The organism is Alcaligenes aquatilis (assembly GCF_003076515.1).
GTDB classification, from domain to species: Bacteria; Pseudomonadota; Gammaproteobacteria; order Burkholderiales; family Burkholderiaceae_B; genus Alcaligenes; species Alcaligenes aquatilis.
The window spans coordinates 863,030-978,372 of record NZ_CP022390.1 but is presented as its reverse complement, the minus strand read 5'-3'; the positions used below and the strand labels follow the sequence as shown (position 1 = coordinate 978,372).

The 115,343-nt window shown below is 54.5% G+C and carries 111 protein-coding genes, 3 tRNA genes and 1 pseudogene (1 of these 115 cut by a window edge); 32 read left to right on the top strand and 83 right to left on the bottom strand.

Annotated elements, in window-relative coordinates; genetic code table 11:
- Positions 1-693 carry the 5' portion of an AraC family transcriptional regulator gene (locus tag CA948_RS04615; protein WP_159086119.1) on the bottom strand. The gene continues 225 nt to the left of window position 1, outside the view, so only the first 693 of its 918 coding nucleotides appear in the window; its start codon is at positions 691-693; its stop codon lies off the left edge, out of view.
- Positions 694-792: 99 nt separating this feature from the next.
- On the opposite strand from CA948_RS04615, the gene CA948_RS04610 reads away from it, so the two are divergent.
- The 4 genes from CA948_RS04610 (at position 793) to CA948_RS04595 (ending at position 5,136) form a co-directional block, all read left to right on the top strand.
- Positions 793-1,812: a zinc-dependent alcohol dehydrogenase family protein gene (locus CA948_RS04610; protein ID WP_108727446.1), complete on the top strand. Its 1,020-nt coding sequence runs from the start codon at positions 793-795 to the stop codon at positions 1,810-1,812.
- Between the two features lie 151 nt (positions 1,813-1,963).
- Positions 1,964-2,281 (top strand): DUF2946 family protein, encoded by a 318-nt coding sequence (locus tag CA948_RS04605; protein ID WP_094196622.1) that lies wholly within the window; start codon positions 1,964-1,966, stop codon positions 2,279-2,281.
- 62 nt (positions 2,282-2,343) lie between these two features.
- Positions 2,344-4,491: a TonB-dependent receptor family protein gene (locus CA948_RS04600; RefSeq protein WP_159086118.1), complete on the top strand. Its 2,148-nt coding sequence runs from the start codon at positions 2,344-2,346 to the stop codon at positions 4,489-4,491.
- A gap of 168 nt (positions 4,492-4,659) precedes the next feature.
- Positions 4,660-5,136, top strand: coding sequence for a copper uptake system-associated protein (locus CA948_RS04595; RefSeq protein WP_108727444.1), 477 nt, complete (start codon positions 4,660-4,662; stop codon positions 5,134-5,136).
- A gap of 78 nt (positions 5,137-5,214) precedes the next feature.
- Here CA948_RS04595 and CA948_RS04590 read toward each other — a convergent pair whose 3' ends face one another.
- The gene (locus CA948_RS04590) at positions 5,215-5,499 is read right to left on the bottom strand and encodes a hypothetical protein (RefSeq protein ID WP_159086117.1); all 285 of its coding nucleotides are present in this window, start codon (positions 5,497-5,499) and stop codon (positions 5,215-5,217) included.
- Positions 5,500-5,742: 243 nt separating this feature from the next.
- Here CA948_RS04590 and CA948_RS04585 point away from each other — a divergent pair, with 243 nt between their 5' ends.
- Positions 5,743-7,053 carry a ParB/Srx family N-terminal domain-containing protein gene (locus CA948_RS04585; protein ID WP_108727442.1) on the top strand — a complete coding sequence of 437 codons (1,311 nt, stop codon included), beginning with the start codon at positions 5,743-5,745 and terminating at the stop codon, positions 7,051-7,053.
- 76 nt (positions 7,054-7,129) lie between these two features.
- Here CA948_RS04585 and CA948_RS04580 read toward each other — a convergent pair whose 3' ends face one another.
- The 15 genes from CA948_RS04580 to CA948_RS04510 form a co-directional block, all read right to left on the bottom strand.
- Complete coding sequence (locus CA948_RS04580; protein WP_094196617.1) at positions 7,130-7,813, bottom strand: DUF7424 family protein; 684 nt, start codon at positions 7,811-7,813, stop codon at positions 7,130-7,132.
- A 74-nt stretch (positions 7,814-7,887) separates the two neighbouring features.
- Entirely contained in the window at positions 7,888-8,253 is a 366-nt protein-coding gene (locus tag CA948_RS04575) for a hypothetical protein (protein WP_108727441.1), read from the bottom strand.
- Between the two features lie 375 nt (positions 8,254-8,628).
- Positions 8,629-8,705, bottom strand: a tRNA-Pro gene (locus CA948_RS04570).
- A gap of 213 nt (positions 8,706-8,918) precedes the next feature.
- Positions 8,919-10,451: a M81 family metallopeptidase gene (locus CA948_RS04565; protein WP_108727440.1), complete on the bottom strand. Its 1,533-nt coding sequence runs from the start codon at positions 10,449-10,451 to the stop codon at positions 8,919-8,921.
- Between the two features lie 19 nt (positions 10,452-10,470).
- Positions 10,471-11,652: a YgeY family selenium metabolism-linked hydrolase gene (locus tag CA948_RS04560; protein ID WP_094196615.1), complete on the bottom strand. Its 1,182-nt coding sequence runs from the start codon at positions 11,650-11,652 to the stop codon at positions 10,471-10,473.
- Complete coding sequence (locus CA948_RS04555) at positions 11,643-12,578, bottom strand: N-carbamoyl-D-amino-acid hydrolase (RefSeq protein ID WP_108727439.1); 936 nt, start codon at positions 12,576-12,578, stop codon at positions 11,643-11,645. Before CA948_RS04555 ends, CA948_RS04560 begins: the two co-directional genes overlap by 10 nt.
- A 119-nt stretch (positions 12,579-12,697) precedes the next feature.
- Positions 12,698-14,341, bottom strand: coding sequence for a dipeptide ABC transporter ATP-binding protein (locus tag CA948_RS04550; RefSeq protein ID WP_108727438.1), 1,644 nt, complete (start codon positions 14,339-14,341; stop codon positions 12,698-12,700).
- A 24-nt stretch (positions 14,342-14,365) separates the two neighbouring features.
- Positions 14,366-15,205: an ABC transporter permease gene (locus tag CA948_RS04545; protein WP_094196612.1), complete on the bottom strand. Its 840-nt coding sequence runs from the start codon at positions 15,203-15,205 to the stop codon at positions 14,366-14,368.
- Between the two features lie 27 nt (positions 15,206-15,232).
- Positions 15,233-16,174: an ABC transporter permease gene (locus CA948_RS04540; protein WP_009454334.1), complete on the bottom strand. Its 942-nt coding sequence runs from the start codon at positions 16,172-16,174 to the stop codon at positions 15,233-15,235.
- A complete protein-coding gene (locus CA948_RS04535) occupies positions 16,171-17,769 on the bottom strand; it encodes an ABC transporter substrate-binding protein (RefSeq protein ID WP_108727437.1) in 1,599 nt (532 codons plus the stop codon). Before CA948_RS04535 ends, CA948_RS04540 begins: the two co-directional genes overlap by 4 nt.
- Positions 17,770-17,850: 81 nt before the next feature.
- Complete coding sequence (locus CA948_RS04530; RefSeq protein WP_086069504.1) at positions 17,851-19,095, bottom strand: Zn-dependent hydrolase; 1,245 nt, start codon at positions 19,093-19,095, stop codon at positions 17,851-17,853.
- Positions 19,092-20,339, bottom strand: coding sequence for a diaminopropionate ammonia-lyase (locus CA948_RS04525; RefSeq protein WP_108727436.1), 1,248 nt, complete (start codon positions 20,337-20,339; stop codon positions 19,092-19,094). Before CA948_RS04525 ends, CA948_RS04530 begins: the two co-directional genes overlap by 4 nt.
- Before the next feature lie 21 nt (positions 20,340-20,360).
- Positions 20,361-21,206: a MurR/RpiR family transcriptional regulator gene (locus CA948_RS04520; RefSeq protein WP_051316192.1), complete on the bottom strand. Its 846-nt coding sequence runs from the start codon at positions 21,204-21,206 to the stop codon at positions 20,361-20,363.
- Between the two features lie 326 nt (positions 21,207-21,532).
- A complete protein-coding gene (locus CA948_RS04515) occupies positions 21,533-21,826 on the bottom strand; it encodes a hypothetical protein (RefSeq protein ID WP_108727435.1) in 294 nt (97 codons plus the stop codon).
- Positions 21,827-21,862: 36 nt separating this feature from the next.
- On the bottom strand, positions 21,863-22,246 hold the full coding sequence (locus CA948_RS04510; protein WP_108727434.1) for a DUF7079 family protein: 384 nt from the start codon (positions 22,244-22,246) through the stop codon (positions 21,863-21,865).
- A 120-nt stretch (positions 22,247-22,366) separates the two neighbouring features.
- Here CA948_RS04510 and CA948_RS04505 point away from each other — a divergent pair, with 120 nt between their 5' ends.
- The 3 genes from CA948_RS04505 (at position 22,367) to CA948_RS04490 (ending at position 27,790) form a co-directional block, all read left to right on the top strand.
- Positions 22,367-24,661, top strand: coding sequence for a hypothetical protein (locus CA948_RS04505; protein WP_108727433.1), 2,295 nt, complete (start codon positions 22,367-22,369; stop codon positions 24,659-24,661).
- Positions 24,658-25,608, top strand: a complete 951-nt coding sequence (locus CA948_RS04500) for a toxin-antitoxin system YwqK family antitoxin (RefSeq protein ID WP_108727432.1) — start codon at positions 24,658-24,660, stop codon at positions 25,606-25,608. The genes CA948_RS04505 and CA948_RS04500 overlap by 4 nt, the downstream gene beginning before the upstream one ends.
- 1,660 nt (positions 25,609-27,268) lie before the next feature.
- Positions 27,269-27,790 (top strand): BON domain-containing protein, encoded by a 522-nt coding sequence (locus tag CA948_RS04490; protein WP_094196605.1) that lies wholly within the window; start codon positions 27,269-27,271, stop codon positions 27,788-27,790.
- A gap of 58 nt (positions 27,791-27,848) precedes the next feature.
- Here the strand turns inward: CA948_RS04490 and CA948_RS17680 are convergent, their stop codons facing one another.
- The 3 genes from CA948_RS17680 to CA948_RS04480 form a co-directional block, all read right to left on the bottom strand.
- Positions 27,849-28,016: a hypothetical protein gene (locus CA948_RS17680; protein WP_164461337.1), complete on the bottom strand. Its 168-nt coding sequence runs from the start codon at positions 28,014-28,016 to the stop codon at positions 27,849-27,851.
- A 1,456-nt stretch (positions 28,017-29,472) separates the two neighbouring features.
- A complete protein-coding gene (locus CA948_RS04485; RefSeq protein WP_094196604.1) occupies positions 29,473-29,682 on the bottom strand; it encodes a cold-shock protein in 210 nt (69 codons plus the stop codon).
- 714 nt (positions 29,683-30,396) lie between these two features.
- A tRNA-Pro gene (locus CA948_RS04480) sits at positions 30,397-30,473 on the bottom strand.
- 220 nt (positions 30,474-30,693) lie between these two features.
- Here CA948_RS04480 and pgaA point away from each other — a divergent pair.
- The 9 genes from pgaA to CA948_RS04435 all read left to right on the top strand — a co-directional run bounded on the left by pgaA (position 30,694) and on the right by CA948_RS04435 (position 41,454).
- A complete protein-coding gene (gene pgaA / locus CA948_RS04475) occupies positions 30,694-33,177 on the top strand; it encodes a poly-beta-1,6 N-acetyl-D-glucosamine export porin PgaA (RefSeq protein WP_159086116.1) in 2,484 nt (827 codons plus the stop codon).
- Positions 33,178-33,189: 12 nt separating this feature from the next.
- A complete protein-coding gene (pgaB, locus tag CA948_RS04470; RefSeq protein ID WP_108727429.1) occupies positions 33,190-35,211 on the top strand; it encodes a poly-beta-1,6-N-acetyl-D-glucosamine N-deacetylase PgaB in 2,022 nt (673 codons plus the stop codon).
- Positions 35,204-36,532 (top strand): poly-beta-1,6-N-acetyl-D-glucosamine synthase, encoded by a 1,329-nt coding sequence (gene pgaC / locus CA948_RS04465; RefSeq protein ID WP_094196601.1) that lies wholly within the window; start codon positions 35,204-35,206, stop codon positions 36,530-36,532. The genes pgaB and pgaC overlap by 8 nt, the downstream gene beginning before the upstream one ends.
- Entirely contained in the window at positions 36,529-37,062 is a 534-nt protein-coding gene (gene pgaD / locus CA948_RS04460) for a poly-beta-1,6-N-acetyl-D-glucosamine biosynthesis protein PgaD (RefSeq protein WP_108727428.1), read from the top strand. Before pgaC ends, pgaD begins: the two co-directional genes overlap by 4 nt.
- Before the next feature lie 137 nt (positions 37,063-37,199).
- Positions 37,200-37,685 (top strand): curli production assembly/transport protein CsgE, encoded by a 486-nt coding sequence (locus CA948_RS04455; protein ID WP_009454353.1) that lies wholly within the window; start codon positions 37,200-37,202, stop codon positions 37,683-37,685.
- 15 nt (positions 37,686-37,700) lie between these two features.
- Positions 37,701-38,135 carry a curli assembly protein CsgF gene (locus CA948_RS04450; protein WP_094196599.1) on the top strand — a complete coding sequence of 145 codons (435 nt, stop codon included), beginning with the start codon at positions 37,701-37,703 and terminating at the stop codon, positions 38,133-38,135.
- A complete protein-coding gene (locus CA948_RS04445; RefSeq protein ID WP_376912926.1) occupies positions 38,132-39,100 on the top strand; it encodes a CsgG/HfaB family protein in 969 nt (322 codons plus the stop codon). Before CA948_RS04450 ends, CA948_RS04445 begins: the two co-directional genes overlap by 4 nt.
- An 89-nt stretch (positions 39,101-39,189) precedes the next feature.
- The gene (locus CA948_RS04440) at positions 39,190-40,299 is read left to right on the top strand and encodes a curlin-associated protein (RefSeq protein ID WP_094196597.1); all 1,110 of its coding nucleotides are present in this window, start codon (positions 39,190-39,192) and stop codon (positions 40,297-40,299) included.
- Positions 40,300-40,689: 390 nt separating this feature from the next.
- Complete coding sequence (locus CA948_RS04435) at positions 40,690-41,454, top strand: response regulator transcription factor (protein WP_094196596.1); 765 nt, start codon at positions 40,690-40,692, stop codon at positions 41,452-41,454.
- A gap of 15 nt (positions 41,455-41,469) precedes the next feature.
- Here the strand turns inward: CA948_RS04435 and sufT are convergent, their stop codons facing one another.
- From sufT to CA948_RS04395, 8 genes are read right to left on the bottom strand one after another with little or no spacing between them, the layout of a single operon-like run.
- Positions 41,470-42,030, bottom strand: a complete 561-nt coding sequence (gene sufT / locus CA948_RS04430; RefSeq protein ID WP_094196595.1) for a putative Fe-S cluster assembly protein SufT — start codon at positions 42,028-42,030, stop codon at positions 41,470-41,472.
- A 15-nt stretch (positions 42,031-42,045) separates the two neighbouring features.
- Positions 42,046-42,498: a Fe-S cluster assembly sulfur transfer protein SufU gene (gene sufU, locus CA948_RS04425; protein ID WP_009454366.1), complete on the bottom strand. Its 453-nt coding sequence runs from the start codon at positions 42,496-42,498 to the stop codon at positions 42,046-42,048.
- Positions 42,499-43,746, bottom strand: a complete 1,248-nt coding sequence (locus tag CA948_RS04420; protein WP_094196594.1) for a cysteine desulfurase — start codon at positions 43,744-43,746, stop codon at positions 42,499-42,501. It abuts the gene before it with no gap.
- Positions 43,743-45,050 carry a Fe-S cluster assembly protein SufD gene (gene sufD / locus CA948_RS04415; RefSeq protein ID WP_108727427.1) on the bottom strand — a complete coding sequence of 436 codons (1,308 nt, stop codon included), beginning with the start codon at positions 45,048-45,050 and terminating at the stop codon, positions 43,743-43,745. The genes CA948_RS04420 and sufD overlap by 4 nt, the downstream gene beginning before the upstream one ends.
- Entirely contained in the window at positions 45,047-45,826 is a 780-nt protein-coding gene (gene sufC / locus CA948_RS04410; protein WP_094196592.1) for a Fe-S cluster assembly ATPase SufC, read from the bottom strand. Before sufC ends, sufD begins: the two co-directional genes overlap by 4 nt.
- Before the next feature lie 13 nt (positions 45,827-45,839).
- A complete protein-coding gene (gene sufB, locus CA948_RS04405; RefSeq protein ID WP_094196591.1) occupies positions 45,840-47,288 on the bottom strand; it encodes a Fe-S cluster assembly protein SufB in 1,449 nt (482 codons plus the stop codon).
- Positions 47,285-47,779 carry an SUF system Fe-S cluster assembly regulator gene (locus CA948_RS04400; RefSeq protein ID WP_094196590.1) on the bottom strand — a complete coding sequence of 165 codons (495 nt, stop codon included), beginning with the start codon at positions 47,777-47,779 and terminating at the stop codon, positions 47,285-47,287. The genes sufB and CA948_RS04400 overlap by 4 nt, the downstream gene beginning before the upstream one ends.
- Before the next feature lie 60 nt (positions 47,780-47,839).
- Positions 47,840-49,621, bottom strand: coding sequence for an ABCB family ABC transporter ATP-binding protein/permease (locus CA948_RS04395; protein ID WP_094198338.1), 1,782 nt, complete (start codon positions 49,619-49,621; stop codon positions 47,840-47,842).
- A gap of 486 nt (positions 49,622-50,107) precedes the next feature.
- Between CA948_RS04395 and CA948_RS04390 the strand changes: the two genes are divergently transcribed.
- Complete coding sequence (locus tag CA948_RS04390) at positions 50,108-51,811, top strand: anti-sigma factor domain-containing protein (protein ID WP_238988655.1); 1,704 nt, start codon at positions 50,108-50,110, stop codon at positions 51,809-51,811.
- On the opposite strand, the gene CA948_RS04385 is transcribed toward CA948_RS04390, so the two are convergent.
- The 20 genes from CA948_RS04385 to CA948_RS04290 all read right to left on the bottom strand — a co-directional run bounded on the left by CA948_RS04385 (position 51,786) and on the right by CA948_RS04290 (position 72,006).
- The gene (locus tag CA948_RS04385; RefSeq protein ID WP_094196588.1) at positions 51,786-52,598 is read right to left on the bottom strand and encodes a ferritin-like domain-containing protein; all 813 of its coding nucleotides are present in this window, start codon (positions 52,596-52,598) and stop codon (positions 51,786-51,788) included. The two genes, CA948_RS04390 and CA948_RS04385, sit on opposite strands and share 26 nt — an antisense overlap.
- Positions 52,599-52,665: 67 nt before the next feature.
- Entirely contained in the window at positions 52,666-53,070 is a 405-nt protein-coding gene (locus tag CA948_RS04380) for a MerR family transcriptional regulator (protein WP_108727425.1), read from the bottom strand.
- A gap of 77 nt (positions 53,071-53,147) precedes the next feature.
- Positions 53,148-53,471: an integration host factor subunit alpha gene (locus CA948_RS04375; protein WP_009454385.1), complete on the bottom strand. Its 324-nt coding sequence runs from the start codon at positions 53,469-53,471 to the stop codon at positions 53,148-53,150.
- Between the two features lie 9 nt (positions 53,472-53,480).
- A complete protein-coding gene (gene pheT / locus CA948_RS04370) occupies positions 53,481-55,886 on the bottom strand; it encodes a phenylalanine--tRNA ligase subunit beta (protein WP_108727424.1) in 2,406 nt (801 codons plus the stop codon).
- 77 nt (positions 55,887-55,963) lie between these two features.
- Positions 55,964-56,986 (bottom strand): phenylalanine--tRNA ligase subunit alpha, encoded by a 1,023-nt coding sequence (pheS, locus tag CA948_RS04365; RefSeq protein WP_094196585.1) that lies wholly within the window; start codon positions 56,984-56,986, stop codon positions 55,964-55,966.
- Positions 56,987-57,056: 70 nt separating this feature from the next.
- Entirely contained in the window at positions 57,057-57,416 is a 360-nt protein-coding gene (gene rplT / locus CA948_RS04360; protein ID WP_009454390.1) for a 50S ribosomal protein L20, read from the bottom strand.
- A 16-nt stretch (positions 57,417-57,432) separates the two neighbouring features.
- Positions 57,433-57,630, bottom strand: coding sequence for a 50S ribosomal protein L35 (gene rpmI / locus CA948_RS04355; RefSeq protein ID WP_003800367.1), 198 nt, complete (start codon positions 57,628-57,630; stop codon positions 57,433-57,435).
- 1,254 nt (positions 57,631-58,884) lie between these two features.
- Entirely contained in the window at positions 58,885-60,405 is a 1,521-nt protein-coding gene (locus CA948_RS04350; protein WP_094196584.1) for a YifB family Mg chelatase-like AAA ATPase, read from the bottom strand.
- Positions 60,406-60,512: 107 nt separating this feature from the next.
- The gene (locus CA948_RS04345; protein ID WP_238988654.1) at positions 60,513-61,154 is read right to left on the bottom strand and encodes a pentapeptide repeat-containing protein; all 642 of its coding nucleotides are present in this window, start codon (positions 61,152-61,154) and stop codon (positions 60,513-60,515) included.
- 131 nt (positions 61,155-61,285) lie between these two features.
- Positions 61,286-62,392: an MFS transporter gene (locus CA948_RS04340; RefSeq protein WP_238988653.1), complete on the bottom strand. Its 1,107-nt coding sequence runs from the start codon at positions 62,390-62,392 to the stop codon at positions 61,286-61,288.
- Between the two features lie 141 nt (positions 62,393-62,533).
- A complete protein-coding gene (locus tag CA948_RS04335; protein WP_094196581.1) occupies positions 62,534-62,821 on the bottom strand; it encodes an accessory factor UbiK family protein in 288 nt (95 codons plus the stop codon).
- Between the two features lie 106 nt (positions 62,822-62,927).
- Entirely contained in the window at positions 62,928-63,413 is a 486-nt protein-coding gene (locus tag CA948_RS04330; RefSeq protein ID WP_108727421.1) for a hypothetical protein, read from the bottom strand.
- A gap of 319 nt (positions 63,414-63,732) precedes the next feature.
- A complete protein-coding gene (gene ptsP / locus CA948_RS04325; protein WP_199827919.1) occupies positions 63,733-65,445 on the bottom strand; it encodes a phosphoenolpyruvate--protein phosphotransferase in 1,713 nt (570 codons plus the stop codon).
- A gap of 60 nt (positions 65,446-65,505) precedes the next feature.
- On the bottom strand, positions 65,506-65,775 hold the full coding sequence (locus tag CA948_RS04320) for an HPr family phosphocarrier protein (RefSeq protein ID WP_094196578.1): 270 nt from the start codon (positions 65,773-65,775) through the stop codon (positions 65,506-65,508).
- A gap of 34 nt (positions 65,776-65,809) precedes the next feature.
- Complete coding sequence (locus tag CA948_RS04315) at positions 65,810-66,217, bottom strand: PTS sugar transporter subunit IIA (RefSeq protein WP_094196577.1); 408 nt, start codon at positions 66,215-66,217, stop codon at positions 65,810-65,812.
- The gene (gene gshB / locus CA948_RS04310; RefSeq protein WP_094196576.1) at positions 66,214-67,176 is read right to left on the bottom strand and encodes a glutathione synthase; all 963 of its coding nucleotides are present in this window, start codon (positions 67,174-67,176) and stop codon (positions 66,214-66,216) included. Before gshB ends, CA948_RS04315 begins: the two co-directional genes overlap by 4 nt.
- Positions 67,177-67,304: 128 nt before the next feature.
- Positions 67,305-67,829, bottom strand: coding sequence for a translation initiation factor IF-3 (gene infC / locus CA948_RS04305; RefSeq protein ID WP_094196575.1), 525 nt, complete (start codon positions 67,827-67,829; stop codon positions 67,305-67,307).
- Positions 67,830-67,875: 46 nt separating this feature from the next.
- On the bottom strand, positions 67,876-69,798 hold the full coding sequence (thrS, locus tag CA948_RS04300) for a threonine--tRNA ligase (RefSeq protein WP_108727420.1): 1,923 nt from the start codon (positions 69,796-69,798) through the stop codon (positions 67,876-67,878).
- Between the two features lie 233 nt (positions 69,799-70,031).
- On the bottom strand, positions 70,032-70,277 hold the full coding sequence (locus CA948_RS04295) for a putative hemolysin (protein ID WP_094196573.1): 246 nt from the start codon (positions 70,275-70,277) through the stop codon (positions 70,032-70,034).
- A gap of 802 nt (positions 70,278-71,079) precedes the next feature.
- Complete coding sequence (locus CA948_RS04290; RefSeq protein ID WP_108727419.1) at positions 71,080-72,006, bottom strand: carbohydrate kinase family protein; 927 nt, start codon at positions 72,004-72,006, stop codon at positions 71,080-71,082.
- A 270-nt stretch (positions 72,007-72,276) separates the two neighbouring features.
- Between CA948_RS04290 and CA948_RS04285 the strand changes: the two genes are divergently transcribed.
- A complete protein-coding gene (locus tag CA948_RS04285) occupies positions 72,277-72,570 on the top strand; it encodes a hypothetical protein (RefSeq protein ID WP_003800394.1) in 294 nt (97 codons plus the stop codon).
- Positions 72,571-72,609: 39 nt separating this feature from the next.
- Here the strand turns inward: CA948_RS04285 and CA948_RS04280 are convergent, their stop codons facing one another.
- The 6 genes from CA948_RS04280 to CA948_RS04255 form a co-directional block, all read right to left on the bottom strand.
- Positions 72,610-72,849 (bottom strand): putative hemolysin, encoded by a 240-nt coding sequence (locus CA948_RS04280; protein WP_094196571.1) that lies wholly within the window; start codon positions 72,847-72,849, stop codon positions 72,610-72,612.
- A 45-nt stretch (positions 72,850-72,894) separates the two neighbouring features.
- On the bottom strand, positions 72,895-73,350 hold the full coding sequence (locus CA948_RS04275) for a WG repeat-containing protein (protein WP_238988652.1): 456 nt from the start codon (positions 73,348-73,350) through the stop codon (positions 72,895-72,897).
- A gap of 91 nt (positions 73,351-73,441) precedes the next feature.
- Positions 73,442-74,200 (bottom strand): class I SAM-dependent methyltransferase, encoded by a 759-nt coding sequence (locus CA948_RS04270; protein ID WP_108727418.1) that lies wholly within the window; start codon positions 74,198-74,200, stop codon positions 73,442-73,444.
- Between the two features lie 15 nt (positions 74,201-74,215).
- On the bottom strand, positions 74,216-74,668 hold the full coding sequence (locus CA948_RS04265) for an NfeD family protein (RefSeq protein ID WP_108727417.1): 453 nt from the start codon (positions 74,666-74,668) through the stop codon (positions 74,216-74,218).
- A gap of 23 nt (positions 74,669-74,691) precedes the next feature.
- Positions 74,692-75,618, bottom strand: coding sequence for an SPFH domain-containing protein (locus tag CA948_RS04260; RefSeq protein ID WP_094196568.1), 927 nt, complete (start codon positions 75,616-75,618; stop codon positions 74,692-74,694).
- A 170-nt stretch (positions 75,619-75,788) separates the two neighbouring features.
- Positions 75,789-76,583: a hypothetical protein gene (locus CA948_RS04255; RefSeq protein WP_108727416.1), complete on the bottom strand. Its 795-nt coding sequence runs from the start codon at positions 76,581-76,583 to the stop codon at positions 75,789-75,791.
- 195 nt (positions 76,584-76,778) lie between these two features.
- Between CA948_RS04255 and CA948_RS04250 the strand changes: the two genes are divergently transcribed.
- From CA948_RS04250 to CA948_RS04235, 4 genes are all read left to right on the top strand, one after another.
- Positions 76,779-77,108 carry a DHCW motif cupin fold protein gene (locus CA948_RS04250; RefSeq protein WP_094196567.1) on the top strand — a complete coding sequence of 110 codons (330 nt, stop codon included), beginning with the start codon at positions 76,779-76,781 and terminating at the stop codon, positions 77,106-77,108.
- A gap of 571 nt (positions 77,109-77,679) precedes the next feature.
- Complete coding sequence (locus CA948_RS04245) at positions 77,680-79,017, top strand: uracil-xanthine permease family protein (RefSeq protein WP_094196566.1); 1,338 nt, start codon at positions 77,680-77,682, stop codon at positions 79,015-79,017.
- An 11-nt stretch (positions 79,018-79,028) separates the two neighbouring features.
- Positions 79,029-80,447: an amidohydrolase family protein gene (locus tag CA948_RS04240; RefSeq protein ID WP_094196565.1), complete on the top strand. Its 1,419-nt coding sequence runs from the start codon at positions 79,029-79,031 to the stop codon at positions 80,445-80,447.
- Positions 80,444-81,148: a sulfite exporter TauE/SafE family protein gene (locus tag CA948_RS04235; protein WP_094196564.1), complete on the top strand. Its 705-nt coding sequence runs from the start codon at positions 80,444-80,446 to the stop codon at positions 81,146-81,148. Before CA948_RS04240 ends, CA948_RS04235 begins: the two co-directional genes overlap by 4 nt.
- Here the strand turns inward: CA948_RS04235 and CA948_RS04230 are convergent.
- From CA948_RS04230 to CA948_RS04190, 9 genes and pseudogenes are all read right to left on the bottom strand, one after another.
- Positions 81,145-82,182 carry a LacI family DNA-binding transcriptional regulator gene (locus CA948_RS04230; RefSeq protein ID WP_094198335.1) on the bottom strand — a complete coding sequence of 346 codons (1,038 nt, stop codon included), beginning with the start codon at positions 82,180-82,182 and terminating at the stop codon, positions 81,145-81,147. The genes CA948_RS04235 and CA948_RS04230 overlap by 4 nt on opposite strands.
- A gap of 252 nt (positions 82,183-82,434) precedes the next feature.
- A complete protein-coding gene (locus CA948_RS04225) occupies positions 82,435-82,893 on the bottom strand; it encodes a PEGA domain-containing protein (protein ID WP_094196563.1) in 459 nt (152 codons plus the stop codon).
- Between the two features lie 583 nt (positions 82,894-83,476).
- Complete coding sequence (locus tag CA948_RS04220) at positions 83,477-84,097, bottom strand: LysE family translocator (protein ID WP_094196562.1); 621 nt, start codon at positions 84,095-84,097, stop codon at positions 83,477-83,479.
- A gap of 196 nt (positions 84,098-84,293) precedes the next feature.
- Positions 84,294-84,671 carry a cell envelope protein SmpA gene (locus CA948_RS04215; RefSeq protein ID WP_108728705.1) on the bottom strand — a complete coding sequence of 126 codons (378 nt, stop codon included), beginning with the start codon at positions 84,669-84,671 and terminating at the stop codon, positions 84,294-84,296.
- Between the two features lie 144 nt (positions 84,672-84,815).
- A pseudogene (locus tag CA948_RS04210) lies at positions 84,816-86,136 on the bottom strand (MFS transporter).
- 70 nt (positions 86,137-86,206) lie between these two features.
- On the bottom strand, positions 86,207-86,977 hold the full coding sequence (locus CA948_RS04205) for a 1,6-dihydroxycyclohexa-2,4-diene-1-carboxylate dehydrogenase (RefSeq protein WP_108727415.1): 771 nt from the start codon (positions 86,975-86,977) through the stop codon (positions 86,207-86,209).
- A 64-nt stretch (positions 86,978-87,041) separates the two neighbouring features.
- Entirely contained in the window at positions 87,042-88,049 is a 1,008-nt protein-coding gene (gene benC / locus CA948_RS04200) for a benzoate 1,2-dioxygenase electron transfer component BenC (RefSeq protein WP_108727414.1), read from the bottom strand.
- Between the two features lie 15 nt (positions 88,050-88,064).
- On the bottom strand, positions 88,065-88,553 hold the full coding sequence (gene benB, locus CA948_RS04195; RefSeq protein ID WP_108727413.1) for a benzoate 1,2-dioxygenase small subunit: 489 nt from the start codon (positions 88,551-88,553) through the stop codon (positions 88,065-88,067).
- 3 nt (positions 88,554-88,556) lie between these two features.
- Positions 88,557-89,909: a Rieske 2Fe-2S domain-containing protein gene (locus CA948_RS04190; RefSeq protein WP_108727412.1), complete on the bottom strand. Its 1,353-nt coding sequence runs from the start codon at positions 89,907-89,909 to the stop codon at positions 88,557-88,559.
- A gap of 445 nt (positions 89,910-90,354) precedes the next feature.
- Here CA948_RS04190 and CA948_RS04185 point away from each other — a divergent pair, with 445 nt between their 5' ends.
- The 3 genes from CA948_RS04185 to CA948_RS04175 all read left to right on the top strand — a co-directional run bounded on the left by CA948_RS04185 (position 90,355) and on the right by CA948_RS04175 (position 93,223).
- Positions 90,355-91,287: a LysR family transcriptional regulator gene (locus tag CA948_RS04185; RefSeq protein ID WP_094198333.1), complete on the top strand. Its 933-nt coding sequence runs from the start codon at positions 90,355-90,357 to the stop codon at positions 91,285-91,287.
- A gap of 259 nt (positions 91,288-91,546) precedes the next feature.
- On the top strand, positions 91,547-91,954 hold the full coding sequence (locus CA948_RS04180; protein WP_094196556.1) for a PaaI family thioesterase: 408 nt from the start codon (positions 91,547-91,549) through the stop codon (positions 91,952-91,954).
- 156 nt (positions 91,955-92,110) lie between these two features.
- The gene (locus CA948_RS04175) at positions 92,111-93,223 is read left to right on the top strand and encodes an aromatic ring-hydroxylating oxygenase subunit alpha (protein WP_238988651.1); all 1,113 of its coding nucleotides are present in this window, start codon (positions 92,111-92,113) and stop codon (positions 93,221-93,223) included.
- Between the two features lie 16 nt (positions 93,224-93,239).
- On the opposite strand, the gene CA948_RS04170 is transcribed toward CA948_RS04175, so the two are convergent.
- From CA948_RS04170 to CA948_RS04145, 6 genes are all read right to left on the bottom strand, one after another.
- Entirely contained in the window at positions 93,240-94,301 is a 1,062-nt protein-coding gene (locus CA948_RS04170; RefSeq protein ID WP_094196554.1) for an NADH:ubiquinone reductase (Na(+)-transporting) subunit F, read from the bottom strand.
- Positions 94,302-94,316: 15 nt separating this feature from the next.
- A complete protein-coding gene (locus CA948_RS04165) occupies positions 94,317-94,679 on the bottom strand; it encodes a phenol hydroxylase subunit P4 (RefSeq protein ID WP_094196553.1) in 363 nt (120 codons plus the stop codon).
- Positions 94,680-94,745: 66 nt separating this feature from the next.
- On the bottom strand, positions 94,746-96,251 hold the full coding sequence (locus tag CA948_RS04160) for an aromatic/alkene/methane monooxygenase hydroxylase/oxygenase subunit alpha (RefSeq protein ID WP_108727410.1): 1,506 nt from the start codon (positions 96,249-96,251) through the stop codon (positions 94,746-94,748).
- Between the two features lie 18 nt (positions 96,252-96,269).
- Positions 96,270-96,542, bottom strand: a complete 273-nt coding sequence (locus CA948_RS04155; protein ID WP_094196551.1) for an MmoB/DmpM family protein — start codon at positions 96,540-96,542, stop codon at positions 96,270-96,272.
- On the bottom strand, positions 96,542-97,549 hold the full coding sequence (locus CA948_RS04150; protein WP_094196550.1) for an aromatic/alkene monooxygenase hydroxylase subunit beta: 1,008 nt from the start codon (positions 97,547-97,549) through the stop codon (positions 96,542-96,544). The genes CA948_RS04155 and CA948_RS04150 overlap by 1 nt, the downstream gene beginning before the upstream one ends.
- 23 nt (positions 97,550-97,572) lie before the next feature.
- Entirely contained in the window at positions 97,573-97,845 is a 273-nt protein-coding gene (locus CA948_RS04145) for a phenol hydroxylase subunit (RefSeq protein WP_094196549.1), read from the bottom strand.
- A 351-nt stretch (positions 97,846-98,196) separates the two neighbouring features.
- Here CA948_RS04145 and CA948_RS04140 point away from each other — a divergent pair, with 351 nt between their 5' ends.
- Positions 98,197-99,900 carry a sigma-54-dependent Fis family transcriptional regulator gene (locus tag CA948_RS04140; protein WP_108727409.1) on the top strand — a complete coding sequence of 568 codons (1,704 nt, stop codon included), beginning with the start codon at positions 98,197-98,199 and terminating at the stop codon, positions 99,898-99,900.
- Between the two features lie 35 nt (positions 99,901-99,935).
- Here CA948_RS04140 and CA948_RS04135 read toward each other — a convergent pair whose 3' ends face one another.
- Positions 99,936-100,298, bottom strand: coding sequence for a hypothetical protein (locus CA948_RS04135; protein WP_125277818.1), 363 nt, complete (start codon positions 100,296-100,298; stop codon positions 99,936-99,938).
- 45 nt (positions 100,299-100,343) lie between these two features.
- Positions 100,344-100,820, bottom strand: a complete 477-nt coding sequence (locus tag CA948_RS04130; RefSeq protein WP_108727408.1) for a hypothetical protein — start codon at positions 100,818-100,820, stop codon at positions 100,344-100,346.
- 169 nt (positions 100,821-100,989) lie between these two features.
- Between CA948_RS04130 and CA948_RS04125 the strand changes: the two genes are divergently transcribed.
- A complete protein-coding gene (locus tag CA948_RS04125; RefSeq protein WP_094196545.1) occupies positions 100,990-101,268 on the top strand; it encodes a hypothetical protein in 279 nt (92 codons plus the stop codon).
- Between the two features lie 246 nt (positions 101,269-101,514).
- Here CA948_RS04125 and CA948_RS04115 read toward each other — a convergent pair whose 3' ends face one another.
- The 6 genes from CA948_RS04115 to CA948_RS04090 form a co-directional block, all read right to left on the bottom strand.
- Positions 101,515-102,249 carry an amino acid ABC transporter ATP-binding protein gene (locus CA948_RS04115; protein ID WP_094196543.1) on the bottom strand — a complete coding sequence of 245 codons (735 nt, stop codon included), beginning with the start codon at positions 102,247-102,249 and terminating at the stop codon, positions 101,515-101,517.
- Complete coding sequence (locus CA948_RS04110) at positions 102,246-102,944, bottom strand: amino acid ABC transporter permease (protein WP_108727406.1); 699 nt, start codon at positions 102,942-102,944, stop codon at positions 102,246-102,248. Before CA948_RS04110 ends, CA948_RS04115 begins: the two co-directional genes overlap by 4 nt.
- Complete coding sequence (locus CA948_RS04105; protein WP_108727405.1) at positions 102,941-103,678, bottom strand: amino acid ABC transporter permease; 738 nt, start codon at positions 103,676-103,678, stop codon at positions 102,941-102,943. The genes CA948_RS04110 and CA948_RS04105 overlap by 4 nt, the downstream gene beginning before the upstream one ends.
- 102 nt (positions 103,679-103,780) lie before the next feature.
- The gene (locus tag CA948_RS04100) at positions 103,781-104,590 is read right to left on the bottom strand and encodes an ABC transporter substrate-binding protein (protein WP_094196540.1); all 810 of its coding nucleotides are present in this window, start codon (positions 104,588-104,590) and stop codon (positions 103,781-103,783) included.
- Between the two features lie 170 nt (positions 104,591-104,760).
- Positions 104,761-105,303 carry a lipocalin family protein gene (locus tag CA948_RS04095; RefSeq protein ID WP_234354411.1) on the bottom strand — a complete coding sequence of 181 codons (543 nt, stop codon included), beginning with the start codon at positions 105,301-105,303 and terminating at the stop codon, positions 104,761-104,763.
- A 114-nt stretch (positions 105,304-105,417) separates the two neighbouring features.
- Positions 105,418-105,864 carry a GFA family protein gene (locus tag CA948_RS04090; RefSeq protein ID WP_230018315.1) on the bottom strand — a complete coding sequence of 149 codons (447 nt, stop codon included), beginning with the start codon at positions 105,862-105,864 and terminating at the stop codon, positions 105,418-105,420.
- Between the two features lie 171 nt (positions 105,865-106,035).
- On the opposite strand from CA948_RS04090, the gene CA948_RS04085 reads away from it, so the two are divergent.
- Positions 106,036-106,440 carry a RidA family protein gene (locus CA948_RS04085; protein WP_094196538.1) on the top strand — a complete coding sequence of 135 codons (405 nt, stop codon included), beginning with the start codon at positions 106,036-106,038 and terminating at the stop codon, positions 106,438-106,440.
- A 261-nt stretch (positions 106,441-106,701) separates the two neighbouring features.
- On the top strand, positions 106,702-107,328 hold the full coding sequence (locus tag CA948_RS04080) for a hypothetical protein (protein WP_108727404.1): 627 nt from the start codon (positions 106,702-106,704) through the stop codon (positions 107,326-107,328).
- Positions 107,329-107,422: 94 nt separating this feature from the next.
- On the opposite strand, the gene CA948_RS04075 is transcribed toward CA948_RS04080, so the two are convergent.
- A complete protein-coding gene (locus CA948_RS04075; protein WP_094196536.1) occupies positions 107,423-108,850 on the bottom strand; it encodes an amidase in 1,428 nt (475 codons plus the stop codon).
- Positions 108,851-108,926: 76 nt separating this feature from the next.
- Positions 108,927-110,231 (bottom strand): MFS transporter, encoded by a 1,305-nt coding sequence (locus CA948_RS04070; RefSeq protein WP_108727403.1) that lies wholly within the window; start codon positions 110,229-110,231, stop codon positions 108,927-108,929.
- A 78-nt stretch (positions 110,232-110,309) separates the two neighbouring features.
- Between CA948_RS04070 and CA948_RS04065 the strand changes: the two genes are divergently transcribed.
- Positions 110,310-111,308 (top strand): Lrp/AsnC family transcriptional regulator, encoded by a 999-nt coding sequence (locus CA948_RS04065; RefSeq protein WP_094196534.1) that lies wholly within the window; start codon positions 110,310-110,312, stop codon positions 111,306-111,308.
- A 163-nt stretch (positions 111,309-111,471) separates the two neighbouring features.
- On the opposite strand, the gene CA948_RS04060 is transcribed toward CA948_RS04065, so the two are convergent.
- A complete protein-coding gene (locus CA948_RS04060; RefSeq protein ID WP_003800466.1) occupies positions 111,472-111,645 on the bottom strand; it encodes a YegP family protein in 174 nt (57 codons plus the stop codon).
- Between the two features lie 227 nt (positions 111,646-111,872).
- On the opposite strand from CA948_RS04060, the gene trhA reads away from it, so the two are divergent.
- Positions 111,873-112,493: a PAQR family membrane homeostasis protein TrhA gene (gene trhA / locus CA948_RS04055; RefSeq protein WP_108727402.1), complete on the top strand. Its 621-nt coding sequence runs from the start codon at positions 111,873-111,875 to the stop codon at positions 112,491-112,493.
- 270 nt (positions 112,494-112,763) lie between these two features.
- Here the strand turns inward: trhA and CA948_RS04050 are convergent, their stop codons facing one another.
- The 3 genes from CA948_RS04050 to CA948_RS04035 all read right to left on the bottom strand — a co-directional run bounded on the left by CA948_RS04050 (position 112,764) and on the right by CA948_RS04035 (position 115,030).
- Positions 112,764-113,756: an exodeoxyribonuclease VII large subunit gene (locus CA948_RS04050; protein WP_159086115.1), complete on the bottom strand. Its 993-nt coding sequence runs from the start codon at positions 113,754-113,756 to the stop codon at positions 112,764-112,766.
- Positions 113,757-113,986: 230 nt separating this feature from the next.
- On the bottom strand, positions 113,987-114,421 hold the full coding sequence (locus CA948_RS04045) for a GNAT family acetyltransferase (RefSeq protein WP_108727400.1): 435 nt from the start codon (positions 114,419-114,421) through the stop codon (positions 113,987-113,989).
- 532 nt (positions 114,422-114,953) lie between these two features.
- Positions 114,954-115,030, bottom strand: a tRNA-Val gene (locus CA948_RS04035).
- Positions 115,031-115,343: the final 313 nt, after the last annotated feature.

The window sequence follows — 115,343 nt, the reverse complement described above, 5'->3', positions numbered from 1 at the left end:
GGTAGACCGGGACAGCCCGATCAGTGCCCCCATTTCCTCCACCGACCACGGATGCGCAATCTGCTGATGCACAGTTTGCAAGACCGGGGCCATCCTGGGGTCTCGAATACCCGCTAACAACCCTGCCCCAAATGAGGCACAGCGAGATAAAGCCCGCAGTACCTTAATGAACATCACATCAACCAAGCGTGCGTTAATCAGCTGAGTTCCGTAATCTCGGCTTTGCACTTCGGTTTGCAGCACATCCAGGATATTTTTTATGGCGTGGGCATCTTCCGTCTTCAAACGAGTATGCACCATGGGGCCAAGCGCATTGAACAGGGGTTCGGCCGCCAACTTGTTGAAAGCAAAGCGAGCCGTCACAATTTCAGTCGAAACCCCGTCACCACCATGGATGATCGGCTCGGCATACGGATACCGAGCCAAAGTATCACAGGAAACCAGCGAATTTTCCTTGCCGTCACACAGCGAGAATTGCACCCCTGGTTGAATAAGCATGCAGGTATCCGCTTCCAGCAGCACGGGATCTGCCCGCTGCTCTCCCTTCAAATAACAAGCCCCTTTGCTGACAATCAACAGCCGCGCATACTCACCGGTGTCAAAGCTAACGCCCCAAGGCGCACGCAGTTGAAAGCACGCATACAAAGCATGCTGCAAACGCATGCCATCCAGAATTTCATCAAGGGGGTTCATGGCCATCAGACGATAAGACAGGAAAATCAGATTTTTAACTATAGATCGTCTGACACCTCGGGCCTAGCATGCTTCTTACAAGAAGCAACAGGAGCAAGCATGGACACCTATCGTTTTACGCAATATGGCAGTGTGGACTATCTGGAGCGACGTCAGGAACCGTTTCCCGAACCTGGTCCCGGACAAGTGCGGGTTCAAGTCATGGCCTCAGCCTTGAACTTCAGAGACTTGTTGGTCATGAAAGGCACATTACGCTATCCCAATACGCCAGGGGCTGTACCCCTGTCAGATGCAGCAGGAATCATTGATGCGCTTGGCCCCGGCGTGCAGCGCTTCAAGTTGGGCGACCGTGTTATCAACAGCTTTTTCCCGAACTGGTTCGGTGGCCCCGCCTACGCAGGTCGGGAACAATATGGTGTTGAGCATGACGGCTGGCTCACTCAATACAAAGTCGTTTCGGCAGAGGCCTTGTCACTTATGCCCACCCACCTGAGTTTTGAAGAGGCGGCAACCCTGCCTTGCGCAGCCTTGACCGCCTGGTCAGCACTAGAAGGGATTAATGCGGGTGATACGGTGCTGACACAAGGAGGGGGTGGTGTCTCGACTTTTGCCATTCAACTGGCCAAGGCAATGGGAGCCCACGTGATTTCCAGCACCTCTTCCGACGACAAGTTCGACAAGCTGCTGCAACTAGGGGCTGACAAGGTCTTCAACTACAAAGACACGCCAGAATGGTCCGAACTTGTACGACACTACACGCATGGCGAAGGTGCCAATCGTATTATTGATGTCGGTGGCCCAGTGACGATTGCACAATCCATCAAGGCGGTTGCTGTGGGTGGGCAGGTGTCCCTGGTCGGCTCCTTAGGAAAATCTGTGGAATCGCTGGACGTGATGGATCTGGTCTTTAGCCAGGCCAATTACAAAGCCATCGGTGTGGGTAGCCGCAGCGATCTGGAAGCCATGAATCGAGTCATTAGCCAGCACCGAATCCATCCCGTTATCGATCAGGTCTTCAATTTTAAAAACGCCCATGAGGCCTATCGCTATCTGCAACAGCGCCATCGCTTTGGCAAAATCGTAATCCGCCACTTACTAAAGAGTCCGCAGATTACGTAAATCAAATCTAATTGAGAAGCAGTTGGAATACAATTGCGCCATGTCTGTCCAACGGCACCGCTCTCCCGCAAAGAATGGCATAGCCTGGCAAATTCTTTTTTGCCTGGCGATCCTGTCATTTTTGTGCCGTTCGCTGGTGCCGGCAGGATACATGCCGGACAAGGCTGACGAGCAAAACGGCTTCTTTTCCGTCACGCTGTGTGCCCCCGGTGGCACGCCCAGCACGATCTGGATGAGCCTTACAGGACAGGCCGATCCGCCACTATCCAATGAACACGCGGATATCCAGAAGTGCCCTTACGCCCTGGTTCTATCCCAAGTGGCCTTGCCCAGTGCCGACATGGCAAGCCTGGATGTACCGATGGATCACCCGCCTTTGCTGCTGGTGCACCGCAATCAGACCTTGCCCCCCTTACCCGCGCTGGGGCCACCACTCGGGTCACGCGCTCCGCCTGCCAACCTTGTTTGATCTCTCGTGGCCGACTGCCATATGTGCAGTCGCTTTTCAGCGAAGTCATTCAAGGTTTTTTTATGTCTATTTTTTGTATTTCTGCACAGGCATGCGCTGTGCAGGCCGCCCCCTTTCTGCCCTCTGTCCAATTAGCGCCAGGATCACCGCGCACACGAATCAGCGTCCTGGCTCTGACCTTGCTGTTCTCCAGTTCCTGGGCAAGCCTTGCTCATGCACAAACGCCAACACTGGCCCCCGTCGTCGTCACTCCAGACCGTGGCAAAAGTTTGACTGTGCCGGGCCTGCAAACTGCTCAAAAAAATATTGAACAAACCGCGGGCGGCGTCGCTCTGGTGCCCGAAAGCGCCTGGCGTGATACCAAAGCCGCTACCGTCAAAGACATGCTGGACTACACACCGGGGGTGTTTGCGCAGCCCAAATGGGGTGATGATGCGCGCCTATCCATACGGGGTTCAGGGCTGTCGCGTTATTACCATCTACGGGGCATCAGCCTGTATCAGGACGGCATCCCCTTGAACGACCCGGACGGCAGCAGCAACTTCCATCGTATCGACCCTACGGCCTATCGCTATACCGAGGTCTATAAAGGTGCCAATGCCTTGCAATACGGAGCCGCCACATTGGGCGGGGCCATCAACTTCGTCACCCCTACCGGCCATGATGCCGACGCCTTTCAAGGACGTCTGGATGCCGGTAGTTTTGGCTGGCGACGCGTGCAACTGAGCAGCGGCTTTGCGGGCGATACACTGGACGGTGTGATCTCCGGCTCCTGGCAAACTCAAGATGGTTATAGAGAGCAAAGCGCCGGCCATTCCCTACGTGCGAATGCAAACCTGGGCTGGCGCTTATCAGACCGGGCAGAGACCCGTTTTTACCTGAGCGGCTACCAGATTCACCAGGATATTCCCGGCTCGGTCAGCCGCGATCAGGCTCTGAATAATCCACGACAAGCCGCCAAAGAAAATAAGCAAAACGACTGGCAGCTCAACCTGGACGGCGGTCGCATTGCCAACCGCACAGTGCTGGTCATGGGCGAGACGCAGTACGAACTAGGTGGCTGGTTTGAACAAAGTTCGTTGCGACACCCTATTTATCAATTTGTTGATAGGGACACGAGCACCTACGGCGCCTACGGCCGGTTGGTCAACACCAGCCCGCTTGCGGGCAGAGACAATCGCTTCACGCTGGGCCTGACCTGGTCGGCCGGCAAGATTGATGCCCAAAACTCGGTAAACGTGGGAGGTAAACGACTGGAAAAACTGTCTGCTAGCAAAGACAGGTCCAACAACCTGAGCATCTATGCTGAAAACGCCTGGAGTCTGGGCTCGGACTTGTCCCTGATCACCGGCCTGCAATACCTGCACGCTCAGCGCAAGCGCCAGGATCGGTACAACGGCGGCCTGCCTACCACGCGATCCGGGGACAAGAGCTACCACTTCTTCAATCCCAAGTTGGGCCTGTTGTGGCAGGCGGGTCCGCAGTGGCAAATCTACGGCAATATTTCCCGCAGCGCCGAGCCGCCTACGTTTGACGATATGACCTTCTCGACCAGCAATGATCTGGATCGCCTGCAAGCCCAACGCGCCACCACCTTCGAAATTGGCACCCGAGGAGAAAGCGGGGACGTGGCCTGGGACGTCTCCCTGTACCATGCGCGCGTCAAAAATGAGCTGCAATGCATCAGCGCGCCCTGGAACATTTGCGACAAGACCGTCAACGCGGATCGCACAAGCCATCAAGGCATAGAGCTGGGCATGCAATGGACGGCCGCCCGAGGCTTATTTGCACAAGGTCTGCAAAGTGACAGCCTGGAGGTCAAAGGCGCCTACACCTACAGCAACTTCAAGTTCGACAACGATCAGGACTGGAACAACAATCAAATGCCCGGTGTGCCCAAGCACTATCTGCGCGCAGAGATTATCTACAAACACCCTTCAGGCTTTCACATTGGTCCCAATGTGGAATGGGTGCCGCAGGCTTACTACGTCGATAACGCAAACACCACCAAAACCAGTTCCTATGCCCTGCTGGGCTTGCGAGCTGGCTGGGAGCGCGGCCCCTACTCCTTCTATATCGATGGCCGCAACCTGACGGATCGCCGATACATCGCCAGCGCCAGCATTACGGACTACGCCACCGCCTCCTCGCCCTTGTTCGAGCCGGGTACAGGGCGATCGGTCTTTGCCGGTGTGCAGATCCAGTATTGATCCCGTTTTTTTATCTTCTCAAGGGGTTTGTCATGCACGTCAGACCGCAGCCGTTGAGCTTTACATACCGGATCACTGCCCCTTGGCTGCCAACAAGTCAGATGAGCACACTGCTCGGGGTGAAAGCCCCACCCTGTCCTTTATTAGCTTGAGAAACAAGGAGTTTTTATGAAAACCGCTTCACAATATCGCCAGACCTTTAAGGTGACACTCCACGGCCTTTTTTTCTCCATGGCTTTATTCATCTTGTTCGCGATGCTCACGGGCGTGGCTCGCGCTGCGCCGTCAGAGACCGATCGCATCTCCCAGGCCATGAAGGCGATTTGGGACAGTCCCGAAGCGCCTCTTGTGGTGGAGCCTATCGTGATCGAGGGTGACTATGCCCTGGCCGGTTGGACGCAACTGGCGCGCGGTGGCCGTGCGCTCTTAAAGAGTCGCCATGGGCAATGGAATGTCCATATGTGCGGTGGCGATGGCTTGAACGATGTCGAGACTCTAACGATGGCAGGTATGAGCGCTGAAGCGGCAGAACGTCTGGTCAAGAACACCAGCGAAGCAGAAGCCAAACTACCCGCCGAGGTGACCGCCAAATTCTCCACCTTTGGAGACAATATGGTGGTCGATCACAACCACCACCCGGACTAATTCAGGAAGGAGAACCCGCTGCGCAAGGGCTGAGTCAACAAGGGATGACTGCACCGGATCGCCGGATCGCAGCTTGCCCTACTCAGTCTGAGTGTGGTCATGCCCACACTGACCACACTTCTTGCGCGGAAACGGCGAATAGCTGGTGAACAGGCTCTGGCTACCCATGAACGGCGACAGGCCACACTTTGGGCAAGTAAAAACCGTCATGGCCACCAGGCCCTGGCCCAGAATGTAAAAGCCAAACACCCAAAACCCCAATGTCCCCAACACACGGTCGAACACAGGTAGCCCAAAATACAAGGCGACCAGGAGCAAGATATTGAACAACGTAAACAGCCAGGCTTTTCTGTAGAGCGCCATCAAGAACCTTTTAAAATCAACTTCCACAAGTCTGGAAGTGCTTTGTCGATTTCATTTAAGCGCGGACAGTGTACGGGATTCAGTTCGCCTTAGAGGAAACTAGGCGAGCTGGTCACAATTTCGCCCCCGATCGTGACAAGCAGCCTCCTCTCCAGCACAAGCGATAAATGTTTCTGAATGCAATGTTCCGGCAATACCCATCCCCCATGATCTAGGATCTTCCAACAAAATCCCCAACGGACCATGAACCTCGCTTATTTGCATTCTCTTGTCCCCGCCCGGCAACAGCTCTTGCGCGCCCTGGGCATCGCTCTGCTGCCCTTGGTCTTGGCAGCCTGCGACAGTGGCTCCAGCACAGGTGGCAATCCGTCCCCCGAAGCCCCCGTCGTCGCGCCACCTGTCACTGAAGAGCCGGAACCACCCCGCAACACGGCCTATCTGGACAGCAAAGCAGGCGATGTCATCAAGGTCCGCATAGAAGAACTGCATCCCACCCAGGCGGCCATTGGCTACGATCAGGTCTACTACAAGCTGGGACGCTGGCAAGGCGATCTGGACCGCCCTACCTGGGCCAACAATCCCGCACAGCACCTGGACTACCTGAATCGCACCATCGGCAAGAAGTTTGACGACTACTGCGAGGATATGGGCGGTACCGAGCGCGCCCAGAAATTCCTGACGATCGCTGAGGCGCAAGCGGCCCGCCTGGATCAACCCACCACGTATCTGTGCAAAGACCCGTTGGGCTCACAAACAGAAAACCTTAAAACCGTGGTCGTAGGCTGGGACGGCAATCTGTACCTGACCGATGGCCACCATACTTTCTCCTCCTTGCGCGAGATTCCTGACGGCGGCCCCAAACTGCCCGTCTGGGTCAAAGTCAGCGCCAACTACAGCGATATCCGCGAGGCATCTGCCTTCTGGGAGCGCATGAGCAAAGAAAAACTGGTCTGGCTGCGTGATGGTAAAAACCAAACCATTACCGTCGAACAACTGCCCACTCGCCTTGGCCTGGCCAACGAAAAAGAAGCCGGTGGCATGCAGGAAGATCGCTATCGCTCCCTGGTGTACTTCACCCGCGACATTGCCTATAGCAACGGCAACCTGCCTGAATACGCCGAATTTCTGTGGGGCGACTGGCTGCGTCGCCAAGCCTCGGAAGGCCAACTGGCCAAGCTGGACGAATACCTGATGGCTCCACCCGCCACACCGGTGCAGATTCTGGCCGCCAGCACGCTGAACAAGGCCTTGAAGCCCGGTGGTTCGGACGACAGCTACACGGCTGCCGTGCGTGATGCCTCCCTGAAAATGACAGCGCTGAAAGACACGGATCTGGTCTTCGAAAACCGTGATGCAGCAGCGCTAGGCCGCATCGTCCTGGAAGCCAACGCTGCCAGTGACTCCGACACTAAAACAGCGCGCGAAACCCTGGAAGAACTGCCACGCAACGACGTCAAATCTGACGGTAGCCCACGTGGTGCAGGAAAACTGTGGTTTGCGGTGAACTACCGCAATTGCGGCAAGCCTGCGGCGGGAACTTGCTGGGGGTGGTAATCACGCTACTCAGGACTTGATTAAACAAAAAGCCCGCAATGCGGGCTTTTCTTACAGCGACACCTTGTCTACGTTTCTATTGCGCAACCCTACCGAGCACAATTGCATAACTACCTTGCACCGCAGCTTGAACTGACACGTCAGACAACTGGAGTGTCATGTGTTTGCCTTTATGAAGCGACAGCCTATCAGCAACAAACGCTTTCCCATCAGCAAACACGGAGTAAGCTACCAAAGGCTGATCCTGATTAAGGTCATTTGTGACCTTAATCGAAAAACTCATCACCAAAGCACTTGCGGCGACCTTCCCTTTCGTGGCGGACTTAATACGCTCTTTAATTTGAGTAGGGATAACCAAGCCGAGCAACATATTCTCATGGGAACGGAAATTGATATGTTCCTCAGAAAACAGCTTATCGCTACCAGCGGTATCCAAGGCAACAGGCAACTCAAATCGGGCATAAGAATTCATTCGCTGCTGATAGCATTCCATATACTTTGCATCTTTGAATATGCCAGGAATAGCTTGCTGAGCTTCCAGCAGGGAATTAGAGGGCTTGCGAGAATCTTCATAATGATTGCAAGCACTAACCTCGACCGTCAGTTCACCGGGCAGCATCTTGCCTGCACCACCCTCAAGCTCACTAAGTTTGATTTCGGTGCTGATATTCGTTTTACACGCAGCCAATAATGCAAGCAACGCAATTGCCCCAACCTTTACAACACGCATCTCACGGCTCCTCAGTTTCTTGTAATTCATTGAATACCCGCCTCACGACTTGGACGGTGTTCCCACTTAATCCTTCACCAGATGCCGCACGTGCAGCATGCGCCCTATCTTGCCAAGAAAAACACAAGAACTAATATCGCGATCAGGACAATAATGCCAGACATCACTTGCTGCGATTTAGCACCTTCGGCTTCAATAACCTCTGCCTGGGCAAGTTTTTCAGTTGCACTTTGGTTAGCCATGGCTGTCTGCGCATTTAACTCTTCAATGTAAAGCGCCTCAAAGGTTTCTCTATCTTCTTCTGGAAGCGACAAAAGATAGGCTTGGACCTCATCCTGTAAATCCAGGCTCAATTGATGGATATTACGATCCTGCGCCAATCCCTCGGATAGCGCATCAGAAAACTCTTCTGCTTTTTTTCGAGCTAACGGTCTCAATCGCTTGATTAACTCTACATCCACGCTGTCCACTACTGCTCTCCAGAACAATAATCAAAATCGCATGCTAGCAGATTAAAGAGAGACAAAGCTCAAAAATAACTTCTGCAAAATCTGTTGAGGAAAATTTTGGGAATAAACGAAGAGCACTATTCCGTTCATTCTTGTATCAGAGCAGAAAAGAATCGCAAAATAAGCGAGGCCGATGTGCCAAGAAAATAACTTTTAAATGTGCACTCACTTTTTATTTTAGTGAGTACTCTGCTCATACCAGAAACAGAACTAGAACTGCCGGCAGAGCACGCTCGCAAGCACACAGACGAGAAGAAGGAAAAGCTCGTGGAAACAGAATTCCCCGCAGCAATGAAAAAAGGCCTACAGCAAAAATGCTGTAGGCCTTTTAAAATCTGGTCGGAACGGAAGGATTTGAACCTTCGACCCCTTGCACCCCATGCAAGTGCGCTACCAGGCTGCGCTACGCCCCGAAAGAATTAAACTATAACCCTGTTCTTCCTTTCTTGCAAGTGTTTTTTAGATTTTTTCTTTCGATTTGAGATTATTGATAGTCAATCCCGGCACCGATCGAAATCCACACTTATCTGAACAGGCGGTCTGATTTTCAAAGCTTGTTTTACCGAGCTAATCTGCATCAAAACCGTGAAGGCAGGAGTATACCTACTTGGGTAAAAAATGCAAAGCTATTGTGAATAGGCCCGCCCTTCTGATTGCATGATTCGCCATTGGGACAGGCTGGGGCCACCGGGATACAGCAGGCGCTCTGCCGGTAAACGCTCCCATGGCAAGTCTGTCGTGCGCATGGAAACTCCTCCCGGTGCTGCTCCGACAATGATGCGGTCGCTAATGCTGCCAAAGTCCGCTCTGAAGTGCACGGCGCTTTTCAGAACCAGTACCTTCATCTGCTCCGGCTCGATACCCACAAAACGGAACATGCTTTGATCCGCCATTTGCGACTTGTAGGAGGCCAGAACGATGCGCACGCCCTCTATACGCAAACAGGCGCTGGGCCCCAGGTTCATGGCACAGCCTGCGTAGTACGGGCCGGTGGCGCGGAACTGGCCATCGGATACGGACTCGATATAAAAGCGTGCATGCAAGGGCATATCACCGGGGACACCGGATTTACCGCCCAGAGACAGCTCAATGGTTTTACCGGCCCCTGCCTGGTGCACCAGAGCAGCGCTTTCCGGGTCCACGATCAAGCCTAAAGCAGCATCCGATACCTTGGCTTTCAGCAAGGCGCGCAAGAGACCACAGGTATCGGAGCTGGCGCCGCCACCGGGATTGTCGTGAGCATCGGCAATGATCACCGGGCCTTTACCGGGGTGACTCAGCGCCCATTGCACGGCTTCGTCCGGTTCATAAAGCTTGCCTTGAAAGCCTTGGGCTTTATCAAGCACCTCATCCAGAAAGTCTGCCAAACGGCTATCGGCTTCTTCCTGTGTCTGGGCGTAGGCCCACAAGACCGCTCCGCATTCCGGCACGTCCGCAGCAGGAAAGCCCATGGCGAACGACACGCTCCCCTCGCCTTCTATTTCTTCCAGCGATGACAAGTGACGGTACAGGCTGGCCGCCGGTTCCATCTCGGTGCTTTGCCAGACCGCCGGGATCAGAAAAGGCAATCGATGCCAGGCCAGCTTCGGGCGATGAGCGCTTTGCAGACATCGCATCAGCGCCTGGAAAGTACGCTCGCCCGTTTGTCCCATATCCACATGCGGGTAAGTTTTGTAAGCCACCAGCATGTCGGCCTGCGCCAGCATGGTGTCGCTGACATTGGCGTGCAAATCCAGACTGGCGACCACCGGCACATCCGGTCCCACCATCTCGCGCACCAGAACCAGCAAATGCCCTTCCCCATCATCGCGATGCTCGGCCACCATGGCGCCATGTAAATCCAGATACACCGCATCCACGGGCAAAACTTGCTCCAGGCGGTACAGAATCTCCGCCACGATTGCCTCGTAAGTCATTGCCTCGACGGGCGCGGAGGGACTGGCGGCGGCCCACAGTAGCGGGACGCACTCGACCCCGGCTCGTGCGGCGGCGGCCATAAACCCGGCTGCCGGAATATTGGCCCCACGCAAGGCAGGCTCGATGGCCTCGGCTCGGCACATCCCTGGCCAGCCGCCCCCATGCTCAAAGTCCGCCATCGTGGCCATGGCCGGGCCAAAGGTATTGGTCTCGTGCTGAAAACCCGCTACTGCAATACGCATCACTTGTCTCCGATTGCTCTTACGCTTGTCCTGCCAGTTGGATACACAGCTGTTCGTAAATGTCCTTGGCCCCCAGAACATCGTCGATCGCTACCGACTCATCAGCCGTATGTGCCTGTGCTTCCTCGCCCGGTCCCAAGCCGATAGTAGGAATGCCACGTCGTCCGGCGGACTCGGAACCATTGGTACAAAACCACCAGGTATCCATTTCCACCACACGCCCGGCTTGCTGAACCGCTTGCACCATGGCTTGGGCCAACGGTGCGGACTCATCCAGCCGCCAGGCGGGCAAGTCCCGCTCCGGGCTGGCCTGCTGACCTGTATAGGTTTGTACCTGACTGTCCACCAGTTCCAGCGAAAAACCCTCCACACCGGCACCCTGCAAGCATTGCTCCATTTGTTTCAACACCGATTCGCTGCTTTCACCCACCAGCGTGCGGCGATCAAAACGTACCGTAACGGACGAAGGGATCAGGGAAATGGAAGGATGCGGGTCGGAAATAATGTCAGTAGGCACCAGCAAGGCTTGGCCCACTTGCGCATCCTTGGGCAAATCCAGCGTCTGCAAAGCAGAAATAGCCTTGGCTGCCGCCTGAATGGGATTCACCCCCAGATGAGGCAAGGCCGCATGGGCTGGACGGCCTTGCAAGCGCAACAGAATCTCCTGTCGCCCTTTCTGGCCCACCATGATGCGCAAACGCGATGGCTCACAAATCACCACAGCAGCCGGCGTGCATTGCTCCAGAGCGTGGGACAAGGCATAGCCTTCAATCACCTCCTCCATCACGCTGGCAGACACGGCAATACGCTGTTTCAAGGCACCACGACGAGCCGCTGCTGCCGCGCCACACAGGGCGGCGGCCAAACCTGCTTTCATATCACTGGTGCCGCGCCCATACATGCGGCCATCTTTGATCTGCGCCCCAAAAGGCTCAACCGTCCAGGTTCCGGCGATAGGCACCACATCCATATGGGCATCAAACAGCAGGGCCAGCGGAGCCTGGGCCGGGCCGACAAAGCCCAGCACCGACCCCTTGTCGTCCACACTAATCTGGTCAAAACCCAACTCCCGCATGACTTGCTGCACAAAGTCCGCCATGGCCTGCTCTTGCCCGGACAAGCTGGGGATACGCACAAAGGCTTGCGTCAGGCTGACCGCATCCCAGACCAGGTCCATTTTTGTATGTTCGTTCACGCCCATGGCACCACCGCTCCACGTTGCGAGCTGATCAGGCCATACGCTTCTGGCCGACGATGACGCTCAAAGTTGAAGGTCGTACTCTTGTAGGAATGGCACAGATCCAGATCGCAACGGGCAATCGCCAGCTCGTCACCCTTGGTCGAGCAAGCCGCGACAATCTCCCCAGACGGCGCAATGATGGCACTGCCGCCAATCATCTCGATGCCCTCTTCACTCCCCGCCTTGGCCACCCCCACCACCCAGGTGCCGTTCTGATAGGCCCCGGCCTGCATCACCAAATGGTTATGGAACATGGACAAATCGTCGTGCTCCGGTGCGGGCGGGTTGTGTACCGGGGTGTTGTAGCCCAGCATGACCATTTCCACGCCCTTCAAACCCATGACGCGGTAGGTTTCTGACCAGCGCCGGTCGTTGCACAAGGCCATGCCCATCACGCCCCCGAAGGCCGACCACACACCGAACTCGTGACCAGGCTCGAAGTAGTATTTCTCCAGATGTTGGAATGCACGCCAAGGCTCGTCCTGGCCGTGACCGGGCAAATGCACCTTGCGATATTTGCCTACGATCGTGCCGGTTTTATCGACCAGAATGGATACGTTGAAGCGACGCTTTACGCCGTTTTCAATGACCAGTTCGGCATAGCCCAGGTAGAAACCAATCTGCAATTTGGCAGCGGCATCAAACAAGGGCTGGGTGTCCGGCCCCGGCATCTGGGTTTCATAAAAACAATCAAAATCGGCAATATCCTCGCTGAACCAGCGCGGGAAAAACGTGGTCAGTGCCAGCTCGGGAAACACCACCACATCAACATCCATTTTCTTGGCCTGATGCAAATGGGCCAGCAAGCGGTCAACAACCTGTTTTTTAGTTTCGCTGCGTGCGATAGGACCCAACTGAGCCGCTGCTACATTGACAAACCTGGACATGAGATTTGAACTCCATCAACAATTAAGATCCGCCCTAAGCGGGATTCGATACGCCCTGCCGCACTCCAGCAGCAGGATTTAGCTCTGCACAATCAACACAACCCCAACAGCCGTGTTAATCAGGCATAAGCACAAAAATTCTGAAAATCCCAATGCACGCCGGGTGCGGATTCCACCAGTTCACGGGTGTAAGCCTGGCTAGGCTGGCTAATGACACGCCCTGGGTCCCCGGCCTCCACAATCCGGCCCTTTTGCATCACCACAATGCGGTCAGAAATCTGCGCGGCAACACGCAAGTCATGGGTAATGAACAGGATGGCAACGCCGGTTTTGCGCTTGATGTCCACCAGCAACTTGAGCACCTGTTCTTGAACCAGCACATCCAGCGCCGACACGGACTCATCCGCAATCAGTACATCCGGCTCCATCACAATGGCGCGGGCCAGACACAGTCGCTGCCGTTGGCCGCCCGAAAACTGATGCGGATAGCGCTCCAGCACATCCGCGTCCAGGCCCACAATGGACAAGACCTCGGTCACGCGCTCGATGGCGATTTGGGGATCAACACCGATGTTGTGCATGCCTTCAGTCAAAGACTGGCCAATCGTCACGCGAGGATTGAGCGAGCGATACGGGTCCTGAAACACGATCTGCACTTTGCGCCGCTGCGCCAGGCTGCGGTCCTTGCAGGCGGCGGGCAAGGTTTCACCGTTCAGAGTGATCTGCCCCGAGCTGGCCTCAACCAGGCCAATAATGCAGCGGGCCAAAGTAGACTTGCCCGAGCCGGACTCGCCCACGACACCCAGCACTTCATCACGACGTATATCCAGATTGATGTCGCTGAGCGCGTGCATCTTGCGCCCCTTGGAGAACCAGCAATCCGAGCCGTAAACCTTGCCCAGACCACGGGCGCTGAGCACGATCTCGTTTTGCACTTCCTCTTTTGCTGGCGGATGCACATTGGGAACGGAAGCAATCAGAGAGCGGGTATAGGCTTCTTTAGGGTCGGACAGAATCTGCTGACACGTGCCCATCTCCACGCTATCGCCACGCTTCATGACCAGAATCCGGTCGGCAATATCCGCCACCACACCAAAGTCATGCGTCACAAAAATCACCGAGGTACCGCATTCGCTTTGCAGTTCCTTGATCAGACTCAGAATCTGCTTTTGCGTGGTCACGTCCAGTGCCGTGGTGGGTTCATCCGCAATCAACAAGCGCGGCTGCAAGATCAAGGCCATGGCAATCATGATGCGCTGGCGCTGACCACCGGACAGCTCATGCGGATAGGCCATGAAGAGCTTTTCCGGCTCGGGCAAACGCACGCGCTCCAGCATATTGATCACACGTTGGCGACGCTCCTGCCGGGAGCTGTTCTTTTCGTGAATACGGATCACTTCGTCAATCTGCTCGCCCACCCGTTGCACCGGGTTCAAGGCTGTCATGGGCTCCTGAAACACCATGGACATGGCCGAAGCGCGTAAGGACAGCAAATGCTCCTTGTTCATGGTCAACAGGTTCTCGCCCATCAGCTCGATGCTGCCCTGGCTGACACGCAAGGTATCGGGCGGCAGCAAGCCCATGATGGCAAAGGAAGTCAAGGATTTGCCCGAGCCGGATTCGCCCACAATGCACAAGGTCTCGCCTGCATACACATCGAAGCTAAGCTTGTTCACTAACTGGCGGGGTTGAGCCGCTTTGGTTTCAATGCACAAGTCCTTCACTGACAAAACACATTGGGGTTTGGTCGTAGAGGTATTCATTGTTATGTCTCCTGCCCTCGTCACTTACAGCCGTGTGACCAGCTTGGGATCCAGAGCATCGCGCAAGGCGTCGCCCAGGACGTTGATACTGAGAATGGTGATGGACAGCACAATGCCGGGGTACAGCACGATGCCGGGAATCAGCTGAAAATACAGGCGACCTTCAGCGATGATGTTGCCCCAGGAGGCCATCTCGGGAGGGATGCCCGCCCCCAGGAAACTCAAGATCGCTTCCAGCAGCACCGCCGAGGCAAACACATAAGTGCCCTGCACAATCAAGGGTGCGAAGGTGTTGGGGAACATATGGCGCGACAAGATCACGTAAGCCGAAGTCCCTACCGTCATGGCCGCTTCCACATACGGCTCGGAACGCACGCTAAGAATCACGCCCCGTACCAGCCGCGTCATGCGAGGAATCTCCGGGATAGCAATGGCGATCAGCACTGTGGTCAGGCTGGCACCGGACACCGACACCAGCGCAATGGCCAGCAAGATGCCAGGGATGGCCATCACACCATCCATCACTCGCATGATGACGGCATCCAGACGGCGGAAGTAACCCGCCAGCGAACCCAGAATCACGCCAAAGAACACGCTGATGGCCAGGACACCGAACCCCACCATGAAAGACACTTGCGCCCCGTACACCACACGGGAATACAGATCCCGACCCAGCGCATCCGTCCCCAGCCAGAATTGCTCGGAAGGCGGTTGCAGACGAACGCTGGGGTCCAGTTGAGTGGGATCTTGCGTGCCCAGAAAGGGAGCAAAAATCGCCATGGCGGCCATCAGGATCAGGAACAGCAAGGCGGCACGGGCCGAATGGCTGGCGACCACTTTCTTCAATTTGTTGAGCTTTTGCATATTGTTCTACCTGTAAAAAGCGAGGGCTCAATAATCGATACGGGGATCGACCAGCATGTAGGAGATATCAATCAGCAGATTCACCCCTACATACACCAGCGAAAACAGCACGATCAGGCTCTGAATCACCGTAAAGTCGCGGGACAGCACCGCATCCAGCACCAAACGTCCCAGCCCCGGAATGTTGAAGACCGATTCCGTGACCACCACCCCGCCGATCAACATGGTGATGCTGATGCCGATAATCGTCAGGATGGGAACCGCTGCATTGCCCAGGGCGTGACGTGTCAGGACACGACGCTCGTTCAGGCCCTTGGCACGGGCGGTGCGGATGTAGTCCTCGTTCAAGGTATCGATCACACTGGTGCGCACAATGCGGGTAATCAGGGCGATATACACCGTGCCCAGGGACACCGCAGGCAGAATCAAATGTCGCAGGTGTTCCCACAGGCCTTCACTCAAGGGCTTGTAGCCCTGTACCGGCAACCAGCGCAGCTCCAGCGAGAACAGCAGGATCAACAAGTAAGCCACGATGAATACCGGCACGGAAAAGCCCGCCACCGACCCTGCCATCACAAAGCGATCCAGAGACTTGCCTCTATACCAGGCCGAGCACACCCCCAGCGGAATGGAAATGGCCAGGGTGTAGGCCAGAGTCAACAAGGTCAGTGAAACCGTAGGCCCCAGACGATCCAGCACCAGATCCTTGACCGGGCGGCTGGAGATCAGGGACGTGCCAAAGTCCCCTTGCACCATGCTGCCCAGCCACTGCACGAACTGCACCGGCACTGGCTGGTCCAGCCCCATCTGATGACGGATTTCTGCAATCTGTGCATCCGTCGCGTTATCCCCCGCCACCAGCACCGCGGCATCGCCATGTGTCATGCGCAAGACCACAAAGATCACCAGCGCCACAATCAGCAATACCGGGATGGTGGCCAGTACGCGCTTGAAAATAAGCCCAATCATCGCTTCTCCACATTCCAGAAGACCGGAACCGGGGTTTGCAGAAAGCCATTCAGGTTCTTGCGCATGGCGCTAACCATCTTGAACTCGCCAAGGGGGACGATCACACCTTCATCCATGATGTGTTTTTGCAGATCCGTGGCCAAACGACCCAGCTCGGACTCGCCACTGGAGCGGGCAAATTCCATGCGTGTCTTTTCAATGGCAGGAACATCCGGCCAGCCAAACCAGGCCTTGTCGCCATTGGAGGCCACCGCCATGAAGCTCAGCGGATTGCTCACGTCCACCAGCCCCGAATAAGTGGTGATGATGCTCCAGCCGCCCTCTTGCACGGGACGCTTGGAGGTGCGGCGGGTCTGCACGGTTTGCCAGTCCATGGCTTCCACGTTGACGGTGAACCCGGCATTGCGCAGTTGCTGGGCAATCACCGGCACCACGGGCGAAGTCAGGAAGTCGGTGGGATGCAGCAAGACCACGGGCTCGCCCTTGTAACCGGCCTGCTCCAGCAGTTTTTTCGCACCGGCGGCATCCCCCTTGAAGTAGGCCTCAGAACCGGCTTGTGACGGGAATACGCTGTGGCAGCCAAACACCGCCCCACACGTTTCAAAGTATTCCGGGTTGCCGACCTGCGCCTGCATCAAAGGCTTCTGGTTCAGCGCCATCATGGCGGCCTGACGTACTTGCTTGTTATTGAATGGCGGCTGCAGGAAGTTAAAACGCATCTCGGTCTGCGCGCCCCGAGCCGTAGAAGCATTCAGCACAATGTCCGACTCGTTTTGCAGCAGGGGCAAAAGGTCCAGCTGAACCTGGTCGATCACATCAATCTCGCCACTGCGCAGCGCGTTCACCCCGGTCATGGCATCCGGCATGGCGACCCAACGCACACGGTCTACCTTGACCTGCTTGCCACCGGCCAGGCCGCTGGCAGGCTCATTACGGGGTACGTAGTCCGGGTTTTTCTCGAACACGGCCTGCACACCTGGGCGGTATTCCTTCTCCACAAATCGGAATGGGCCCGAACCCACGGTAGAAGTAATCGCCTGGCTAACTGGCGTGCGTGCCACCTCCTTGGGCATGACGAACAACGGCAAGGAGCTGGGCTTGCCCATGGCGCGCAGGGCAATATCGGTCGGGAAGGAGAACTGCATCACAAAAGAGCGATCATCCACGACTTCCATCTTGGTCAGAAACTCCGTCATGATCTGGCCCATCTTGTCCAACTGAATCCAGCGCTTGATGGACTCGACCGCATCTTCAGCCGTGACGGGCGAGCCATCATGCCAGCGCAGGTTTTCACGCAAGGTCATGGTGTAGGTCTGGCCGTCCTCGGACACTTTCCAGCCTTCCAGCATCTGAGGCTTGACCTGCCCCTGCGCATCTTCTGCCAGCAAGGTGTCGTACACCATATAGCCGTAGTTGCGCACAATGTAGGAGGTGGTAATGACCGGGTCCAGGGAGCGCAAGGGCGCCTCCATGACGGCGGTCAGCGTGGTTTGCGCACTGACCGCCACGGGGGCAATAGCGGTGATGGCAAGGGCAGCCCAGACGGCAGTTAAGGTTTTGGCAGGACGCAAGCGGTCCTTAAGCAGGTTGCTCATGTTTTGTCTCTCCAGGTAGTTAAAAGCGGTCCGCCTTTGCTCTTGTGGCGGCGGTCCCGTCATCGGGGGGGGGGTTACTGCTTATTCACGGGCCAACTCCACCAAGGTCGATAGCAAAATCGAACATCCCGCTATCAGGTCTTTGTCGTGGGTAAACTCTGCCGGGTTGTGGCTCAGGCCACGCACACTCGGTACAAAAATCATGCCTGTGGGGCAGGAACGCGCCAGCATCTGCGCATCGTGTCCGGCACCGCTGGGCATGCGCTTGACCGAGCAGCCCAGATCCTTAGCGTGTTGCTCGACCTTGCTGATCAAGCGTTCATCAAACTGCACAGGATCAAAGCGGGCCAGATGGCGATGCTTGATCTGCACACCCTCACGCTCGGCCGCCTGCCGGGCGAAATCCAGCACCTCCTGCTCGGCCTGATCCAGGCTGGCCTTGTCCACATTACGCAAATCCACAGTAAACACGGCTTTACTGGGGATCACATTGACCAGATTCGGAAACAGCTCGCAGCGCCCTACCGTGCCCAATTGCGGCGGGCCGTAGCGCTCAGTCAGCTGACGCACAAAACTGCCAATCTGCTGAGCCACCACACCGGCATCGTGACGCAGGTGCATGGGCGTGGTGCCCGCATGGTTGGAGACACCTTGCACCTCGAACTCCAGCCAGCAAATCCCTTGCACACCAGTCACCGCACCGATATCAATGCTTTCATGCTCCAGAACCGGACCTTGCTCAATATGCAGTTCCATATAGGCATGCACATCAGGTTGGCCGCAAGGCACGGAACCGGCGTAGCCAATACGTTCCAGGTTCTCGCGCACGGTGCTGCCATCAATGCCCACGGTGTCCAGCGCCTCTTGCAAGGACAAGCCACCTTGAAACACCAGGCTGCCCATCATGTCCGGAGCAAAGCGCGCGCCCTCTTCATTGGTAAAGGCCACCACTTGCAAGGGACGATCCAGCTGCACGTCGGCATCATTCAAGCTGGCCACCACTTCCAATCCAGCCAGCACACCCAGATTGCCGTCGTAGCGTCCACCGGTACGCACGGTATCAATGTGCGAGCCCGTCATAACCGGCGCCACATCCAGACGGCCAGCGCGTGTCCCGATAATGTTGCCGATCTGATCGATCTCCACACTCATGCCCAGATCACGCATCCAGCTGACCACCTGATCGCGGCCTGCCTTGTCCTCGTCCGTCAGGGCCAGTCGGCAGACGCCGCCCCCATCGATCGCACCAATCTGCGCCAACTGCGCAATACGCTGCAGCAGGCGTTCGCCATTAATGGCTAAACATGTGCTGGCTGGACTGTTCATACCGGCTCCTGAGCCAGCACTTCTTTGGCGCTCATACCGACAATGCGCTGATACAGTTCTGCATCGGTATCGCCTTCGCTGGCAAAAAATAGAATTTGACTGTTTTCATCAATACCCAATGCCTGACGCCAGTCCGCTTGCTCGCACACAGCCATGCAAGCAGCCACACCGGCTACAGCAGACTCACCCGCCACAATCGGCGCATCCCCTTTATCGGCACGGGCCAGACGGCGCATGGTTTGCAAGGCGGCATCGTCTTCCAGCGTCATATAGGCATAGGTGCCAGGGTCCAGAATTTCCCAGGCCAGCAAGGAGATTTCGCCGCAAGCCAGACCGGCCATCACCGTATTCAAATCGCCAGTGACCGTGACGGGTTTACCTTGCACAGCACTTTGGAACAGGCAATCGGCCTTGTTGGGCTCAACCACAATCAGACGAGGACGCTGGGCACCCAGGCGCTCCCACATATGCGCGCACACCGCTGCCGCCAAACCACCCACACCACCTTGAATAAAGACGTGGCTGACAGGTTTGCCCGAACCGATCTGGTCCAGGGCTTCCTGCACCATAACGGTGTAGCCCTGCATCACATCCTTGGGCACATCCATATAGCCAGGGTAGGACGTATCGGACACCACAAAATAACCATGCTCTTTGGCATCTTCAGCGGCCTGACGCACCGAGTCATCGTAATTACCGGGCACGCGCACCACCTTGGCCCCGTAAGAGGCAATGGCCTGCTCACGACCCGCACTGACGTGTTCATGGATATAGATCACGCACTGGCAACCGGCATTCTTCGCCCCCCAGGCCACCGAACGGCCATGATTGCCATCGGTCGCGCAAGTTACGGTCAAGCCAGCAATAAAGTCCTTGTAGGCAGGATTTTTCAGATCATCCAGCGTCAGGCTGGTATTGCCGGTATGGGCTTGCAACTGGCGCAACAGCAAACGGTTGACCGCATAAGCGCCACCCAAAGCCTTGAAGCTGCCCAAACCAAAACGACCGGCCTCATCCTTGTAGTACACCCCGCCCACCTTCATCTGCGCGGCCAGACCAGGCAAATGACGCAAAGGGGTAGGTGCGTAACCGGGCCACTGCACAATGCTGGCCTGAGCCTGCTCGAAGGCGGCTACCGACAAAATCGATTGCAAGGAAGCGTCGTACTCCTGGCTGTCCTGAACGCAACGAGGGTTCAGATACAGTTGCACCGCGCCTTGCTCCCGAACGGCATGTTTGTTCATGTCTGCTCCACTTTTATGGGTTTAATTATTGGACTTCAAGTCCTGAAAACTGCGATGGATGGATTCAATCTTCTGCAACTTGCGCGCAACCTGCGTCTCGGCCTGCAGGGCCACCCGGCTGACCAGATAATTGATCAGGCTGAGCGTGCCGGTATGCGAGTCAAACAAGTACTCCCCGCGTGTTGCCACCGTGAATGCGATGTCTTGCGAACGCAGCAAGGAGCTTTCCAGGCCATCCGTCAAAAAAGCCATCTGTACCGACTCGCCCCGCAGATGCTCCACCAAGGAAGGCAAAAGCACCGAGCGGCGACGAAAGTCCATCACGAGGGCCAGATCCCCTGCTTCCACATCAGCCAGTTGCTCGGTCAGATGAGCCACCGTGCCCACCGCCAGATGCACATCCGGGCGCAACTGCTGCAGTAAAGAGTGGGCGTAGCACGCCAGGATCTGGCCATTGCGGAAACCAAACACCCAGATGCGTCGTGCTTTCAGAGCGGCTTGGGTGAACTTATCCAGATGCTGTTCAGTGATGTTCTGGAAGGTGGTGGAAATATTCTGTACGTCTGCATTGATAAACGGCGTCATATCGGCCTGAATACCGCTGCTGGACATGGAGTGCAAACGCTTGAAGGGAGCGCCGTCACCCATTTGCTCGCGGGCCGTGACCCGAAACTCGTTAAAACCGTTAAAACCCAAACGCCGGAAAAAGCGTACCGCGGTGGCCGCCGATACACCTGCTTTCTCGGCCAGTTCCTGAGCGGAGTAAGTCGCCAGCTGCCCCATATGAGACAGGACCACATCGGCCAAACGCCGCTCCGCACTGGGCAGGACATCGAGAATATCCAGGATCGAATCTTTGATGACCATGACACAACCTAAAATTGAAATTTGTTTTTCATATAATACTTAATAAAATTTAAATTTCAATTATGGATGCGATGATTTGGCTCCGTATTTACCCTTGGGGATAGAAAAAAAGGAAGAACCGGGCGGGCTATCCTTGGTCAAGAACGGCTTTAAATAAGGATCTCAAAGAGAAACAAGGGATAAACCCTTGCTTGAATAAATTTCTGCATCCTGACGATGAAAGCATAGAACCCATTATGAAATTTAAATTTCATAATGGGTTCTGGTAAGAGAAATTTCAGCACAAGCGCCGCCTACAAAAGCCACAAAACACCTGTTCAGTGGGCCTATGCTACTGGCAGTAAAGACAAGCAACGCATAATCAGAATATCGGCCATGGACAGATTCCTGACCACACTTCGAGACCAGAGCGCATAAATCTGACAAGCCAGCATGGCATCCTCAATGTCAAGCGCCAGCAACTCACGCCGATACGCGGACGCCTCTTGCCAGGCTTGTCGCATCACGGCAGGTGATGTTGCCGACGAAAACACCGTGTACACACCCAATTCCAGCAACTCATCGGCCTCTGCATCAACGCAAACAGCAGTAACTGGCAGTGAGGCAATGCTTGGCCACAAGAGACTAAGGCTTAAGAGAAGCAGTAACCCCCATTTTTAACGATCGTTAAAAATGGGGGGGGTACCCGATGACAAGTACTGAGACAGCTCACGCCACTCCTTGGCAAAGTAATAGCGCAGGAAACGCTGTTGAGCATGCCAGCGCACCCGTCTGAACAGACCGGCACCGGCACGAGCCTGACGATGCGCCACAATATCGCGCCAGAGTTGGTCTGGTTCAAACCCGGTCCAGATTGAAGGGATGGGGGCAAGCGCATTGGAATAACAAACCGGCGCCACCCACTCGAACAAGGCCCTTTCTACATAGTGGGGCGAAAAGTGCTTAGCCACGTTCGCAATCGCCTGGTAATTAACCGGCCTGTCTACAAACAATTCCGACAAGGCCTCACACAACTGTTTATCGCTTGGCCGATCACCCAAGATGTAACTCCTTCTGTCCAGTCATTTCAATTTGAATTAAACCGGCCTCTTTCTTGAAATGGCCCCTACAAAACACTATGGTAGTGCGCGTTAACAAACTGACTGAGCAAGGAAATTGTTTTGCGTTTTGCCATTACCGCGACGTTAACCGTCTTGATGTTTGCCGGATGCTCTCCTGACGGGCCTGGTTCCAAGCTTACTTTTCACCCGGTTGACGGTGACGAACGGCGCTATCAGGTGTATACCGACATGACAGTGGATGTTCAGCGTGGCACACGCCAGCTTTCCGAGAGCATGTCCATCAAGATGCTGATGCATTACGGTGTGGAGGATCAATCCTCCACCTACAAGCTGAATGTTAGCCCGGAGTACATGCGCCTTAACTTCAAACATGGCGGTATGAGCAGTTTTGAACAGGGCGACTACGGCGAAAAAGAGCTGCGTATTGCCTTGAAAGAAGGCTACACCGTAACCGTCGATAAAGAAAACAACCAGTTGGTCGATGTCACGCTCAATACCTCCAGCCAGAAATTGAAAGCTGAGCTTAAGGCCACGTTGGATCACTTGCTCAATGATCAGTTATCTCGGCCAGGGCTCATGCATCAATTAGCGGTGAAAAAAGGGGCCTCGCAAATCATTAAAGGTCAAAACGGCCTTCCTGACATACGCATGACCGTCAAGGATTTTGACTCAGAGCTCGTTACGCTCGCGATTGCCGATACAAATCAGGACGAGACTGCGGACCCGCACACCCGTATTTTTGGCTATGCCGTCATTGAGCGCCAGACAGGTTGGCTGGTGCGCCAGGCGGTCGTCATGCAGGTCCCCTTGCCCCCCGAACTGCGCGACAAGGGAACATTTAGGATTGTGTCCGCGATTTACCCCGAGAGCTGGCGCTTTAATCATGATCTGCAGTTTCTAGAAAATGCAGAGGGGTACGAGCTGATCACGCAGGAAAAAACAGGCCCACCCGTCCCCTCCCTGTCGTCCTCCACACAAGCCATGCTCAATACACAAGGCGTGCTGGACACGTACGACCAGCGCTTCTTGCTGCACTACGCGCATCTAGGCCTATCCCCTTACATGGTCGGTGAAATAAGCGCCAGCAACCTTGCCGCCTACGATGAAAACAATCAGGCCTTGGCTATCCCTTTCAAGGCTGCCGGCGCCTTCCAGCACCCTGGCCTGGACCATGATGATGCCGAAACCAGTCTTGAGATCCTGCCCCTAGGTTGGGATAAGACTGCCCAGGCTCTGGAAAAACTGCAATACATCGAAGCTACGCTTAACTACCACGCCACGGAGCATATTCAGGTCACCGTGCCGATCAAACCGGAAGGTTCACAGGTGGAGGTTGAAGGGGCCAAAGTCATCGTGCAACCCACAGATAATCCGTATGAGTTCCTGATCCAACTGATACCAGGCGAGACCGGCTATTTTTTCCCTGATGTCACACAGATCGACAAAGGGGAATTACGCTACCCACATGACCAGACTGCGGCTGACTGGCTAAGCCTAGGCGAAAAACGCTTACTGGCCATTGTGTTGCAAGGACACCTGCCCCAAGAGCTCAAAGTCAAGTTTCTCGATACCTTGCCCGATGCCGTTGCGTTGACCTACAGAAACTACGCACCCGAGCCTATTGAAAGCAAGACGGTACGTTTTTACGATTTGAATCAGGCGCGTCCCGAGAACGCCGCTGCGCCCATCACCACACAGCTGCTGTTCGACTCTTTTCAACAAAACGATGAGTTCAAAACTGCCACGCTAGAGAACTTGGCCCCCTTCAGCACCGATGCCCCAGACCTCTACGTCACGCTGACTCCCGAGCAAGCGGAGCTTTGTACGCTGCAAGAAACCAGTGGCCTGACAGAAAAAGGCACGCCCTTACATTTTGCGCCCCCTCCCACCGCTGACAACACAAACTATGGCGCTACGCAGCGAATGCCGCAGCAGTATGTCTATCAACTGCAAACCTCCGATCAGGCACGCCTCTACTTTTACGGCCTTAAGGCACACATCGCGCTCACCTGCCAAGGGACGCCCGTCTGGCAGCCACTACCGATCAACCTACCTGAACTCAGTGTGCAAGTGTCCGCAGCCGCACTATTGGGAGAGGGCTGGGAGGAACACGCCCGCACACTTCCTATAAAGCGCTTTTTACGCCAATACCGCTTTCTCGATCAACAGGACAGGGTGTTGGCTATTACCGCCCCCCGATCCCAGCCTGCGGTCGGCAGTCCTCTGGGGGACAAACTGTTTGATTACGTGGATGAGTCCGGCCATATCCAGATTATGGGCCTCGTAAACCGTGTCGAAAAACTAGAGGCAACGGGCACACCCATTACAAAAACCTGGCAACATCAATTCGAACCACTTCCCGATTTCAAGGCGCTTGAAGAGGCCATCCAATGAGCTTGACCACCAGACTGGCCCCCACTCTAGGCTCCCTCACACTGACGGCACTAATGCTTATAGCCTTGCCCAGCCACGCCGCCAAAAACGAAAGCAAACAAATCAAGACCGAATACGGTTTGGCAGAACAAGAAAAGTGGTTCCACGAAACCGGCGAACTGCATATTGTGCAGCTCACCTCAGTGGACAAGCGTTGGCAGCTGCACGAAGCCTACAACCCTCAGGGAACCTTGATCGAACGCTCTGAACACCTGGATAAGCAACGACACGGCTTATTTGTACAGCAAGCGTATGACTCTCTTGAGCACACCTCCTATCGGCACGGCAAACGTCATGGCCCCTACCACAGCTACGATCAAGCTGGCGAACCCATGTCCAGCGGTCACTACACCAATGACCAGAGGACAGGAAAATGGGTCAGCAAAAACTCATGGGGTCAGATCATTAGCCACTACAACCAGCAAGGTGAACTGCACGGCCAACAAACTGAGTTCGACGCCAATGGACAATTGTTAAAGCAATCAAACTATAAAAATGGGATGCTCCATGGCGAGTTCATCCGCTATGAGAACGGCCAACTTACAGAAAAAGGACACTATCAAAACGACCGACGGGAAGGCGAATGGATAGAAACCTACCCCTTGTCGACCCGTTACCAAGGTCAGTACCGTAACAGCTATCAGGTAGGGGTATGGCACGGCTACTCGCAGCAGGGCTATCTGGTTGCCATCATCCCGTTTGACAATGAAGGGAACTACCACGGTGTACAGGTCAGGTTTCACGATAGCGGCGCCTTATCGGAAATAAGCCAATACCGTCACGGCAAGCGTCATGGCACGCAATGGGACTACCTGTTCGGCGCCCCCTATCGCCTGGAGAAATATCAAGACGGCAAACGCGTGGAGACCCGCGATCAAGGCGAGTTTAAGCGCAGCGACTTTCCCTAGGCGCCTACTGACCTTGGCTTGTTTTCCCCGAATCCCCCACTGCGAAAAAGCAGCCCACCATCGCGTGGGCTTTTTTCAATCCATGCATAAGCAAGGTGACATTTGTGTGCTAACCACCCCCTCTAAGCGGCCGTCGAATGAACATTCGGTATAGACCTTCCCAACGCTTCAAGCTGGATTAAACCAAAGCGTAAAGACTATACTTATCCTTAAAATACAATGACTTACAAATTAACATGATGAGCATTTCAACGATCAGCCTAGTATGAACGTAGACCTTCTCGATAACTGCTTGAAGGCGCTACTGGCGCTGTTGCTCAGACTCTCTGAGAGACATCCCGCCAGTCATGGCAGGAGTGCCTATGACACACAATCTCCGGTCCATAGGAAGAAAAGTTAACTTGCTTCGCTTCCCCCTTCTCTCGGCCACTGACCAAGCCGATCCCCCTATCCCAGACCCACGCGACAAACGTCCCGTCGAAATCGAACGGATCCACGAAGACGATCAAACACTACCTGCAAACGATGAGCCTATCGGCGACAAAAAACCTCGCACCCCACCACCAGCGCAAAACGACCCATCCATTTTTAACTCGCTCTGAGTGCTTTACCGCGCGGAACCCGCCGCAAGGCAAATACGTCGCTTTTGCAGACTTGCCCCAACGAGTCTGCAAATAGGACTGTCAAACCTCTCAGCGACGGCCCGCTTTCCTCAATAGATTTGCCCCTGGCGACGCTAACAACAACAAAACGTCCCACTACTAGGGTCAACGCCTGGAGTCACTCCCTTCAGGAGAAAAAAGTGCCCTATCAAGGCTCGCGTAATCTGTGCACTTTGTGCCAGCTTTTACCCTTATCCTCGTCACTCGGCCTCAAGCACGAATTCATGACGGTCGCTTGCCCCTCATCACCAGGCCATGGGGAAGCGAAAAAATCCTTATACCAATGCAGCAACTGCAAAACATTGTGGTTGTATGAACGCGATCGTTGGGGCGCTTGCCTGGGCTTTAAGTTATGGCCGGGCCTGTTACAAGATTTTTAAAGCTAGCGTGCAAGATATACGTGCACACACTAAACAACAAAGCCTGCAATGATGACATTGCAGGCCCTTTCTGTGACAGGTTAAAAGAGAGTCATACGAGTCTCCAGGGCTTATCTACCCCGCGCCGCGCCTCTTCCTGTGGGTTTATGATCATGAGCAGCACTGGCGCGCTTGATCCCCTCGTTGGAAGTCTGAGTTGGCCAACCCACTTGCGGTGGAGCAAGCTCAGACTTGCGTGTACTTGCCTTTTTAGGCGCTTTCCCTTTCTTGTCCATTGTGACCTCCATTGGTCAATGGCTACCCCAACAAATGTCAGGCCAGTAGTACAGGATAGGTCATAAACCAATAAATAGCTTGTTTATCTCCGTCTGGTGATCAATAAACAAAAACGCTCCTAAAGTAGCCCTGATTCCCGACGCGGTAAGAGATGGCGCCCCCACACTCAGTTACTCACGTAATTTTTTGTCCGTTTTGCGCATATAGTTAGCGTTAAAGTCAGTAAAAGCCAAACGCAATGAGGCTCAATTTGTCGTTGGCCAGCTCGCAAGAGCTGAGCTGCTACCTGTATCAACCTTCATAAAAGGAGCACTAGATGGGAAAGTGAGATCACGGCGCGATGTGCACGATGCGTCGGACGTTCCCGCCCTCAAAGACGATGAGAGTGATGGCTATGTAGCAACGAACTCTTTGAAAATCATTCCACTTACGCTAGGTGAAAAAATGACTGATTCAACGACCATCCGTAAACTACTGATTACCTCAGCACTGAGCTTTGGATTAAGCGCAGGCGCCATAGCAGATGACAAGACATCCCATCCAAATCTATCTGCAACACCAGAAAATGTAACGCTAGAGAAGAAAACGCCAGGGGAAGCAAACGCTCAGGAAGTGGCCGATTACAAGACGAATGCTGGGGAACAAGCCAACGATGAAGAAATTTCTAAACGAGTTAAAGCTGTTCTAGCACAAGACAAAGGACTGCAGGGTCAGAACATTACTGTCGAGACAAAAGGAGGCGTCACAATGATTGCCGGAACGGTCTCCAGTGAAGACGCCTATAAGAAAACCGTCGCGGCAGCTAAAAAAGTTGACGGTGTGACTAAGGTTGAAGCCACCGGACTGAGAGTAAAAAGCAACTAACTAAAAGGCGCACAGTAAAAACTGAGCGCCTCCTGACTCTTCCTTTCTTGTCCTCTAATTAACCCGAATGCGCGCGCTTGCCCGGATTTTTCTTGCTGCGGGTGTGCGCGCCACGCTCCTGGCTAACACGTTGGCCCCGGCTTTTTGTGCTTAGGGTGACACCCTTGGGCGCAGCGGGAGGAGGAGTACGCTTACGGTCGGCTTCAGTAACAATTTTGGTGCCCATGGAAATCTCTCCAGTTTGGTTAAATTTGATCTTGTTTCACGTTCGCTCGGTTTATTCTTGGCAGAAGGAACTAGGCAGGGGTATGCCCGGTAATGCCTTAACGTACATAGGCACTCCTGAAAGGTCGAATTACCACGGATAACCTGTCAGCTGGTCTAGCATAGCAGGCATTAGCCAAATCGGCTCAAACGGCTTCGTTAGACTCTTCGCAGTCACTCACGCATCCTAGGAGGCAGAGCCGCTGATTGCGCTTGCATCCTAGGCGCGCAAGCCCTAATCACCATAAGTTCGATCGCTGGTGATCCAACGCCTTAGGCTTGAAAGACCTACACCATGCACGTTCGCCAAAACTTTATGCCAACAGGTCCGGCCAGAGAGTGATCATCGATGCTGCGCGGGGCCATCACATCATACTTCGGCATAGAAAAACCCCCAAAGATTGGATGGGTGTCCAACTTTTGGAGTGCCGTTCACACCGAGGCTTTTGTGCTGGGCGATTATGCTAGGCCCGAACATAGCCCCCTTCAATTCGAGGAAGCGTTACAAAGCAATCCTATGATTCAATTGTCAAAACGCCCATACTGGTACAATAAGATTGATCTCATTCAACGATAGCAATCTCGCTATCTCACTACCCCTTCAAATTCAACGCTATACCATTGCCTTGGAAGGCTTCTATGTCCAGGCTGGAGCGAAATTTGGAGTCATACAGAAGGTATCACTATCTACGAAAAACTTAACCAGGCTAGTCGCAGCCCGCTTCATACATCCCCTTTACGCGAACCTAATCGTTCGGCGATAAAAGAATCTCAAGCACTTGCCTCTCGCTTGGTCACAACGCGTCAAACCCTTATCCGACAATTAAAAGACCGGTTCCCCGGCCTTCCGTTCTGATACGTCAGCTCACGTAACGAGCCCATCACCAGAAAGCCCCGAGAGGGGTTTTTTTATTGGGCGCTACTACCCCATCTCTTATTCTTTGGTATCAGGCTGACGATGCCGGACTCCTGTTTACAGGGCGATTCTTAACCGGTTCAACGTCTACAGCGATCCCTGTGGCCATGTCTATGTCGCTTTCAGTGCTGGTGTCAACAATCAGCTTGTCGTCCTTATCAAAGCGGAACATTACGCTCGTTGAGTCCGCGCATCATCAACGTTACTCATGGAGGTCGTGGACTTCCCAAAGCGCAGCGATTGCCGCTGCAGCCAGCATCTTTTTCACTCCCCTCTCCCAAGCAACGAACAAAGACAAGATCGGGCTGGCCTAGGACCTACATAGCCCTGCTATCCGCCCAGAACAAGCGTCTGGCAACCATAGCTCAGCCTGAGAGCATACAAGCCCTGTGCCCGCATGATGATATCGAGCAACATAACGCGAAAAAGCCGAACCCAATGTTTCAAAGGGTTCGGCCTTAACCGATCAACTCAATACTTGCCTAATCAGGCAAGCAGGGGATCAAATGATCTGGATCTGGGTAGCGCAAGGGCCTTTTTGGCCAGCGCCTGCAACGAAAGAAACTCGTTGGTTCTCTTCAAGAGATTTAAACCCAGTACCCTGAATTTCACTGTGGTGTGCGAAGAGGTCTTTGCCGCCACTTTCCGGGGCGATGAAGCCGAAGCCTTTTTCGTTATTGAACCACTTCACGATACCAATTTCTGTTTTCAATGTATGTCCTAATTATTCAAGGGAAAAATCTCCCTGACGACACTATGATCGCTCTTCATGGATATAGATAGCACTGTTACAAAATAAGCAAGCGAACTACACCCAATGCCGGACTCTCCAGCCGCAGCATTTCAATACCCCCACCCACACGCTCGGGGTGGCAGGACTACTGCAACTAGAGGGCATGGAACTCCCAATCCTGCTAACACCTGCCTTTGCACAGCTACCGTGACGGAGGGGAAAGCAAACTACAAGGACGCAGAACGCTCTGCTGTGGTTGCAGCAGTAAGCCTTGCCCTTTCGTATTGAAGCATCGGGCATGAAGAACCGAGGGGCAAGCTGGTCGTTTTGAATCCTGTCGCCCGTTCGGTTTTTTCGGGCCAGCGTGGACAAGATCCCGCATGGATCTTTCCGCACAAGAGCGACCCGATGGCGCGCATGAACGCCTCAGGATAACGCGCAGCCAGGCCCTGGGGCAGCAGAGCAATGGGTGGATTTATATCAACGTCCCGCGAATGCCGGTTTCAGCATTGTGCCGCTGACCTGCCCAAGCTTCAGGCCAAAATCAAGAAGCTTGTTCACAGCACCGAAAAGGCGCCAGTGGTCACGCCACGGAGAAAAAGGCCGGGTCATCGGTGAAAAATGAATCTCCACAAAATCCCCGAAGCAATGAAAAAAGGCCTACAGCATTTTTGCTGTAGGCCTTTCAAAATCTGGTCGGAACGGAAGGATGTGAACCTTCGACGCCTTGCACCCCATGCAAGTGCGCTACCAGGCTGCGCTACGCCCCGAAAGAATAAAGCCATCACCCTGTTTGTTCTGTTGTGCACGCTTTTTCTTAAGAAGCATTTAGCTTAGGCCGAGTGGCTTACTACAAAAATCCAGACGGTTTACATCAAAAGGCCAATTACCGCCAGAGGCCCAGACTCCTAGGATATCCCTTAAGACCCTTCTGTTCGCTCAGTAACGAACAGTGGCAAGAAGCATATACAAATAACAAGGGGAAGAGAAGTGTCCAGGCGATCAATAAAAAGACAAGCTCTGCAAAACGTCGGCCTCTTTCCAGCCAGAACCTCGTTTCTGCGCCGGTTCTGGCTGGATTCCTTTACCCTGCTGGTACTGACCGCATGTAGCACCAGCCTGCATGCCGCCTCCTACGAGGATTGGATCAAACAGGCACGCCAAGGCCAATACCAGTCCGCCATTGCCGGCTTGCAACAGTACCGGCAACAGCATCCGCAAGAGACACGTGTCCAGCTTGATCTGATGCGCATTCATGCCTGGGCAGGCCAGCCGCAAGAGGTCATCCACCTGTACGAAAGCTGGCCGACCAACCTGCCCTTGCCGGCCGATGTATTGCTGCTGACAGCACGCGCCCACAAAGATGCGCGCCAATGGACACCGGCCCAAAACCTGTATCGGGAAGGAATGCGGCGCTTCCCACAGCAAGCCGCCTTCACCATGGGCCTGTGCATGAGCCTGGCCGATGCCGGACTGACTGCCCAGGCCTTGAGCTGCGCCCAGCAACTGCAGCCGGCCACACGCCAAAACACCAATTACCTGCTGACGCGCAGCTACATCTACCGCGCTGCCGGCCAGAACTACGAAGCCCTGCGCGTCAGCCAGGATGCTCTGGCTGCCCAGCCAGACAAAACCGATGTTATCCGGGATTATGACCAGTCCCTGCATGCCGCCGGCCTGCACCGCCAGGCGATGGAATGGCAAACACAACATCCCGATATCTTCTCGAGCGCAGACCTGGCTGACCGTCAAGCCGACTATGCCGCTGAATTGACCCGGCTGTCGCCCCAGCCCACACGCACACTGCCCGAACGTTTTCTGGTCGCCAACCGAGCCATCGCGTTGCAAGACAAACTGGCTGACAGCGCCAGCTTTCTGGGTAACCCCGCTTTCGCCCGCCGCATCCGTGGTGACCGTCTGATTGCGGTGGACACACGCGAAGACGCGCCCTCTACAGTAGACATTGCTCCCGAACGGGCGGCCCAGTATCCAGGCTATGCCTACGCCTCGCTAGGAGCCCTGCAACTGCGCGCCCGTCACCCCGAACAAGCCGTATCCAGCTACGAGCGGGCGTTGGCCGAACCCTCGCTGGACGCAAAAACACGCACACGCTATCAAACCGGATTGGCCTTTTCCTTGCTGGAGTCTGGCCGCGAAGATCAGGCACTGGCATTGGCCGAGCGCATGGAAAAAGACATGCCTGCCACTCGCTGGCTACGCGGCAATCCAATCCCCCAGCCCAATCCAGGCTATACCGACACCTTGATTTTGAAAAACTCGCTCTATACCTATACGGGTTTGCTCAAGGACGCGCGCGAAAATCTGGCCAAGGCCAGCGCACAGGCACCAAGCAACGTCAATCTGCGCGTGCCGCTGGCCGATGTCCAGCGCATATCGGGTATGCCAAGGGCGGCGGAACGCAATCTGAAGATCGCTGAAACCTATGCGCCGCGTCAAGAAGACGTCATCATCAGCCAGGCCCAGACCGCCCTGGACCTGCACGAATACCGCCAGGCCGAAGAACTATTAGCGTATGCCAAAGCGCACTACCCCACTAATATGCGGGTCACGGAACTGGAAAAAGACTGGCAAACCTACCGCAAGAACGAACTGATTTTGCGCAGCGGTTTTGAAACCAGCAACGGTGGCGATGTCTCGGGCAATGACGGCATACGCACTGAGGCGCAATGGTACAGCGCCCCCATCGACTACAACTGGCGCGTCACCGCCCTGGCCGGGCATCTGGATACCAGCGACGAGCTTGGCCACAACGTAATCTGGCAGGGAGCTGGTCTGGAATACCGCGGCCGCGACTGGCAATCGCAGCTGATGATCAACAACCAGAACTGGGGCCAGGGCAACAAAATGGGGGCCAGCCTACAAGTCGATCACGAGCTGAACGATCACTGGAGCATCGGCGGCACCCTGGACTATCGCACCCTGGATATTCCGAATCGCGCCCTGGCCGCAGGCATCACGGCCAACCAGGGACAAGTGCGGTTGCGCTGGCAAAATGGCCCCGAGCAATGGGTGCAAGCCGCCTACACCGGGACAAAATTCTCTGACAACAACGTACGTCAGAGCCTGCAGATCACAGGTAACCAACGCATCTACACCAGCCCGCGCATCAAGGCCGACGCCCAGCTGGAGCTATGGGCTTCCGGCAACAAAGACCAAGACAGACCCTACTACAGCCCACGGCGCGAATACATGGCTGTGCCTGCCCTACGTCTGGAGCACCTGATTTACCAACACTACGACGAGCGCCTGACCCAGGCCCTGACACTGGGTGTGGGCCTACATCACCAAAGCGGCTATGGCAGTGGTGCCGTAGGTTCGGTCGCCTACGAACTGAACTACCAGCACGACCGCAATCTGGAAGTCGGCCTGCGCCTGCAGGCCCTGTCCCGCCCCTATGACGGCCAGCGCGAACAGCAGTACAGCGGCATGGTTGAACTCAAGATCAAATTCTAAGCGGCCACGACAATGAGCACACGAATCCTGACCCTTCTGATAGTGGCCTTCAGCGCCCTTTTATCGGCCTGCAGCGCCAGCCCACCGGCCCTGTATGTGCCGCCCGAGCAGCGTCGCCTCGAACAACAAGAGCAGCCCTGGCGCAATGACGAGTTGCTCATCATCGCCTACCACGACGTGGAGGACCACGATCCTAACCAGGCGTACCTGAGCGTCAGTACCGAGCACCTGCGCCAGCAGTTTTCCTGGCTACAGGAAAACAACTATGTGCCGGTCAGCGTAGAGCAAATTATGCGCGCCCGCCAAGATGTGGAGCCTCTGCCTGAAAAGGCAGTGCTGCTGTCATTTGACGACGGGTATCAAAGTTTCTATACCCGCGTGTTCCCGCTGCTCAAAGCCTATCACTGGCCTGCGCTGCTGGCCCCGGTCGGCAAATGGTTAGACACCCCCGACAACGAAAAAGTGGACTTCGGCGGTCTTCCCACCGAACGTTCGCGCTTTTTGCACTGGGCGCAAATCGACGAAATGGCCAACTCCGGTTTGGTGGAAATCGGCGCGCACACCCAAAACATGCATTACGGCGCCATCGCCAACCCACAAGGCAATATCCAGCCGGTGGCTGCCGCGCATCGCTACCTGACCGATCAGAAACGCTACGAGACCGATGCCGAGTACACCGCCCGCTTTCGCGAGGATGTGCGCGCCATCAGTGCCCGCGTCAACCAGCACGCCGGTAAGCCGCCGCGCGTCTGGGTCTGGCCCTATGGCCGGATCAGCGGCCTGGGCCTGCAAATTCTGGAGCAAGAAGGCTATCAGATGGCCCTGACGCTGACCGACGGCGTGGCCAACGTCCACGACCTGATGAATATGCCACGCTATCTGGTGGATAACGACCCGGACATCAGCACCTTTGCAGGCTTTATCACTGCCCGCGAAGACCGTCAGGCCGAACGCGTGGTGCATGTGGATCTGGATTATGTGTACGACCCCGATCCGGCGCAGATGGAACGCAACTTGAGCGCCCTGGTGCAACGCATCGCAGACCTGAAACCACGTAGTGTCTATCTGCAAGCCTTCGCCGACCCCACAGGCGATGGCCTGGTGCGCTCGGTCTACTTTCCCAACCGCCACCTGCCCATGCGCGCCGACCTGTTCAACCGCACGGCCTGGCAATTAAGTTCGCGTGCCCACGTCAATGTCTTTGCATGGATGCCCGTGCTGGCCATCGATACGTCCGAGCCGGCGCAACACGTACTGCAATGGCATGCCGACGGCAGCCCGCCTTCCCTGCCCACACAAGGCTACCGCCGCCTGTCCCCCTTTGACCCGCGCACCCGCCAGATCATGGGCGATCTGTACGAAGATCTGGGACGCAGCGCCATCTTCTTTGGTGTCGTATTCCATGACGATGCCACGCTGACCGACTTTGAGGATGCCTCGCCCGCCGCCCTGGACGCCTACGAAAAAGCCGGCTTTGGCAGGGACATCGGGACGATACGAGCCAATCCCGAGCAGTTTGAGCGCTGGACGCGCTTTAAATCACAAGCCCTGATCGACTTGACCCAGGAACTGGCTGATCGGGTACGCAAGCAGCGCGGCCCGCAGATCAGTACGGCCCGCAATATGTACGCCCTACCGGTTCTGCAGGCCCAGAGCGAACAGTGGTTTGCCCAGAACCTGAACGATTTTCTGCAAGCCTACGACTGGACTGCCGTGATGGCCATGCCCCGCATGGAAGACATCCACGATCAGCATGCCGTGACCTGGCTGAACGAGCTGGTCGATAAGGTAGCCAGCCACCCAGAAGGCCTGCGCCGCACCGTGTTCGAAGTGCAATCCGTCGATTGGCCCGGCCAAGGTCAGCCATCCCGTCCGCTGGACTCCCATCTGGTGGCCGGCTGGCTCAATGCACTGACGGCAAGAGGGGCGCGACATGTCGGCTATTACCCAGACGACTTTGTCAACAATCAGCCCAAGATGAACGTGATTCGTCCGGAAATCACGATTGAATGGTATCCAACAAAAAATGATTGAACGACTGATCGCCCTATTGGCCCTGTGCCTGATCGTCGGAATTCCTCTGGGAATCACCGTCGCCCTGACCAGCCACCTACTGCTCTACTTCATCTTCATGTACCCGCTGTTCATGTCGGGCATATGGATAGGCGGTGGCTTGATCTTCTGGTTCCAGCATGAACGCCGCTGGACCTATAAACCACACGCCCCACCCGAACTGGAAGGCATGCCGCTGGTCAGCATCCTGATCCCCTGCTTTAACGAACAGGCCAACGCCCGCTCTACCATCCTGTCCGCGCTGAACCAGGTCTATCCCAACATCGAAGTCATCGCCATCAACGACGGCTCCAGCGATCGCACCGCCCAAGTGCTCAATGAACTGAGCGAGGAGCACGACAAGCTGCGCGTCATCCACCTGGCCCAGAACCAGGGCAAGGCACTGGCCCTGCGCATGGGAGCCATGAGCGCCAGCGGCGATTACTTCGTGTGTATAGACGGCGATGCCTACCTGGACCCGGAAGGCGTCAATTACCTGGTCGCCCCCATGCTGCACAACCCGGAAGTCGGTGCCACTACCGGCAATCCGCGCATCCGCACGCGCTCCACACTGATCGGCCGCATCCAGGTTGGCGAGTTCTCCTCGATCATCGGGCTGATCAAGCGCACGCAGCGCGTCTACGGAAAAATCTTCACGATTTCCGGCGTGATCGCAGGCTTTCGTCGACAGGCCTTGGACGAAGTGGACTACTGGAGTCTGGACATGATCACCGAGGACATCGATGTGACCTGGAAGTTGCAGTTGGCCGGCTGGCAGGTGTTCTATGAGCCGCGCGCCCTGTGCTGGGTGCTGATGCCCGAAACACTGAAAGGCCTGTTCAAGCAACGTTTGCGCTGGGCTCAGGGCGGGGCGGAAACCTTCCTGAAATACACCCCGCAAGTACTGCGCTGGGAAAACCGCGACATGTGGCCCCTGACTCTGGAATACCTGTGCTCGACCTTATGGAGTTTCGCCCTGGGCGTGGCGATGCTGGTTTGGTTGCTTGGACAAGTGCTCCACTTGCCTGCGGCCACCCAGATCGACGGCCTGTTCCCACCCTCGTTCACCGGTATGGTGCTGGCCGGCATGTGCCTGCTGCAGTTCGCCGTCAGCATCTGGATCGACCGTCGCTACGAGCCCGATCTGCCCCTGTCGATGTTCTGGATCATCTGGTACCCATTTGTCTACTGGTTGATCAATTTCTTAACCACGCTGTGGAGTTTCCCCATGGTCATGCTGCGCCTGCGTCGCAAACGCGCCCGCTGGAGCAGCCCCGACCGGGGTATCAAGGAGCTGTCATGATCATCACGACCCAACGCCATCCCATCACTCGCTGGATAGACCGTCTACTGACCATCGCCGGCTGGTTCGTCTTCAGTTACCTGATCGCCAAAGGCTTGCTCCTATTGATCGGTCACACCATGGACAAAGCTGGCTACGAACAGATAGACCCGATCTTCCCGACCCTGACCACCTTTCTGTTCTACGGGGCGGTTCTGCTGACCAACGGCCTGCTGCTGTTGGCCTGGTCACGCTGGCGACGCCAGCAGCGCCAGCAGCGCCACCTGCGCCAGGCTCTGTACCGCCAACGCAGCCGCTTGCATCGCGCCAAGCAGCCCCCCCTGCCGCATTTTGATCACGAACAGATCGATACCGTGCGCCACAGCCGCATCGTCGTGCTCTACAACGCCCAGGACGGCGCGGTACAGCATGTGGAAGCAGCCAATCCGTTGCCCATGCAGCAGGCAACCGGCACCCACGACGGAAAACCACTGACACCGCTGATCTTTCGTCCGCGCGCCTACCCCAAACAGCCTACGCCGAATCAATAGTACCGACGCAAAAACAACCCTGCACAAGGGCAAACAGCCTAGGAAATGCGGCTCATGTAATTGCAGATGGCCGTCTCTACCATAGTCAGTAACGCCGATGTATCAAGCCGTAAGGCGAAGGAACAACAGGTGCTGCAATGACAAAACCATACCAACAAGGGGCCGTGCTGCTGGCAATGCTGTGTGTCATGAGCAGCGCCGCCGCACAACCAGGCAGAGATACCAGCAAGCCCAAACCGGCCAACTTCATGGAAGCCATCCGGCAGGCTGAAGTGGTTCGCAAGAACCTGTTTGACGATCCGCTCGCGGGCATCGTCATCAACCGCACCGTAACGGTGCAAGGACAAGACTTTTACCGCTACTTCAGCAATCGCTGGCGCGAGCTGACCGGGGCCAGCCCCTTCACCCTGACGGTGGTGGAGCGCCCGTCGGCCCGCTGGGGCAGCGAAATCTGGGTCGAATACCGTCGCCAGCGCATGTATCACGCTTTTCTCACGCCCGCGCGTTCCGGCACAAAGAAGGCCAGTGAGCGGGCCGTGGATCTTGTTCTGGAAAACGTCAATAAAAGCGAAATCGAACGCGTACTCACCAACAACCCGGACCTTGCTCCGGACGAACTTTAATAAGAGAGACATAACGTGAAGACTTTCCTGCCCCTTGCCTCTGTTCTGCTGACCGGTGCGCTCTTTGCTCCCGTCCATGCAACCGAACTGATATATACCCCCGTCAATCCGAATTTCGGCGGCAGCCCGCTCAATGGGCAATGGCTACTGAACTCGGCCCAGGTCACCAACAAGCACACAGACCCCGAAGCCGAAGACCTGGGCTCGTCCTTTGAGCAGCGCACGCCCTTCCAGGACTTCAACGATCAGTTGGAGCGCTCGGTACTCAGCCGCCTGGCCTCGGCCGCGTCCTCGCAGTTTGTGGACAGCAACGGCAAATTCGTACCCGGCACCTTCGAGACCGGCAGCTTTACTGTCAGCGTCGTCGATATCGGCGGCGGAGCACTGACGATCACCACCACGGACCGGATCACCGGCGCTTCCACTACTTTCCGAGTGATGCAACCATGATGAGCACAGTGACCGTCCTGAACGCGCGCCCAACGCGCCTGTTAAGCGTGCTGGCCCTGACCTCGGCCCTGGCTGCCTGCGCCGTCCCCTCCACCCCGGCCGAAGTCAAAGGCTCTGCCTACCTGACGCCCGCCTCGCCAGCCACGCACGATCTGCTGGAGCTGCCCGCGCCCGCCCAGCGCCTGACCGTGGCCGTCTATGGGTTTCGTGACCAGACCGGCCAATACAAGCCCAATCCGGACAGCTCCTTTTCCACCTCAGTCACCCAGGGAGCCGCCGCCCTGCTGGTCAAAGCCTTGCGTGACTCGCGCTGGTTCACTCCGGTCGAGCGCGAAAGCCTGCAGGAACTGCTGACCGAGCGGCGCATCGTGCGCGCCCTAGACGGATCGCAGGAAAACGGCCAGCGCACCGCCATCAACATCCCGCCGCTAGCCCCGGCCGAAATCATGATGGACGGAGGCATCATCTCCTATGAAAGCAATGTGCGCACAGGCGGCGCGGGCGCGCGCTTTCTGGGCGTAGGTCTGTCTACCCAGTATCGGGTTGACCAAGTCACGGTCAACCTGCGAGCCATCGACGTGCGCACCGGCAACATTTTGCAAAGCGTATCCACCACCAAGACCATCTTTTCCTACGAAGTCCGGCCCAGCGTCTACAAGTTCGTGAACTTCAAAGACCTGCTGGAAATCGAGGCCGGCGTAACCAACAACGAACCGGCCCAGCTCTCGGTCAAAGAGGCCATTGAATCGGCAGTGGTGCATCTGATCGTGCAAGGCATGAGGGAAGGCCAATGGCGACTGCGAAACGAGGCCGACCGTAACAACCCCATCGTGCAGAACTACATGAAGCAAAACGAAACCTATCGCAGCCTGCGCACCCAGACCGCTGTGACCAATCCTGAGGCCGCGCAAGCCAATGAGGCCACAAGCGATGAGGTGCAGACCGCTCCAGTTACCGGCAGTTGAACACGAGCAGACAGCGCGGTGGTTCCGAGAAGACCGGCCACCGCTCTCTTTCCTAACAACGGTCTTCAACATGCACTGAGGAGAAGTATATGAACGGCAAACTGTCCACATTAGCTATTGCCCTGGGCACCGCGCTGGCCCTGCCCACACTGGCGCTGGCTGACAACGCCACCGTGACGCAGACCGGCAATTTCAACAAAGGCGTCGTTCTTCAAAACCACAACGCCAACGCCAACGCGACCATCGACGTGAATGGAGACCGCAACGACGATTACATCAACCAATGGGATAACGGTACGGTTCGCACCACCGTGAAGGTCATCAACGGCAACGACAACAAGGCCGTGGTGGAACAAAGCCGCAGCGGCGGCAACTCCACGATCACCATCACCCAGTCACGCAACCGCAACGACGCCTTTGCCAGCCAATGGCAGGCCAACGGTTCGCAAATCGGCATCAAGCAATTACGCTCGGACAACAAGGCGGTTGTGGAACAAGTCCGCAGCACCGGTGACCAGGCCTGGGTAAACCAAACGGGACAAATGGGCGATGCCTATGTCAATCAATACCGAACCCGTGACGCACTGGCTGTCATCAACGACAGCGGCGCGCGCAACGACTCGGTCATCGAGCAAGACAACAGCAGCCATGTCAACGCCTTCATTACCCAGTCGGGGTACAAGGGAGATGCGTACATCAATCAATACAAAAGCATGAGCTCGACCGCCAGCATCACCGACAGCGGCAAGTACGACAAAGGCGTGATCGATCAGTGGAATGTCTCCAACTCGAACGCCTCCATCGTCCAGGGCGGTGGCCACAAAAATGATGCCACTATCAGCCAAACCGGCACGTGGTGGGGCAATTCGGATCGCCTGCACGCCAGTATTGTTCAGATCGGCTCGCATAACAAAGCCGTTACTGAACAGACCGGCTACAGCAACGATAGCAACATCATCCAAAGTGGTTTGGGTAATGACGCCTACAACTCCCAAGCAGGCATCGGCAACGATTCCTACATCAGCCAGGGCGGCGGCTATAACAAGGCCGTGGTTACCCAGGTCGGTTTCAACCTGGACTCGTCGGTAATGCAGAACGGTTGGGGCAACCGCGCTCAAGTGGTGCAAAGCGGCCTGAGCCACAACAGCACCGTCACCCAGACGGGCAACTTCAACAATGCGTATGTCAACCAGCACTAACCGGCTAATGTAAGCCAAATGTCAGCGGCAATATGTTATATAGTAGGCGCCGCTGACAACACCCAAGCTATTGATATGTAAGCGGTTTAGGGATTATGGAGCATAGGAGTAACCCGAGTTTATAAGGCTTTCTAGATACCTAATCCGAGCTTTTCGGCACAGCATGACGTTTAAAACATCAAAATTTAACGGAAACCAACAATGATTAACAATTTCACATAATTCGTCAGTTCTGAATGCGGCTAGCCACCTGATAATTAGGCTGCCAACAGGAAACAAGAAAAGAAAATACCCATAACTACCAAAGACAATGACACATGCAATCCAACCAACAAAAGGCTTATTCAACGTAATGACATAGAGCCTATGACGCAGCGAGGGAGACATAAAATGACAACAATTATCATCGTGGAGCCACACACCTTATTCAGGTTGGGTATCGTACGGCTGCTGGCAGACACCCTGCCCAGCGCGGAACTGCTCAGCATGGACTACGAATCAATGGAAACCGGTCTGCAGACACGATGTTGTGAGCTGCTGCTATTGTCGGTGCCATCGGCCAAGGCCTGTTTGAAGCTGCTGGCTGATGCGCACCGCAGCCTGCAACCCAGCGCCGTACTCCTGATAGCCGAGTCCCACTACGCCTTGCCTGCGCTTCAAGACATGCCTGCCGGCGTTATGGGACATTTGCTCAAGACCGCCACACCGGAATTAATGGCGGCTTCGATCAATCTGGTGTTGGCCGGCGGCTCCTGTTTTCCATCGCCTGCGCCCCAGCATCAAACGACGGCAATGGCCACGCCTGTAACCCCGCCATCGAGTCCATCGCCGTTCCAAGCCCATCCCGACAAGCTGATTACATCCTACGAGCCCATACGCTGGCCACCCGCCGATCCTGAAACAAACCATCTTGACGAAGCACGGCTGCTAGGCCTGACGCCGCGCCAGTATGAAGTGCTGGTGCTATTGGCACGCGGCATGACCATCAAGGGCGTGGCCCGGCAGTTGAATATTTCATCGGCTACAGCCAAAGCGCATGCTGAAACCCTGTATATGCGGATGAACGTACACAACCGCAACGAGGCCGTCTATCACGCGGTCTCCAAAGGAGCCAGGCTAGGGATGCCCAACACCCACATCGAAAAAGCCTGCTAACCGCAGGCTTTTCTACTACAGCATCCCTAATTGCAAGCGGGCTGATTCACTCATACGTTCCCGGCTCCAAGGCGGATCCCAAACCAGCTCCACCACCGCTTTCTCTACGCCCTGGATGGTCTCCAGCTTATAGCGGGCTTCGTCCGCAATCATGGTGCCCATACCGCAACCCGGAGCCGTCAGCGTCATGTCCATAGTGATGGAGAACGTTTCCGGCCCAGTCTGGTTTACATGACAGGCATACACCAGACCCAGATTAACGATATCGACCGGGATTTCCGGATCGTACACGCTGGCAAGCACAATCCAGGCAGCGTCTTCAATGGTTTTTTCGCTCAGAGGCAGCTCGGGTACAAAAACCTCGGGTTTATCCTGAGACTCGAAACCCAGCGCATCGGCATCGACACCTTCAATTCGGTAAAGGTTGCCCTCTACCATCACGGTATAGCTGCCACCCAGCTTCTGGGTAATCGTTGCTGTACAACCCGCCTCGATCGTAACGGGAGCACCGTAAGGGATACTGACAGCCGGACAGTCCCGGCTGACCAGCACATCATGTCGTTCAAAGTAGCTCATGACTTGCTTGCGCCTTTATTCGGTTTGCGCGGTTTCTTTGGCCTGATTGATGGCGTTATGCAGGGTATGCCAGGCCAAAGTGGCACATTTAACCCGTGCGGGGAATTCACGCACACCCGACAACACTTCCAACTTGCCCAGATCTCGATCGGGATGGGCCTCTGTCAGCATGGCGTGCATATCTTGAAAGAGAGACTCAAACTCGGCCAGACTCAGGCCCTTCACCGCTTCGGTCATCAAGGATGCCGAGGCTTTGGAAATAGCGCAGCCATGCCCCACAAAGCTGACTTTCTGCACAATGCCGTCTTCCACGACCGCGTAAACAGCCAGTTGATCCCCGCACAAAGGATTGTGGCCATTGGCAAAATGGCTGGCGTTTTCTATTACTTCAAAGTTACGCGGGCTGCGATTATGGTCAAAAATGACCTCTTGGTAGAGCTCGCGCAGCCCGTTGAAATCCTGGCTCATTTAGCCAACTCCAAATAGTTTCTGAGCTTTGCGCAGGCTAGCCAGCAAAGCATCAATGTCTGCGTAATCGTTATACAAGGCAAAGGAGGCACGAGCTGTGCCCGGAATACCAAAACGTGTCATCAAGGGCATGGCACAGTGATGACCAGCACGCACGGCAACGCCGTCCATGTCCAGGATGGTGCCCAGATCGTGTGGGTGAATGCCATCGACCAAGAAGGACACAATGCCTGCCTTGTGTGCGGCCGTACCGACAATACGGATACCCGGCATGGCCAACAAGGCATCGGTCGCATACTCCAGCAATAGCGCCTCGTGGTCGGCAATACGCTGCATACCTATACCCATCAAATAATCCATGGCAGCTGCCATAGTGATGGCGCCCGCGATATTGGGTGTACCTGCCTCAAAGCGCTGTGGAACCGGCGCGTAATTGCTTTGCTCGAAACTGACGGTGGTGATCATGTCTCCGCCACCCATCCAAGGTGACATGCTGTCCAGAATCTCGTAGCGTACGTACAAAGCGCCCATACCCGTGGGGCCGTACAGTTTGTGTGCCGAGAACGTGTAGAAGTCAGCATCCAGAGCCTGCACGTCCACCACACCGTGGGGAACGGATTGAGCGCCATCCACCAGTACCTTGGCACCGACGGCATGCGCCTGACGGGTCATGTCAGCGATGGGATTGATCGTACCCAAGGCATTGGACACATGCCCCACGGCCAACAAGCGGGTTTTTTCATTGAGCAATTGCTTGAACGCTTCCTGATCCAGCTCGCCATTGTCCAGCACGGGCACCACGCGAATGATGGCACCGGTACGTTGTGCAACCAATTGCCAAGGCACGATATTGGAGTGATGCTCCAAGCCTGTCAGCAAGATTTCATCGCCTGCTTTCAGATTGTCCATGCCCCAGCTATACGCCACCAGATTGATGGATTCTGTGGTGCCACGCGTAAACACAATTTCTTCGTCGCGCGCGGCATTCAGAAATGCCCGCACTGTGCTTCTGGCCTGATCGTACAGCTCAGTAGCATGCTGAGATAGCCAATGCACACCACGGTGGATGTTGGCATTGGACTGCTCATAGAATCGCGCCTCGGCTTCAATGACCGAGCGCGGCTTTTGCGTCGTCGCCCCGTTATCCAGATAGGACAGGCGTTGGCCCCGGATGGGGCGGGCCAGGATAGGGAAATCCTCGCGGTGATTCAGCAAACCAGCAGCAGTTACGGGCATAGGCGCATTCATGCAAGCTCTCCAAGGGCAAGACCGCCGGGCAACAAAGCATTGATACCAACCGTGGCACGGCTACGCAGACTCTCGGAAGCGATACGCTCCAAAGACTGAGCCGCAAACGCGTAGATCAGCATATTGCGAGCATCTTCCATCGTCATACCGCGCGAACGCAGGTAAAACAGGCTGTCCGCATCCAGTTGACCCACCGTGGCACCATGTGCGCACTTGACGTCATCCGCATAGATTTCCAGCTCGGGGCGGGAGTCCGCACGTGCCATCTTGGACAAGAGCAAACTGTCCGAGCGTTGCACCGAATCCGTACCGTCAGCGCCCTTGCCAACCAGAATGCGACCACTAAATACGCCGCGAGCGGTGTCGGCCAGAATACCGCGGTAGAACTCACGGCTTTGGCAGTTAGGCTGGGCATGGTCAATGATGGTGTTGTGATCTACATGACGGCGACCGTCTACATAGTACAAACCATTGAACAAGGTTTCGCAGCGCTCACCATTGAACACGGTAGCAATATCGTTACGGGCAATACGAGCACCAAACGACAGGGAATGCGAGTTAAATACCGAACCACGGCCTTGCTGAACATCAATAGCGGCCAGATGGAAGTCCTGCGGGGCTTCCTGCTGCAACTTCATGTGCGTCAGGTTGGCATCGGGGGACACGTTCAGACGAGTCACCACGCTGCTCAGGGAAGCGTCAGTCCCGTCCTCACCCAGATAGTGCTCCACGACGGTTGCACTGGCACCGGATTCCAAGGAAATCAGGTTACGCGTGAAACTGGCGCTGCCCCCTTGCGTGCGTACAAACACCAAATGGACAGGCTGCTCCAGATGTTGACCAGCAGCGACATGCAGTGCAGCACCGTCCTGGGCCAAGGCCAGGTTCAAGGCAGCAGTGGAAGCCCCCCGAGATTCATCCCCGTAAGCTTGCTCCAGCCAGTCCGCCTCTTGTTGCAGACAGGCGCTGAGCGACGACAAGCGCACGCCTGCAGGCAATTGACTCAAGTGCGACAAGGACGCGTCGTAATGACCATCCACAAAGACCAGGAAATACCCGTCTTCGTTCTGGCGCACTGCGGCCACCCTCTCAGCAGCCGAAGCCGATTTCTGAGGCGCAAAGCGTTGTTGTTCCAGCAAAGCCAAAGAGGTGTGATGCCAGGCTTCAATACGCGTGGTTGGCCAGCCTTCTTGTGCAAAACGATCCAGAGCGCGCTGACGCATAGCGCTTAGCCATGGCAGACCGGCCCCAGGTGCTTGTGCAGCCTGAGCGGCAAAGCTGTTGACCCAATCTGGCAGACTCATACCGCAGCTCCCTTGGCTTTTTGTTCGGCGGCGGCTTGTTCCAGCACCCAACCGTAGCCACGTTCTTCCAGCTCCAAAGCCAGTTCACGGCCACCGGAACGGATAATCTGACCGCCCGCCAACACGTGCACAAAGTCAGGCACGATGTAGTCCAGCAGACGTTGGTAGTGAGTGATTACCAGCAAGGAGCGCTCGGGGGAACGCAGACGGTTCACGCCATCAGCGACCACGCGCAAAGCGTCAATATCCAGACCGGAGTCGGTTTCGTCCAGAATGGCCAGCTTGGGTTCGAGCAGGCTCATTTGCAAAACTTCGTTGCGTTTCTTTTCACCGCCGGAGAAACCCTCGTTCACGGAGCGGTACAGAAACTCTTCACGCATCCCAACAATCTTCATTTCCTCTTTAACGCGCTTGAGGAAGTCCATGGCGTCCAGCTCAGGCAAGCCCTGATGACGGCGCACGGCGTTCACGGAAGCACGCAGGAAATAGGCGTTGGAGACACCGGGAATTTCAATGGGGTACTGGAATGCCAGGAACAGGCCGGAACGGGCACGGTCTTCGATCTTCATTTCCAGCAGGTCTTGACCCAGCCAATCTACCGAACCGCCTTCAACGGTGTAGTCTTCACGGCCAGCCAGCACCTGGGACAAGGTGCTCTTGCCCGAGCCGTTCGGGCCCATGATGGCGTGGACTTCGCCGGGATTGATCTGAAGATTCAGACCTTTAAGGATAGGTTTATCTTCAACCGAAGCGCGCAAATCTTTAATCGTCAGCATTTCACTATTCTCCTTAACCTACACTGCCTTCCAAGCTGACGCCGAGCAAATTCTGTGCTTCGACCGCAAACTCCATGGGCAATTCTTTAATCACTTCTTTACAAAAGCCGTTCACGATCATGGAGACGGCGTCTTCGGCAGTCAGGCCGCGCTGCATGGCATAAAAGAGCTGGTCCTCGCCAATGCGCGAAGCCGTTGCTTCGTGTTCCACACTGGCGCTGGGGTTCTGCACTTCCATGGTTGGGAAGGTATGTGCAGCACAGCGCTTGCCAATCAGCAGCGAATCACACTGGGTGTAATTGCGGGCGTTTTCTGCCTTGGGAGTAATACGAACCAGGCCGCGATAGGTATTGATACCTTGGCCCGCCGAAATCCCCTTGGAGATAATCGTGCTACGGGTATTGCGACCCATATGAATCATCTTGGTGCCAGTATCGGCTTGTTGGCGATGATTGCTCAGGGCGACCGAATAAAACTCGCCTTGAGAGTCATCACCACGCAAGACCACGCTGGGGTATTTCCAGGTAATGGCCGAGCCGGTTTCAACCTGCGTCCAGGAGATGTGCGAGCGTGCGCCACGGCATTCGCCACGCTTGGTGACGAAGTTATAAATACCGCCTACGCCGTCCTTATCACCGGGGTACCAGTTTTGTACGGTGGAGTACTTGATCTTGGCGTCGTCCAAGGCGACCAGCTCCACGACCGCTGCGTGCAATTGGTTTTCATCACGCATCGGCGCCGTACAGCCTTCCAGATAGCTGACCGAAGCCCCCTCTTCCGCGATGATCAGGGTGCGCTCGAACTGACCGGTATCGCGCGCATTAATACGGAAGTAGGTGGACAGCTCCATGGGGCAACGTACGCCTTTGGGGATGTACACAAAGGAACCATCGGAAAACACCGCCGAGTTCAGAGCGGCGTAGAAGTTATCGCTAGGAGGGACTACCGTACCCAGGTATTTCTGTACCAACTCCGGGTACTCACGCACGGCTTCGGAAAAGGAACAGAAGATCACACCGACTTCTTCCAGCTCTTTACGGAAAGTGGTGGCAACCGAGACGGAATCAAACACGGCGTCCACGGCCACACCGGCCAGACGAGCGCGTTCGTGCAAAGGCACACCCAGTTTTTCATAGGTGCGCAACAACTCAGGATCCACCTCGTCCAGGCTCTTGGGGCCGTCGGCCTTGCTCTTGGGCGCGGAGTAATAGCTGATGTCCTGAAAATCGATCGGTGGATATTCCACAATCGACCACTTGGGGTATTTCATGGTCAGCCACTGGCGGTAGGCAGCCAGGCGCCATTCCAGCATGAACTCCGGCTCGCGTTTTTTCGCGGACAGGAAACGGATGACGTCTTCGTTCAGACCTTTCGGTATGGTTTCAGACTCGATGTCGGTGACAAAGCCTGCCTCGTAATCACGATCGAGGAAGGTGTCCAGATGTTCGTTGACGGTACTCATTCGGTTAACTCCACGTTGGAGGTGCTCGCCTTGTTTCTGTTTTTCAATTCGGGACCCGGCTTGTGTGTCAGGGGAAATTCATTAACGGGCACACGTATCATGTCTGCAACACTGACCTCTTCCAAGGTGCGACGGACAATATCGTTGATACGCTGCCAATTACTGCGTATATGGCAATCTGACTCCACGGAACAGGCTCCAGGAGTGGCAACACATTCAGTCAAGCCAAAGGGTTGATCTTCCAGTGCATCAATAATCTGCGCTACACTTATCTGTTTGGCGGGGCGGCCCAATACATACCCTCCGCGTGCGCCTCGGCTACTGATCACCAACTCGTGCTGGCCCAGCAGTTTAAGCACCTTGCTGACAGTTGGTTGGCCCAAACCCAGGATGGCGGCCAAGTCAGACGCACTGAACACACGGTCTGGATCGCCAGCCATGTGTGTCAGCACTAAAGTGCCGTAATCAATGATTTTACTGATTCGCAGCATTCCTTCTCTCTGAACAGGTCGTAGAACTATATAGTACTGCTTTGGTACTATATGGTCAAATTATCCCTGCAGACTTTGCTGGATATTCCACATACGGGCATAGGTGCCATCCAGGGCTAAAAGTTCGCTGTGTGTGCCCTGCTCCACGATCTGCCCACGCTCCAGAACCAGAATCAAATCCGCGTCTGTAATCGTGGACAGACGGTGGGCAATGATCAAGGTCGTGCGCTCGCGTGCAATCTCGTTCAATTCCGCCTGGATCGCCCGTTCCGTGCGGGTATCCAGCGCACTGGTGGCCTCATCCAGAATCAGCACCGGCGGATTCTTCAGCAAGGTGCGAGCAATGGCCACCCGCTGTTTTTCGCCCCCGGACAACTTCAAGCCACGTTCGCCCACAACCGTGTCATAACCATCGGGCAGGCTTTCGATGAAGTCGTGGATACTGGCGGCACGGGCCGCGGCCACGATTTGCTCTGTGCTGGCGTCAGGACGGCCATAAGCAATATTGTGCAAAATCGTATCGTTGAACAGGACCGTGTCCTGGGGAACGATACCGATATGACGGCGCAAGCTGTCCTGCGTCCACTCATGCAGCTCACGACCATTAAACAGGATTCGGCCTTCCGTCACATCGTAGAAACGGAACAGCAAGCGCGACAAAGTGGACTTACCGGCGCCCGAAGACCCAACTACCGCAACGGTCTTGCCTGCGGGGATCTCGAAACTCAGGTTCTGGATGACCTTGCGGCGGCTGTCATAGGCGAAGCTGACGTTCTCAAAACGCACGCCCGCCTGCTCACAGGACAAGACCTGAGCATTCGGCGCATCTTTCACTTCCTGCTTGCGACGCAGCAAGGAGAACAGGCGCTCCATATCGGCCAGGGAATTCTTGATCTCGCGGTAAACAAAGCCCAGAAAGTTCAAAGGCGCATAAAGCTGAGTCAGGAAGGCGGACACCAGCACAACGTCACCGACCGTCATGGTTCCGGCCAGCACCCCTTGCGCCGACATGAACAGCAAGGCTGTCACCCCAACACTGATAATCGAGGCCTGACCGATATTGAGCAGATTCAGCGATACCTGATTGCGCACGGCAGCATGAACCCACTGGCCCATATTCTGGTCGTAGCGATTGATCTCGTAGTCCTCGTTACCGAAGTATTTGACTGTCTCATAATTGAGCAAGGCGTCAATTGCGCGCGAATTGGCACGACTATCCAAGTCATTCATGGCGCGCCGATAACGCATGCGCCGCTCTGTCACCAGCAAGGTAAACACAATATAGGCAGCAATCGTCCCCAAGGTCACCGCCGCAAAGACCCAGTCGTAACGCCAAAGCAAGATCCCACAGACCAGAGCAATTTCCAGTAAGGTCGGCAAAATATTGAAGACCAGGAAATTCAGCAAAAAGCTGACGCCTTTGGTGCCCCGTTCAATGTCCCGGCTCAAACCACCCGTTTGACGTTCGGTATGAAAGCGCAAGGACAGATCGAGCAAATGGCGAAAAACGTGGTTCGCAATCAGGCGCACCGAACCTTGCGTGACTCGCGCAAACAAGGCATCCCGTATTTCACCCAAAGCGCTGGAGGCCAGACGCACAGCACCATATCCCAACAACGCGGCTACCGGCAGCATCAGCGCGGTCGCAGGTAGACTCAAGGCATCGATCACCCGCTTTAGGTAAATCGGCATCATCACTGTAGCGACTTTCGCCAGCAGCAAACAGGACAAGGCCAAGACCACACGAGTCTTGAATCGCCAAACGTAAGGAAATAAGGATTTCAGGGTGCTCAGACCACCGGAGACACCATCAAGCACTTCAGGACGAGGAGGCACACGCAACAGGCCCGAGTCCACCAGCACAAGGCCGAAGAACCGCAGACAGCTTAAAAATAAGTTACAGCACAACGCTGAAATCAAGGCGGGACAAGCAAACGATACTTTCCACTGGCAGGCAGGCTCCTGCTATGCCCTTGATACGAATACAGAAAGGAGGCCCGCTACCTGACTAATCACCAACAACAACCAGGCAGCACCTAGCCAAGCAGTATAGCCTTTTACACTCGCCACCCCTGCCAAGACCCTGCCGTCGGCGTGCTTGTTGGACTGATTATTGGTCTGCACACCACAGTAGCGGCAGCAAAGACGTCAACCATCAAGCCTCCAGTGCTGCAGATGGGGAAATTCACGTCCTGCCACTGCAAAGAAAATGCTGGCAATCCAGCACTTTGTTACCTTCAAGCCCTCAGCGAAAGGCATACAATACCTGCTTGTCTGAAACAGGCGCAAACAAAACAAAAACAGCGTCTGATAGCGGACATATGGCTCTTGAATCCCTTTACCGTGCAAAACCCATCCATGCCGTCTTCTTCTTTTTCGTATTCTTCTTCCCTGGATCAGCTAGCCGCACAAGACAGCCAGGCGCTGGATGTGCTGTACAGCCAGGAAGCGCCCTTGATGCTGGCCTTAGGCCAGGCCGTATTGGGTCGCCGTATTGATGCCGAAGAAGTTCTGCGCGATAGCTTTGTCTTGTTGTGGAAGAATGCCGCCGGCTATGACCCAGACCTGGGCGAAGGACGCGCCTGGATTTACAGCATTCTGCGCTTCAGGCTGCTGGCTCGACTGCGTCAACGCACGCAAAGCGGCGACAACCATTACGCCCTGCCCGCCATCAAGCCACAAGCTGGACAACGTTTTATCCCTGCCATGGGCAAGCTCGATGGCACCAGTCAACGTGCCATGATCCATGCTTACCTGCACGGCAACAGTTACGAACAACTGGGCCCTCAACTGAACCGCTCTCCCGCCCAATTACGCGCGGTGGTCCAACATGGCTTGCAGCAGCTCACTCCCCTGATCAATGAAGGCAATATCAACGACCCACGTCACGCCGTGATGATTGGCGAGTACACCCTGGGTCTGCTCAGCCAACATGAGCTGGTTCAAGCCCATAGCCTGATGCAGCAAAATGATCAGGCCGCGCGTCTGGCATTGGCTTGGGAACATGCCTGGCTGGAACTGGTGGACTGCCTGCCCCCAACATTGCCCGCGCCCACTAGCCTGGCCCATATCCACCACACCTTGGGCTTGCCACCACCTACTGCACGTCACCAGGCTGGCAACACGGCCACTGGCGCTGACGAATCATCCAAGCCGGACAGCGCCAACAACGCCAGTGCAAGCACTCCAGCCATCAAGTCGGAACGTCAGGAACCCGGCATAAAGACCGGCGCGGCTCAAACGCAAACTGCCACTCGCACTGAACCTCGCTGGTCAGACAACAACACTAACCCGAGCAGCAAGGCAGACGATCACACGCCGCCCTTCCCCACCTTGCTACGCGCCGACTCTGACCCAGCCACAAAAGCCGCTACTGCCGCACCCAATCCAGCGCCGACAGTTGCGCCCCCAGTGGCAGAGAAGAAAAAGTCCGCGAAAAGCGAACCTGAATCTGTGGCGATCGAGCAGAAACGCAGACCCGAACCCGTTGAAGGCGAACGCAAGTCCCTTGGCTTTGCCATGCCCATGCCAATTTTGCTAGGTGGCTTGGCGGCTATCGTGATTCTGGGCCTGGTCATTGCCTTGCTCATGAACCTGAACTCCGAGCCCCCCATCAACGTTATTGAGATGAAGCCGCGTCAAGCTGCCATTTTGCAGGCCCCCGGCCAATCCTCGACCCCGGCCTGGATTGCTACGGTGGATCCACAAGGCAATGTCTTGCTAGTGCCCAAGGTCAACACCGAAGTCAACGCCACGCAGTCGGTACAACTGTGGACACACACGCCGCGTGGCACGCAAATCCGTTCTTTGGGCTTGATTGATCCCAATCGCCCCATCACGGTACCCGCTGCTTTGATTGGCACCGTAGAAGACGAGCAGATTTTTGAAATGACCCTGGAGGCAAAAGGCGGCTCCAATAGCGGTGCACCAGAAGGCCCCGTTCTGTATATTGGCCGCATCGTCAGCTTTGGACAGCTGGATAATCTGCCCCAGGCCAATACGGAAGCTAACTCGTCGGCAACCCGCTCTTAAAAGCAGCATCCAGCCGTTCCAGCTCGTCGATTTCCTCGACCGTGAAGCCCGCCTCCAGGCGGGCTTGGCGATTAAAGGGACCGCGCAAACGTGGCGCGCGATAGCGCTGTGCCAACTGACCATAGGTATCAAAGTCAGGTAAACCTTGCTCTTGGCAGACTTTGCGATACCAGTAATTGCCCAACGCGACATGCCCAACCTCATCACGCAAAATGAGGGCGATAATCGCAGCCGCTTTTTCATCTCCGGCATCCAGTAACTTACGATGCACCAGGGGGCAAGCATCCAGCCCCCGCGCTTCCAGGGTGCGCGGCACTAAGGCCAGACGCGCCAACAGATCAAAGCGCGTTCGCTCAGCCATCTCCCACAGCCCGTCATGGACGGGCAAGTCCCCATAGCAGACACCGAGTGTTTGAAGATGATTGCTTAGCAGCTCAAAATGCAGTGCTTCCTCCACCGCCACCTGCAACCAGCCCGCATAAAACGAGTCCGGCAAACCTGGATAACGCCACAACACGTCCAGAGCCAGATTGATGGCATTGAACTCAATATGAGCCAGAGAATGTAATAAGGCAGCGCGACCCTGAACAGTCCGCACGGAACGCTTGGGAACCTGTTGAGGGCTGACAAAACACAAACCCTGGGGCCGTCCTGGCACACCTGCCGGCTCGTCCAGATGTTCGTCTGCCCCTACGGGCAAACCATGAGCAATTGCCCTTACCGCTGCCAACTTGCCAACGGGATCTTGCACTAACAAAGCCTTTAAAGCCTGACTACGTAAGTTCACTGCGTGTTCCTTCCATGAAAAAGGCCGGCTCCAAGGCCGACCTTCTTTCCTGCTGAGCAATTCCGAATTACTGGGCCGAGCCCGGATCGGTCATTGCCAAGGCTTGATCCAACATTGTCTGGATCTGGCCAAGATTAGTGCGCAAAGCCTGCATCTCCTGGCCAGTCAGTCGCACAGCCGCTTCCTGATCAAAAGGCATATCTGGGCCATCGCCCAAGCGATTGCGCGCCCCGCTGATCGTAAAGCCTTCGTCGTACAGCAAGCCGCGAATCCGGCGTATCAGCAGCACCTCGTGGTGCTGGTAATAGCGTCGGTTACCGCGTCGCTTGACGGGCTTTAACTGCGTGAATTCCTGCTCCCAATAACGCAGGACATGGGGCTTGACCAAGCAAAGCTCACTGACTTCACCGATTGTGAAATAACGCTTGGCAGGGATAGGTGGCAAGGTCGCCGTCTTTTCGTTTGTGCTCATGGCCACTGATGCTGATCGACAATAGGAATGATTTTACACGTTCAGTCAGGCAAAACTGTACGCAAACGTACCAGGGCTCAGTCCTGGTCATCCTCGGGTGCCACGGGCGCCCCTTCGACTACACTTTTGAGCTTCTGACTGGCATGGAAAGTCACCACTCGGCGGGCCGAGATAGGGATCACTTCGCCGGTCTTGGGGTTACGGCCAGGACGCGGGGGTTTGTCCCGCACCTGGAAATTACCAAAACCGGACAGCTTGACCTCCACACCGTCGGCCAAAGAGTCGCGAATCTCGGCAAAGAAAGTATCCACAATATCTTTGGCTTCACGTTTATTCAAGCCAACGCGCTCAAACAAGAGTTCGGCCAAATCCGCCTTGGTCAAAGTACGCTCTACGTTCATTGTGTCTCCTTATGCCCTTGCCCGAGCGCCATGCACGGATACCAGTGCCGTCAACAATACCTCCAGGCATTGCTCGACACGCTCATCATCCAGCGTGCTTGCGCTGTCTTGCAACCAGAAGCGAATCGCCAGACTCTTTTCCGATGCATCGTTCTTGTCGCGCCAAACGTCAAACAATTGAATGTCCTTGACGATGGCGGCGGCCGCTGCCGTGCTGCGCACCTGGTTCAAGGTATCCAGCACAGCTTGATAGGATACGTCTTTATCCAGCCAAACCGCCAGATCTCGTTGCACCACGGGCTGCTTGGATACTTCCTTGGCATGCACCACTTCGTCGTGAGAGATGGCATCGACATCCACCTCAAAGACCACGGGAGCCTGGCTCAGGCCAAATTCATTTAACCATTGGGGATGGATTTCACCAATCCAGCCTATGGTTTTACCATCCAGCTTCACACTGGCGCTACGGCCTGGATGCAAGGCGGGGTGAGCTTCAGGCTCGAAACGGACTTGAGCGGCACGTTGGCCCAATAAGGTTTCCAGATCGCGCTTAACGTCAAAGAAGTCAACCGGACGATCAGGCTGGCCCCACTGCTCGGTCACGACAGGGCCCCAGGCAGCGGCCGCAATGCGATTGGGCTGATGGATACCGGCCACGGTCAAAGGACCATTTTCCTGGGAAGCATCGCGCATGAAAACGCGGCCGAACTCGAACACACGCACACGCGACTGACGACGGTTGGCATTGCGTTCGATATTGGCCAGCAGCCCAGGAATCAGGCTGGTACGCATCACCGCCAATTGGCTGGCAATGGGGTTCAGCAAACGGATAGGATCAGCCTGCCCGTTAATGTCTTTTTCCCAGGACTCTTGCACAAAAGAGAAGTTGATGACTTCCTGGTAGTCCTGAGCAGCCAGCACAGCGCGCAAGGCGTGCGGGCCACGCAAGGACTCAGCCGGCACACGCATTTGCGCGGCAGCAACTGGAGGCAGATCAGGAATATTTTCAAAACCGTAAATACGGGCGACTTCCTCGATCAGGTCCTCTTCGATCGTCAAGTCGAAACGGAAGCTGGGAGGGTTGACCGTAAAGACACCGTCAGCCACCGAGAACTCCAGGCCCAGCAAGGTGAAGATGCTCTCAACCTGCTTTTGTTCCAGAGGAATACCCAGAACACGGCGGCAGCGATCCAGACGCATGGCAACGGGCTTGCGCTCGGGCAAGGCTACAACCTGATCATCCATAGGACCGGCCTGGCCACCACAGATTTCCAGGATCAGCGCTGTGGTGCGCTCCAGATGCTGAGTAATGGAGTCGAAGTCCACACCACGCTCGAAGCGGTGGCTGGCATCGGAAGAAAACTTGTAGCGACGAGCACGGCCCATGATGGCTTCTGGCCACCAGAAAGCGCCTTCCAGATACACGTCAGTGGTATCCAGCGTGACAGCACTTTGCTCGCCCCCCATGATACCGGCCATACTTTGCGGGACATCGTTAACCGCGATCACGCCAACATCGGTATCCAGCTCGACGTTCAAACCGCTCAACAGCTCCAACTGTTCGCCTTTACGTGCCCAACGCACTTCCAGACCGGCTTGTACATGCTGCAAATCGAACACGTGCGTAGGACGGCCCAGTTCCAGCATGACGTAATTGGAGATGTCCACCAACGCGGAGATCGAACGCTGGCCACTACGCTCCAGACGGGTTTTCATCCAGTCCGGGGTTTGGGCGCGCGCATTGACGCCACGAATCACACGGCCGGCAAAACGGCCACACAGATCGGCGTCTTTCACGGTAACGGAAACGCGATCTTCAATCGTGACAGGAACAGGTGTGAAGTCGGGCAGTGCCAGTGGTTCGCCCGTCAGAGCGGCCACTTCACGCGCCACGCCCAGCACGGACAGACAGTCTGCACGGTTAGGCGTCAATTTCAATTCGATAATCTGGTCGTCCAGATCCAGCAGTTCGCGCAGGCTCTGGCCCACGGGTGCGTCTGCATCCAGTACCAACAAACCATCGTGATCTTGCGACAGACCCAGCTCGCGACCCGAGCACAACATGCCGGCGGATTCCACGCCACGCATTTTGACCGGGCCAATTTTCATGCCACCGGGCAGTTCCGCACCCACACGGGCCACTGGAATCTTGATGCCTTGAGCCGCATTGGGCGCACCGCACACAATCTGCAGCAGCTTGCCCGAGCCGTCATCGACCTGGCAGACGCGCAGGCGGTCAGCGTCAGGATGAGGGGCAATCTCGGCAATAAAGCCAACGACAACATTCTCGAACGCTGGCGCGGCGGCTTGAATTTCTTCAACCTCCAGACCAGCCATCGTCAGTTGATGACCCAGTTCTTCAGTTCCCAGTTTGGGATTCACAAAGCGGCGCAGCCACGATTCGGAAAATAACATGATGCAAAGATGGAGACGTAAAACGGCGTATACCGGAACCGACCGGGCCTAAGAGGCCCAGCGGCGCGAAGTAGGAATCAACGATTGAACTGCTTCAGAAAGCGCAGATCGCCTTCAAAGAACTGGCGCAAATCGTTAACACCATAGCGCAACATAGTCAGGCGCTCCAGTCCGGAACCAAAGGCGAAACCGATGTAACGCTCTGGGTCCAAACCGAAATTGCGCACCACTTGCGGGTGAACCTGCCCGGAACCGGAGATTTCCAGCCAACGGCCCTTGTTGGGGCCGGAGGAGAACATCATGTCAATCTCGGCAGATGGCTCGGTAAAGGGGAAGAAAGAAGGTCGAAAACGCACGACCAGATCATCGCTTTCAAAGAAAGCACGCAGAAAATTCGTGTAAACGCCTTTCAGGTCGGCAAAGGAAATATCCTCGGCAATCCACAGCCCTTCCACCTGATGGAACATGGGCGAGTGGGTGGCATCACTATCGACTCGATAGGTGCGGCCGGGGGCAATCACTTTGATGGGCGCCTGATTCATGCGGGCATAGCGCACCTGCATGGGGCTGGTGTGTGTACGCAGCAAATAAGGCAAACCTTGCTCGTCGTTCATATCGATATAGAACGTGTCCTGCATCGAGCGGGCCGGGTGATTCTCTGGATTGTTCAGAGCGGTAAAGTTTGTCCAGTCATTCTCGATCTCGGGGCCGTCAGCCACATCAAAACCGATAGAGCGGAAAATGGCTTCGACACGCTGCCAGGTCTGGATCACCGGATGGATACCACCGGTACCACGGCCCCGGCCAGGCAAAGTCACATCAATTTGTTCTTGAGCCAGTCGCTGGTTCAATTGTTCTGCCGCCAAGGCAGCACGACGATCGTTCAGCAAACCTTCAATTTCGCGCTTGAGCACGTTGATGCTGGCACCTGCTGCTTTTTTCTGCTCCGGCTCCATCTGGGCAAGGCCTTTCATCAAGGCAGTGATGGCACCTTGTTTGCCCAAAAACCGAGCTTTGGCGTTTTCCAGCGAGGCGGCGTCCTGAGACTGCTCAAATAAGGCCCGAGCCTGGGCAATCAGATCGTCGTGAGAGGAAGTCATGGCGTGTTACTTTCCAAAAACAAACGGAGCCCCAAAGGCCCCGTTTGTGAACTATACAGTCAGATACCGCTTAAGCAGCCAGAGCGTTCTTAGCCTGTGCAACAACAGCAGCAAAACCTGCCTTGTCTTTAACAGCCAAGTCAGCCAGAACCTTACGGTCCAAAGCGATAGAGGCTTTGTTCAGGCCGGCGATAAACTGGCTGTAGCTCATGTCCAGTTCGCGGCAGGCTGCATTGATACGAGTAATCCACAGCGAGCGGAATACGCGTTTTTTGTTACGGCGGTCACGATAGGCGTACTGACCTGCCTTCATGACAGCCTGTTTGGCTATACGGAATACATTACCGCGACGGCCGCGAAAACCTTTGGCCTGGGCAATTACTTTTTTGTGGCGTGCGCGTGCGTTAACACCGCGTTTTACTCGTGACATGTGTGATTCCCCCTAATTAAGCGAAAGGCATCATTGCTTTTACGGAAGCGACGTCGGCTTTATGAACCTCGACGGCACCGCGCAACTGACGTTTGTTCTTGGTCGTCTTCTTGGTCAGAATGTGACGCTTGAACGCTTGGCCCCGCTTGATGGAACCGCTACCACGAACCACAAAGCGCTTGGAAGCGCTTTTTTTGGTTTTCATTTTAGGCATGAAATTACTCGACTAATTTGTGTCTGCGGGTGGTCGCCTAGGAAGCTGGCGGACACTTGTATGACCCACAACAGGCACTTATTTTTTTCTTTGCCCGCTGCCAGAAACAGATCCAAACAGGGGAAAAGCCCTTGATTATAGAGTGATTCTTGGGAAATTGTCCAGATATCAGGGGGATTTTTTATAGTAGAGCCCTTGCTATCTGACCATCAAGGAAAGCAAGGAACAGTGTCTCTTCTTAGGGCGCGGTACCACACAGCATCCGGGCGATCGTGTGGGACGGCCTCGTTCATAGACTGTGCCTGTCACTTATTTTCGGAACACCCATCACCCCAAACCATCTTTAAACACGAAAAAATAGCGCACAGGCTACAAATCAATTAAATACAAAACATCATCAGATAGAGATTAAAAGCAGGGTATTCAGCGCATGAAAAAGGCAGAAAAAAACTCAAATAAGACCATCGAGCAGATTCCAAAACATAATCACACCGCCTCCTGATCACTCATATATTCGATCATTTTTTTTGAAAAAAACCCATAAAATAAATTCAATTAATAAAAAAAAAGAAATATAAAATAAAAAACAAAACAAATAGGAATAGGAATACACGCAAGAAGTGAAGTTTTTCTATAAAAACGATTTTTCAGATAAAAACTAAAAAAAGACTTTTGCCGCAGCAGCAGGCCCTGCTGTCTTGCATACGGAGTGGCACCATGAACCCACTTATTGATCACAAAGAAGTAGTGACATGGATTGACGCGCTGAACACTCCCAAGCCGCCGTACCCGCGCAGCCCTGCCTACAATAACAAGCGACGACAATGCAGATGGTGCCGTCGTCGCTCTAGGCTGCGATGCTTACTTTGTCAGCGGTCTGATTTACCTCCAAACCAAGCTGGAAATCAGCAACGCTCTATTTGAAAAGATACTCACCCTCAAAGAGGGTATCGATGGTGCCCACGTATTTTATTTAAAATTCCACACCCTTGAATCGAATTAAGAAAAAGCCCGAAAAAACGCCAGCGATAAACCAGGAGAGGAAAACACTCATACTAATATCTTACTGGTAGCGAAAAATTCCGCGACAGCCTCTTCCTTGTCCTCTGGCGCAGCGCACGGCTTTATCCATAACTTGCAAATCTAAAACCCTAGGCGCTTTGGACCTGAGCCTGAGCGAAGTGCAAAGACCATATGCCTTAAACGTTACCTCCTCTTTCAAGCGGCTGATCCGCCCTTGTGGGCCTGTGTGAGTTACGGCAAATCAGGACGAAATTGCAAAGCCTCTGCAATATGGTGACGGACAATTTGATCCATCCCTGCCAAATCTGCAATCGTTCGCGCCACACGCAGCACTCTCCCCTGCACTCTTTCCGACCAATGCCAACGTTTACGTGCGCTAAGCAATAAGTGCACCGCATCCTCAGACAAAACCGCATACTCTCTGAGATTGGCAACCGATAAATGGGCGTTACTGCTTCCCTGGCGAGCAAGTTGCCTATCCAGGGCTTCTTGCACCCGCTTTCGTACGTGACTGGATGACTGTGCGGCCTGATCACGTTCCGGATCAGACTCACTCATCGTCACCAACAGGTCAATTCTGTCCAGCATGGGTCCAGACAAACGTTGCCTGTAAAGTTCTCGCTGAGCCAAAGAGCAGCGACAAGCCCGATGTTGACTCGCCGCCCATCCACAAGGACACGGGTTCATAGCAGCCACAAATTGAAATTGAGCCGGAAAGACAGCCTGCTTCTGCGCACGAGAGATACGCACACAACCTTGCTCCAAGGGCTCGCGCAAGGCCTCCAGAGAACGTCGACTGAACTCAGGCAGCTCATCAAGAAACAGCACGCCGTGATGAGCCAAGGACACCTCTCCTGGCCTGGGCCGGCTACCACCGCCAATCAAGGCGGGAGTGGAAACGCTGTGATGGGGGGCGCGAAATGGGGGGCGCCTGCTAAAAAAATCCTGTTCTTGCACAAAGGAATACAAGGCGGCCACTTCCAGTTGTGCGTATCGATCCAAATCCGGCAATAGGCCGGGCAATCGTTGGGCCAACATCGTCTTACCCACTCCCGGTGAGCCGTTTAGCAGAAGGCTATGCCCACCCGCCGCGGCCACCTCCAACGCACGGCAAGCCAAAGACTGTCCCAGCACGTCCGATAAACAAAACTGTTGATCCGTATTCTGCTCCGGCCAAGGCTGAGCTACCGTCTGTTCCAGCTCGGTATCGCCACGTAGATAGGCTGCGGCCTCAGCCAAACTGGCCACACCACGCACCTGTAAATCCGGCACATATGCAGCAATTTCAGCACTTTGCGCGGGCAGCAACAGACAAAGTCCCGAATGCCGACGCGCCATGCCCAAAGCTATCGTCAAGGCGCTTTGAACAGGGACCACAGCGCCGGTTAACGACAGCTCCCCAGCCATCACATAACGATCCAAACCGGTAATTGCCTGCTCGCGCTCTTTATCATCCGGACGACTAAGCTGGCCGCTGGCTAATAAAATCGCCAAAGCCACTGGCAAATCGAAGCGTCCCGAATCTTTGGGCAGATCCGCAGGAGCCAGATTGATCGTCAACCGGGCGGCGGGGAAGTCAAAACCACTGGCGTGCAAGGCCGCTCGTATGCGCTCGCGACTTTCACGAATACCGGCATCGGGCAAACCCACAATATGGAAAGCGGGCAAACCCGGCGCGACATGCGCCTCAACGCGTACATCGATGAAATCCAGGCCCGACAAGGCACAACTGTTCAGCACGGCCAAGGACATATGCCCTTCTCCCTTTCCAAGGCAAATAGTCAGTCTGCCTGTCAGGGAAAAGAAGCTCCAGATACCTGCCTTAAAACATCACTGCGTACTTGTACGGCCTGCAGGTCTTACTGAACCTGCACACCCATGGAGCTGACCAACTGGACGGCCTGTTCGACGGACAAGCACGCGCCTTGGAAAGAGTTATTCAAGTCGTACAAGCTAATGCTACCCAACTCTACACTGCGCAGGTCCGTCCCTTTGAAGTTCACCCCTCGCAGACTGGCGCCCCGCAAGCTGCCACCTTCAAATACCGCATCCTGAAAATCACAGCCGCCCAAGTCGGCATCAGAGAAATCCAGTTGCACCAGGGTTTGTTTGCGGAAATTAATGGCCCGCAAAGTCGCCCCTACCAGCTTGCATTCACGCAGACTCAAATCCAGACCACGGGTTTCGTTGAAGATGGCCCCACTTAGTTTGGAGTCCTCGATCTGCAACGAAGCAATCTGGGCACGCACCCACTTGCTCAAGTGCAGATCACACACCCGAAAGCGTGCCGAGCTTAAATCAGCCAGACTGAAATCCACTTGCCCCAGCTTGCAGCGTTGCCAGACTGTGTCTTGCAGATGCGCCCGTATAAAGCGGGTATCCAGAAAACTGCAAGCGGAAAACTGCAAGCCCTCCAGTTCCAGACCCGATAGATCCTGGCCATCAAAGGTACAGTTTTCAAAGCTTAAAGACTCATGGGAGGCGGCCAAAAGATCAATCAATTCATCTCTTGTAATCTGGACATTACTGACTAGCATGCAGCTGCTTTCCCTTCAAAAAAACAGAGCCAGCATTGCTGAGCTGGCTCCTTCATTATCTGCTTCTGATGATCCGACTGTGATCAGAGCAAAACTTAACGGCCATCGGGCAGAACCAATCGTGACAAGCGCCAGGCAATGATCAAGCCCAAAACGGCAAAACTAACCGTCGCCACCCAAGCCCACTGCCATCCGCCCAAGGCATGCACAACCGACGCCACCACAGGCGGCCCTACAAACTGCCCCAGTGAAGAACATTGCTGCACCCAGCCCACGGAGGTTGAGGTGGTCTCTGGCGACGGCGCTGCCGTAACCGACAGAAAAAACAAGGTAGCAGGAATTAAACCGCCCACAATCGAAAACAGCAAGATGGCGACAAATTGAACCACCAGGCTTTGTGTGAGCCCAAAAGCAAGAACTGCACAAGCAATCATGCCCAGATAGCCGGCTTGCAGCAGTCGATGAGGCGGGATACCTGCATGCAGACAACGCCCTGCTCCCAGATTACCCACGACATTCCCGGCCGCAATCAAGGCCGTCAGCAAACCAGCCGTGCCAACCGCTATCTCTGCCTGATTATAAATAGTGGGCATAAAACCCACGACCGCAGCCCATTGTGCCGCGTAAACGCCAAAGGCCAAGGCCAGCAACCAAACCCGGCCCGAGCTTAAGGTCGTGCGCAACAGGCTCGACCAGTGATAAGCGGATACATCCTGCGTCGCACGCTTGGTTTGAGTTTGAGAATCCGGCGGCACCAGAAGAAAGGTCAAAACCATGAAGATGGCCGTCAATACGCCCAGAACTACCCAAAGCGTACGCCAGGAGCCTACTGCCAACCAGGCAGCGCCAGCCCACAGCATCAAGACTGCTCCGGCAGGCATATAACAGCCCCACAACCCCATGACCCGGCTCAAACGTGCGGCATCGGTAATACGTTTGATCAAGGCAGGAATGGGCAGCACTACCATCAAGAAGCCACAACCCTCTATCATGCGGCCCAATAAAACCAGCGAACTATGCTCAAACAGAGAACCAATCAGCGAAGCCAGGCTCAAAATGCCCAGCCCCGTCAGAATGCAGCGGCGCAAGCCGATTTTCTCGGAAATCAGTCCTATACCTAGTCCCAGCAACATGCCGGCCATTTGCACGCTCGCCAGCAAAAAACCCGACTGCACCAGGTCCATGCCCAATTCCCGCTGCATAAAAGGCAAAGCCGGGGGTACTTTCCACACATGCAGTGCGGCGCACACCCCGGTCAACACAAGAAAAACAGCAATAAGCAAGGGGCTGGCCGAATGTTTGCCCCTACCCCCAGGCCTGGTAACAGTATTCAAATGAAGTTATCAGCCTTGGCTGCCCTCTTGAGCAGGAGCATCACCTTCCTGAGGAACAGGAGTTTGGCGCCCTTCCAAGGCTTGCAAACGTGTTTCCAAAGCAGCCACACGAGCCAGCGCACGCTCCAGCATCAACTGGTAAGTATCGAACTCTTCACGGGTGACCAAGTCCATACGGTTGAAGGCCTGTCCCATAAAGGCTTTTACATTGCGCTCAATATCGGCAGCCGGACTTTTGGCGATCAGCTCCGAAACATTTTTTTGTAGATCTTCCAGCCACTCGCTACGATTAATCATGGTCCTCTCCTGAAAATATTGACACTATCAGCAGTATAGAAAAAGCGGGTGCCAAAGGCACCCGCTTTTTTCATCTGGCCAGACAAGCTGCCCAATTATTCAAGCCTTAAGGTTTGGCTTGTTCTGAAGGAACGGAAGATGGTGAAGAGTCAACACCATTACCCAGTTTGTCCTGAATGGCTTTATCAGCTTTGGCTGCGCCTTCTTTAATCGCATCACCAGTACGGCTGGCAGCTTCAGCCATAGCGTCCTTGGCTTCGTCTGCTTTTTCAGCGATTTTATCGCCAGCAGCCTTGGCATCTTCCTTCAAGGAGTTAGCATTTTCCTTGGCGTTTTCTTTCTGTTCCTCTGCTTCTTTTTTGACGTCTTCAGCAACTTTAGCGGCGTCCTGCTTCAACTCTTCCGTTTTTTGCTCCATGGATTTGTCAGCTTCGGGAGCAGGTGCAGTGGCAGGCGCCGTCGATTGTGGCGCAGCGACAGGAGCCGGTGGCGCGCTCGAAGCGGCTTTATCGTCCTCTTTGGAACACGCAGCCAAAAGAGTCATCGAAGCAGCAGCGGCCATGACAGCAAAATGAGCACGAGTCAGTTTCATAAGATTTCCTTTCTACTATTCCAAGGTCGCTAGATAGAATGGGCCGATGCCTGGTGCGACTTCCGGCTCGGCCTTGGGTTTGTTACAACTCCCCTAAGAGCCATTCTATCGGTGCCAGGCATACAGACCAATCTATTAGTGTAAATCCTGATTTCAAATATTCTGACGATATCGCTCAAGGTTTGTGACAAACCCTTTAACAACAAGTACCTAGCCTGAAACCCGGATACGAGACCCCGTTACAAACAGAATCCCTCATCGGGTTACAGCCGGGGTTTGTTACATATTTGCCAAATTAAATTGATCTATTTTCAACCACTTAGGCGGCTAATGTCGCTAAATCGATGCGCTCGGCCCGGTTCAAGGCACTGGCAACCTTGACGCGCAAGGCATTGGAATGCGAAAGACGCACTTCCTTTTTCACATCCAGCAATTGCTGCGGATGCATGGAGAATTCTTTTAGGCCCAGCCCCAGCAACATGCGAGTGACCGAGGCATCCCCTGCCATTTCCCCGCAAATCGCCACAGGTTTACCTGCTCGGTCAGCCGCATTGATGGTATGCGCAATCAATCGCAAGACAGCGGGATGCATGGGGTCGTACAGGCTGGCCACTTCTGCATCTCCCCGGTCTACCGCCAGAACGTATTGAATCAGGTCATTCGTTCCGATGGACAGAAAATCCAGTTCCTGCACAAAGGGCTCAATAGCAATAGCGATGGCTGGCACCTCTACCATGGCGCCCAATAAATAATTTCGAGCAAAAGGCGTGCCGGATTTCTCCAGCTCCCGCGCCGCCGACTCGATAGCCTGGCGGCTTGCATGGACCTCGTTCATGGAGGAAATCATGGGGATAAGAATACGGATTTGCCCGTACTGACTGGCTCGCAGCAAGGCACGCAGCTGCGTGGCAAACATTTCAGGCTTGTCCAGACAATAGCGAATTGCGCGTAAGCCCAGCGCGGGGTTGGTTGCTACCGTTGCGTCACCATCCAAAGTCTTGTCAGCACCAATATCCAGTGTGCGAATAGTGACGACCTTGCCTTTCATTGCCTTGACAACACGAGAATACGCCTCGTATTGCTCTTGCTCAGAAGGCAGATCCGCGCGCCCCATAAACAAAAACTCGCTGCGAAACAGGCCAATACCATCGGCGCCCGCCTTCAAGGCAAGCTCGGCTTCTTCAGGAAGCTCAATATTGGCCTCCAGACGAACATGGATGCCATCCAAGGTCATCGCAGGCGCATCCAGCAATGCCTCCAGCTCGGCCCGTTCACGACGATAGGCCTGCTGACGTTCCCGGTATTCAGCCAGCACCGGTTCAGACGGATTCACTATCACCGCGCCGGAGAAACCATCCACAATCAAATAATCGCCATCGCGAATCAGACTGCGGAAACTTCCCAGGCCCACTACGGCAGGAACACTCAAACTGCGGGCCACAATCGCTGTATGCGAGGTTGGCCCACCCAAGTCGGTCAAAAAGCCAGCAAAATGACCACCACGCAAGCGGAGCATATCCGCTGGGGAAATATCTCGAGCGACCACAATCAGCGGTTCTTCCTGAGCCGCAGAAAAACCCGGCAACAAGGCTGGCTTGCCTGCCAGAACTCGTAATACCCGCTCGATAACCTGGCGCACATCAGCACCACGTTCGCGCAGGTATTCGTCTTCCATTTGGGAGAACTGCTCAACCAACATCTGACCTTGCGAAGTCAAGGCCCACTCTGCGTTGTAGTGCCGCTCGGCGATGATGGCGCAGGTTTGCTGCGTCAACATGGGATCGTCCAGCAGCAGGCTGTGCACAGTCAATATGGGAGCCAGCTCGCGCGGGGCATCCACAGGCAACTGATCAACCATGGTGCGAAGCTCATCGCGAGTACTGGCCATGGCGCTTAACAGGCGCTGGCTTTCAGAATCAACGTCTTCGGCTGCAATCCGATAATGAGGAACTTCCAGTGCTGCTGCGCTCATCACCACGGCTTTGGCAATGGCGTACCCCTTACCGACTGCTTGACCTTGAGCGGTAAACATCGAAGGCAAATCAGGTGCCGGGGTACGAGCTGCTGCACTATTCATGAATGGATTGCTTCCCTATTCGTTTTCACCAAACTTGGCATCAAACAACGCTTGAATATCATTGAGGGCCTGGTCGGCATCCTCGCCCTGAGCGTCGATAACCACGGTGACCCCCATTCCGGCGGCCAGCATCATGACACCCATAATACTTTTTGCATTCACGCGTTGAGATCCGCGCGCGATAAAAATCTCACTACGATACCGGCCAGCCAACTGAGTAAGCTTGGCTGCTGCCCGAGCATGAAGACCTAATTTATTACTAATCGTGATGGATACGCTAGGCATAAGGGCAACTGAAAAATGAAAATGAACATTCAAATTAGCAATGGCAGTCTGCGTGAACAATGCCACGCAATGCGCCTGCCATGACATCCTGGGCGAACTGCTCAGGATTGTCACGTCGCTCGGTCAAGGCTTTCAACACCATACACATATTGGTGCCAGTCAATAAATAAGCGCCCTGCCCTTGATCTTGCAAAGCTTGCTGAACCCGTCGGGCCACATTAAAGGGTGTGGCACCGTACAGATCACACAGGATCAGCGTGGCCAATGCGTCCGGCGCTTGTGTGTGCAACCGCTCCAGCAAGCGATCTACCGCTGTATCGGTGCATTCGTCGGCCTGTATGTCAAAGACAAACAGATCGGGCTTTTCACCCAAGACGTGCTCGGCACAACTGGCAAACGCACTGGCCAGAGGCTCATGCATGATCAAGGCAAGGCGAATCACGCGCGTCCCGTCGCTTGTTCGACGGCCTGGGCAAAACGCTGCGCAACGTCAAAGCCTGTCTGGTCCGTGATTTCAACAAAACAGGTTGGGCTGGTCACGTTGATCTCCGTGACGTAGTCACCAATCACATCCAGACCGATCAGCAGCAAACCACGAGCGGCCAGTACAGGGCCCAGGGTACGAGCAATATGCCAGTCGTGTTCGGACAAAGCTTGGGCAACCCCTCGACCACCTGCAGCCAGGTTGCCGCGCGTCTCACCAGCCAAGGGGATACGTGCCAAGGCATAAGGCACCGGTTCACCATCGATAATCAGGATGCGTTTGTCACCCTTGACGATTTCCGGGATGTAGCGCTGCGCCATAATGGTTTGCGTACCATTCGCCGTCAGCGTTTCCAGGATGGCGCCCAAATTGGGCTCTGGATCTTGCAGACGGAAAATACCCATGCCGCCCATACCATCCAGTGGTTTGACGATCACATCCTTATGCTCCTGGTGAAAGGCACGCAGGCGGGCCATGTCACGGGTGACCAAAGTGGGTGGGGTAAATTCTGGAAATTCGGTAATCGCGAGTTTTTCAGGGTGATTACGAATGGCTGCGCCCGAATTGAAGACCTTGGCCCCCTGCTCCTGCGCAAAGCTGAGCAAATGCGTGGAATAGGAATATTCCATATCGAAAGGCGGGTCTTTACGCATGATGACCGCATCAAAGGCATTCAACTCCTGCTCGGTCGCAGGTTCGGGGTGTGTCCACCACGAAGTCGCACGCAAATCGGCATCGGCAGCAATGCTTACAGCCTGACTACGTGTACGAACCCGGCTTTGGGAAATATACAAATCAGACTGCAATGTGACGCTGACGCGATGACCACGCGCCAAAAATGCACGCATCATGGCAACGGAGGAATCCTTGTAAGCCGACAGGCTGGGCAAAGGATCAATGATGAATAAAACGTGCATATCACACCTAGAGAAAAACGCCTTTGCAGCCGAGCTGCAAAGGCGATTGCGCTCGACTCACCACTTGGGAGTGAGTCGAGCGACGCATAATGCTCCTGGGCGGATCCAGGCAGCATCGTGCAAAAGTATCAGGACGCTTTCTTGCGAGGCGCCAAGACCATGACCATTTGACGGCCTTCCAACTTGGGCATTGCTTCAACCTGACAGATTTCGCTGACTTCGTCGCGAACCCGCTCCAGCACACGCATCCCCAATTCCTGGTGCGCCATCTCACGACCACGGAAACGCAAAGTCACCTTGACTTTATCGCCATCATCGATGAAACGCTTCACATTGCGCAGCTTGACCTGGTAGTCTCCTTCGTCCGTGCCGGGACGGAACTTGACTTCCTTGATCTGAATGACTTTCTGCTTGGCCTTGGCTTCTTGTTGGCGCTTCTGTTCCTGATAACGGAATTTGCCGTAATCCATCAGACGACAAACCGGTGGTGCAGCCGTAGGGGCGATTTCCACCAAGTCCACATCATGTTGTTCTGCCATTGCCAAGGCGTCAGGCACCTTGACGATACCTAGCTGCTCACCCTCGACTCCAATGAGTCGCACCTCTGGAATACGAATTTCACCATTGATGCGATGTTTTTTCTCGGTTGCGATGTCGAAAACTCCTAAAAATGTCGATAAAAACGATAGCGTTTCTGTTTTACTGACGGCTATCGATCTCTTGCTTCAATCGTGCTGAAAAATCGGCTATTGGCATGACGCCCAAGTCCACGCCACCACGCGCGCGTACGGCCACTGCGCCATTTTCACGCTCTTTTTCACCCACGACAAGAATATAGGGCACTTTTTGCATACTGTGCTCACGAATTTTACGAGTGATTTTTTCACCACGCAAATCAGAGGAGGCACGGAACCCCATTTTCTTCAGGTTTTGCGCTACGGACTGGGCGTAATCAGCTGAACCTTCAGAAATGCAGCATACCACCACATGCTCTGGAGCCAACCAGGCCGGCAAGGCACCAGCGTGGTTTTCAATCAGCATGCCGATAAAACGTTCGAAAGAACCCAAAATAGCACGGTGCAACATCACTGGCACGCGACGCTGATCCTGGGCATCCACATACTCGGCGCCCAAACGCGCTGGCATGGAGAAGTCCACCTGGATAGTGCCGCACTGCCAGTGACGGCCAATGGCATCTTTCAGTGTGTATTCAATCTTCGGACCATAGAAAGCGCCCTCGCCTTCAGAGATCTCGAACTCGCAACCAGTACGGCGCAAGCTTTCGATCAGGGCTTGTTCAGCCTTGTCCCAGACCGCATCGTCACCGATGCGCTTTTCAGGACGAGTGGCCACTTTATACAAAATCTCGGTAAAGCCGAAGTCCGCATACACGGCTTGCAACTGAGCCGTAAAGGCCGCGCACTCGTCTTGCAGCTGATCTTCGGTACAGAAAATGTGACCGTCATCTTGTGTAAAACCGCGCACACGCATCATGCCGTGCAAGGCACCCGAAGGTTCGTTGCGATGGCATTGACCGAACTCGCCGTAACGGATCGGCAGTTCACGGTAGGAATGCAAACCGGAGTTGAAGATTTGCACATGGCCGGGGCAGTTCATGGGTTTTAAGCCATACACACGATTTTCCGACTCGGTCGTGAACATGTTTTCAGCATAGTTGTCCCAGTGGCCCGTTTTCTTCCACAGCGACAAATCCAGAATTTGCGGCGCCTTCACTTCCTGATAGCCATTGTCCTGATAGACGCGGCGAATATATTGCTCGACCTGTTGCCAGATCACCCACCCCTTGGGGTGCCAGAAAATCAGACCGGGAGCTTCTTCCTGGAAGTGGAACAGATCCAGCTCACGGCCCAGTTTACGATGGTCGCGGCGCTCGGCCTCTTCAAGCATGGTCAGGTAAGCTTGCTGATCTTCCTTGGTCGCCCAGGCAGTGCCGTAAATGCGTTGCAGCATTTCGTTATTGCTGTCGCCACGCCAGTAAGCGCCGGCCACTTTCATAAGCTTGAACACTTTCAGCTTGCCAGTAGATGGCACATGAGGGCCACGGCACAAGTCGATAAAGTCGCCCTCGCGGTACAGGCTGATGGGCTCGTTGGACGGGATAGAGGCAATAATCTCTGCCTTGTAGTCCTCGCCAATACTCTTGAAAAACTCAACAGCATCATCACGCAGCCATTCTTCGCGAGTGACCACTTCGTCTTTCTTGGCCAATTCTGCCATTTTCTTCTCAATGGCTTCCAGATCCTCGGGCGTAAAAGCGCGCTTGTAGGAAAAGTCGTAGTAAAAGCCGTTGTCAATCACCGGGCCAATCGTGACCTGGGCATCCGGAAACAGACTCTTGACGGCATAAGCCAGCAAGTGGGCGGTGGAATGACGAATCAAATCCAGACTATCCGCATCTTTGGCAGTGATGATGGCCAAATGGCTGTCCTGATCGATCACATACGAGGTGTCCACCAGACGCGACTCGGTACCTGGCGTGCCGACACGGCCTGCCAGGGCGGCACGGCCTAGGCCAGTACCAATCGAGTTCGCCACTTCGCTGACGGAAACCGGGCCCTGAAACTCTCGCTGGGAGCCATCGGGCAGTGTGATTCGGACCATAACACTTCCTGAAATAAAAAACGCGGCCTTGAAAAAGCCGCGCTTTTGAATTGAACGTTCTTGGAAAGCAAACGAAACGCTACGCGGCCACGGCTAGACTTGCCGACGGGTAGTTCGCGTTGAGTTCATAAGATTCTACTTCCCAAATAACACATTTGATTGGCTAAGTTTATCACCTTCGCCCACGATCGCGGTGCGGTATCACCACAAAAAAACCACATTTGGCAAAGAATTCAGTCCATGCGGGGATACCAGCTACGGTAAAAGGCCCATTCCTCAGACTCCGAGCCATCTTTCATCAAACAGGTTCCATAAGCGCCACGCTCACTTTCGTGAACAATGGTTTGTCCGCCCATGCTCTGACAAAAAAGCGAGGCCAAGTTAGCCTGGGTCGCTGGCGCAGTGCTCGTTTGGCTGGAGCTGGCACATGCCGATAACATCAAAGAGCCTGCACAAGCAGAAACTAAGCGGAAAAACATGATTTCCTTCTCCTTGACCTGATGTTTGCTGAGGCCTGGTTTGTCATTTGACACGATGATTGACCAAGCAGCGTCTGCTGTTAACGCAAGCTAGAAAAAGCTTTCAGGCGCTGGTCGCGAAACAGATCGTGGAAATAGCTTACTACACTTGTTAGATAGGAAAAGTGAGCAATGGCAGGCGTGCAGCAAAAGCAACACGTTAAGTAAAAGAAGAAGTTGAAATCACGCGTAAGTAACCGGGTTTTATGACAAAGTAAGACAATGCCCGGCGCAATTTATGAGCGATGCAGACAGAAAGACAGCAAAATAAAGCCCAGGATCCCGCAACCAGCCAGCATTAATACCACTGGTACATAATCGATCAGATTCAAGGTAGTAATCATGGCGCACATCCTGAAATTTCAACTAAAACAAGCTTGAAACCATGGTAACTGCCCCTCCTCAGAACATGAAGTCAACGATTGTCAAGATCCCGTACAGCACAGACACAAAGACCAGGCTCGAGCCACACGAGCGTATTTCTGCAGCAAACAAGCTCGCAACATGGAACAACAGCCTCTGCACAGACACTTCGCGTCTGCGCTCTATCCACTGAAGACGGTAAAAATTGCGTAAACCACGGGGACTGCCAAGGGCGTAACCATTAATAAAGCCGTATCACGTTTCCATGTCTTGGGACGGGTATGACAGAGTGTGATGCCCAGTAAAACCATCACCAGTAGATATAAACCGACAATAATGACAGTGACAGCCATCTCCCCTTCCTTTGCGATTGTTTTTACTGTGTTCTTTTATTCAATACTCACCAAGCCAGAACGTCATCCGCGCTTTGCCCGAACATAGGCGGAAACGTATTGGCCGCCCACTGTTCCAACCTTGCTGCCGCTGCCTGGTTGGCCAAATCCAGGGCCTCTAGCGGTTTCAGCCCCCGTTTCCAGGCCAAGGCAAAGTTGGACAGAAACGCATCCCCGGCCCCAACTGTTGAACGCACCATGACTTTACTGGCAGGCTGCACATAATGTTGTCCATTAAAAGCCAATACCGCCCCCTGCACACCCAAGGTAATCAGCACAGCTTGTTGGGGATGATGTTGCAAACGCGTGGCCAGCTCGCACGCTTGATGAATGGATAATTCCAGCTCAATATCGGTATCCTTAACACCTGCCAACATTTGGGCCTCTACTGCATTTAAACCGAGCACATCGGCACGCGCGCAAACTTGCTGAAATCCAAGTCCTTGATGCTGCAAACAAGCCACACTGGGATTGACCACCAAACAAGCTGACGTCTCGCTTCTTTCAGCTAAGGCCTGCGCCAAACTTTCCATAGGCTGCAAGGCAACAGGGGCCACGTAGATCAAGTCTGCTTGCAGATCTTGAGCCTGAACACGCAAGCAGGCATTGGCACCTCGTCGGGCCAGCACCGAAGCACTTCCGGAAGGCCCTACCAGAACAATGGCTTTACCTGTAGGTTGATCAGGGCAGCGCTGCATACTGCTGACATCAATACCTAGTTGCTCAATATGGGTTCGCAAACAGCCGCCTAGGCCATCTCGACCCAGCGCCCCCAAGAGTCGAACCGACTCGCCTTGCTCCATAAAACTGGCTGTCGCATTTAGTGCACCGCCGCCTGGATACAAGTCGATCGAACCCACTTCCTGCTTGTCGCCACGCGCCAGCTCGGCTGGCATGCCAGAGACCACAATATCAACGGTAATACTGCCAATCACGACAAGCTGCACCCTGAACCTCGGCAATGAAAAAAGAGAGCGGAAATCTGTTTGGAACAGTATACCCACGGGCTAGAACGGGTAGTCCCTGGTAGAACATCAACGCTGGGCAGTCGGCCAGAGCCCAGCAACCGTGCGACCTGGTTCCAGCAGCACAAAAACGTCAAAGAAGTGAACTAACAATTCATGCTGCAGATATCACAAAAATCTGGCTCAAGATAAAAAGGCATGCTAAATTACTGTTCATCCATACAGCAAAAAAGAAGCATCATGTCCTATACCATTACTTTGCACGACGCTCCTTCCGATATCACCGAACGCGGCCGCCGCGAGGCTGAGGAGCGTTTTCGCCGCAGCTTAGAAAAAGTCATGCAAGGCCCGGAGGCTGTGGTCCAGGCCTATCGAGCCTGGCAATTGGCCGAAGAAACGGCAGAGACGGAGTTATCCGGCGAGGACATTGCCCTGGCCAAGAAATGGATTGCCGCTGCCACGCGCGCCATGAGTGACGGCTTTCGCGATCTGGGCGAGTCTGAAGCGTACTTTGAAGTCCGCATCGAACGCTGACAAAAAAGCCAGCTTTTCGCTGGCTTTTACTCTCTGGCTTCAGGACTTTGCTGAAGGGTGGTCACGACGCATCAGCTCCCACTCCTCAATCACCGTACCATCCGGCAAGGTGCACATGCCCACTTGCCCAGTTGGTGTATTGACGATCTCCAATCGCCCACCCTTCTCCACGCAATAAGCCGAAGCCGGGTTGGCCATACCCACAGGTGGCTGTGTCGAGGCTTGATTCGCGCAAGCAGACAAAACGCCAACCAGTCCCAAGATTCCCCATTTTTTCATCGTGCTCTCCGGATATGTTCTGTCCTGCAGTGTACTGTGTACAGGCTAGTTCTCAGGCTGATCTTGTAATGCAGTCAAAGGATTGGCAATGGTTTCCCAATGCTGACAGCGAACCGAGCGGTGCTCGCCTTCAGGGATGAGCTTGCAGTTCATGCCAACCTTGGCTTTACCATGCACAAAAGGAAAGGCGAAATCGTAACGCGCCGGTATCCAGACTTTCAGGGATTGATCGTGAAAACCCATCTTCCCCTTGGCGACGAAACGGGCCAGACCTTCTTCAAAATAATCAGGGCCATTGTCGTAAATAAAGGGACGTAACACTGCTGCGCCCTTTTCATTCACATAAACCCAGCCTTGCTCATCTTGCGTCAGGCTCAGCCCTTGTGCGGCGGGACTGAATACAGGCAGTAGAGCCAGTATGAAAGCGGACAGGGCTGAAATAACCCGACACCCGAATCCAGCTTGCGGCCCTGTCATTGCCGGTGCAGCACCAGCATTCACGTATGGGCCTATACCCTTGTCCCTAGCAGACACAGTGCCCACCTTAGTCACCACACTAATACGATTACTGGCACCAAGCTCAGCCCCAGCCTTACAGCTTGCGCGCTTCAAAGGAAATAATCCCGTCCATATCCTGAGGCGTCTTGCCATATTGATACCCACCGGAGATAACAATCTCACCAAAGCCCAACTGCTCCAGCGCCATGCGCAGTTCCTGAACGCCCCACCAACGTAGCGAGAACTGTTCCAGTTGGGTTTCCAGCAAGACACCATGCTCCCATAATTCGTAGCGATGCATTTCACGGCTTACCTGGGCACAGTAATCTTTATCCAGAGCAGTGGCATTGAGGGTAATCAGCCCATGCGGCGGTGCCGACCAGGTCCGCATTCCGGGCTGCACATTCACAATCGCCGCCACCGGGTCCAGATCCAGCAACAGCCGTCCACCTGGCTTCAAGCACGCATGAAAACGGCGTAGCGCGGCCATGCCTTGCTCAAACGAATCCAGTAGTTGAAAAGAGCCGGCCGGCACCACGATCGCCTCCAAAAGACGATCTGCCGTGAAATCCGTAAACCCTGCCAGTTGAAGCGGCGAGTTCAAAGACCGCAGTTCCAGTTCACGCTGGCAGTAATCCAGCATTTCCTGGGACAGATCGAAGCCGCTGACATCCAGCCCTGCTTGCAGCAAGGGAATCAAAATGCGGCCTGTGCCTACTGCGGGCTCCAGAATTGGCCCGCTTGTGCCATGCAAACGCTCCAGGTAGTACTCCACATCCCCGAAAGAGCGTCCTACCGGCTTGTCCAGGTGATACACCAAGGAAGCCAGCTTGCCGTAGCGATTGTTCATCATTGTTCTTACACCCTACTATTTATCTTGCTCAACAGCCTGAACACGCATTTCAGCGCCGTCCACTGCCAACACCACAACTACAGCGCCCTGTTCCAGATTCTGGGTCGCAGTGGCACTGTAATAACTATCGTTAAGCCGAATACGCCCACGGCCACTCACAAAACTTTCGCTGACCTGCGCATGGGCGCCAACGTAAGCACTCAAGCCGGTATTGACAATGTCAGGCTGATTGGCCCGGCTGCGTCGCTGCCAACGCACACCGACCACGACCCATCCCAGCATGGCAACAGCCAGAATCAACCACTGCAACCAGTTGGGGGCATCCGGCCAGGCAGCCGCAAACAAGCCCACCGTCAAGGCTCCCAGACCCAGCCAAAGCAAATAGACACCGGAGATCACGACCTCGGCAGCGATCAGCACGACGCCAGACACCAACCAATACCAGAAGGAATCAAAAATGAACGACAAGATCAGCTCCCCCAGCTATTCACTTAGCTTTGTCCCAGCTTGCTGCCGGTGGTCTTGAGCAGCTCGGTCACGCCCGCCACCGCACCCGTAATGCCGCTAGCCTCCAAAGGCATCAGCACCAGCTTGCTGTTAGGACCCGTACCCACATCACGCAAGGCTTCCACGTACTTCAGGCCGACAAAGTATTGCAAGGCCTGAACGTCACCACTCTTGATGGCGTCAGACACTTCGCGGGTTGCACGGGCTTCGGCCTCGGCTTCACGCTCACGTGCTTCGGCACGCAAGATAGCGGCTTGTTTTTCACCTTCAGCACGCAATACGGCCGCTTGCTTTTCACCTTCGGCTTGCAGCACTTCCGCTTCTTTCTGGCCGCTGGCCTTGGTCACGGCTGCACGACGATGGCGCTCTGCCGTCATCTGCAGATTCATGGCTTCTTGCAACTCGGGCGCCATATTCAAATCGCGGATTTCCACACGGGTGACTTTCACTCCCCAAGGTGTGGTGGCCGCATCCACTGCCGCCAGCAAACGATCGTTAATGACTTCGCGGTTGGACAACATATGATCCAGTTCCATCGAACCCAGAACCGAACGCAGGTTCGTGGTCGTCAGATTCACAATAGCCAGTTCCAGGTGATCAATTTCATAGGCTGCCTGGGCCGCATTGTCGATACGATAAAACACCACACCGTCCGCTGTCACAGCCACGTTGTCGCGGGAAATCACACTTTGTGAAGGCACATCCAGCACAGACTCCATCATTTTGAGTTTGCGGCCCACGCGGTCCATAAAAGGCACCAGCAAAGACAGGCCTGGCGTCAGAGTGCGGGTGTAGCGACCAAAACGCTCCACCGTCCATTGCTGGCCCTGGGGCACAACTTTGACCCCTGCCATCACCACGACCACAGCCAGAAACGCCAACACCATCACAAAAGTAAAGGAGCCACTCATGTCGATACCCTCTCCAAGAACACAACTGAAAAAGCGATTTTAGCCCAGCCTTAATGACAGATCCGCTAAAACGGATGTTTGACCACCCCGCAGCCTCTCTCAGTGCTGTTCGAACTGAACCGCGATGAAAAGAGCGCTCATACCAATCAAAAGAAAGAAACGATCAAGCCTTAGTACCGTGGTGGGGGCGCGTAGTGTCCACCGCTCTTATCGGCAGGAAAAGGATTGGGCGACTGCACGGCAGGTTGAGCCGGAGTCACCGGGCGCACTTCGTAAAGCACCGTACCGATCACACCGATATTGCGTGTATCACCCGCCAGGCTGTTTGCGGCATAAGCCCGATCCTTGGGAGAGAAACGAAACGCCGCCACTTCATCAGCACTTTTACGAAAGCCTTCGATGCGCAACACGGCCCCTGCCTGCAAGAGATAGCCATTATGGCTGCGGCTACCCGCCTTTCCCGACAAGACATCCAGACCATCTACCGTGGCAATGATTTCATAAGGCGTCGCGCTGCGATTGGTATAGACCAGGACGTAACGCTCGCCTGATTTGCCTGCCAATTGATAGTTCTTCTGCCCAATGCGGCTGTAAATAGTCAAAGGCCTGTCGCGTCCATCATGGATAGACAGCTCCACCTTGCCTTGATCGAGCAAGATGCTGCGCTGGGCATCCAGGTTCTGTCCCAACGCCTGGCGAATACTGCGCTCATCGGAATAAGCCAATTGCAGCTCATCGCGCTGCGGCTCGACGCGTTGGGCTGGAACAGCGTAGGCTCGTGACTCGCGCCCCTCTCCCCACTGCGTACCCAAGGTTGAGGCTATTTGCGGTACTGAGGCCAATACCGCCTCACGCTGTGCCGACTGCTCAGGCAAACTACTGCACGCCGATAGCAAGAAGGCAGCGGCCAACACGCTCCAGCGTCGACGATGGTGTGCAGATAATAATGATTGAGACAGACTCATACGCTTCCCCTTTTATTAATACAAGAGCCATGAAGAGCCCCTGTTGAGCGCGAGTATTCCTGATCTTTACGCGTTTGTGCCGTCAGCAAATTTCTAAATTGAAATTGCCTGTATCAAGACAAAATACTAAGGAGACAAACCAGGCCCCGCAAACAGGCCTACTATGAACATCATCCCTTCAAGCGAGCCACGAGCATGGATATTCAGAATTTACCTTTTTGCACCGTTAACTGGTCCGACATTACTCCCACTGAACACAAAGGCGAAACAGGCATGGCCTTGTGGCGCACCCAGCAATTTGGCCCCATTCGCGTACGCATGGTGGAATACAGCCCCGGTTATCTGGCCGATCACTGGTGTGTAAAAGGCCATATGTTGTTGTGCCTGGAAGGCACGCTGGAGACAGAACTAGAAGACGGACGTCGCTTCACCCTGGAGCCGGGCCAGTCCTACCATGTGGCCGATAATGCCGAACCGCACCGTTCCTCCACCCAGACGGGCGCCAAGCTCTACATCGTGGATTGACGCCTATTACGTAAAAACATCCTTTGGGCGGTCGTGCCTGACTGCTTGAAGGGTGAGCCATCCCTACTGTTCAGACGCTCTTTCGTGTCGTCTACGCTTCACGGCCCCTCCCCCTACCGTTTTCCATACCCACTATGGCCAAGTCTCTGATGACTTCGGCTCTCCTCATGCCGCTTCCTGCCTCTACATCAGATCGCTTGGTTCCCTGCTAAGCGACCCTCATCCGGCTTGCTAGGACACATAGAAGTGCTGGCCTTGAACCACGCTAACAAACGCAGCCTCTAGCTCACTGCGAGCTGCCTGATCTCCACATCTGCCTCTGCCTCTGCCTCTGCCTCTGCCTCTGCCTCTGCCTCTGCCTCTGCCTCTGCCTTCAACAGGCTATTTCAGCGTAGCGAAATAATCCTTATTTGATTTCAACATCGACTTTTCGGAAAGGCCAAAATACACTACCAAAACGTTTTGGTTGAACGTAAAACTTAAAACCAAATCGTTTTACTTATCACGCAACAAAAACCAAAAGGCTGCGGCAGGCTCTTGAGAGACTAGCAACGCAGCACAGGAGACACGGATGAAAGACACCCCCACTGCGCAAGTGGATGAGCTGTACTCCCCCCAGCGCATGATTGCCTTCGGACTGCAACACGTATTGGTCATGGCCGCCTCACCCATCGCGGCTGTGTTCTTGATGAGCAAGGCCCTAGGCTTTGATACGGCACTGACCACTGAACTGCTTAGCGCCACTTTTCTGGTTTGTGGCATAGGCACCTTGATCCAATCCTTCGGTCCGGCCGGCATAGGCGCCAAGCTGCCTTTTGTGATGCTGCCCGGTGGCGCGCCCATCATCTTGTTCATTTTGATCGCACAACAAACCGATCTGCCCACCGCCTCGGGCGCGGTGATTCTGTCCGCCCTGCTGTACTTCCTGATCGTCCCTATCTTCAAACGCTTTTTGCGTTATTTCCCATCGCTGGTGATCGGCATCATGCTCTTGCTGGTTGCCATCAACCTGGCGCAGATCTCCGGCAAGCTGATTGCCGGCACGCCCGGTACGGCCAATTTCGGCAATACCGACAATTTGCTGCTGGCCCTGATCACTATTGCGTCTACGGTGCTATTTGCCCGTTTGCTCAAGGGAATGTGCCGCCAGTTGGCGATCTTGCTGGGCTTGATGGTGGGCGCCTTGTCCGCTGCCTTGATGGGCGACATCAGCTTGAGCGGTGTGGGCAGTGGCTCACTGTTGGCCCTGCCGTCCCCCTTCCCCTTTGGCCCTCCCAAGTTTGATCTGATTGCCGCTTTGCCGCTGCTGCTGTTCACCTTGATTTCCATGGTTGAAGCCACTGGCCAGACCATTGCCTTGAATGAAGTCCTAGGCAAAGAAGGGGAAGCCGAGCAACAGGCGCAAGTCCCCAATACGATCCGTGGCGACGGACTGGCGTCTTTGCTGGGTGGCATTTTCGGGACCTCGCTGATCATTACCAGCGGCGAGAACATCGGCATCATCCGCGCCACCCAAGTGCGTTCCCGCTATGTCACGGCGGTAGGTGGGCTGTTCCTGATTCTGTTTGGTGTGTTCTCGCCCCTGTCCGCGCTGATCAGCGTCATCCCAGCCTCTGTCATTGGCGCAACCGGCCTGGTGGTCTTTGCCATCGTGGGCACCATGGGCATAGATATGTTGCGCAAAGTAGACCTGCGCGGTCATGCCGCCATGTATGTGGTTGCCACGGCCTTGGCCGTGGGCTTGCTGCCCATCGTTGTCCCCGGCATCTACGACCAACTTCCTTCGCAACTGCGTTTGCTCTTGTCCAACGGCGTTGCCATGGGCGCTCTGACGGCGGCTGTCCTGAACTATCTGTTCATTCACGTCGGCCAGCGTTCCCCCAAAACCGCCCCCCTTCAACATTCTTGATGAGCTGTGCCATGAATCACGCTTCTTTATTCCAATCCCATGAGCTGGCTCAGGCCCGCATTCTGGAGCCTGAACATCTCTTGTTGCCGCAAGGCCCCGTCAGCGGACACGCTGTGCTGATTGAAGAAGGTCGCTTCAGCGATATTGGCACGGTGGAAGAAATTGCCTCCCGTCACCCCGGGCTGCCGCGCCTGAGCTTACCCGGCCATTTGCTGATGCCCGGCTTTGTGGATGCACACCATCACGTCACTCAGTCTTATGGGAAGTCGCTGGTATATGGCGAGCCTTCGGAGATTTTCCGCCGCGTCTGGGTGCCGCTGGAAAGCACTTTGAATGCCCGCCATCTGTATGCGTCCAGCAAGCTGTCTGCCCTGGAAGCCTTGCGGGGTGGATTCACCACGGTTTGTGATGCGGGCACTCGTTCATCCGAGGATCTGGACGCGATTGTGCAAGCCACCACTGACGTAGGCCTACGCTGCGTTCTGGGCCTGATCTGCAACGACAAACACAGCGCGGTACTTTTGGACGCCGAGCCTATTGTGGCTCGCGCCCAGGCCCACCTCCAGCAATGGGAGCACCATGCTTTGATCAGCCCTTCACTGGCCATCTCTATTCCCGAAGCCGCCAGTGATGCCATGTTGCATCGTATCTACTCCATGAGCGAAGAAGCCGGTCGGGTATTCCAGACCCATGCCAACGAGCATCTGGTCGCGGTGGAACGTTCCCTGAATGCTCATGGCCGCCGCCCGATCGAGCATCTGGCTCATATCGGTGCCCTGGGCTCGGCCTCCTTGCTGGCCCATGCCACCTTGGTCACCCCCAGCGAAGTCCGTCTGCTGGCCGACTTGAATGCCGCCGTTTCCTACAACCCAGTTGCCAGCGCCTGGAAAGGCAATGCCGTCGCTCCTGCCGAAGCCATGCGTGTTCAAGGCATCCGTCTGGGCATGGGGACGGACGGCACTCGCAGCGATGCCTTCCGCATGATGGATTATGGCGAGGCCGCACAACGCTTTGCCTTCGGCATGATGGTGGGCGACTCCTCTTGCGGCGCGGGTTGGACCTGGCTGGACATGGCAACCCGTGGCGGTGCCGAGGTCGTGGGCCTGGGTACTCAAACTGGGCAGATTCGAGTGGGTGCGCAAGCTGACTTCCTGGTGCTTGACCTGCAGGTGCCTGAAATGACGCCTTCCTGGGATCTGCCTTGGGAGCTGGTTCGGATTGCCGCCCGCGATCAGATCCGGGCTGTGGTGGTCCAAGGCAAGCTGCGCCTCTGGCAAGGCCAGCCCGTAGATTGGGATCCCCTGCCCTTGCTGGAAGAAGTGCGTGAGTTGGCTCGTCATGCGGTCGCGCAATCAGACATCCGCAAACTGCATGCGCCGTCTACCGAGCACCTGGCTCGTCGCGCAGCACAAGAAAAGGCCTTGGCATGACGGCTGGTTTGCTGATTGCTTTTGCCGCCGTGTTGGCAGGTGCCTTTATCCAGGGAGCCAGCGGCATGGGTTTTGCCCTGATTGTGGTTCCGGTGTTGGCTTTGGTTCATCCCGAAGCCATACCCGGCGCCCTGTTGTTCCTGATGCTGCCACTGAATGCCTATGTTGCCTGGCGTGAACGCGAGGGGATTGATCGCACCGGTGCGGGCTGGATCACCGTCGGACGTTTTGCGGGGACATTTGCCGGTTTGGGGATTTTGCTGGTGCTATCGACTTACTGGTTAAACCAATTTGTCGGCATCAGCACCTTGCTCGCGGTGCTGGCTTCAGTGCTGGCACCCAGCTTCACGCCCGGTAAAAAAGCGTTTATTGCCACAGGCCTGGTCACCGGCATCACTGAAACCGCAACCGGTATTGGTGGCCCACCCTTGGCTCTGGTGTACCAGCATGCCCCCGTCGCGACTCTGCGCTCAACCGTCGCCTTGTGCTTTCTGGTGGGGGAAGTGATCTCGCTGCTCGTGCTGGGCATCTCCGGCGCACTGAAGTGGTCCCACCTGAGCTACGCCGTTTTATGCCTGCCCGCATTGTTATTAGGCATGGGATTAAGCAGCCTGGTTCATCACAGGCTGGATCAACGCCGTCTGCGTATTGGGGTTCTGATATTTGCGACCGTCTCCGGTCTTGCCGTTATGCTGACTTAAACATCCAACTGTGTAGAGGCACGGGCCCTTAGCTCCGGCTTTGGGCCCAACGCCGACAGGCGGCTCTTATCGCCCGACAAATGCTCAAACAGCAGCTCTACCGCCAAGGTCGCCACTTGTTCCAGATGCAGATCCACAGCGGTCAGAGCGGGTTCTGCGGTACGAGCACGCAAACCGTCGTAACGGGTCGCAATCATCACATCTTGCGGGACGCGCAAACCGGCTTGCTGGACCGCGGCCAAAGCGCCCACCGCGAAAGCATCCACAGGCACACATAAGGCATCCGTATCGGGATACTGTGCCAAAAGCCGAGTGCAGGCATCAAACCCACCCGCTTCACCCAAGCTTTCCTCTACCTGCATATAGCGCACCGGCATGGCGTGCGCGGCGGCGAAGTTCTCGTAGGCCTTTTTATGACTGGCATAAGAGTCTCGCGCGGCGCTGCTTTGCACCAAAGCAATACGTCGCCGCCCCTGTTCCCACAAATGGTTCAACAGCAGATGCGCGGTTGCGGTGGACTGTAGATCAATAAAGGGAATGCTGTCCGCAGTGCCACCCTGACGCCCAATCGACACCAAAGCCACGCCACGCTCCTGCAATAAGCGCACATTGGGATCATCCGTCATGGGCTCCAACAAAATCGCCCCATCAATATCCAGCCCCTCCAAAAAGGCCTGGGCATTTTCCAAGGGGGGCACGAACACCAGAGCCAGACCGCGCCTCATGGCCGCTTCGGCCGCAATCCCCGCCACTTCCATCATGAAACCCAAACGCGACACACCGCCCGACACAGCAAACGGCATGGACGATACCAGCGCTATGCTGTTGGCCGCCCCCGAGCGCAAACGCTGCGCCCGCACATTGGGCCGGTAGCCCATATCAGCCGCGATCTGCTTGACCTTGGCACGTGTAAGTGGGTCCACCACACCTCTGTCATTCAAGGCATGCGAGACAGTGGTCAACGACACCCCTGCCGCTTTGGCGACATCGCGGATAGTGATACGACGAGAAGAGATAGCAGATGAACGTGGCAAGGCTGAATCAATCAGAAAAGGGAAAGAGAGAAAAATAGCATAGGCCCTGACGGACTTGTGTACGCGCAACAAGGCTATGAATCCGCCATGCACAGCCGTCAGCTACACAATTTCACAGCCAGTTGCCATCGTGACACCCACAGCCCATGGAAAGGCCAGCAGTAGGTACGGCCCATCAGAACAAGTCTGAAAACCCCTTGATCACGTTTAGTCAGAGGCCATATTACAAGTTAATACCTGCCCAAGGGAGCACTAGCATTTTGATTTCCCCTCCAGCAGGCAATTGGTTTTACGCTGCTCCCGAAGTTGGTCTTGCATCAATCTACGGTTTTCTTCTTGTTGCGCCCGCAGTTGCCGCAAGGTCTGCACCCGCAAACCATAATCCGCATCCTGTGCATAACCGTCTCCCAGGGGACGTTTGGCCATTTGATAGCCAAAAACCGGAATCCGGGGAAGGTGCACCCGATTGCTATACGAGACCCGGTATCCACTGAGCCACTGCGCATAACAAGAGTCTGTATAAAGAACCCCTAGGCGCTTATCGTCATCGCTAAGCGCATAGCGAATAGTCAGTGGGGTCTCACCATAGACGCTGCCATTGCAAACGACAGTGGCTCCTTCGGGGTCGCTATAATAAGTAACGGCGATACTGGAGCAAGCGCCAAGAAGCAGGGGAAAACATAAAACAAACAAGGTCTTGACACCATTCATTCTTTTTCTGCTCCGTATTATTTCAAGCCACCAAGCGCAATAAACCATAATTTAAGGTAGCCCAGTGGGGATTCCCTGTCATAGGCAATTCAGCATTGGAATATTATCAATAAACGACAGGGCAAACCTTAAAATACATCACTATAAAAACCAGAACTCTTGTGCGCCAATGAAAAAGCCGCCCATAGGGCGGCCTGGCTGCTTAATGGTCTCCGCTGTTCTTGGAAGGTTTATATTGAATCGTGTTTACTCGGGAAATCACTGGGCCAGTTCATGGGTATGTCATTCATCTCCAAGCCTCCTGCCATTTAGGTAATAAAAAAGCCTAGAACGAATTTTTATCCTAACAAAAAAATTACAAACTTCAAGCATTAAACAGCATATTCAGTGTTTACCCTGTACAAATAGAAACAGAAGCAAAACAGGCTCTTCACACAGCAACAGGGGATTTTTCAAGTTCTTTGTATTGAATTTAAAAACACCCATAAAAACATGAGACTTGGCCTTGCCAGACCGGTGATAGGCATAAAAAAAGCTCTCGCAAGGAGAGCTCTTTTTCACAGGCCTGGGCGGGCCTGCCGCATCAGGAACGTCGGGCCATGGCCAGGATCACACCAAAACCTATCATCATGCTGCCGCTAATACGGTTCACCCAACGCAGGCCACGCGCATTTTGCATCACGCCTGACAGACGCGTGCCCACATAAGCATAGGCTGCAATCGCGATCACTTCCAGCAGCAGGAAAATCACGCCCTGTGTCAGGAAGCTAGACCAATAATTATTCATATCCACAAACTGCGGGAAAAAAGCAGTGAAGATCAGAATGGCTTTAGGGTTACCCATCGCCACGAAGAACTCCTGGCGTACCAAACCCCAGACATCACTCTTGTTCAGTTTTGTTTGTTCAGCGGACGATTTACCACTGGCACGCAGCACCTTAATGCCCAGCCAAATCAAGTATGCCGCCCCCGCGAACTTGACCACGGTAAAGGCCGTTTCCGAGACCATCAACAAGGTTCCCATCCCCAAGGCTGCCACCACAATCATGATGGCAAAAGCGACCAGACGCCCCATAGCTGCCACCAGGGCAGTCGGTATCCCTTGCTTGGCCCCTACCGTCATGGACAGCAGATTATTGGGACCAAAGGCCATATTCAGGGCAAAACAGGCGGGTAAAAACAACCAGAACACATTAGAACTCATGGCAAACCTAAATACCTCTAGGGGCTTCTCGACAGGATGTCAGCCCTACTTTGACGAAACCAAAGAGTATACCCGTCGACAAAAGCACTGTTTTAACCAGCACTACCTCTTCGGCTATAGGGGTGTCCCCAAAATACAACTACCCATAAAGCAAAAAACCCGCCAAAGCGGGTTTATAAAGAATCCAGCAAACAGTTTATTGTGCTGTTTTTTGTGTCTCTTTAATCAGAGTCATGGAGTTTTCCATCGTCTTCCGACTAATCTCAGCGGCATCGTCTATATAGGTCTGATTACCCCAACGAGTCACTTTCCCCTCTACGAAAGTCACCACTAAACGGTCTTGCGCAAGAGTTTCATTATCAATAGGCGTAAAGCCGATAATCGCCGGGTTCCAGAAAATCCAGCGCTCGCGATCCTCATTTACATCTGTGCGACGTGGCTCGCCCATTACGGCTCGCACTTCCGATTTATTCATCCCAATGGCTAAATCTATCGACTTCCGGTTGTAATCAACACGCGCAGCGCATCCAACCATAAAGACAGATAGCATCACCACGGCTAGCCACTTGAACATATAGACCTCCCCGAAAGTAAAAGTCAAAGCATAACAAAGCACAGGTAATAAGCCTATCAACTCATTATGCTATTGACTCATTTTTTGACTTCCAGCCCTTCAGGTGGCTTTAACAGGATCCTAATTCAGGCTTTACCTCTATTATTACGCCACCGCAGTCAGCGACATTTTGCCTGCCTGACGTAACGACACCATAAACACCAGGAACGCCAACATCGCCACGACACCCGGCACAGCAAAGGCCATGAAGTTCATCTGCAAGGGCAACTTGGCCGCCATCAGCGTGCCGCCCAGGAAAGGCCCGGCAATGGCACCGATGCGCCCCACGCCTGACGCCCAGCCCAAGCCCGAGGAACGCATGGACAGGGGGTAAAACTGTGCCGTATTGGCGTACAGCAGGATCTGCGTACCAATGGTGGTGGCACCAGCAATCACGATCAACACATACAGCACCAGAGTCGGGCTCTTGAAACCCAGCAAGGTAATGGACACCGTCGACACCAGAAAGAACCAGGCGACCACTTTAGGCAAGCTGAAACGATCCCCCAGCCAACCACCCAGAATCGCACCGAACATGCCGCCCAAGTTCAAGGCCACCAGGAAAGACAAGCTGGAACCCAGGCTATAGCCCGCATTGGCCATCAATTTAGGTAGCCAGGAGCCCAGGGCATAGACAGCAGAAAAACGCCACCCAGATCATCAAGGTGCCCAGCAAGCGCCCTTCTTTGACCAGATCCAGCATGGGCACACCCGTCTGTTTCTGTTCATTTAAGGTCAAATTGGTATCTTGAGACACGCCCATTTCAGGGTCCAAGGCCTGCACAATACGACGTGCTTTTTCCTCTTGCCCTTGGCGTATCAAAAACGTCAGCGACTCCGGCAATTTCCAGACAATAAAGGGGAGCAGCAACAGCGGAATAGCCGCGCAGAAAAACATGGACTGCCAGCCAAAGCGCGGCAACATATAGATGCCAATCGCCGCCGACAACAGGCCACCCAATGAATAGCCACTGAACATGATCGCCACCAAGGTACTACGCGAACGTTTAGGCGAATATTCATTCATCAAGGCTACGGCATTGGGCATCAAGCCCCCACAGCCCAAGCCGGCCAGAAAGCGATATACCCCAAACTCGGTTGGTGAGCTGGCAAAGCCATTTAGAAATGTGGCCAGGCTGAACAAGGCAAAGCAGATCGTCACGCCTTTTTTACGGCCAATCCTGTCTGCCAACGGCCCGAACACGAAGGCGCCAAACATCATGCCAAACAAGGCGTAACTACCCAAGGCTCCGGCTTGCACCGGCGTCAAATTCCACTCGTCCATCAGCACCGGCAAGACCACACCGTAAATAAACAAGTCGTAACCATCGAATATCAACAACAAGGCACACAGGCTCATCACCATCCAGTGAAAGCGCCCAAAGCGCGCCTGCTCAATCACTGCATTAACGTCTACTGTTTTCATGATTTGTCTCCCCCATATGGAGTTTTTTGTGTTGATGTCATTCGCTGTACCAGCCGCCTGCATCGCTTGATCAGCCCTGATCGCCGCCTCCTACTGGCAAGACAGTGCCGGTGATATACGACGCCTCGTCCGAGGCCAAAAACAAAATGCTGGCGGCCTGTTCATCCAGGTTGCCGTAACGCTTCATCAAACTGCTGGCCACGGTTTGATCCACAATCTGCTGATACCAGATCGCTTCCTGGGGATCTTCTTGGGTCTGGGTATTGCGGGGAATGCGCCGTGGCGGTGCCTCGGTTCCGCCGGGTGAGACGGCATTGACCCGAATGCCGCGCTGGGCATTCTCAAACGCCAAGGAGGCGGTCAAGGCATTGACGCCGCCTTTGGCCGCCGCATAAGGCACGCGGTTGATGCTGCGGGTCGCAATCGAGGACACATTCACAATGGCCCCGCTGCCCTGCTTCTGCATGCTGGGCAACACGGCATGACAGGACCACAGGGTTGGAAACAGAGAACGACGAATCTCGGCTTCGATCTGCGGCGGCGTGTAGTGTTCGTAAGGACGCGTCCAGATCGTACCGCCGACGTTATTGATCAAAATATCAATACGCCCCCACTTATCCAGTGCCGCCTGGGCCGCGGCCTGCGCACCCTCAACGGTTTCCAAATCCACTTCCAGCGTCAAGACCGCCTCGTCGGCCAGTTCCCGCACCAGTTCCGAACGGTCTACCGCCAACACCCAAGCCCCTTCGGCCTGCAAGCGCTCGGCAACGCGACGGCCAATGCCTTGGGCCGCGCCCGTCACAATGGCCACTTTTTGATGAAAACGCACAGGCGCAGTCATGATCTTTCCTTATAGGAATCATCCAGCACAGCACGCCCCGAAAAGGGGCGCCGCTTGAATGCATTTATTGGCTGGTGATGAATTTTTCGTAGTAGAAATTCGCGGGAGCATGAGCTTGGGCATCAATGAACTGGCTGACGGCATCCACCATGGGTGGCGGCCCGCACAGGTACACATCCACCTGTCCTTCATACCAATGCGCCAGATCCAGATGCTGAGTCACGTAGCCTTTGCGTTCGTGGCGGGATTCTGGGTCCACCACGCAGGTGAGGTAGCTGAATCCGGGCAAGCGCTGGGTATAGGAATCCAGCTCAGCCAGCATCACCAGATCCTGATCACGCGTGACGCCATAGACCAGATGCACAGGCTGCGTACAGCCTTGCCGGACCAGGACTTCCAACATGGACAAGAACGGAGCCAAGCCTGTGCCACCGGCCAGGAACAACAAGGGGCGCGTTACCTGACGCAGATAAAAACTGCCCAAAGGCCCGGTCATTTCCACCTGCTGGCCTAGCGGCTTCGCCGCCAGCCAGGAGCTCATCAGGCCGCCCGGAACCTGCTTGATCAAGAAGCTCAAGCGCGACTGGCCCGGTGCCGAACTGAAGGAGTAAGAGCGATGCGTCTGCCCGCCGGGCACCGTGATATTCGCGTACTGCCCAGGCAGGAAAGGCAAGGCGTCATCAGCCGCATCAATCTTCAGTTCGTAAGCCGCATCCTCATACTGACGGCATTCCGATACCTGCCCCTGCCACTTGACCACGGCGGTCTTGCACACACCCGATGAAATCGGCACGGCAATCACGCAATCCGACTTGGGAATCATCTGGCAAGTCAGAACCAAACCTTTGTCCGCTTCCTCTGGCGTCAGGGCATCCTCGATATAGTCATCGCCCTGCTCATACTGACCACTTTCGGCCTGACATTTACAGGTGCCGCACACCCCGTCCGAGCAATCCATAGGCAGATTGATCTGGTGGCGATACGCGGCATCCAGCACTTTTTCGTGTTCACCACAGTCCACGAAACGGGTGACGCCGTCCTCAAAATTAAGCGCAATACGATAGCTGTTCACGACTGGTTCCCCGTTTTAAATGTGATACACATCAATCACTTGACGGATGTAGTCGTTTTTGAGCACCACCTTCTTTTGCTCAATCAACCAGCCCTGCTCCTGACGTGACAAAGTCAGATAAATCGTGCCGAAGAATTGATCCGTCACCCGGTAGCGATGGTTCAGTGTCAAAAAGTTGTAGCGGACGTCCACCTGCCCCTCACGCTCGGCCAAAATCTCGATATTGCTGAGCATATGAGCGGTACGCGGCTCGGGCGTGGAGGCACCGGAGCGCTCGGTCTTGATGCGGAATACCCGATCCTCCAGACCATTGCGGTTGGGATAAAAAATCAAGGAAATCTCGCTGTGCGGATCTTCGGTCAGTTGATCATCATCGTCCCAGCAAGGCATCCAGTATTGGACGTTAGGGCTATAGCACTCCAGCCATTCATCCCACTGGCGGTCATCCAGAAAACGGGCTTCGCGATACAGAAAAGCGCAAATAGAGTGATAAGTCGCGTTCATGGCTTAGGCCTCCCCGCTTTCTGCGTTCAGTGCCTGGCTCATGGTCTTGGCCCAGTACTCGTGCTGGCAGACAAACAAGCCTTCATCTTCGCTTCGCCCGCCACTGATCAAGGGCTTCATGCCCATGGCGGTAGCGTTCTCGTCCGGGCCTTGCACCCACAAGGGTGCACCTCGGCTCAAGTCATTCCAGGGAGCGGCCATTGCGGCATAGCCTTCCTGACAGGCGCGGAATTCCTCCAGATCGTCTGCCGTCCCCATGCCGGAGACATTAAAAAAGTCTTCGTATTGGCGGATACGGATGGCACGCTGCTCCGCACTTTCACCCTTAGGGCCAAAGCAGTAAATCGTGACTTCTGTCTTGTCCACGCTGATAGGACGCGTTACCCGAATCTGGGTAGAGAACTGGTCCATCAGATACACGTTCGGGTACAGACACAGATTGCGGGTCTGGTTGACGATGAACTCGGCACGTTCCTCGCCCAGACGCTGTTTCAGTTCTTCGCGGTGCTCATAGACCGGGCGCACGGTTGGATTCATGGTCTTGGTCCACAGCAGGATATGGCCGTAATCAAAGCCATACACACCGCCCAGGCTTTTGCTCCAGCCATTCGCATCCACCGCTTGCGTCCCACCCTCCTTGCGGCGCCCCATGGTGGCGGCGTAATTCCAGTGCACGCTACTGACGTGATAGCCGTCCGCCCCGTTTTCCATCTGCAACTTCCAGTTGCCGTCGTAGATATAGGAAGAATTACCGCGCAGCACTTCCAGGCCTTCAGGGGCTTGGTCCACGATCTGGTCGATGATGACCTTGGTTTCACCCAGATACTCGTCCAGAGACACCACATCCGGATTCAGGCTGCCAAACAAAAAGCCACGATAGTTCTCAAAACGCGCGACATGCTTCAAGTCATGCGACCCATCGGTATTGAACTGCTCGGGATACTGGGTGTTTTTCTCGTCCTTGACCTTGAGCAACTTGCCCGCGTTATTGAAGGTCCAGCCATGAAAAGGACAGGTGAAGCTGCCTTTATTGCCATGTTTGCGGCGGCACAGCATGGCGCCCCGGTGAGCACAGGCATTGATAAAGGCATTCAAGCCGCCGTCTTTGCCGCGTGTCAGAAACACGGGCTGGCGGCCAATATAGGTAGTGAAGTAATCATTCACATTGGGCAACTGGCTTTCATGCGCTAGGTAAACCCAATTGCCTTCAAAAATATGCTTCATCTCCAGCTCGAACAGATCCGGATTCGTGAAGATGTCACGACGGCAGCGATACACGCCTGTTTCTTGGTTTTCTTCCAGGGCAGTATCAAGCAAGTGCCTGATATCGTTGGTTTTATCCATAAGGACTGACATGATGTGGCCTTTATGAGAGTTGCAGCCGTCCCTGCCCATGTCCATGAAGACATAGCAAGTACGTGTGATAGAAAAGAAAAATCGCTCCGGATTGAGACCGGACTGGCTCGTGGCAGCGTGTTGCTGGCTTGGCCTTGAGCCTGATTCAAGCCCGACAGGGACAGCATCGGGCTGATCTTGCCCAGCCCGTTTTATCTAACATCCTGGGGCTGTTCTGCATGGCTTTCATTACAGTCTTTAGAGGGGCAGGCTTCCAATACCATATCGGTCCCGCTCCATAGCAAAATGCTATAGTTTGTTTTTTTATTAATAAAATCAGATACTTGCATCACCCACAAAACAAAACCTATCGTTAACCCTAAAGCTTGTCAGGTATATGCTTGAGGCTTGGATGGTCGAGATAGGTGATATATTGGTCCGGGTTTTCTGGACCTGGACCACAGGCATGGACTTGAAACAAATCCGCTATTTTGTTGCGGTCGCCCAAGCGCGCAATTTCACGCGTGCTGCCGAACAGTTACACATCGCCCAACCTGCACTCAGCAGGCAGATCCAGTTGCTCGAACAGGAGCTCAATGTGCTGCTGCTATCACGTGAGAGCCGCCCCCTGCAACTGACCGAGGCAGGCCGCATCTTTTACGAACAATCACTGCAATTGCTCAATCGTGTAGAAGTGATGAAGGCGGCAACCACCGAAGTCGGTCTAAACCAGCGTCCGCAATTGTCGATTGGCTTTGTCGCTTCCACTTTATATGGTGGCCTGCCTATCCTGATTCAGAAGTTTCGCCACGCCTATCCGGATATCCGCTTTCACTTTCTGGAGCTGACCTCCAGCCAGCAAATTGCCGCCTTGCGCGCCGGACGGATTGATATCGCTTTTGGGCGTGTGCGCATCCATGACAGCGCGGTCTGTCGCACCGTTCTGCGTGAAGAACGCCTGGTGCTGGCGATCCCGCCCAAGATTGACTTGGCCAAGGACCGGGGGCCAGTGTCCTTGCAAGTCATCGCTGATCACGCCTTTATTGTGTATCCCAAATCCCCACGCCCCAGCTTTGCCGATCATGTACTGAACATTCTGCACGACAACGCCGTTTTCCCCTCCGAAGTACACGAGGTTAAGGAACTGCAAACGGCCATGGGACTGGTTGCAGGCGGTGTCGGCTTATGCCTGATTCCTTCCGCCGCCCAGATACGCAGCGATCTTGTGTACCGGCTGATTGACGATGAGAAAGTAACCTCGCCCATTATTTTCAGCCACAGAAAAAACGACAACTCCTGGTATATCGCCCAGATGCATGCGTTTATCGAAGAAATGTATGCAGAAAAGCCGCCCTGGCTAATTCCAGGGCACAGTGCTTTGAGCAATGGTCCTGCCTGAATAGCGCGACGAAGTCCAATAGATGCCATATCAGTGTCATATATTATTTAGCTTAAATAATATATGGCGCCTTTCGAAATTAGAGATAAAGGCATTTTAAAAAATAAGCATAAAACCGTAATACAGTTTTAATTACAAAAAAAGTAGGGTTTTCGACTTAGCATTCCGGTTTATCATCTTGCTAAAGTAATAAATAAAAATTGCCCTCAAAAACAACGCGCAAAACCTAACTCAGTATTTTCGGCAAAGGTGCTTATCAATGGACGATATAAAAGCATTTGCTTTAAAAATATTTCAATCACAAGCCTTCAGCCAATTCATCGGCGCTGAGCTGGTGACATGCTCTAAGGACAGCGCCGAACTGGCACTCGCTGTTCAGGATCATCACAAACAGCAACATGGATTTGTTCATGGTGGCGCAATCAGTTACCTGGCGGACAATGCCATCACTTTTGCTGGGGGGCTTGCACTGGGCGGAAACGCGTTAACCGTAGAATTTAAAATCAATTACATCCGGCCAGCGATTGGCACTCGTTTGGTCGCCAAAGCGCAAGCACGTAGTGCAGGAAAGCGCATGGCAATTTGTCAATGCGAGGTTTACGCTATTGATGGCGAGTCCCAAAAACTATGCGCTCTGGCCCAGGGAACAGTGGTTCCGGCCACGTAAACTCCTTGAACTGACTCCCCCCAAAAGCTTGGCTTCATATCAGGGCACGGCGAACAGCGATAGCCCGGTATAAAGGGAAAGATAATGCGGCACGATGCACAGTTACAACTACTGGATACGCTTCTCGCACTTCATCGCACAGGCCGGGATCAGTCCATGCTTGATCGTGTCGTGCAACTTCCTGTGAATATTTATACAGACCCCGATATTCTGGAAAAAGAAACGAGCAGTGTATTTCGGCATTATCCGATGCTGGTTGGACACGCTTCACGCATTCAGGAACCGGGTAGTTATTTACTGAGTGATTGGGATTCATTCCCGTATGTCATCGTGCGAACTCAAGAAGGCCATCTGCGCGGGTTCCTTAATATCTGCCGTCATCGTGGCGCGCGCCTCGTTGCTGGCACGGAACCGTGTCTGAAGGCTTTCGTCTGCCCTTTTCATGGATGGTCCTATGACTTGGACGGCAAGCTTAAAGGAGTGACAAAACCCTATAATTTTCCGGATCTCGATAAGCACGCGTTTTCATTGATCGAACTGCCTGTCGCGGAGCGGGCCGGTCTCATCTGGATTCACCCCACGCCAGGCGCAACGATAAATCTGGAGCACTTTCTTGGCTTTGTCGGCGAGGACCTCGATCATTTCGGCCTGACGGAGCTTGTGCCTTACCGCAAGTCCCAAATTATCAAAGAAGCGAATTGGAAACTGTTGATCAAGACCTATCTTGAAGGCTATCACGTCCCTTATCTTCACCGCGATACGCTGTCACATGCCTTTCGCAAGGGCGTTATCGCCCACCATGAATATGGGCCACATATTCGCTTGGCGGCGGCGCGAACCAACTTTCAGGAAATAGTGAATGTGCAGGCGGACCAGCGGCGTATTCTTGATTTCGCATCGGTTTACTACTCTATTTTCCCGCACGCTTTTTTTATTATGCATCCAGATTACGTGTCCATTAATCTGTTCTATCCAGAGGCACCGAATCGAACCATCTGGACACATGAAATGTTGTATCGGCCCGAGCAGTTTCACGGAGAAGCGGGCATGAAGGCGCTAGAAAAACGTTTCAGCTATACGAATGATGTCGTATTCGATGGAGAGGATTTCGCCATAGCCGAAGGCGTGCAGCGGGGTTTGGTACATGGAGGCAATGTCATGCACACACTAGGGCTCGAAGAGGGGCTGCTGGCCATATTTCAACAAAATATTGAAAATGCGCTCATGGCGCACCCGTCGAGCCCTTTCATTGCCAAAGGGCCCGACTGATGGAAATTCCTAGCCCTTAAATACGCTTGAACAAGGCCGAGCGCACCTTGCCGCTTGCCCCATCTGCCGCTGTCAGAAACTGCTCCATGTGAATGTCACGCTCAAAAAGACGGCTTTGCATCAAGGTGGAGATCGCCGCTTCGATCATGGGCGGCGGTCCACACAAATAGGCTTTATTGCCTGAACAGCGTTGCTCAAAGAACTGCCCCACTGCCTCGTGTACAAAGCCTACAAAGCCTTCCCAGGCATCTTCCGGCAAGGGCGCATTCAAGGCCGGAATGTAGTGAAAATTGTCATGCTTTTCAGCTAGCTGATAGAAATGATCGGCGTGATACAACTCGGCTTTATTGCGCGCCCCCTGGAATAGATAAATAGGACGGGTATCGCCCTCTTCCAGCAAATCCATAATCATGGATTCGGGGCTGGACAGGCCCGAGCCACCGGCGATGAAAATCGCACCTTGTGGATCGGACTTGCGCACAAAAAACTGCCCATAAGGACCAGACACATCCAGAGACTGCCCCACTTCCAGTTCCTCGTGCAGCCAGGTCGTGCCTGCGCCCCCTTCCACCTTGCGTACGTGCAAATCGATAATGCCGGCCATGGACGGCGGATTCGCAATGGAGAAAGCACGGGTACTGTCGATGGACGGCACCTGCAGGTTGATGTACTGCCCGGCCTGGAACGCCATCGGACGATCCAGTTCGAGGCGGATGTGCTTGATCGTGGGCGACAAGTCTTCAATCAGGACGACCTTGCCCTGATAATCCTCGACGGGCAGCCCCTGAAAATCCGGGTCCACGTCCACATCGGCCTCGATGACCATATCGGATTCGGGCAGGCAGCAGCAAGCCAGCAGCTTGCCTTCGTCCCGCTCCGAATCCATCAGGGCAAAGCTGGACGCATCGCCTGCGTCTGCATAACCTTCCAGCACCTGCACCTTGCAGGTGCCACAGGTTCCATGTCCACAGGCAAAAGGCAACCAAACCCCTTGTCGCAACGCCGCGTCCAACAAGGTTTGTCCGTCTTCCACCTCGACCACATCACCTGTGGGTTCTACGGTTACCTGATACGTCATTGCTGCCTCCGCCTCTTATACGCCCGTACCCTTGTAGCCATTCAGGCCAGGGGTTTTGAAACGCAACAAGGATTTGTGATCAAAGCCCTGGGCACCCAAGGTGTCGTTCGGGTTCAGTTCAACCGCCTCGCCATTCAGATTCCATTGCACCTTGCTCCACTCGATCTGTTCGAAGTCAGGGTGCTGGGCAAAGCCGGCCGGCATCAATTGCTGAATCAGTTGCGACACCGTCATGTCGGGCTGAACCAGAAAAGCCTTGGCTGAGCAGAACAACAAGTGCTCATCCCAACCGATGTACAACAACATGCTTTCGCCGTAATGCGATTTCTGATCGCGCGCGTAGCCTTGGTAGTCCGGGGTAATTGCAGTAACTGCCATCTTGATCTCCAATTTTTTTAGGTCGTGGCCGCGCCCGCCGGGGGCGCGGTCCTTTGTCTCGTGTGACTAGGCCGTCACTCCTTTCCATTCATTCCAGCGCGCTTCGTCCACCGAACCCTTGAAGTCCATATTGTCGACACCCACGTTCAGCTGGTAGTAGTCGCTCAGGATCTTCTCCAGCTCAGGACCACCGCAGCCGCCTTGCAGGATCTGGTTCACCGGCAGCCAGGCCTGGATGTACTTTTCAGGCTCGTGCTCGAAAATGTCGCGGCAGCCATCCGAGCACGTGTGGTAACGCTCGCCCTTGTACTGACTTTGGCGATAGGTAATTTCGTCGGGCTTGTCCATGTCGGTAAAGGTCATGGGCACCTGGCATACCTGGCACAGTTGTGGCAGGCCACTGGAATAGAAACGCTTGCCTTCGGCTTCCATCTTTTTGGCCATTTCCCAACGTGGGCGGTAGTACTTGTCGAACGTATCGGGGTACTTGGCGCTCAGCCAATCCAGTTCCTCGTCGCTGGGGATCCAGGTGTGGAAACCGGCAGCATGGCCGAAGTTGTAGAAAATCCACCAGGCTTGGTGCGAGATGTGCTCTTTCTCTTTCTCGATCACATCGCTGTACTTGGGCATGCGAATGCCATAGCGGGCCAGATCCTTGAACAATGCGCCACCGGCCTGCTCGAAATAGACCTCCCAAGCCTCTTTCCAGGACATGACCTTGTTGGGAAGCATATAGTCCATCATCATGGCCACCACGGACAGCAGGCGGGTGCCGCGCCAGAACCATTTGTCGATCCATTCCTGCACAATCGGCACGTTGTCCTCGTGCTGCTCCAGCAGGAACTTGATCACTTCCAGACCCAGCGTCATGTGGCGTGCTTCATCAGACTGTGAGCTGAAGCCGAAAGTCACGGTGGCCATGTCGCCGTTGTAGGCCGCACCCGACATAAAGGGCACGAACAGCAAGTTGGTCAGCACATACTCGAAGGAGAAGCTGATTGCCAACAGAAATTCAAAGGGGCCTGCAGCACGGGCATCTTCAAAAAAAGACTTGGGCACGGACAGGTACCAGACGCGGTCGTGCATATGGCTCCAGTCCTGGAAGCCATTGAAAAACTTGTTGTAGTGGCTCATGGCGTGAACCTGCGTCTGGACGTGACGCAGCTCGTCAATCGACTGCATCTGGCACGCAATACGTGCGCCAATACCGCTGAATTGACGTCCCACATGGGAGTAGCCCTGGTAAGCCTGGTATTCCAGCGGGGTCACCGCCGTCAGGAACACCTTGATCGCGTTCAGATAACGCGGATCGGAAATATTCATCTGGCCATTGTTCTGCGCGAAGGCATCAAAAATGGCGTACAGCTTCTTTTCTTTTTCAGCCTGGTACTTCCAGTACGCGTCCATTGTCAGACGGAACGGATCTTCCCATTTGGACCAGTCGGTAATCTTGATGCCCTCGAACTCCTCGTAGGGGAAGGCGTCCTTGCGATCCTGATAGCTGAATTCCCAGTCCAGATCACGCGTCAGATAACGATATTTGTCTTTGATATTTAGTTTTTTCGTGGCCATATTGCCCCCTTTTCTGATTTAGCTGTTCCAGTGCAACAACAAGCGGTCTTCATCTTCATCCACATTGCCACCCAAGGTGATCAGATTCAGATGCAGTTCCTGCATGTCCCACTGCTGCCCGTACTTTTCTTCCACGGTCTCGCGCTTGACGGTCAGTTGGCCCACACACTCAATGCGAATCATGGCTGGCTGATAAATCACCGTGGCGTCCGGGTTGTCTTGCTCGATGGCCTCGACGATGTAGCGCGACATGTCGTTATCTTGCAGACCGATATAAACCTTGGATTTCATCAGGCTTCTCCCCCCAGGCTCAGGCCTGCTTTCGTGACGCGTTTGGCAATGGTTTCCTGCACTTGTGCCCAGACTTGATCAGCCTGGTCGGCAAAGGCCGCCTGGATGTAGGGCATGAAGGCGGCTTGCACTTGCGGCAGCCACTGATCCAGCCAGTTTTGCAATTGCTGCTTGTTTTGCTCGCTTTCAGCAACGGCAATCTTGAAGACGCTATCGCTCCAGTTGGACAGATCTTTATGGCAATCCAGCATGAACTCCAGCAGCATATCCAGATCGCGGCCGCCTTCCTTGGCCAGATCCGCCACCAGGCCCTGGTACACCACTTGATGCACCACGGTGTTGATCAGCAAGGACTGCACCAGCAGCAGTTCAAACCAGTCTTTCTGAACCAGCGTTTTTTCGCACAAGGCACGCAGACCTTGCCAGGCCGCATCCTGCATCCAGGCCTCTTTGGCTTGGCTCAGGGAATCGGCACTATTGCCATCAATCAGCAGGCCAATACGGGAGACGTATTGCGCCATACCCAGCGCGTCCATCCCGGCATAGAGACAGGCTTGGGTAATAGTGGTGCCATACCCATAGGCCGAGCCGGACATGAAGTTCAGATTGGCGGTTTGCTCGATGTGGCGCAAAGGCAGCAGCAAACGGGTGACCTTGGCTTTGACCTCCTCGCTCAGGTACTGGGCCAGATCACGCTTTTCAAAAAAGCCGTAATTGGTTTCAGCCGCTTCCTGCATGCGGGCACGGTTTTGCACGTAAGCACCGTAGTAGAACTGACGGGGGTCACGGAACACATACCAATCCTTCATCTGGATGGCGGTATGCGTGGGGTCATTCAGGGTCTTATCCGGCATCCACAGGGGCCGGTAATGAAAGTTGGCCGTCGCCTGGGCATCGTATGTCGCTTCCTGGTAGCGGGTAGCCGGCTTTTCACCAAAGCGGCGAGCCACGTTGGCGAAGGTTTGCCGCACGGGCTGCAAACTGGCCGTTTTAATTTCTAATGTCATCCTCTTGTTCTCCTGAATAAAACCTACTGGGCTTCAGCCTGACGGCTGTTACCGACCAAAGTGTCATAACCAAAACGCCATTTTTCTTCGTTCTCGTCATTGACCCGCATTTGCTCCTCGCTCATGGGCTGGACATTGTTCTGCAGGCAAAACTGCTCAAATGCCGCCGGTGGCATGACCAGTTCCACAAACAGGTCCGGCTGACCAATAGCAAAATCAAATTCCACAAAGCGGGCATTGGCCGGACTGCGCACGCGTACGTACTTTGTCAAAGTGGGCAAGCTCGTGTCTGACATCGGTTCTCCTCCTGATCAAGCTGTTGCATGAGTGTCCACAGCCTGTTCATAGCAAACTGCGTGCCAACTTTATGTTTGAAGGATTTAACCCTTTAGGATTAAAGAGATAGAGGGGGTGGCAGTCAGATACCCTGTGCTACTGAGCGGCTGGCTCAACAGAAAATTGATCATTTGATCAAGTGCTTAGCGCCGTTTTCATCAAATGCTGAGTTAGGGTAAAGCCCTAGAAAAAACCGTTTTATCCGTCCTCTGGACACTATTCTGTTTTCCTTGAGTCACCAGAAAGACAGGCGGCATACTGATTTTTAAAACACCCAAAACCACAATAAGAAACAACAGATGGAGACAGCCATGGGGGCTACGGAACTCACACTGCCATTAAGTCAGGACCTGATCGACGCCATTCGCTTTGATGCCCGTGAAGGAAAAATATGGTTTGGCGAGCAGCGCATGCTTTTGCTGCATGCCAGCGGTTTTGGCCAGCTACGCAAGGAGCTGATTGCCTCTTTGGGCAGCGAGCGCGCCAAATACTTTCTGATGCGCTTTGGCTACCACGCCGGCATGAAAGATGCTGAAGTGTCCCAAAAAGTGCGCCCGGACCTCTCATTGAAAGAGACCTTTCTGGCCGGCCCACAAATGCACACCATTCGCGGCATGGTCAAAGTGGTGCCTACTTCTCTGACTTTTGATCGCGATGCCGGCCAGTACTACGGCGAATTTGACTGGTTTGATTCCTACGAAGTCAGCAATCACCAGAAAGAGCACGGCCAATCCAGCGAGCCGGTCTGTTGGAGCTTGCTTGGGTATGCCAGTGGCTACACCAGCTTCTATATGGGCAAGAGCATCATCTACAAAGAAACCCAATGCGGCGCCATGGGCCACAGCCACTGCAAGATCGTGGGCAAGCCTGCCGAAGAGTGGGAAGCGGATGACCCCGAGATTGACCGCTTCATGCTGCCTGACCCGGTTCAGGACGAACTGTTTGCCTTGCGATGTGAGCTGGTGAAGTTGCGCGAACAGGAGTTCAAACACTCCAGCGCCAACTTCACCTTGCCCAACTCCATTGGCCAGTCCGCCGCCTACCAGGCCGCCTGTCATCTGCTGGAAAAGGCGGCACAAAGCAAAGTCTCCGTGCTGCTGCTGGGGGAAACCGGCGTCGGGAAAGAAGCCTTCGCGCGCGGCCTGCACGCCGCCAGCGATCGGGCAGATCAGCCCTTTATTGCAGTGAACTGTGCGTCCATTCCCCCGGAGCTGATTGAGTCAGAACTATTTGGTGTCGAGAAAGGTGCTTATACCGGCGCGCATAAATCCCGCCCCGGTCGCTTTGAGCGTGCCCAGAGTGGCACCATCTTTCTGGATGAAATCGTGGAGCTATCGCCCCGGTCCCAGGCCGCCCTGCTCCGTGTCTTGCAGGAACAGGAGCTGGAGCGCGTCGGTGATGAAAACATCCGCCATATCGATGTACGCGTCGTGGCCGCCACCAACGAAGATCTGGCCGAGGCCGTACAAAAAGGCACTTTCCGTGCCGACCTGTACTATCGCCTGAATGTCTTTCCCATCCACATCCCGCCTCTACGTGAACGCAAGGAAGACATTCCGCTACTGACCGAATATTTCCTGAACAAGTACTCCAGCATGTACAAAAAACATGTGCTGGGGGTGAGCGACCGCAGCCGGGAATTGTTGATGCAGTACGACTGGCCAGGCAATATCCGCGAGTTCGAGAACATGATCGAGCGCGGTGTCATCCTGACCGAACACAATCATGAAATCGAAACCCACCACCTGTTTCCGCAGCAGAAAAGCGCTTTGCAATATCTGAGCAGCCTGAATACCCAGGGCTATATGGCCAAGGAAACCTGTTTTACGGCAAACCAGACCCAATGCGTGGAGCATTTGCTGGAGACACCCTTCAATCTGGATGATTTAGAAGAACAAATCATTCAATTGACGTTGAAGAAAACGAACGGGAATATTTCAGAAGCGGCGCGCAGGCTGGGGCTGACTAGGCCTGCTTTGGCATATCGGCTGAAAAAGGTGGCGATGCCAGCGTAAACAGCACCAGCGCCTTGCCCTGCCAGGCGCTCACCTTAACCAAATATATGCTGCCCTTGTAGCAGCCTTGCTCCTATGCCTGCGGCACCCAAGGCAAGCAAACCGATCAAAATGGCGTAAAGCGCCGTTAGATACCAGCCCAGTCGTTTACCAATACCTTGATTTGCCATCGGTAAGCCGCAACAAACACGGTCATAAGTGCGGCTCATGGCGAAAATCAAGCAGGAAAAACACAGACCCAAGGCGGCAAATACATAATTGATCAGCGCGAATTGACGCTGCGGGTTAGCAAACCCATCCACTAAAAACACCAAAGCCAGGAGCAAGGCTAACAAGGACAGCCCTAGTCCTGACACGGTGGCAGCACAATGGAAAAATACTTGTCTTTGACGTTCCACGATTTATCCCAACAAGCTGGCAGCGCCATCGCCAAACACGGCGCGTCAAGAGCCCATGCACACAGAAGCGGCAAGCACCTTGACCTCGCTATAGCGACCCTGACTTGTCTTGACCATGACGCATGTCTGGGTGGCACGATTCCACCAGGTCGTACTTAAACCTTTTGTTTTTACTGCGACATACCCTTCTCTTTGCAGCCTCATTTCTCCCCCCGCCGCACGGGCATCCTGAAGGCTGAGCGGGTCAAACTCCGACGTGTGGCTCTGCCCAGACTGCACGGCCTGCACCTGAATGACCGAACCGTCTTGGCTAATGAGCGCCTCGTGGCTGTGAATCACGCTATCTTTGCCGATCACCACCACATTGCCCGAGGCTTTCAGCGAATTCGCCCCCAGCATTTCAATGCTGTCTGCCTGCACATGGACCCGCCCTAAACGGGCATTTTCTTGTCCGTTGGCAGCGAGAGCCGATGCAGACACCCACAGCAGGCCCACGGTCAGCGATATACGTAACATCGTCATTATTTTCCTTTCGTATTTTTCATACAAACGTTAAGAGTCCATTAACTCGACAAGGTTCCTTGATCCGAGTCATTGCCTGGCTTGTCGGTCTCAATAGAACCCACATCAGCGGCACAACACTGGCCTGATTTCTTCTACCCACTACAATGGAGGCTTATCAAGGAGTCTTATGTTGGAATTTCAGCCCCGTGAACGGGCGTATTTATCTGGTATCCGTGCCCTGTCTCAAGATCAGGACGACAATGAAGTGTTTGTGGGTATGACCGTAGCCGAGTCCATTTGGTACGCAAACTACGTAGCGCAGTCATACAAAGGGGATGTAGCGCGAGGCGATGAGGCCGAAGCACATTACCTGGCCCTGCATGATCAACACGAACAGGCACGCCGTGCCGTACTGGCATCAGAGTCTGTGCTGCAATCGTTCGACACAGCCGCTCAGTCTTCCTGAGCACATCGCGACACTCTCCAGGCCGGGCAAGCATGTCATTAGCCCTGTTTCATCAAGCCTGGTTTGCTCGCCCATAAAAAAGCCCGCCCATTTTCAACAGGCGGGCTTTTTTTATGAAGACGGGCCCCAGCCTCTGCTGCGCTTGGCTTGGCTTGGCTTGGCTTGGCTTGGCTTGGCTTGGCTTGGCTTGGCTTGGCTTGGCTTGGCTTGGCAATCATCAAACTAGCTGCCGTGCAAAGGTACAAGCTACAGACGCAGCTCCTTGGACAAAAAGGTTTGCACTCGCTGTGGCCGGCCCTCCAGATCACCAAAGAATACATCCGTGGGTACGTCCTCCAGAATCTGGCCCTGATCCATGAAAACCATCCGGTCCGCCACTTTGCGGGCAAAGCCCATTTCATGGGTGACGCACATCATGGTCATACCCTCTTGCGCCAAGCTGACCATCACATCCAGCACCTCGTTGACCATTTCCGGGTCCAAAGCCGAGGTAGGCTCGTCAAACAACATGCAGACCGGGTCCATACACAAGGCCCGTGCAATGGCGACACGTTGTTGCTGCCCACCCGACAAACTGGCCGGATAGCGATCCGCCATCGCCTTCAGGCCCACCCGATCCAGGTACAGCAAGGCCCGTTCGGACGCTTCATCACGACCCCTGCCCAGCACTTTACGTTGTGCCAAGGTCAGATTGGCCAAGACATTCAAATGCGGAAACAGCTCGAAGTTCTGAAACACCATCCCAACCCGGCTGCGCAGTTCCGGCAGATTCGTCGCAGGATCGCCGACGGAAACGCCGTCCACCAGAATCGTGCCTTGCTGGAACGGTTCCAGACCATTGACGGTTTTCAACAAGGTGGACTTGCCCGAGCCCGAAGGCCCGCACACCACCACCACTTCCTGACGGTCCACCTGGGCCGTACAGTCCTTGAGCACCTGAAACGTGCCATACCACTTGGAAACACTATCGATACGGATCATTTGCCATCCAGTCGCAGATGTTTGTCATAACGTCGGGCCACCCGATTCGCAAGCAACTCCAGCGTTGCGCAAATCACGTAGTACATCAGCCCGACAAACAAGAAGATTTCAGTGGGGTGAACCATGACCCGATTGCTGACCTGAGTGGCAACAAAAGACAATTCCGCCACGCCAATGACATAAGCCAGCGAGGTGTCCTTGATCAAAGCAACCCACTGATTAATAAAAGAAGGCAACATCACCGGCAAGGCTTGCGGCAGAATGATGGACGTCATGATTTGAACAGTATTCAGGCCCAGCGCCCTGCCCGCTTGCCATTGCCCCGCCGGCAAGCTGCTGATGCCCGCTGACACCGAATGCGCCAGATACGCACCACCAATCAAAGACAAGGCGCAGACCACGGTAAACAGGCCCGGCACATCCACCTTGAACAGAATGGGCAGCAGAAAGTACACCCAGAAAATCAGCATGATCACAGGGATGGCACGGAAAAAGCCCAGAAACAGCAGCAAGGTGGTATGCGCCACACCGCGCGTCAACACCAGGGCCACCCCAAAGACCAGCCCCAAAATAGCCGACAGACTTGCCGAGAGCACGCTTAACAAGAGCGTCAGCGCCGCCCCACCTAAAGGGCCATGCGGATACGCCCCCACCAGGAAATACAGCAGGTTGTCATGAATTACATCGACGTTCATGACAGCCCACCTCGCACTTGCAGGCGATGGCGTTGCAAGCACTGCCCTCCCACCTCCACCAGCATGACCAACAAAACATACAGCAGCGTGGCAATCCCAAAGGACTGGAAGGTCTTGAAGGTTTCCGTTTCCACCTGACGGGAGGCATAAGAGAGCTCGGCCAAGCCAATGGCCATGGTCAGCGAGGTGTTCTTGATGACATTCATGTACTGCCCGATCAGCGAGGGAAAGGTATTGCGCAAAGCCTGCGGCATCACCACACAGCGCCAGACCTGCATGGACGACATACCCAAAGAAGCGGCAGCGGCCCATTGGCCTTTGCGCACTGCCCGCACGCCGGAGCGTAACTCTTCAGCTACAAAAGCCGTGGTGTAGATCGTCAAACCCACAAAAGCGGCCAGCATCTCGAAACTGGGCCACTGCACATCGAACAAGACCAGTTGCAAGATATGCTGAGTGTTCAACCATTGCACCAGCTCCGGCGGCATCAAGGCCGAGGCTCCGAAATACCAGAAGAACAATTGCACCAACAAGGGCGTATTACGGAACAGACTCAGATAAGCGCGCACCGGCCAGGCCAAGCAGACAAAGGGCGACAGTCTGGCAATACACACCAGAAAGCCCAAAATAGTTGCAGCGAAAGAGACAACTAAAGAGAGCTGGATCGTGACCCAGAACCCTTGAAGCAACCAGCCCACATAGTGGGGTGCCAGCCAGAAATCAGAAGACGGCATAGCAAACACCAAAAAGCAGGATCAAGCGATCCCGCTGTTAAAAACACAAACAGGAAAAGGCCAGCCTGAACAGTCAAGGCTGGCCTGCAAGCACGTGATGACTTACTGTTGCTGACCGATGCGGTACAAGCGATCTAGCGGGGTCTTGGATTGCGGGCCAAACCAGACGTCATAAATGGCTTGTGCCTTGCCCTGGGTTTCCAGCTCCAGCAAAGTTTCATCCACAAAGGATTTCAGTGCTGTCTCGCCTTTGGGGATACCAATGCCGATCAAGTCCTCGGAAATGCTGAAGGCCGGGATTTCATAGTTTTCCTTGTCCGGCACATTGGCCAGCAGACCGATCAGCTTGGGGCCATCCTGAGTAATGGCTTGCACATTGCCATTACGCAAAGCGGTAAAGGCGAAGGGCGTATCGTCATAGGCAACCAGCTTGGCCTGGGGGTATTTTTCACGCAGGACGATCTCATTGACCGTACCTTTATCCACGCCAATACGCAGCGAGTTCAACTGCTCGGGAGAGGACAAGACGCCTTTCTTGGCCAGGAACTGCTGGCCTGATGCAAAGTACGGAATGCTGAAATCAACTTGCTTGGCGCGCTCTTCCGTGATGGTGAAGTTGGCCAGAACCAGGTCCACTTTATTGGACGTCAGCAGCGGCACACGATTGGCCGGGTTGGTCGGTAAGACCTCCAGCTTCACACCCAGTTTGTCGGCCAGAGCCTGGGCAAAATCCACATCCAGACCGGTGATCTGACGGGACTTCTGATCTACAAAACCAAACGGTGGGTTGCTGTCAAAAGACGCTACTTTCAAGACACCCGTTTTCTTGATGTCATCCAGACGATCAGCCTGGGCCACGCCAGCCACCAACGCCAGGGTAAGGGTTGCGGCAATGCTTAAAAACGACTTCATGATAAACACATTCCGATAAAAAAATGGCACGTCCGATACATACCGTCGTGCCATTCGACCACAGCCACAAGCTATTCAAAACGATCTAATTTCCCCATGCTTATTACTAAAAACCCTAAGGGGATGCTCTGATTTATGCAGGTGTTGATCGAGCCATTACCGAATGCGCGCTACTTGTTGGTCGGTACTACCTTTTGCACTGCGAAGCCTTGCGCGGCTGCGTAATCCAGCAATTCGTTCACGACCTGTGGATCAGCCTGTTTTTCCCTGGATAACACCCAGAGATATTTCCTGTCCGGTGTCCCGACTAAAGAATATTGATAGTCCCCTTCCAGCTTCATGATCCAATAGTCGCCCCACACCATGGGGAACCAGGATAGCCATTTCGGCGCAAAGCGCACTTCCAATATCGCCGGATCAGCCGGCTCCACACTACGGGACAAACGCCCCTGCCCGATAGCTTCCTTCACTTCACCGTCCTTAGCCTGACAACGATTGGTGACCGTAATCGTCTTATCGGCTGCCATCACGTAATTAGCTTGCACATCACCGATGCACTCACGCTGAAAACTATTGGGCAAACGCGCCTGCTCGAACCAGGTACCCATGTATTTGTTCAGATCCACATTTTCCTGAGTTGCCAGATCAGCTTGAGAAGAGGCGCAAGCGACCAATAGTGCAGGCAGCGATAAAATAAGCATTCTTTTCATCATGGAGCACTCCTTATGCGTGGACCAGGATCGTGTTCCTGGAAGCATTCTTTAATAGCCATGGCAATGCAGGTTTGGCCAGATAAAACACCAGACTTGCACCAGCCAGCCCGATTATCAGGAAAACAACTTGATCACGTCTTCGCCCGTCATCTCCCGCGTTTTATTAGCAAATGCGTAGTTACCAGGTTTGTCATCAATAAAGACCTGCAGCTCAAACGGCCAGCTCCCACTATCCTTGAACAGACCAGCAGAGATAGCATGAAAGCCCCCTGCTTTGAGCTTGTAAAACAAATGGGTACCGCACACATCACAAAAACTGCGCTCCGCCCACTCTGAGGAGGCATAGGAACGCACGTGCTCCTCACCTTCGACCACGGGGGTTCCATGGGACTCCAGCGACAGGAACGGACCACCGGACCAATGGCGACAGATGCCACAATGGCACGCACTGACCGAAGGCTTGTCTTGCTGAACACGAATTGAAACGGCACCGCACAGGCATTTGCCGTGAATCATGGATTTGTCGTTTTCCATATGCGCCTCTTTTAGGTAGGTAGACACGTCATTCTAGCGGCTGAATCAGCCAATTACGGCAAGCCGATGTAAGACGTGTCCAAACCAGTGAAATCGCTCCATTTCCAGCTCAACCCTTGTCTTCCGACATAAAGCCCCAAGATACGACCCCGGTGCGTGAACACACCACCTCAACTGACTTTTTATGTGTTTATGAAGATGACTAAAAGCGCCCTTAATCCCCCCACTGTATTCAATTCTTTGCAATACGGTTTCAGCCAAGGTCTGGTTGTTACCGGCCAACGCCGTGTCATGTTGTCCGGACAAGTGGGTGTCGACGCCCAAGAGCAAACCGTCAGCGGTGGTATGCGCGAACAAACCGAAGCGGCACTGGACAATATAGAACGGGTTCTGGCCGAAGCAGGCGGCACAATCGACCAAGTCATTATGTTGCGAATTTTCATTCGGGAAGATGCCAGCTCGCCCCAAGAGCAAGATGCTATTGCAGCCGCATTGCTCAAACGCTTCCCGGTCAATCCCCCTCCTTCATCCTGGATTCTGATTCATGGTCTGGCCCGGTCGGAATGGTTGATCGAGATTGAAGCAGAAGCCATGCTGGATTAAGCCCAGGCTTTTTTGCACAACCTTGCCCGGCTCGCCTGGTCTGAGCCGGGCCACGGTAAGCAAGCCAACGCCAACCACATTCGCATACGTCGCGCGGCATGGACGTGCCTTAGGCCATCCATCACATCCCTTACACACTAAACACTGAATCTCTTAACAAGAGACATTTAGACACATTGCTAAAACAGCGTTGCCCAAAAGAGCACAAACGGCGCAGCTATACTAAGCGACCGATTGTTTAACCTACAGGGGAAGTTCGTTTTGCATACCGTCATTAAAATCGCCGCCATGAGCAGTGTTATTGTTTTGCTGGCCGCCTGCGGCAGTGCCAAAGATGCCAATAAAAGCAATTTCAGCACGGCGATTCAAACGTATTTGGATACTCAAAAAGGGCTATGTGCTGCCATTCCGGCAAAAGGTTCGCCATTTACGCTATCCAATCGCGACACGATAGGCAGCAGTAAAAAACGGGCAGACGCCTTGGTGGAAGCCGGCTTACTGAGCAAGCGCGATACGGAAGTCAAAGCGATGTTCAGTGACAAGATGGAACCGGGCTCCGAGTATCAACTTACTGAAGTCGGCCAAAAATTCCTGGTTCCTAACGGGGCCAACACAATGGGCGGGCACGATGCCTTTTGCACAGGCAAATTTACCATTGTGGCTGTAGACAACTTTACTGAGCCCAGCGACATGATGGGTGTCAAAGTCTCGCAGGTAAATTACCGCTTCAAACTGGAAGATGCAGAAGACTGGGCCCGATCCGAGGCGATCGGCGCCAATTACAGAAACTTTGCGGAGCGGGCAAAAGCCGAGGAACTCTCAGGCAAAGCCGCCCTGATTCTGACGAACGACGGCTGGATGCACGAGCGTTTGTTCAAACGCGGCTAAACCTTCGAGGTTAATGACAGCACAAGCCCCTACTTTTGGGGCTCGCGCTGTCACCTCATGCGCTGTCAAGCCGCCTGACTGCGGCAGGCAGGATTTATAGCCCCCAGTGCGCCAGGTCCGGATGACGAGAAAGTCGGCCAAGCGCCTGTTCAACAAGGTGCGCACAATCGAGCAAGGCTGCATCATGCCCTCGCGGGGTCATTAATTGAATGCCTGTGGGCAAGCCCTGCTCATCCAACCCGGTAGGCAGAGAAATGGCCGCCGCTCCCAGGAAATTGCCAGGACGCAGTAACTTACCCAATCCGGCATGCCGTACATCCTCGGGGTCCAGCGCTTGGGCCACCTGATCGCAGGCGGGCATCAACAAGGCAGCCGAACCTTGCATCGCCTGTGCAAAAACCTGCATATCAGTCCTTCGTCTTTGCAAAGCGGCTTCATAAGATGCGCTATCAATCATCCCACCTGCCAAAATACGGTCCCGCACCACCGACCACAAGGCTTGCCGAGAATCAGCAGCGAGCTCGCCGTAATAACGATAGGCTTCATACGCGAGCACCGTTGAATTATCCTCTGCCATCCGAGCAAAAGATAAAGCAGGGGGTGGCGTCCACGTCTGCACTTCCAGGCCCGCCGCTTGCAGACGATCCAGCGTGCCCTGCCAATTCAATTGTGTCGCGCTGTCCAAGGTAGCGGGCCAGGCCTGGGCATCGAGCACAGCGATGGGGCTGTGTATCGGTGCCGCAGGTGCTCGCAGGGCAGCCACACAAGCGGCAGGCAAAACCAAAGTCGATGGGTCGGCAATGTCCGGCCCCGCCAATACCGCCGCCAGTTGGCGGGCATCGGCCACACTGCGGGCAATCGGCCCCAGCACATCCAGGGTCTCAGACAAGGGCAAGCTGCCTGCGCCACTGATCATTCCGCTCGAGGGCTTATAACCGACAAGGCCGTTCAGTGTGGCTGGCGCACGCACTGAGCCACCGGTATCCCCCCCCAGGGCGATGGGCACCAAACCGGCCGCTACCGCCACCCCACTCCCGCTGGACGAGCCACCCGGAGCGCGGGCTACCGCAGCATCCCACGGATTGCGTGCCGTACCCTGAGTCAGGTTTTGCCCGGACAAGCCGAAGGCGAACTCGGTCATTTTGGTTTTGCCCAGCACCACCATGCCTTGCGCCATCAGCGAACGCAGTACAGTCGCCGTCTCCGTGCTGATCTTGCCGACACGGCTTTGAGAGCCCAGGGTCGCCTCGGTTCCTTCCCATTGAACACTGTCTTTGACCGCAACGGGCACGCCATGAAAAGGCCCCAGCACGATGCCAGCAGCCAGTAGACGGTCAGCCGCGTCTGCTTGAGCCAAGGCCCGCTCGGCCGTGATCACACTAAAGGCATTAAGTCCGGCAGCACGCTCGATACGGTCCAGAAAATAGGTGGCAACTTGCCGGGCACTTAATCGGCCCTGTCGAATCTCGAGACCGATCTGAAGAGCATCTCGAAAATGAAGGGCGACATCTTGTTTCAACATGGAGCTTCCTGAAAATCACACAGCCCGCCAAGCGGGCTGTACATGCCCGGCCTGACGCCGGGCGAAACGGGCGCGATCAGCGCAGTTTTTTTCCAACTGTCTCGGGCATACGGATGAACGTGATCAAGGTAATGACCGCACCAGCCAGCACATAGTAAAAGAACCAGCGTTCCAAGCCATTGCTTTGCAACCAGGTCAGCAAATAAGGAGTGGTCCCCCCCAGCAACGCCACCATCAGGTTATAGGGCGCCCCGATACCAACCGCACGTACGCTGGTTGGAAACTGCTCAGACATAATGGCAGGGCCAATCGAGGTATACATGGCGTACAGCACCAAGCCAAACAGCTCTACCGTCAGGATGGAACCGAAAGACGGCCCCAATGTGCTCATGAGCGGATAAAAGAAGAACAAATACCCGGCGGCAAACACGATCAACTGCGGTTTGCGTCCGATACGATCGGACAAAGCGCCAAACAAGGGCTGCACCACCATGAACACAATCAACGCCACCGTATTGGCGGCAAAGGCCACCTTGGGATCGGCCTGCACATGGCGGATGGCGTAGGTCGGCACGTAAGCGACAAAGATATAGAACGCGAAGGTTGTCAGAATGGAAAAACCGATAATGCGCAGCACTTCCACAGGATACTCACGCAACAAGGTACGCAAAGGCTGCTTTTCTACACCCGCTTTTTTGCTTTCAGAAAAAGCCTCAGTCTCGGGAATCGAGCGCCGAATCCAAAGGCCAGCCACACCGCCCAATGCTCCCAGCAGAAACGGAATACGCCAGCCCCACTCGGCCATCTCCGCCCGGCTCAAGCAGGTCGTGAGCACCCAGCCCACAGCCGAGGCCGCCAAAATACCGACTGCCGCACTGAAGAACACGAAACTGGAATAAAAACCGCGCCGATGAGGGGGCGCCATCTCGGTCAAGAACGTGGTAGCCGAGGCATACTCCCCTCCCAGGGACAAGCCCTGCAGCAAGCGGGCCAGCGTCAACAAAAGAGGCGCCGCCAAACCTATTGCAGCATAGGTCGGGGTTACTGCGATAATAAGCGACCCTCCGGCCATCATCAGGATAGTCAGCCCTAAAGCGGCCTTGCGTCCGTAGCGATCGGAGAAAATGCCAAGCAACCAGCCACCGATGGGACGCATGAAAAAGCCCACTGCAAAAATGCCGAAGCTGGCCAGCAACGCCGTGGTCTCATTGCCGTCGGGAAAGAACTGGCTGGAGAAAAAGATAGCGAAGGAAGCGTAAATGGTCCAATCAAACCATTCAACTGCGTTGCCTACACTGCCAGCCACAATGGTACGAACGCGCGAGACCGGGGCAGGGTCGAGGCCAGGCGGGGCGCTCGGACGATGAGAGGGAGAGCTCATGAATTCCTCAATTTATTTATTTTTGGACAAAAAAAGATTAAAAAGTTTGTTTTTTAGCAATTGAAGAAGGTTAATTAGATGAATATGGTCACGTCAAGCAAGGGTAAACCCTTGCTGCCCACGCTCGATGACACCGATCTGGCCTGCTTGATTGCCTTGCAGGCAGATCCACGGGCCTCCTGGCGGGAGCTGGGCGCAGCCGCAGACATTGCCGAACGTACCGTGGGCAGGCGAATCAAACGTCTGTTGGAAACGGGTGCATTACGCGTGATTGCAGAAACCGACCCGCTGGCAACAGGCAAGGGGGTCGTACTGCATGCCTGGATGCGTTGCCACGCCGGTCAGGTCCCTCACGTGGCTGACACACTGGCCCAAATGGAGAACTGCCAATTGGTTGTCACCTTGGCCGGCTCAGCAGACCTGATGGCTGAACTGACTCTGGCCGATGAAGCAGACATGCCCGAACTGGTGACCCGCATTCTGCCCTGCATGCCAGGAGTCGAGCACGTCGATGCACGCCTGGTCCTACGGTCTTTTCGCCGCGCAGGTCAATGGCGCATACAGGCCGACCCAGCCGGCATTACCGATACAAGCTCCGCACACACCCCCCTTGCGCTCAACGAGGCTGAACAGCGAATCGCAAACTGGCTAAAAAGAGATGGACGGGCCAGCCTGGCCGAACTGGCGGAGCAGGCGGGCGTGAGCGAACCTACTGCCCAGCGACTGTTGCAGCATTTGGTGGAGCGCAAGGCGCTGTCGTTCAGGGTTGAAGTGGAGCCCGCTTTGGTGGGATTCCCAGTTGAAGCGGTGGTATCCGTGCAAGTACGCCCTCAAGCCGTCAATACCTTGGCGGCGCACCTGGCGCAAGATCCCAATACCCGTTGCCTGTTCGGTACCAGTGGCCCCTCACAGCTTTTCTGGCACATTTTGTGCCGAGATAGCCTGCAGCTCTGGGATGTGGTGACACGTCGGCTGGGGGAAATAGAAGGCGTACTCAACAGCAACGTTGCAATCGTCATGCAAGCTCATAAACGCTGCGGTATCGTGCGCGGCCAGGAGTCGGCACAGGAGGAATAGTCAGTTAAAAAAGGAGGACAGGCCGGCCTGCTCATCGCCACGCAGCATGGCTTATGCCGCCCAGCCGTGAGCATCTGCACTTGGCTTCATAGACATAAACTCTTATCCGTGCCAGACCGGCCAGACCCGCCTGGATGACCAAGGCGGGAAACAGGCTGTTTACCTACTCCTCGACCACTGGAGCATCGGGTATCCCTTTCTTCACAGACTCAATGCTGTTTTGTGCGCTCTGCTTGCTGGTATAGCCTTCCGAACTGACACAAATAATATTTCCATTTGCCGCCTTGAATCGCCACCGCCATTCACCGCCTTTGTCTTTATAAAGCACAAATTTCATGATGCCCCTCCCTGAAATAAGAACGCACGTCGCGCTGCTCCCATCCTAGAGCCGGGCGGGTTCAGCAGAAATTGGGGTTTACCTGACCGTCTCGGTACGCTAGGCCATGTACCTAGGCCCGGACTTGACACACACCAATGCGAAACCCTGATTTATCCACTACGCTTTCCCCTTACGGCGACAGTCTTACAATCTGCCTACCACCTATTTGGAGAGAAGAGAAAATCATGTATCACGGTGAACGATTCAACGCCTGGACACACCTGATCGGTGCTGTCCTGGCTGTGGGCGGCGTATCCTGGTTGCTTGTCATGGCCAGTTTGACTGGCGATCCCTGGCGCATCACCAGCACGGCCATCTATGGCGCCACGCTTATCCTGCTTTACCTGATCTCCACCCTGTACCACTGCTTCAAGGGACGAGCCAAAAACGTATTCCGGAAGATGGATCATTTTTCCATCTACTTGCTGATTGCTGGCAGCTATACACCCTTTTGCCTAGTAACGCTGCGAGGGCCTTGGGGATGGAGTCTGTTTGGTGTGGTCTGGGGCTTGGCAGTCATTGGCATTGTTCAAGATATCCGCCCCCGTACGCCCGCGCGCGTATTGTCGCTGGTGATTTATGCCGTTATGGGATGGATTGTATTATTGGCGTTAGGGCCGTTGGCTTCCAATTTGGGCTCGCAGGGCTTTTCCTGGTTGGCAGCAGGTGGCGCAATTTATACCGCTGGAATTGTTTTCTTTGTGTTTGACGAACGTTTTCGTCATTGGCACGGTATCTGGCATCTATTCGTGCTGGCTGGCAGCGCAGCGCATTTTTTTGCGATCTCCCAGTATGTCGTGACGTAAGGTGAAGTACCGGGGCAGCAATGATAAACCATGGTACGTAGCTCGGCATTCCCGCATCTGTTGATCATGGCGGGCTTTCTATCAGCCACCAGCGTAAAGCCCCTTGCTCACGCTAGCCGGAACTATACAACCTTCCTTTTTGAAAGCGATCAATGCCCACACAAGAAACAAAAACCAACATCGATATGATGAAAATGGATAGCAATATGAATGGAATCATTTCTGCTATCCATTTAACATTCAATCAAATTCGATCCATTTCACCAAGAGTTATTTAATTATCAAAATAAGCAATAAAATAGCTATCACTGCCCATAAAGTTTTTATATTTTTAGTGTGAGACGATTTTATTTTAATGATTTCATGCAATCGATTAATTTCCGCACGAGAACCATTACTTACACTCTCAACTTCCTCAGATAGCTCTATTATTTCAGACATTTGTTTTTTCACCAGACCCTCATATTCTCCTAGCAATTTATTCACTTGGCATAACTGCTCCCGAATATGGCTTCCTGCTTGCGCTGGCACAGCGGCTGAGAAATCTGCAATTAGATCGGCCAAGGTGCTATTCCCGCTGTGACCGATACCCGTCACGCGATAAGCTTTCGCCTCCGATAATGCGCTCAAGACCTCTGCATTATTAAACACAGCAAAATCAACGTCTTCACCACCTCCTCGAATAATAATCAAGATATCCGCGTGGCTAGATCGTATCGCTTCAGCCACTTCCGAAGCCGACGTAATCCGAATAGGGACAGGCCTAATCTGGCATCTACCTGCCGCCTCCCCAAGACCGTTGTAGAAGTCTTCATCCACCTGAGCCGCGCTAGCCCCGGAATAAATAACATCAACGCTTAATCTAGACTGCAATGGAAAGACATTTCGTACTGGTTTGAGCGCTTTGAGCGCAGCTAGGTTTGATTGAACTACTTTTCGCCTATTTTGATCATCCTCGCTCTCCGGATGCCGCAAATGCAACACGTCTAATTGCACCTTCAGTTCTCCACGAATAACCTTAATAGTGGGATAGCCAACTATCTCAACCATGTCTCCATCATCACAGCCTTCAAATACTTCTCTAGAAGCGTTAATAGCTAACGGCCCTTCAGCATCAAGAACAACACCATACACAGTGTTCCAGCCGCGAGATTTAGAATATGCGCGCTGGGCCTCCAAATTCATAAGCACCCCATACACGCGAATTAACAGTCCTTTATCTGACCATCCCTTTAACTCTCGCTTGGCCACTTCCACCATCATGCGCCCAACATCTCCACTAGACATTGTTGGCAGAAACTCTTGATTCTTTCTCACCGTCTCCCCCGCTTTCGATTATTCACGGGTCCCGACCTTAACACGCATTGGTCCCAGAGCGTCTAATTTAATTTTTTGGTGCTGATTTCTTGCTACGTTTCAATAAAAACCCGCCGATCTTCTGATGGGCGGGCCATACTACTTTCACTGCGCTGATTAAATTACTCAGATTTACTCTACCCCTCTTGCGAAGGCAAGTCTTCAATTATCCTACGGCCAAGACTAATCACATCGTCTTGCACATAGCCCAAGCTCAAATAGAAATCAATGACCTGCTTATTGGTGCTACGTATCAACAAATTCACTTTTGGGCAGCCCCGCGCTATTAGCAAGCGCTCGGCCTCACGCATAAGAGCCTTACCGTAAGACCTCTGACGGAACTCAGGATCCACGGCCAAGTAATACACCCAGCCCCGATGACCGTCAAAACCAATCATGGCGGTTGCAATAACTTTGTCTGTCTCTGTCCCTACAAGGAAAAGCTCTGGCTGCTCGGTCAGCTTACGGGCAATATCTTTATAAGGATCATTCCAAGGCCTGATCAAGCCACAGTTTTCCCATAGCGCAACAACGGCCAGCTCGTCCTGCGTTTGATATGGTCGTATTTTCATGGAACCAAGGATACTCAAAACGGTAAGAGTACATTCAAAACACTGTCGGGACACTCGACAACGCACTCAAATACTGAGGGCTTTGTCCGGACGTCACTCTTTTCTGTTCCCCGGCGTACACAACCCGCGCTCTACGCTTATCAGCAGCGAGACGATGAACCGGGTATTGAAATTCATGGGATTTGGCGGCCTGCAGACGGGCCATGGCTTTCGTGGCTTGGCTTCCACTATCATGAACGGGCAAAGCGGTTTTCGCTCAGAGGTGATTGAGCGTTAGCTGGCACACCGTGATCGCAACAAGGTGCGCCGTGCCTACAACCATGCCCAGTACATGGCAGAGCGTCATGATCTGATGCAATGGTGGTCGGACTATCTGGATGAACAGCAGGAGAAAGCATCCCAAATAGCCATGCCCCGATTCATGCCCCCAAAATACCTTGGCGCAGCTTGGAACGCTGAGCAACAAAAAAGCCCCAAAGCATTGATCTTTGGGGCTTTTCTTGGCACAGCGTGGTGCTGTGTGCATGTATTCTGGTAGGCAGTACTGGATTCGAACCAGCGACCTCTACGATGTCAACGTAGCGCTCTAACCAACTGAGCTAACCGCCTGCGGTGAAGAAATGAAATAATAGATCTTCCCTATGGGGCTGTCAACACTATTTCGTGTTTTTCTATAAAAAAGATGATCTTTTTTTTATGGACTCTCTGCAAAATTAGCTCCTCAGGCCAAAGAAATTGTGCAATCCTTTGTTTTATAAGTATTAAACAAAAAAACAAGCAGATTTTCAGAAATTCACGCCCCGCCTGGCTAGGCAGATCAATGAAACATATGGATACACACAATCTGTCTCCAGCCAGCATCAAGCTAGCCCATCACCACACGATTTTTCTATTCAAGTTCTTCGGGCAAAAATAAAATAAT

Coding starts and splice junctions, on each gene's coding strand:
- CA948_RS04610 (WP_108727446.1), top strand. CDS start 793: ATGGACACCTATCGTTTTACGCAATATGGCAGTGTGGACTATCTGGAG.
- CA948_RS04605 (WP_094196622.1), top strand. CDS start 1,964: ATGCCGGACAAGGCTGACGAGCAAAACGGCTTCTTTTCCGTCACGCTG.
- CA948_RS04600 (WP_159086118.1), top strand. CDS start 2,344: ATGTCTATTTTTTGTATTTCTGCACAGGCATGCGCTGTGCAGGCCGCC.
- CA948_RS04595 (WP_108727444.1), top strand. CDS start 4,660: ATGAAAACCGCTTCACAATATCGCCAGACCTTTAAGGTGACACTCCAC.
- CA948_RS04590 (WP_159086117.1), bottom strand. CDS start 5,499: ATGGCGCTCTACAGAAAAGCCTGGCTGTTTACGTTGTTCAATATCTTG.
- CA948_RS04585 (WP_108727442.1), top strand. CDS start 5,743: ATGAACCTCGCTTATTTGCATTCTCTTGTCCCCGCCCGGCAACAGCTC.
- CA948_RS04580 (WP_094196617.1), bottom strand. CDS start 7,813: ATGAATTACAAGAAACTGAGGAGCCGTGAGATGCGTGTTGTAAAGGTT.
- CA948_RS04565 (WP_108727440.1), bottom strand. CDS start 10,451: ATGCGTATTGCAGTAGCGGGTTTTCAGCACGAGACCAATACCTTTGGC.
- CA948_RS04560 (WP_094196615.1), bottom strand. CDS start 11,652: ATGGGCGTGAACGAACATACAAAAATGGACCTGGTCTGGGATGCGGTC.
- CA948_RS04555 (WP_108727439.1), bottom strand. CDS start 12,578: ATGTCCAGGTTTGTCAATGTAGCAGCGGCTCAGTTGGGTCCTATCGCA.
- CA948_RS04550 (WP_108727438.1), bottom strand. CDS start 14,341: ATGAATACCTCTACGACCAAACCCCAATGTGTTTTGTCAGTGAAGGAC.
- CA948_RS04545 (WP_094196612.1), bottom strand. CDS start 15,205: ATGCAAAAGCTCAACAAATTGAAGAAAGTGGTCGCCAGCCATTCGGCC.
- CA948_RS04540 (WP_009454334.1), bottom strand. CDS start 16,174: ATGATTGGGCTTATTTTCAAGCGCGTACTGGCCACCATCCCGGTATTG.
- CA948_RS04535 (WP_108727437.1), bottom strand. CDS start 17,769: ATGAGCAACCTGCTTAAGGACCGCTTGCGTCCTGCCAAAACCTTAACT.
- CA948_RS04530 (WP_086069504.1), bottom strand. CDS start 19,095: ATGAACAGTCCAGCCAGCACATGTTTAGCCATTAATGGCGAACGCCTG.
- CA948_RS04525 (WP_108727436.1), bottom strand. CDS start 20,339: ATGAACAAACATGCCGTTCGGGAGCAAGGCGCGGTGCAACTGTATCTG.
- CA948_RS04520 (WP_051316192.1), bottom strand. CDS start 21,206: ATGGTCATCAAAGATTCGATCCTGGATATTCTCGATGTCCTGCCCAGT.
- CA948_RS04500 (WP_108727432.1), top strand. CDS start 24,658: ATGAGCTTGACCACCAGACTGGCCCCCACTCTAGGCTCCCTCACACTG.
- CA948_RS17680 (WP_164461337.1), bottom strand. CDS start 28,016: ATGGGCACCAAAATTGTTACTGAAGCCGACCGTAAGCGTACTCCTCCT.
- pgaB (WP_108727429.1), top strand. CDS start 33,190: ATGAGCACACGAATCCTGACCCTTCTGATAGTGGCCTTCAGCGCCCTT.
- pgaC (WP_094196601.1), top strand. CDS start 35,204: ATGATTGAACGACTGATCGCCCTATTGGCCCTGTGCCTGATCGTCGGA.
- pgaD (WP_108727428.1), top strand. CDS start 36,529: ATGATCATCACGACCCAACGCCATCCCATCACTCGCTGGATAGACCGT.
- CA948_RS04455 (WP_009454353.1), top strand. CDS start 37,200: ATGACAAAACCATACCAACAAGGGGCCGTGCTGCTGGCAATGCTGTGT.
- CA948_RS04445 (WP_376912926.1), top strand. CDS start 38,132: ATGATGAGCACAGTGACCGTCCTGAACGCGCGCCCAACGCGCCTGTTA.
- CA948_RS04440 (WP_094196597.1), top strand. CDS start 39,190: ATGAACGGCAAACTGTCCACATTAGCTATTGCCCTGGGCACCGCGCTG.
- CA948_RS04435 (WP_094196596.1), top strand. CDS start 40,690: ATGACAACAATTATCATCGTGGAGCCACACACCTTATTCAGGTTGGGT.
- sufT (WP_094196595.1), bottom strand. CDS start 42,030: ATGAGCTACTTTGAACGACATGATGTGCTGGTCAGCCGGGACTGTCCG.
- sufU (WP_009454366.1), bottom strand. CDS start 42,498: ATGAGCCAGGATTTCAACGGGCTGCGCGAGCTCTACCAAGAGGTCATT.
- CA948_RS04420 (WP_094196594.1), bottom strand. CDS start 43,746: ATGAATGCGCCTATGCCCGTAACTGCTGCTGGTTTGCTGAATCACCGC.
- sufD (WP_108727427.1), bottom strand. CDS start 45,050: ATGAGTCTGCCAGATTGGGTCAACAGCTTTGCCGCTCAGGCTGCACAA.
- sufC (WP_094196592.1), bottom strand. CDS start 45,826: ATGCTGACGATTAAAGATTTGCGCGCTTCGGTTGAAGATAAACCTATC.
- sufB (WP_094196591.1), bottom strand. CDS start 47,288: ATGAGTACCGTCAACGAACATCTGGACACCTTCCTCGATCGTGATTAC.
- CA948_RS04400 (WP_094196590.1), bottom strand. CDS start 47,779: ATGCTGCGAATCAGTAAAATCATTGATTACGGCACTTTAGTGCTGACA.
- CA948_RS04380 (WP_108727425.1), bottom strand. CDS start 53,070: ATGAGCACAAACGAAAAGACGGCGACCTTGCCACCTATCCCTGCCAAG.
- CA948_RS04375 (WP_009454385.1), bottom strand. CDS start 53,471: ATGAACGTAGAGCGTACTTTGACCAAGGCGGATTTGGCCGAACTCTTG.
- pheT (WP_108727424.1), bottom strand. CDS start 55,886: ATGTTATTTTCCGAATCGTGGCTGCGCCGCTTTGTGAATCCCAAACTG.
- pheS (WP_094196585.1), bottom strand. CDS start 56,986: ATGACTTCCTCTCACGACGATCTGATTGCCCAGGCTCGGGCCTTATTT.
- rplT (WP_009454390.1), bottom strand. CDS start 57,416: ATGTCACGAGTAAAACGCGGTGTTAACGCACGCGCACGCCACAAAAAA.
- rpmI (WP_003800367.1), bottom strand. CDS start 57,630: ATGCCTAAAATGAAAACCAAAAAAAGCGCTTCCAAGCGCTTTGTGGTT.
- CA948_RS04350 (WP_094196584.1), bottom strand. CDS start 60,405: ATGTCCTTGGCCGTGCTGAACAGTTGTGCCTTGTCGGGCCTGGATTTC.
- CA948_RS04340 (WP_238988653.1), bottom strand. CDS start 62,392: ATGCAGCGGGAATTGGGCATGGACCTGGTGCAGTCGGGTTTTTTGCTG.
- CA948_RS04335 (WP_094196581.1), bottom strand. CDS start 62,821: ATGATTAATCGTAGCGAGTGGCTGGAAGATCTACAAAAAAATGTTTCG.
- CA948_RS04330 (WP_108727421.1), bottom strand. CDS start 63,413: ATGAAACTGACTCGTGCTCATTTTGCTGTCATGGCCGCTGCTGCTTCG.
- ptsP (WP_199827919.1), bottom strand. CDS start 65,445: ATGTTTACCGCTCAAGGTCAAGCAGTCGGTAAGGGGTACGCCATTGCC.
- CA948_RS04320 (WP_094196578.1), bottom strand. CDS start 65,775: ATGCCTAGCGTATCCATCACGATTAGTAATAAATTAGGTCTTCATGCT.
- gshB (WP_094196576.1), bottom strand. CDS start 67,176: ATGCACGTTTTATTCATCATTGATCCTTTGCCCAGCCTGTCGGCTTAC.
- thrS (WP_108727420.1), bottom strand. CDS start 69,798: ATGGTCCGAATCACACTGCCCGATGGCTCCCAGCGAGAGTTTCAGGGC.
- CA948_RS04295 (WP_094196573.1), bottom strand. CDS start 70,277: ATGTTTTTCCGCTTAGTTTCTGCTTGTGCAGGCTCTTTGATGTTATCG.
- CA948_RS04285 (WP_003800394.1), top strand. CDS start 72,277: ATGTCCTATACCATTACTTTGCACGACGCTCCTTCCGATATCACCGAA.
- CA948_RS04280 (WP_094196571.1), bottom strand. CDS start 72,849: ATGAAAAAATGGGGAATCTTGGGACTGGTTGGCGTTTTGTCTGCTTGC.
- CA948_RS04270 (WP_108727418.1), bottom strand. CDS start 74,200: ATGATGAACAATCGCTACGGCAAGCTGGCTTCCTTGGTGTATCACCTG.
- CA948_RS04260 (WP_094196568.1), bottom strand. CDS start 75,618: ATGAGTGGCTCCTTTACTTTTGTGATGGTGTTGGCGTTTCTGGCTGTG.
- CA948_RS04255 (WP_108727416.1), bottom strand. CDS start 76,583: ATGAGTCTGTCTCAATCATTATTATCTGCACACCATCGTCGACGCTGG.
- CA948_RS04250 (WP_094196567.1), top strand. CDS start 76,779: ATGGATATTCAGAATTTACCTTTTTGCACCGTTAACTGGTCCGACATT.
- CA948_RS04245 (WP_094196566.1), top strand. CDS start 77,680: ATGAAAGACACCCCCACTGCGCAAGTGGATGAGCTGTACTCCCCCCAG.
- CA948_RS04240 (WP_094196565.1), top strand. CDS start 79,029: ATGAATCACGCTTCTTTATTCCAATCCCATGAGCTGGCTCAGGCCCGC.
- CA948_RS04235 (WP_094196564.1), top strand. CDS start 80,444: ATGACGGCTGGTTTGCTGATTGCTTTTGCCGCCGTGTTGGCAGGTGCC.
- CA948_RS04225 (WP_094196563.1), bottom strand. CDS start 82,893: ATGAATGGTGTCAAGACCTTGTTTGTTTTATGTTTTCCCCTGCTTCTT.
- CA948_RS04220 (WP_094196562.1), bottom strand. CDS start 84,097: ATGAGTTCTAATGTGTTCTGGTTGTTTTTACCCGCCTGTTTTGCCCTG.
- CA948_RS04215 (WP_108728705.1), bottom strand. CDS start 84,671: ATGTTCAAGTGGCTAGCCGTGGTGATGCTATCTGTCTTTATGGTTGGA.
- CA948_RS04205 (WP_108727415.1), bottom strand. CDS start 86,977: ATGACTGCGCCTGTGCGTTTTCATCAAAAAGTGGCCATTGTGACGGGC.
- benB (WP_108727413.1), bottom strand. CDS start 88,553: ATGAACGCGACTTATCACTCTATTTGCGCTTTTCTGTATCGCGAAGCC.
- CA948_RS04190 (WP_108727412.1), bottom strand. CDS start 89,909: ATGTCAGTCCTTATGGATAAAACCAACGATATCAGGCACTTGCTTGAT.
- CA948_RS04185 (WP_094198333.1), top strand. CDS start 90,355: ATGGACTTGAAACAAATCCGCTATTTTGTTGCGGTCGCCCAAGCGCGC.
- CA948_RS04180 (WP_094196556.1), top strand. CDS start 91,547: ATGGACGATATAAAAGCATTTGCTTTAAAAATATTTCAATCACAAGCC.
- CA948_RS04175 (WP_238988651.1), top strand. CDS start 92,111: ATGCTTGATCGTGTCGTGCAACTTCCTGTGAATATTTATACAGACCCC.
- CA948_RS04170 (WP_094196554.1), bottom strand. CDS start 94,301: ATGACGTATCAGGTAACCGTAGAACCCACAGGTGATGTGGTCGAGGTG.
- CA948_RS04165 (WP_094196553.1), bottom strand. CDS start 94,679: ATGGCAGTTACTGCAATTACCCCGGACTACCAAGGCTACGCGCGCGAT.
- CA948_RS04160 (WP_108727410.1), bottom strand. CDS start 96,251: ATGGCCACGAAAAAACTAAATATCAAAGACAAATATCGTTATCTGACG.
- CA948_RS04155 (WP_094196551.1), bottom strand. CDS start 96,542: ATGAAATCCAAGGTTTATATCGGTCTGCAAGATAACGACATGTCGCGC.
- CA948_RS04150 (WP_094196550.1), bottom strand. CDS start 97,549: ATGACATTAGAAATTAAAACGGCCAGTTTGCAGCCCGTGCGGCAAACC.
- CA948_RS04145 (WP_094196549.1), bottom strand. CDS start 97,845: ATGTCAGACACGAGCTTGCCCACTTTGACAAAGTACGTACGCGTGCGC.
- CA948_RS04140 (WP_108727409.1), top strand. CDS start 98,197: ATGGGGGCTACGGAACTCACACTGCCATTAAGTCAGGACCTGATCGAC.
- CA948_RS04130 (WP_108727408.1), bottom strand. CDS start 100,820: ATGACGATGTTACGTATATCGCTGACCGTGGGCCTGCTGTGGGTGTCT.
- CA948_RS04125 (WP_094196545.1), top strand. CDS start 100,990: ATGTTGGAATTTCAGCCCCGTGAACGGGCGTATTTATCTGGTATCCGT.
- CA948_RS04115 (WP_094196543.1), bottom strand. CDS start 102,249: ATGATCCGTATCGATAGTGTTTCCAAGTGGTATGGCACGTTTCAGGTG.
- CA948_RS04110 (WP_108727406.1), bottom strand. CDS start 102,944: ATGAACGTCGATGTAATTCATGACAACCTGCTGTATTTCCTGGTGGGG.
- CA948_RS04105 (WP_108727405.1), bottom strand. CDS start 103,678: ATGCCGTCTTCTGATTTCTGGCTGGCACCCCACTATGTGGGCTGGTTG.
- CA948_RS04100 (WP_094196540.1), bottom strand. CDS start 104,590: ATGAAGTCGTTTTTAAGCATTGCCGCAACCCTTACCCTGGCGTTGGTG.
- CA948_RS04095 (WP_234354411.1), bottom strand. CDS start 105,303: ATGATGAAAAGAATGCTTATTTTATCGCTGCCTGCACTATTGGTCGCT.
- CA948_RS04085 (WP_094196538.1), top strand. CDS start 106,036: ATGACTAAAAGCGCCCTTAATCCCCCCACTGTATTCAATTCTTTGCAA.
- CA948_RS04075 (WP_094196536.1), bottom strand. CDS start 108,850: ATGTTGAAACAAGATGTCGCCCTTCATTTTCGAGATGCTCTTCAGATC.
- CA948_RS04070 (WP_108727403.1), bottom strand. CDS start 110,231: ATGAGCTCTCCCTCTCATCGTCCGAGCGCCCCGCCTGGCCTCGACCCT.
- CA948_RS04065 (WP_094196534.1), top strand. CDS start 110,310: ATGAATATGGTCACGTCAAGCAAGGGTAAACCCTTGCTGCCCACGCTC.
- CA948_RS04060 (WP_003800466.1), bottom strand. CDS start 111,645: ATGAAATTTGTGCTTTATAAAGACAAAGGCGGTGAATGGCGGTGGCGA.
- trhA (WP_108727402.1), top strand. CDS start 111,873: ATGTATCACGGTGAACGATTCAACGCCTGGACACACCTGATCGGTGCT.
- CA948_RS04050 (WP_159086115.1), bottom strand. CDS start 113,756: ATGATGGTGGAAGTGGCCAAGCGAGAGTTAAAGGGATGGTCAGATAAA.
- CA948_RS04045 (WP_108727400.1), bottom strand. CDS start 114,421: ATGAAAATACGACCATATCAAACGCAGGACGAGCTGGCCGTTGTTGCG.